The sequence below is a fragment of the Nocardioides ginkgobilobae genome, from assembly GCF_054781275.1.
In genome coordinates, this window is sequence record NZ_BAAGUS010000006.1 from 57,672 (window position 1) to 169,761 (window position 112,090).

The following is a 112,090-nucleotide window of genomic DNA, read 5'->3' on the forward strand; positions in this document are numbered from 1 at the left end:
GGGCGGCGTTGACGACGAAGTGCACCGCGTCGTCGAACCACGTCACCGCGTCGTAGAGGTCGAGCCGGTTGCCGAGGAAGTCGTTGAAGCAGGTCGCCGTGACGAGCACGTCGGCCAACCAGGGGAAGGGGCGCTCGGGCAGCCCGCGCCAGGCCCGGACGATCCAGACCACCGGCAGCACGGCGGCCAGCATCGGGTAGGTGATCGCCCGGAACATCGGGGCCTTGCCCTCGAGGTTGCCCCACGACGGGTCGATGGCCGTGCGCACGACCAGCCACAGCAGCACCGTCTTCAGGACGATGTCGAGCACCACCAGGCCGCGGGGGACCGGGAGGTCCTCGGGCGTGCCGCCGGAGGCGTCGGTCGGCGCCGCCGTGGCGCGGTGCTCGGGCCCCGACCGCTCGTGCGTGCCACCGCTCACGGCCGGCTCCCTCCCTGGACCTCTCCCGGGCCCACCCCGGACCTCCAGGGTGCCGCAGGTGGGCCGCGCGGGCGGAGGGAACGACGACATCGCGGTCCGGGACCTCGGTCCCTCGAGGGGAGCGACCTAGGGCCAGGTCTTCGCCACCAGCGTCAGCACGTCGTACGTCGCCACCGGGGCGCCGTCGGCGTTGGTGACGACCGCGTCCCAGCGGACCTCGCCGTAGTCGGCGCTGGTGCGCGGGGTGACCTGCTTGACCGTCAGCGTCACCGCGATCGTGTCGCCGGCCTTGACCGGCGTGAGGAAGCGCAGCTGGTCGACCCCGAAGTTGGCCAGCACCGGGCCGGGGTCGGGGTGCACGAAGAGCCCGGCGGCCAGGGAGACCACGAGGTAGCCGTGGGCGACGATCCCACCGAAGAGCGGGTTCTTCTCGGCCGCTGCCTGGTCGGTGTGGGCGTAGAAGGTGTCGCCGGTGAACTCCGCGAAGTGCTCGATGTCCTCGAGGGTGACCGTGCGTGACCCCGAGACGATCGTGTCGCCGATGCGCAGCTCGGCCAGGCTCTTGCGGAAGGGGTGCACGTCCCCGGTGCTGCGGGCCGAGCCCTTCGTCCAGCGACCGGTGATCGCGGTGAGCGCGTCGGGGGAGCCCTGCACGGCGGTGCGCTGCATGAGGTGCAGCACCGCGCGGGTGCCGCCGAGCTCCTCGCCGCCGCCGGCGCGACCCGGGCCGCCGTGCACGAGCACGGGCAGCGGGGAGCCGTGGCCGGTCGACTCGCCGGCGTCGTCGCGGTCGAGCACCAGCAGCCGGCCGTGCCACGGCGCCAGCCCGAGCACGAGGTGCCGGGCGACCGTCGGGTCGTGGGTCACGACCGAGCCGGCCAGGCTGCCGCGGCCGCGGGCCGCCAGGGCCACGGCGTGGTCGAGGTCGTCGTAGGCCATGACGGTCGAGACGGGGCCGAAGGCCTCGACCTCGTGCGGCTCGACGGCCTCGCCGTCGGCGCGCAGCAGCACCGGGGAGACGAACGCCCCGCGCTCGGCGTCGGCGCCGACCACCTCGATCCGCTCCGGGTCACCGAACACGACCTCGCCCGCACCGGCCAGGCGGCGTACGGCGTCGCGGACGGCGTCGCGCTGGGCCAGGCTGACCAGCGCGCCCATCCGCACGCCCTCGGCGCGCGGGTCGCCGACGGTGGTGGAGGCCAGCCGCGCCGAGACCGCCTCGATGACCGAGTCCAGGTGCTCGCGGGGCACGATCGCCCGGCGGATCGCCGTGCACTTCTGGCCCGCCTTGACCGTCATCTCGGTGACGAGGCCCTTGACGAAGAGCTCGTGCTCGGGGGTGCCCGGGCCGGCGTCCGGGCCGAGGATCGAGCAGTTGAGCGAGTCTGCCTCGACCTGCAGCCGCACGCCGTGGTGCAGCACGCGCGGGTGCTGGCGCAGCAGGTCGCCCGTGCGGGCGGAGCCGGTGAAGGCCACGACGTCGTGCACGTCGAGCTGGTCGAGCAACCCCTCGGGACCGCCGGCCAGCAGCTGCAGCGTGCCCTCCGGCAGGATGCCGGCCTCGATGATGCGCCGCACCGCCAGCTCGGCGACGTACGCCGTCTGCGGGGCCGGCTTGACGATCGTCGGCATCCCCGCGAGGAAGGTCGGCGCGAGCTTCTCGAGCATGCCCCACACGGGGAAGTTGAACGCGTTGACCTGGACGACGACACCCGGCCGTGAGGTCCACAGGTGCTGGCCCAGGAAGCTCCCGCCCTTGCCGAGCTGCTCGGGCGGACCGTCGAGGACGATCGTGTCGTTGGGCAGCTCGCGGGTGCCCTTGGAGGCGATCGAGAAGACCGTGCCGATGCCGCCGTCGACGTCGACCTGGGTGTCGCGCAGCGTGGCGCCCGTGGAGTACGACAGGTCGTAGAGCTCCTGCTTCACCTCGGGGGAGCCGAGGTGCTTGGCCAGGGCCTTCAGCAGGCCGGCGCGCTCGTGGAAGGTGAGCGCGCGCAGGGCCGGGCCACCCACCTCACGGCCGTGCCGGACCATCGCCGCCAGGTCCAGGCCGGTCGAGGACAGTCGCGCGACCTCCTCGCCGGTCACGGCGTCGAGCAGCGGAGCGCCCTCGTCGGTGGCGGCGTACCAGCTGCCGGCGGCGTAGCTCTCGAGGCGTCGGGCCACGTGGTCCTCCTGGGGATCGGGGTCGCGGTCGGTCCCGCGCCGAGGTCCGGCGGGGCTCTTGCGTCCCGTCGGCAGTCGTGTCACCGTATTACAGACCGATCGGTCAGGAAAGACCCTCAGGAGGTCCGGGTGACGCAGGTGGAGCAGGAGCAGGAGCTGCAGGCGCAGTTCGACGCCGTGGTGGCGCGGCACGACCGGATCGAGCCGCGCGACTGGATGCCGGAGGGCTACCGCAGGACGCTGGTGCGCCAGATCGCCCAGCACGCGCACTCCGAGATCATCGGGATGCAGCCGGAGGGCAACTGGATCACCCGCGCGCCCTCGCTGCGCCGCAAGGCGACGCTGCTGGCCAAGGTCCAGGACGAGGCCGGCCACGGGCTCTACCTCTACTCCGCGTGCGAGACCCTCGGCGTCTCCCGGGCCGAGCTGACCGAGCTGCTGATCGAGGGCAAGCAGAAGTACTCCTCGATCTTCAACTACCCCACGCTCTCCTACGCCGACGTCGGCACGATCGGCTGGCTGGTCGACGGCGCCGCGATCGCCAACCAGGTGCCGCTGTGCCGCACCTCCTACGGCCCCTACGGTCGCGCGATGATCCGCATCTGCAAGGAGGAGTCCTTCCACCAGCGTCAAGGCTTCGAGCTGCTCATGACGATGATGCGCGGCACCGACGCCCAACGCGCGATGGTGCAGGAGTCGGTCGACCGGTTCTGGTGGCCGGCGCTGATGATGTTCGGCCCACCCGACGACGCCTCGCCCAACACCGCGCAGTCGATGGCGTGGGGGATCAAGCGCGACACCAACGACGAGCTGCGGCAGAAGTTCGTCGACATGACGGTGCCGCAGGCCGAGCGGCTCGGCGTCACGCTGCCCGACCCCGCGATCGCGTGGAACGAGGAGCGGGGCCACTACGACTTCGGCGAGCCGGACTGGGAGGAGTTCGCCGCCGTCGTCCGCGGTGAGGGGCCGTGCAACGCCCAGCGCATCGCCCACCGCCGTCGCGCCCACGAGGAGGGTGCGTGGGTGCGCGAGGCAGCCAGCGCGTTCGCCGCCCAGCAGGCCGCCGCCCAGCAGGAGGTGTCCGCATGAGCACCGTGCGCGGTGAGTGGCCGCTGTGGGAGGTCTTCGTGCGCGGCAAGCGCGGCCTCAACCACGTCCACGTCGGGTCGCTGCACGCGGCCGACGCCGAGATGGCAGTGCGCAACGCCCGCGACGTCTACACGCGGCGCAACGAGGGCGTGAGCATCTGGGTGGTCAAGGCGTCCGACGTGACGGCCTCCAGCCCCGACGAGAAGGACCCGCTCTTCGCCCCCGCCGGCGACAAGGTCTACCGCCACCCCACCTTCTACGACGTCCCCGCCGACGTCCCCCACATGTGAGCGGAGGCTGGCCATGAACGACGACTCGGTCTACGACGGGCTGCTCGGCGGCGACGACTCCCAGTGGGCGTTCGGCACCGACTTCGAGGACCCCCTGGCGGGCGTCGACACGACGCTGTCCGAGGGCGTCGACGGCGCTGCCCTGGCGGCGTACTGCCTGATGCTCGGCGACGACGCGCTCGTCCTCTCCCACCGGCTCTCGGAGTGGTGCAGCAACGCGCCCGACCTGGAGGAGGACATCGCGCTCGCCAACGTCGCGCTCGACCTGCTCGGCCAGGCGCGGCTGCTGCTGGCCCGTGCGGCCGCGGCCGATCCCTCGGTCGTGCCGGCGCTGCCCGAGGGCTCGCCGGTGCCGCCGGAGGACGCGCTCGCGTTCTTCCGCGACCAGGACGCCTTCCGCAACGTCCGGCTCGTCGAGGGTGACCGCGGGGACTTCGCGGTGACCACGGTGCGGCTGCTCGTCGCCTCGACCTGGCGGCTCGCGCTCATGCAGCGGCTGGTCACCAGCCGCGACGCGGTGCTGTCGGCGATCGCGGCCAAGGCCGTCAGGGAGCTGGCCTACCACCGCGACCACGCCGCCCGGTGGGTCGTCACCCTGGGCCGCGGCACCGAGGAGTCACGCCGCCGCACCGAGGCCGCGCTCGCCGCCGTGTGGCCGCTGCGCTGGGAGCTGGACCGCACCCACGAGGTCGAGCGCACGCTGGCCGCCGACGGTGTCGCGGTCGACCCCGCCGACGTGGCCGCGGAGGTCGACGTGCTGCTCGACCAGGTGCTCGCCGCCGCGGGGCTCGAGGTCCCCGACGTCAGGCGCACCGGCGGCCTGGGCGGTCGCACCGGCCGCGACGGCGTGCACACCGAGGCGCTCGGCACGGTGCTGGCGGAGATGCAGTCGGTCGCCCGCGCGCACCCGGCCGGTCGCTGGTGAGCGCGGTGGCGACGGTGAGGGCGGGGTACGCCGACGCGCGGGCCGTGGCCGCGCAGGTCACCGACCCCGAGATGCCGATGCTGACGCTGGCCGACCTCGGCGTGCTCCGCGACGTCGAGGTCGACGACGACCGACCCGGCCACGTGGTCGTGACGATCACGCCGACGTACTCCGGCTGCCCGGCGATGGCCACGATGCGCGACGACCTCGTGCACGCGCTGAGCGACGCCGGCTGGTCGGACGTCGAGGTGCGGGTCCGGCTGCACCCGGCCTGGTCGACGGACTGGATCAGCGACGAGGGCCGCCAGGCGCTGCGCGACCACGGCATCTCCCCGCCAGGCCCCGCCCCGCACCGCGACGGTCCGGTGCCCCTCAGCCTGATGCCCACCCGCCGCGCGCTGACCTGCCCGCGCTGCGCCTCGCCCGCGGTCGAGGTGGTCTCGGAGTTCGGCCCGACGGCCTGCAAGGCGTCGTACCGCTGCACCGCCTGCCTCGAGCCGTTCGAGCACGTCAAGGAGATCTGATGACCACGACGCAGGACGCGCCCGCCCAGGAGGCACGGCGTACGACGGCGGCCCCGGGGTTCCACGCCCTGACGGTGTCGCGGGTCGACCGGCTCTGCGACGACGCCGCCGCGGTGACCTTCGCGGTGCCCGCGGAGCTGCGCGAGACCTACGCCTTCGCCCCCGGCCAGTCGATCGTGCTGCGGCGCGAGGTCGACGGGGTCGAGCACCGCCGGTCCTACTCCATCTGCGCACCCGCCGGCGCCGACCTGCGCGTCGGCGTCCGCGAGATCCCCGACGGGCTCTTCTCCTCGTGGCTGGTGCGCCAGGTCCGTCCCGGCGACGTCGTGGAGGTCGGCCCGCCGACCGGCTCGATGCAGGCCGACCCGACCACCTCGGGGCGGCACCTGTGCATCGCGGCCGGCTCGGGGATCACGCCGATGCTCTCGATCGCCGCCTCGGTGCTGGCCGACCCGGGCTCGCAGGTGACGCTGCTCTACGGCAACCGCACCTCCTCGTCGGTGATGTTCGCCGAGGAGCTCGCCGACCTGAAGAACCGCGCCCCCGCCCGCTTCGACCTGGTCCACGTGCTCTCCCGCGAGCCGCGCGACACCGAGCTGTTCTCCGGCCGGCTCGACGCCGAGCGGCTGCGCCGGCTGCTCGACCTGCTGGTGCCGCTCGAGGACGTCGACCACGTCTGGCTGTGCGGCCCGCTCGGACTGACCACCGACGCGCGCACGGTGCTGACCGAGCTCGGCGTGCCCAAGGAGAAGATCCACCTCGAGCTCTTCTACGTCGACGAGCCGCCTCCGGAGGTACGCCGCGAGGACGCCGTGCTCGAGGGCGAGGTCTCCCAGGTGACCGTGACCCTCGACGGCCGCACGACCGTCACGCCGATGCCGAAGGGGCTGAGCATCCTCGACGGCGCGACGAAGGTGCGCAACGACCTGCCGTTCGCCTGCAAGGGCGGGGTGTGCGGCACCTGCCGGGCGCACCTGGTCTCGGGCGAGGCCGACATGCGCCGCAACTACGCCCTCGACGACGACGAGGTCGAGCGCGGGTTCGTCCTCACCTGCCAGACCTGGCCGGTGGGCGACGAGGTCGTCGTGGACTTCGACGCGTGAGCGCCCCGGGGACGGCGGGGCCCGCGCTGCGGGTCGAGGAGCACGACGACCGCGTCGTGCTGGTCCTCGACCGGCCCGAGGTCCGCAACGCCATCGACCAGCAGATGGTCGACGAGCTCCACGCCGCGTGCGCCGCCCTCGAGGCCGAGCCGCGGATCGCCATCGTCGTGGGGGAGGGCGGCGTCTTCGCCGCCGGAGCCGACATCGCCCAGCTGCGCGAGCGCCGCCGCGACGACGCCCTGCGCGGCATCAACTCCGCGATCTTCGACCGGATCCGCCGGCTGCCCATGCCGGTGATCGCGCTCGTGGACGGGTGGGCGCTGGGCGGCGGTGCGGAGCTCGCCTACGCCTGCGACTTCCGCATCGGCACGCCGCGCACCCGGATCGGCAATCCCGAGACCGGCTTGGGGATCCTCGCTGCCGCCGGCGCGGCCTGGCGGCTCGCCGAGCTCGTGGGGGAGCCGCTGGCCAAGGAGATCCTGCTGACCGGTTGCGTCCTCGACGCCGAGGAGGCCCGGTCGGTGCGGCTGCTCAACGAGGTCGTCGAGCCCGACGACCTGCTCGCGGCCGGCCACCGGTGGGCCGACTCGATCGCCCGCCAGGCGCCGCTGGCCACGCGCCTGACCAAGGCGGTCTTCCACGCCCCCCGCGAGGCGCACCCCTTCGTCGACGACCTCGCGCAGGCGGTGCTCTTCGAGGCCGAGGAGAAGCACGCACGGATGACGGCCTTCCTCGACAGTCGGAAGGACAAGGACTCATGAGCACCCTCCCCGAGGCCCTGCCGACGCAGGTCGGCGTCCACGGAGGCGGCCGGATGGGCGCCGGCATCGCGCACGGCTTCCTGGTCGCGGGTTCTTCGGTCGTGGTCGTGGAGGCGTCCGCCGAGGCCGCCGCGCAGGCACGGCTGCGGGTCCTCGACAGCCTCGCTGCGGCGCACGAGCGCGGGAAGATCGCCGCCCCGCCGGAGGAGTACGCCGCCCGGCTGGTCACCAGCCACGACGCGGGTGCCCTGGCCGGCTGCGAGCTGGTCGTCGAGGCCGTCCCCGAGGACCCCGCCCTCAAGGCGCAGGTGCTCACCGCGGCCGAGACGGTCGCCCCCGACGCGGTGCTCGCCACGAACACCAGCTCGCTGTCCATCGACGGCATCGCCGCCCACCTGGCTCGTCCCGAGCGGTTCCTGGGGCTGCACTTCTTCAACCCGGTCCCGGCCAGCGCGCTGGTCGAGGTGGTGGTCGGGTCCCGCACCGACGACGGCCTGGTGGCCCGCGCGCAGGGGTGGGTCGAGGCGCTGGGCAAGACCGCCATCACCGTCACCGACGCACCCGGCTTCGCCTCGAGCCGGCTGGGGGTCGCCATCGCGCTCGAGGCGATGCGGATGCTCGAGGAGGGGGTTGCCTCCGCCGAGGACATCGACACCGCGATGACCCTGGGCTACCGCCACCCGGTGGGTCCGCTGCGCACCACCGACCTCGTCGGCCTCGACGTGCGGCTGGCCATCGCCGAGCACCTGGCCCGCGAGCTCGGCCCGCGCTTCGAGCCGCCCCAGGTGCTGCGCGACCTGGTCGCCGCGGGCCGGCTGGGCCGCAAGACCGGCCAGGGGTTCTACCGGTGGTGAGGCCCACTGTGGGTCGAGCAGCCCGAGCGCCAGCGAGGGCGTCGTCGAGACCGCCGCACCTGTCCGTGGTCGCCGACCACAGTCATCTCACGCGGTCTCGACGACGGCTCGCTGGCGCTCGCCTGCTCGACCATCCGATACGCCGCCCCATGCTCCAGGAGGACTGACCCATGCAGGACCTGAGCCCGCGCCCCGGCGACCTCGAGCCGATCGAGACCGCCTCGCTCGACGAGCTGCGCTCGCTCCAGACCGAGCGGCTGCGCTGGTCGGTGCGCCACGCGTACGACAACGTCCCGCACTACCGGGCCTCGCTCGACGCCGCGGGCGTGCACCCCGACGACGTGAAGGAGCTCGCCGACCTGGCGAAGCTGCCGTTCACGACCAAGGCCGACCTGCGGGAGAACTACCCGTTCGGGATGTTCGCGGTGCCGCGCGAGCAGGTCGCGCGCGTGCACGCCTCGTCCGGCACGACCGGGAAGCCGACCGTCGTCGGCTACACCCACGACGACCTCGAGGTGTGGGCGAGCGTGGTGGCCCGCAGCATCCGCGCGGCCGGCGGCCGGGTCGGCGACGTCCTGCACAACGCCTACGGCTACGGGCTGTTCACCGGCGGGCTCGGGGCGCACTACGGCGCGGAGAAGCTCGGCTGCACGGTGGTGCCGGTCTCCGGGGGCATGACCGAGCGGCAGGTCCAGCTGATCCAGGACTTCCGCCCCGACATCATCATGGTGACGCCGTCGTACATGCTCTCGGTGGTCGACGAGATGGAGCGGCAGGGGATCGACCCGCGCAGCACCTCGCTGAAGGTCGGCATCTTCGGCGCCGAGCCGTGGACCAACGACATGCGCCGCGAGATGGAGCAGCGCCTGGACATGCACGCGGTCGACATCTACGGGCTCTCGGAGGTCATCGGGCCCGGCGTGGCCAGCGAGTGCGTGGAGACCAAGGACGGCCTCCACGTGTGGGAGGACCACTTCTACCCCGAGGTGATCGACCCCGTGACGGGCGAGGTGCTGCCCGACGGCGAGGAGGGCGAGCTGGTGCTCACCTCCCTGACCAAGCAGGCGATGCCGGTGCTGCGCTACCGCACCCGCGACCTGACCCGGCTGCTGCCGGGCACCGCGCGCACGATGCGGCGGATGGAGAAGGTCACCGGGCGCACCGACGACATGATCATCCTGCGGGGGGTGAACCTCTTCCCGACCCAGATCGAGGAGCTGGTGCTGAAGCTGCCCGCGCTCTCGCCGCACTTCCAGTGCGTGCTGGAGCGCGAGGGCAACCTCGACAGCCTCACGGTGCTGGTCGAGCGGCGCGAGGGCGTCGACACGGAGGCCGGTCGTCAGGCCGGGGCCGAGCTGCGGCACCTGGTCAAGAGCTCGATCGGGGTCTCGGTCGGCGTCGACGTGGTCGAACCCGAGAGCGTCGAGCGCTCGGTCGGGAAGATGCGCCGGATCGTGGACCGCCGCCCGCCCCGCTGACGGATCCTGGTCGCTAGCGGGCGTCGAGGCCCTCGAAGGCCAGGGCGGTCAGGGCCTGCGCCAGCTGCTCGCCGCTGACCGGGCCGTCGGGGCGGTACCACTCCACCAGGCTGTTGACCATGCCGAAGAGCAGCCGGCTGACCACGTCGGGATCGAGGTCGCCGCGCAGCCCGCGCTCCTCGACGGCGTCGCGGACCAGCCCGGCGAGGGCGCGGTCGATGCGGCGCCGGCGCTCCAGGGCGGCGACCTCGGTGGCGGTGTTGCCGTGCACCCGCAGCAGCAGGGTCACGGCGGGTTGGTGGGCCACGAGCACCTCGACGCTGCGGCGCACGGCCTCGTGCAGGCGCTCGGTCGCGGGGCCGTCGGCCTGGGTCGCCGCGGCCACGGTCGCGTCGAGCTCGTCGAGCGCCTCGGCCAGGGCCGCCGAGAGCAGCTCCTCCTTGGAGTCGACGTGGTGGTAGACCGCCGACTTGGTGACCCCGAGGCTCTTGGCGATGTCGTCGATGGTGGTGGCGTCGTACCCCTTGCGGATGAAGAGCGCCACCGCCGCCGCCAGGACCGCCGCGCGGTCGTGGCCGGGGCGTCCCCTCCGCGCGCGCGGCTGCTCCTCGGTCACGGGATCCAGGCTCCCACAGGGGGGTGGTGGGTCTGCGGGGAGGAGTTCTACTACCACGACGACGGGGTGCGGACCCTCCAGCCGGGGCAGCTGCTGGTCTGTGACGCCGACCGCCCGTTCATGCGCGGCTTCTCCCAGGGTCTCGAGGAGCTGGTGCTGAAGGCGCCGCACGACGTGTTCGCCGAGGCGACCGGCATCGCCGCGCTGCCCCGACCGGTCGTGGTGCCGTTCGGCTCCGGCGAGAACCCGTACGCCGAGGCGCTGGCGCGCCTGGTCGGCTCGGCGGTCCGTGAGGACGACCCCGTCGTGGTCCGCGAGGGCGAGCTGCTCGAGCTGGTCGGGGCACTCGCCTCGCCCGGCCGGCCCGACGGCCCGACGGCGTACGCCGCCGCCGCCCGCGCCTACATCGAGCGCCACCTGCGCGACCGGTCGCTGTCGGCCTCCAAGGTCGCGGCCGCCATCGGCCTCAGCCCGCGGCACCTGTCGCGGGTCTTCGCCGAGCTCGGCACCACCTTTCCCCAGCACGTCCTGGCCCGACGGCTCGACCTCGCGCGCACGATGCTGGAGAAGCCGGCCGTCAGCTCGATGACCATCGCCGAGGTCGCGCACCACTGCGGCTTCGCCTCCGCCGCCCACTTCTCCAACGCCTTCACCGCCCGCTTCGGTGAGCGCGCCGCCGACGTGCGTCGCCGGGCGGTCCTGGCCCGCTCGCTCACCTGACTCCCCCGTTCGGCGACCCCCGGGCACGGAGGACCGTCGTCATCGCGCCCTTGTCACCGCGCTCCTGCTCATGCCTGCTCAGCGGGTGGTGCTCAGAGTGGGCTGGTGCTCAGAGTGGGGTCGTGCCGTCGGGGTGGACGAGGTAGCGGTGGCCGTGGGGGCTGGTCCAGAGCCAGTGGCCTGGTGAGAGTCCTCGGACGGCCCAGGGTCTGCCTGTCGGGGAGGGGTGGGTCTTGGCTCGGTGGTCGTGCCGGCAGAGCGGAGCGAGGTTGTCGGTCGATGTCTGGCCGGGTGGTCCGCCTTGGTCGGGTGGGACGTACTCGACGGTGTGGTCGAGGTCGGCGGACTCGGCGGGTCTGCGGCAGTGGGGGAACGAGCACGTGGTCCTGGTGAGCTTCACGCGGGCCGCGATGCGGTCGGGGACCTCGTAGGAGTCCACCGCCACGGTGTCGTGCAGGTCGATGACGGGTTTCACGATGACCTGGGTGCCGGGGACACCGCACCACTCGCGGACGGCGTCGGCGGTGAGGAGCTGGCGGTGGTTCTCGACTCGGGCGAGGTTGAGGCCGAGCTTGCCGGTGACGGGGTCGACCTGCGGTACGCCGGTGAGCGCTGCATCACTGAGATGGACGGTCAGGACCACAACCCGGCGGGGTGCGGTGCGCTTGTGGGTTGCGCGGTCTCGACGACGCTCGCTGGCGCTCGCTGCTCGACCATCCTCGGTCGCCTCGGCCTCGGTCGCCTCGGTCGCCTCGGGGTCGGTGTCGGGGAGGGTGTCTTGGCCGCGGGCGAGGTAGCCGAGGGCTTTGGCGCGGCGGATGGCGAGGGTGTCGGTGGAGCCGTCGAGCAGGAGCTGGTGGGCGATCTGTCGGATGGCTGCTTCGAGGTCTTCGGCGTCGGCGCGGTCGAGGAGTCCGTCGGCACTGACGGCGGAGGCGGTGCCGACGCAGGTGGCCGGGGTGCCCAGGTCGAGGTCGAAGTAGAGGTTGGAGCGGGTGTCGCACTCGCGCACCTCGACTGACTCGGGGTCGAACCGCGTGCTGGCTTCCAGCACGAGTCTGTTCACGGTGATGGGGCCGGCGGTGTGGACGACGTGGGCGACCTGGGCGTCCACGAACCCCACCGCTTCCTCCGACAGGGCCTTCGTGGCCTGGGCCAGCTGTCGGACCCGCCACGCGGTCACCTGGCCTGCGGCCAGCCGGGCCCATACCCGCGGGAGGCGGTGCTTGGCCTCGACCGCGTCGCCGACCAGCAGCCGCCCCGACTCCCCGGTCCGGCCCAGAGCGGTGGCGAGCTCGGTGACCGCGAAGTCCGAGACCTCCGGGGCACCGGCACCGGCCAGCTGGAGCATCGTGTCCGCACCGGGCATCCCGAACCGGGACATCCACGCCGACTCCGCGGCGTCGTAGGCGTCCTCGTCGGGGTGGGAGTAGGTGCCGTACAGGTCCGGCATCAACGCACCCGTCGTGTGGCGGTCTGCCCACTGCGCGACCCCGATCAGCAGCTCCCGCGCCGCGTCGTCCTCACGCGCCTTGGCGGCGCGGATCGCGTCGAGCAGGGAGCCGGTGGACATGGTGAAAGTGTAGTCGAACACACGTTCGATTGACAGTGTTTCCCCAGGTCAAAGCAGCAAGAAGGCGACTTTCTGGCGGGCCGATCGAAGCCCGACCGAAGCGAGCACCCCAGCGCAGGGCGAGGCAGCAGCCGACCGCAACCAAGAGGCCCAAGCGGCAGCCACGGTGACCACGCTTTCCCGTTGATCAGGACCTGCTGCGGCGCGAACGCGCCACGACCCACCCGCGGTGACCCAGGGAGCAACCACGGGATGACAGCAGGGCGACCGGCGTACCGGGGTCTCGTGGCGAGTCGCTGACACTCCTCGCACCTCGACCAGCGAGTGGGGGCGCTGTCGCTCGCTGGCTCGACCATCCAGCGCCAGATGCCTGGATCGGCCAGGGTTGCGTGTTCCGGCCCTCATGCGACGCGAGCCTGGGATGCGTGGGTGTGACCGCCGACACTCGCAGGTGTGCCGGCGAACGACCGGCCCAGGAAGGTGGACCCGTGCCCACGTTCGACGACGGCCAGGCCGAGACCGCGCTGCCCACGACCCCGACCGTGGAGACTGACGTGCTGGTCGTCGGCTCCGGACCTGCCGGATCCTCGGCGGCCCTCTTCCTGGCCAGCCTCGGGATCGACACGATCATGATCACGAAGTACCGCTGGACCGCGAACACGCCGCGGGCCCACATCACCAACCAGCGGGCGATGGAGATCTTCCGCGACATGGGCATCGAGGAGCAGGTGCTCGCCGACGCGGCACCCCACCACCTCATCGGCGACACGGTCTTCTGCACCTCGATCGCCGGGGAGGAGATCGGCCGCATCCTCACGTGGGGCACCAGCCCCGAGCGCGAGGCCGACTACCAGCGCGAGTCGCCCTGCCTGACCGTCGACATCCCGCAGAACTACCTGGAGCCGATCCTGGTGCGCAACGCCAGCGCCCGCGGGGCCCAGGCGCGCTTCTCGACCGAGTACCTCTCCCACACCCAGGACGCCGACGGCGTCGACGTGCAGGTGCGCGACCGGCTGACGGGTGCGGAGTACACGATCCGCGCGAAGTACCTCATCGGGGCCGACGGGGCGCGGTCCCAGGTGGCGGCCGACATCGGCCTGCCCTAAGAGGGTGCGATGGACATCGCGGGGTCGATGAACATCACCTTCAAGGCCGACATCGCGGCGTACTGCGACCACCGGCCCTCCGTCCTCTACTGGGTGATCCAGCCCGGCTCCAACGTCGGCGGCATCGGCGCGGGCCTGGTGCGGATGGTCCGGCCGTGGAACGAGTGGCTGATCGTGTGGGGCTACGACATCAACGAGGAGCCGCCGACCGTCGACGAGGCGGCGGCGAAGCAGATCGTGCGGAACCTGCTCGGCATGCCGGACCTCGACGTCGAGATCACGGGCACGTCGCTGTGGGGCAACAACGAGATGTACGCGACGCACCTGCAGTCCGGCCGCGTCTTCTGCGCCGGGGACGCCGTCCACCGGCACCCGCCGAGCAACGGCCTGGGCTCCAACACCTCGATCCAGGACTCCTACAACCTGGCGTGGAAGATCGCCGCGGTGCTGCGCGGGCAGGCCGGTCCCGAGCTGCTCGAGACCTACTCGGTCGAGCGGGCACCGGTCGCGGAGCGGATCGTCAAGCGCGCCAACCGGTCCAGCCGCGAGTTCGTCGACCTCTTCGTCGCCCTCGGCGTCACCGAGGCCGAGACCGAGGAGGAGATGCTCGCCGCCATCGAGGAGCGCAAGCTCAACACCCCGGAGGGCCTGGCCAAGCGCGAGGCGCTGGTGAAGGCGATGGAGCTCAAGCACTACGAGTTCAACGCGCACGGCGTCGAGCTCGGCCAGTTCTACGAGTCCAGCGCCGTCGTCGGCGACGGCAGCGCGCGGCCCGAGCCGACCCGCGACCCCGACCTCTACTACGAGGCCTCGACCGTCCCGGGCTCGCACCTGCCGCACGCGTGGGTGGGCGACAACGTCCGCAAGGTCGCGATGATGGACCTCGCGCCCTACCACCGCTTCACGGTCATCACCGGGATCGCCGGCGAGGCGTGGGAGGACGCCGCGCGGACGGTGTCCGAGGAGCTGGGGGTGCCCGTGGAGGCGGTCGTCATCGGTCCGGGCCGCGAGGTCACCGACCTCTACTACGACTGGTCCCGCCGGCGCGAGGTCGAGGAGAGCGGGGCCCTGCTGGTCCGACCCGACAAGCACGTCGCGTGGCGGGCGCGCACGCTCCCCGAGGACCCGGTCGGCGCCCTGCGTTCCGCCCTGACCGCCGTCCTCAGCCGCGGGTCCGGCGAACAGGACCAGGGCGTGGCATGACCCGCTCCTTCGTCCACGACACCCTCGGGCAGCGCATCCGTTTCGCCACCGGCGACGCGGCGGGCGCGCTGGCCGCGGAGGTCGAGGAGCTCGGTGCGCAGCGGGTGCTGGTGCTCGCCGCGCCGTCCGAGTCCGCCCTGGCCGGTCGGATCACCGACGGGCTGCCGGTCGCGCGCGTCCACGACGAGGTCGCGATGCACGTCCCGGTCGCGGTCGCCGAGCTCGCGCGAGCGGTCGCGACCGAGGTGGACGCCGACCTCGTGGTCAGCGTCGGCGGCGGTTCGACGACCGGCCTGGCCAAGGCGGTCGCGCTGACCAGCGGCCTGCCCGTGGTCGCCGTCCCCACGACGTACGCCGGCTCGGAGGCGACCGACGTGTGGGGGCTGACCCAGGACGGCCGCAAGACGACCGGCTCGGACCCGCGGGTCCTCCCGCGCTGCGTGGTGTACGACGCCAGCCTCACGACCTCGCTGCCGGTCGACCTCTCGGTGACCTCGGGTCTCAACGCCCTGGCCCACTGCGTCGACTCGCTGTGGGCGCCGCGGGCCGACCCGATCAACGCCGCCCTGGCGACCGAGGGGGCGCGGGTGCTGGCGCGAGCCCTCCCGGCCGTCGTGGCCGACGGGCAGGACCTCGAGGCGCGCGAGGAGCTGCTCTACGCGGCGTACCTCTCGGCGGTCGCCTTCGCCTCCGCCGGCTCCGGGCTGCACCACAAGATCTGCCACGTGCTCGGCGGGCTGCGCGACCTCCCGCACGCGCCCACCCACGCCGTGGTGCTGCCGCACGTGCTGGCCCTGAACGCGCCGGCTGCCCCCGACGCCGAGGCCCGGCTGGCCGAGGCCTTCGGCAGCGCGACCGCCCTGGGGGGCCTGGCCGCCCTGCGCGAGCGCGTCGACGCCCCGCGCTCCCTCGGCGCGCTGGGCCTGGAGGAGGAGCACCTGCCCGCCGCGGTCGAGGCCGTCCTCGAGGTCGCACCCCCGTCCAACCCCGTCCCCGTCACCCGCCCGGTCCTCGAGCAGCTGCTGCGCCGGGCGCTGGAAGGAAGCGAGCCGTCATGACGCAGGTCGAGCAGGTCACCGCGGACCAGGTCACCCCCGAGCAGGCCGAGCGCGAGGAGGCGCTGGTCCAGCGGGTCGTCGACTCCTTCGCCGGCGCCCCCGACCCCCGGCTGCGCCAGCTCACCCAGGCGGCCGTGCGCCACCTGCACGCGTTCCTCCGCGAGGTGCGGCTGACCGAGGCGGAGTGGAAGCAGGGCATCGACTTCCTCACCGCGGTCGGGCACACGACCGACGAGCGGCGCCAGGAGTTCATCCTGCTCTCCGACACCCTCGGCGCCTCGATGCAGACCATCACGGTCAACAACCCGGCCGACGGCGACGCCACCGAGGCGACGGTCTTCGGGCCGTTCTTCGTCGAGGACAGCCCGCGGATCGAGCCCGGCGGCGACATCGCGATGGGCGCCCCGGGACAGCCCTGCTGGGTCGAGGGCACCGTGCGCGACACCGCCGGTGCACCGGTCGCCGGCGCGCGGATCGAGGTGTGGGAGGCCGACGAGGACGGCTTCTACGACGTGCAGTACGCCGACGGGCGGACCACCGGGCGCGCCCACCTGTTCACCGACGACGAGGGGCGGTACTCCTTCTGGGGCATCACGCCGACGCCGTACCCGATCCCGCACGACGGGCCGGTCGGCGCCATGCTCGCCGCGACCGGGCGCTCGCCGATGCGCGCGTCCCACCTGCACTTCATGGTGACCGCCGAGGGGCTGCGGACGCTGGTGACGCACATCTTCGTGCGCGGCGACGAGCTGCTCGCCAGCGACAGCGTCTTCGGCGTGAAGGAGTCGCTGGTCAAGGACTTCGTCGAGCACGGCGCCGACGACCCCACCCCCGACGGTCGCGACCTCGGCGGCCGCGCCTGGTCCTCCACGCGCTTCGACGTGGTGCTGGGTCGCGGGTGATCGCACGCCGGCGGGGGTTCGGCGAGGGGTTCGGCCACACCACGGAGCGCAGGCACCACTGATCTGGACCCCTCTTTGCTTTCTCGACGATTCGGCCCCGCGACCGTCCGCGGGGACCGATCATCGGATCGGGTGGCACGGGGGGGCGGTCCTCCTGGGCCGACGTGCCGCCCGTGGGGAGGTGGCGCGCGCCATGAGGTCGCCGCTGGGAAGGGCGCGGGTGTGGGCCCTCACGCTCGCCGTCGCGCTGGTGGGCCTCGTCGCGACGGCGGCGGTGTCCCTCGACCTGCGCCACCGTGACGCCGCGGACGCCGAGCGCAGGTTCGAGGCTCGCACCGAGCTGGTCACCAGCGCGGTCGAGCAGGAGGCCGAGCGGTACGTCGTCGCGCTGGAGCTCGTCGCCGGTGCACTCGCAGCCGGCGGCCCGGTCACGGGTGCCCGCTTCGACGCGGCCACCGGACCGATGGTCGACGTGGACTTCCAGGGCGCCACCTCGATCGCCTTCCTCACCCCCTACGTGGCGCCCGACCAGGTCGAGCGGGCGCAGCGCGTGTGGCGAGCCCGCGGCTCCACCGGCCTGGTGCTCCGGCTCAACCCCGAGGTCGACCGGCACGTGTTCGCGGTCTTCAGCCGGCCGCTGGACGGCAGTCCCGAGGGTCGCACCGGCATCGACGTCACGGTGGCCGCCGACGCGTTCGCGGCGGTCCAGGACGCCGAGCTCGCCGGGGCCCCGCGGATCAGCCGGCCCTACGAGCTGATCATCGACCAGGACCTGCCGCCCGAGGAGCGCCAGGCCTCCTTCAGCCTGGTCGCGCCCGTGCTCGGGGGGCCGGACCAGGAACTGCGGGGCTGGGTCCTCATGGGGATCCGCGGCCAGGACCTGATGGGCGGCCTCCTCGCGCGCACCGGCCAGGGACGGGTGGCGGCGACGCTCTCGGCGCCCGCGGCCGAGGGCGCGCCGCCCGTGCGCGTCGCCAGGACGGAGGCGGAGGACGCCTTCGAGCCGGACGAGGACCTCATGGCCGCGAGCGAGGCCGTGCAGGTCGCCCAGACCGCCTGGACCGTGGACGTCGAGGCGGCCACCGACGGGCTCGTCGGCGGTGAGGTCGGCACGCCCGGCGTGGCCGCTGTGACCGGGGCGGGCCTCAGCGCCGCCCTCGCGGCCCTGGTGCACCTGCTGGCCGCCGGGCGCTCGACGGCGAGGGTCAAGATCGCGGAGGCGACCGCCGAGCTCGCCGCGTCGGAGGAGCGCTCTCGGCGCCAGGCGGTGATGCTGACCGCGGTGCTGGACAGCATCGGGGACGGCGTCGGGGTCGTGGACGCCGACGGTTCGGTGCTCGTGCACAACCCCGCGGGGCGAGCCCTCCTGGGTGTCGACCTGCATCCCGCGCACCCGCTGGCGGACCGGGCGATCGGCGACGTCGACGACCTCGGTCGTTGGGCGGAGCACTACGGGCTGTTCGGGTTGGAGGGGGAGCGAATGGAGGTCCAGGACCTGCCCCTGCAGCGGGCCCTGCAGGGTGAGGCGTGCGACGGGCAGCTGGTCGTGCGGAACGCGGCCCGCCCCGAGGGCGTGACCCTCTCCGTGAGCGCTCGGCCGCTGGACCCCGCGAGCGGCCTGGCCGGTGCGGTCGCCGTCTTCCGTGACATCACGGCCGAGCGGCAGCGCCGCGACGAGCTGGCGTCCTTCGCGGGCGTCGTCGCCCACGACCTGCGCTCGCCGCTGACCGCCGTCGACGGCTACCTCGCCCTCCTGCAGGCGACGCTGGCCTCGGAGGCCTGCGAGGACTGCCACGGACGCGCGGCGCAGGTCGAGGACTTCCTCGCCCGGGCGGCCGGGGCCGCTGGACGGATGCACCTGCTCATCCAGGGACTGCTGGACTACGTCACGGCACGCGACGCCGACCTCGACCGCTCCGCCGTCGACCTCGGGCAGCTGGTCGCCGAGGTGGTGGTCACCCACCAGGAGAACCCGCACCCGGCCGAGGTGTCGTTCACGGTCGACGTCCCGCCCGGCTCGACGGTCACGGCCGACCGGGAGCGTCTGCGACAGGTGCTGGACAACCTGGTCGGCAACGCGGTGAAGTACGCCGCCCCCGACCGCGACCCCCTCATCAGCGTCGTCGTGCGCAGCGACGGCCCCCACGTGCTCCTGGAGGTCGCCGACCGTGGACTCGGCATCCCTGCCGAGGAGATCGACCACGTCTTCGAGCCCTTCCGTCGCGCCCATGGGGGCGGCGTCAGCGGCAGCGGCCTCGGGCTGGCCATCTGCCACAGCGTCGTCACGCGGCACGGCGGCACCATCAACGCCCGTCGGCGACTGGGCGGCGGCACGGTCATCGCGCTCACTCTGCCCCGGGCCCGCGCGGCGGGATGACCAGGTGGGGAGCCGCGCGGTCGAGGTGCGGCTGGTCGGTCGGCCCTAGCTCCCGGGGGTGACGCCGTGCCGGCGGGCGAGGGCCTCCAGCCGGTCGCGGACGACCCCGTGGTCGACGTCGACGAGCTCGCCCCCGCCGACGGCCACGACCCGGCCGTCGGTGAGCACGAGCGCCTCGGTCTCCTCGGTCATCACCGCGCCCGGTGCCGACGGGTCGGTGCTGGTGAAGCGGTAGCGCAGCACCCCGACCGGAAAGCCGTCGACGCCCTGCGGGACGGTGCGGTCGGGCAGGAGCCGCCGCGGGGTCACCAGGACGTGGGGGACCGCCCCCGGAGAGCCGGCCGCCACCAGGCGCTCCACCGTCGCGCGGACGGCCCGCCGGTGGTGGGCGTCGGTCTGCAGCAGCCGCACGTCGACGCGCTGCCGCTCGCGGGTGTTCTCGCGGTCGACCTCGGCGGCGCAGTCGGCGCAGAGGCTACGGACCGCGGTGGTGCCGTAGGTGTGGGTCATGTGGCTGTGGCACTTGGGCTGGTCGCACCGACCGCAGCGCGCGACCGCGAGGAGTCCGCAGGCGCACCGGGTGGTCATGGGCGAACCGTACGGGGCGCCCGCGACGTCCACATGAAGATGGTGTGAAGTCCGCCGGGACCACCTGCTCGGAGGCGCCGGCTGCCCCCACCCTGGGTGCGCGGCCAGTCCCGGTGCCTCGTGCGCCGGGATCGGGTGAACCGTCACTCCGACCGCACGGGGTGCGGCGGGCTCCTCCGACCGCGCCTCGTCACCTCCCGAGCCCAGGGGCCGTGCCCCGGCGCCGGGCGGGTGCCCCCGCGGTCCACCGCGGCGGACACACCGCTGCGCCGGGCACGGCTCCTGGAGCACCGGTCAGGGCGAGACGTCGCCGTCCGGCGGGACCTCGACCTCGATCTCGGCGTACGGCCCCTCCTGCGGCTCGACGGGCACCAGCAGGTCCACCGTGCTGCCGTCGTCGAGCCCGAGCGTGAGCTCGACGAAGAACCCGACCGGAAGGTCGTCGGCCTGCACCGAGACGGCCGGCACCCGGGCGAGCTCGACCGGCTCGCCCGGCGGCAGGTCGATCTCCTCCTCCAGCACCGCCGCGGTCACGGGGCCGCGCTCGCTGTCGACCTCGGCCGAGACGAGGGCGGCCGGTTCGTCGGTGGTGTTGAGCAGCGTGCCCACGACGCGGCCGTTCCCCTCGCCGTCGGTGACGATCGCGAAGCCGAGGGCGTCGAGCCGCTCGGTGCGCTCGTTCGTCCCGATCGAGGCCTGGTAGGGCTCGTCGTCTTCGGAGGTGCAGGCACCGAGGGCGGCGACGAGGAGCAGGGACCCGAGAGCTGTGCGGAGGATGCGCATGTCCTCATGGCTACCAGCGGGGCCGGAGCGTGTGTGACACCCGTTCGTGTCCCGGGGGCGATCAGGTCGCTGCGGGCAGCGCGGGGTTCGGCGTGCCCAGCGAGCGGCTGCGCCCGCGGAACGCCGCGACGAGGGTCCCGTCCGCGCGACGGACCTCGACGTCGTACAGGCCCGAGCGGCCGCGGAGCGCGACCTCCCGGCCCACCGCCACGAGCTCCTCGCCGAGGCGCGCGCTCTCGAGGAAGGAGACCTCGAAGCCGGAGGCGACCGTCACGGTGCCCCGGGAGTTGCAGGCGACCGCGAAGCAGCTGTCGGCCAGGGTCGCGACCACCCCGCCGTGGCAGACGTCCCAGCCGTTGACCATGTCCGCGCGCACCACCATCGGCACCGTAGCCGTCCCGGGCCCGGCCGCGACCAGGCGCATGCCGAGCGCCCGGCTGGCCGCGTCGGCGTCCCACATGTGCGCGGCGCTGCGGCGCGCGACCTCGTCCTCGTCCGGTGCTGGGGTGGTCACCGGGCCACCCTTCCAGAAGTCGGCCGATCCCGTGATGGCGGTCACTCCCGCGGCTACCCTGCGGTGGTGAAGCCCGCGCGCCCCGCCGTACGTCGTCTCCTGCTCGTCGCTGCGTCGCTGGTGCTCGGTGCCGGGACCCTCGGCGCGGCCCAGCTCGGCACCGCCGCCGACGAGGCCGACCGCGCAGGCACCCCGCAGGCGCGGTGCACCTCGCCGCAGGACCGCCCCGAGACCGGCACGCAGGGGCGGGTGCCGCTGGCGGAGTACCTCAGCGGCCGGGCGCTCGAGGGCTACCAGTGCAACGCCGTGCAGGTCGCCCGGCAGGGCACCTCGGGCGGCTTCAAGGTCGAGCGCTACACCGACCGCACCGGTCGCACCTGCGCCTACTACGACTCGACGCTGCTCTTCCCGCGCGACGTGCTCTTCAACGCCGTGCAGGGCCTGGGCGTGATCGTGCTGGACATGAGCGACCCGCGGAACCCCGTGCAGACCGCCACCCTCACCTCGCCGGCCATGCTCAGCCCGCACGAGTCGTTGCTGGTCAACAAGCGCCGCGGCATCCTGGCCGCCGTCCTCGGCAACCCGGCGACCAACATCGGGATCGTCGACCTCTACGACGTGAGCGAGGACTGCCGCCGGCCCGAGCTGCTCTCCTCCTCGCGCGCCGCCTCCTTCGGTCACGAGAGCGGGTTCGCCCCTGACGGACGCACCTTCTGGGTCGCCGGCACCGCCGGTGGCAACCTCACGGCCATCGACATCACCGACCCGCGCGAGCCCGAGCAGGTCTTCGAGCAGACCGGCGTGCGCTACCACGGCCTGCGGCTCTCGCCCGACGGCCGCACGATGTACGTCGCCGTCACCGGCGCCGCCCCGGGCGCGATGGACAACGCCGGGCTGCGGATCCTCGACGTCTCCGAGGTCCAGGACCGCGAGACCGACCCCGAGGTGCGGGTCGTCTCCGACCTCACGTGGGACACGGTCTCCATCCCCCAGTCGGCCGAGCCGTTCACCCGCGGCGGTCGCCGCTACGTCCTGGAGACCGACGAGTACGCCGACTACCAGGGCGACCGCGAGATCGGCGCCGCGCGGATCATCGACGTCGACGACCCGCGCCGTCCGCGCGTCGTCTCCGACCTGCGGCTGGAGGTGCACGAGGCCGGCTTCGGCGGGGGTGGCGACCAGGCCCTCGACCCGGGCGCAGCGATCCCCGTGCAGGGCTACGCCGCGCACTACTGCTCGGTGCCCTACCCGAAGAACCCCAAGCTCGTCGCCTGCTCGATGATCGTCTCCGGCCTGCGCATCTTCGACATCTCCGACCTGGCGAACCCCCGCGAGGTCGCCTACTTCAACCGGCCGGTGCTGCCCGGCAGCAGCACGGTCCAACCGACCGCCGCGGGTGCCTTCGCCATGGCCCGCCCCGCGTGGGACGTCAAGCGCCGCCACGTCTGGTACTCCGACGGCAACTCCGGCTTCTATGTCGTCGGGCTGCGCGGTCCGGCTCGGGAGCTGCTGCGGCGCTGAGGTCCGTGCCGGGTCCTCGGCCGGTCGGTCCTCGGGACGGTCAGCCCTCGGGCGTCGTGGGGTCCCGCACCAGCGCCCCCGGCGAGGACAGCGGGATGGCGTGGAAGGTGCCGGGGCCGGTGCTGCCCTGCTCGGAGTTCATCTCGGTCGCGAGCGCGACGGCGTCGGCCTCGGGCAGGGGGCCGTAGGCACGGAGGTTGGGTCGCACCATCGAGTCGACGGCGACCACGACGAAGAGGTCGCGATGAGGCATGCCTCGACCTTACGGGAGTGGACCGCAGACCCACTCCTCGCAGGGTCGGCGCAGGGTCGGCGCAGGGTCAGGCGGTGGGCCAGGCGGCGTCCGGGGGCTCGCCGGCGACCCGGTTGAGCGCGGTCAGCCCCCGGGAGAGCGCGCGGCGCTCGGTCGGGCTGAGCTGGTCGACGAGGTGGGCCAGCTCAGCGCGCCGTGCCGCGGTGACGGCGTCGACGACCTCACGACCCTGGGGGAGCAGCGCGACCTCGACGGCGCGGGCGTCAGTGGTGGAGCGGCTGCGCTCGACCAGGCCGGCGCGCTCGAGCCGGTCGACGAGCCGCGTGGTGGCGGGCTGGCCCATCCCGAGCTCGCCGCCCAGGGCGCTCACCGTCTGCGGCCCCCGCGAGGCCAGCCGCACCAGCAGCCGGTGCTGGGGCAGGGTCACCTCGACCGGGGCGGCCGCGATCGAGCGCAGCGACACGCCGATGAGCGCCCGGCTCGTGGTGAGCAGCGCGGCCGCGGCGCGGTCGAGGTCGGTCTCGTCGGGCACGGCCTCATCATCGCGCTCGCGCCGCCCGTCGTACGCCGTTGCATGCCGTACGGCATGGAACGGGACCTCCGGTGGCCGGCCTCGGGCCGAAGGTCCCTGACGCCGCGCACCGACCGTCACCGAGTGTGGAGGCACGACATCCGCACCCTCCCTGCCCCTGCTGGGAGGCCGTGCGGATGTGCCATGGTGAGGGCCCAGGTGTGACCGGGCGCACAGAGGGGAGCAGTCGTGAGTCAGGACATCCGCACACGGGACGCCGCGGCGCCGGCGCAGGGCGACCTGCGCTCGCCGTGGTTGATGCTCGGGGTGGCGACCCTCGGGTTCGCCCTCAACTTCTGGGCCTGGGCCCTGCTGAGCCCGCTCGGGCCGCTCTTCCGCGACGACGGCCGCCTGGGAGCCCTGACCGAGGCCGACGTCTCGCTCATGGTGGCGGTCCCGGTCATCGTCGGCTCGCTGGGCCGGATCGTCGTCGGCGCGCTCACCGACAGGTACGGCGGGCGCGTGATGTTCCCGCTGGTCTCGGCCGCGACCGTGGTGCCGGTGCTGTTCCTGGCCTTCGCCGCCCTGGACTCCTACGTCCTGATCCTGGTCGGCGGCTTCTTCCTCGGCATCGGCGGCACCGCCTTCGCCGTCGGCGTCCCCTTCGTCAACGCGTGGTTCCCGCCCGAGCGCCGCGGCCTGGCCGTCGGCGTCTTCGGCGCCGGTATGGGTGGCACCGCGATCAGTGCCCTGACCACGGTCAAGCTGTTCACCGGCGTCGGCGAGACCGCCCCGTTCGTCATCACCGCGATCGCGCTGGCGCTCTACGCCGTCCTCGCGTGGGTCCTGCTGCGCGACGCCCCGGGCCGCACCGTGCCGACCACGTCGCTGGGCAGGCGGCTACAGGCCAACGCCCGCCTGCCGCTGACCTGGCAGGCCTGCCTGCTCTACTCCGTCGCGTTCGGCGGGTACGTCGCCTTCTCGGTCTACCTGCCGGCGTACCTCAAGACCGCCCACGACCTCACCGCCGCCGACGCGGCCAACCGGATGGCCGGCTTCGTGGTCGTCGCGGTGCTGATGCGTCCGGTCGGCGGCTGGCTCGCCGACCGGATGGGGGCGGTCCCGGTGCTGGCCGGCGGCTTCGCGGTGGTGGTGGTCGGAGCGGCGGTCTCGGCCGGCACCCCGCCGCTGGACGGCATCGGCACCGTGGCGTTCCTGGCGATGGCGGCCGCGCTCGGCTCGGGCAGCGGCGCGACCTTCGCCCTCATCGCCCAGGTCGCCGAGCCCTCGCGGGTCGGTGGTGTCACCGGGCTGGTGGGCGCGGCCGGCGGGCTCGGCGGGTTCGTGCCGCCGCTGCTCATGGGCTACGTCTACGGCCGCACCGAGTCCTACGCCATCGGCCTGTGGCTGCTGGTCGCCGCAGCGGCCGGTGCACTGCTGCTGACCCTCACCGTCGTGCGTCGCACCGTCGAGGCGCACACCACCCCGAGCCCCGTCGACCCGACCCACGCCTGACCGTCCCGGAGACAAGGAGCCGCCCGCGTGACCACGCGTCAGAACGACCCCCGCCCCCAGCTCGACGGACCGCTGACCGAGGCCCTGGTCGGCACCCGCCGGTTCTTCACCAGGGGGAAGGTGTCGCAGGACCGTCGCACGCTCACCCAGCAGGGCGGGCGCGAGGCCGACGACTTCTACCGGGACCGCTGGAGCCACGACAAGGTCGTGCGCAGCACCCACGGGGTCAACTGCACGGGGTCGTGCTCGTGGAAGGTCTACGTCAAGGACGGGATCATCACCTGGGAGACCCAGCAGACCGACTACCCCAGCGCGGGCCCGGACCGCCCGGAGTACGAGCCCCGCGGCTGCCCCCGTGGCGCGGCCTTCTCCTGGTACACCTACAGCCCCACCCGGGTGCGCTACCCCTACGTCCGCGGCGTGCTGCTGGAGATGTTCCGGGAGGCCAAACGGCTGCACGGCGACCCGGTCGTCGCGTGGGGCTCGATCGTGCAGGACCCCGAGAAGGCCAGGCGCTACAAGGCCGCCCGCGGCAAGGGCGGCCTCGTGCGGGCCACCTGGGAGGAGGCCGCCGAGATCGTCGCGGCCGCCCACGTCTACACCGTCAAGCGCTGGGGTCCCGACCGGATCGCCGGCTTCTCCCCGATCCCGGCGATGTCCCCGGTCTCCTATGCCTCCGGAGCGCGGTTCCTCGAGCTCGTCGGCGCGCCGATGCTGTCGTTCTACGACTGGTACGCCGATCTCCCCAACGCCTCCCCGCAGATGTTCGGCGACCAGACCGACGTGCCGGAGTCCGGCGACTGGTGGGACGCGGCGTACCTCTTCATGTGGGGCAGCAACGTGCCTGTCACCCGCACCCCCGACGCGCACTGGATGACCGAGGCGCGCTACCGCGGGCAGAAGGTGGTCGCGGTCGCCCCCGACTACGCCGAGTCGGTGAAGTTCGCCGACGAGTGGGTCAACCCCGCGCCGGGCACCGACGGCGCGCTGGCGATGGGCCTGGGCCACGTGGTGCTCACGGAGCACTTCGCCGGCGAGCTGCCGCCGTTCTTCGCCGACTACAACAAGCAGTACACCGACCTGCCCTACCTCGTCGTGCTCGAGCCCACCGGGGAGGTCGTCGACGGCGTGCCCGTCCACCGCTCGGGGAAGTACCTCGTCGCCGGCGACCTCGACCACCCCGAGGGCGGGGCGGAGAACCAGATGTGGAAGCCCGCGGTCATCGACGCCGCCACCGGCGAGGTCCGGATCCCGAAGGGGTCGATCGGGCACCGGTTCGGCGAGGAGGGCGAGGGCCAGTGGCACCTCGACCTCGGCGACGTCGACCCGGCGCTCACGATGTTCCCGACGCAGGAGGGCGGGGTCCGCGAGTCGGTGCTCGTCGAGCTCCCGCGCTTCGACGCCCCCGACGGCAAGGTCCACCACGAGTCGCGCGGTGTCCCGGTCGCCCGGGTCGGCGACCGGCTCGTGACCACGGTGCTCGACCTGCTGCTGGCCCAGTACGGCGTGCACCGCGACGGCCTACCTGGCAGCTGGCCGACGTCGTACGACGACCCGAGCGTGCCGGCGACCCCGGCCTGGCAGGAGCAGCACACGGGGGTGCCGGCCGCGCAGGTCGTGCGGCTGGCGAAGGAGTGGGCGCAGAACGCGCTCGACACCGAGGGCCGCGGGATGATCCTGCTGGGCGCCGGGGTGAACCACTGGTTCCACTCCGACCAGATCTACCGCGCGATCCTGCTGCTCACGACGATCACCGGCACCCAGGGCCGCAACGGCGGCGGGTGGGCGCACTACGTCGGGCAGGAGAAGATCCGCCCGATCATGGGCTTCCAGCACATGGCCTTCGCGCTGGACTGGCACCGTCCGCCGCGACACATGAACCAGACGGCGTACTGGTACGTCCACACCAGCCAGTACCGCTACGACACCTTCTCCGCCGACGACCTCGACGCCGGCACCGGCGCCTTCGCCGGCAGGACGGTGATGGACCTGCTGGCGCAGTCGGTGCGGCTGGGCTGGACCCCGAGCTACCCGACCTTCGACCGCAGCTCGCTGCAGCTGGCCGACGACGCGGCCGCGGCGGGCATGGAGGCCCCGGCGTACGTCGCGCAGGAGCTGAAGGAGGGGCGACTGCACTTCGCGGTCGAGGACCCCGAGTCCGGCGACAACCACCCGCGGGTGCTGTCGCTGTGGCGCTCCAACCTGCTGGGCAGCTCGGCCAAGGGCAACGAGTACTTCCTGCGCCACCTGCTCGGCACCGACTCCGCCGCGACCGCGCGGGAGGCCGGGCCCGAGCACCGCCCGAGCGACGTCCGATGGGCCGAGCAGGCGCCCGAGGGCAAGCTCGACCTGCTGATGACCATCGACTTCCGGATGACCAGCTCCACGATCCTCAGCGACGTCGTGCTGCCGGCGGCCACGTGGTACGAGAAGCACGACCTCTCCACCACCGACATGCACCCCTTCGTGCACTCCTTCAACCCCGCCATCGCCCCGCCCTGGCAGACCCGCTCGGACTGGGACGCGTGGAAGACGATCGCCCAGCGGTTCTCGGAGATGGCCGTCGACCACCTCGGCACCCGGCGCGACGTGGTCGCCAAGCCGCTGTGGCACGACACCCCGGAGGCCATGGCCTCGGTCCACGGCGTGGTGCAGGACTGGCGCACCGGCGAGGTCGACCCCGTGCCCGGGAGGACGATGCCGGTGATCGCGGTCGCCGAGCGCGACTACACCGCGATCTACGAGAAGATGACCTCGATCGGCCCGCTGATGGAGAAGGTCGGCATGCTCACCAAGGGCGTGCAGTACGACGTCAAGCGCGAGATCGAGATCCTTCGCCGGCGCAACGGGGTGGCCCGCGGTGGTGCGGGCGACGGGCAGCCCAAGGTCGAGACCGACGTCCAGATGGCCGACGCGATCCTGCACCTCGCGGGCGTCTCCAACGGCCACCTCGCGACCCAGGGCTTCCGGTTCCTGGAGAAGCGCACCGGGCAGCGGCTCGCCGACCTCGCGGCCGAGCACGAGGGCAAGCAGATCACCTTCGCCGACACCCAGGCCCAGCCCGTCCCGGTCATCACCTCACCGGAGTGGTCCGGCTCGGAGTCCGGCGGTCGTCGCTACTCGCCGTTCACGATCAACATCGAGCGCAAGAAGCCCTTCCACACCCTCACCGGGCGCCAGCAGTTCTACGTCGACCACGACTGGTTCCTCGGCACCGGCGAGGCGCTGCCGGTCTACCGACCGCCGCTGGACATGGGCCGGCTCTTCGGCGAGCCCGCCGTCGGCACCACCGGCGAGCTCGGTGTGGCGGTGCGCTACCTGACCCCGCACAACAAGTGGTCGATCCACTCCGAGTACCAGGACAACCTGTTCATGCTCTCGCTCTCGCGCGGCGGGCAGTCGGTGTGGATGTCGGACCGCGACGCGGCGAAGGTCGGTATCCGTGACAACGACTGGGTCGAGATGGTCAACCGCAACGGCGTGGTGGCCGCGCGCGCGATCGTCAGCCACCGGATGCCCGAGGGCACGGTCTTCATGCACCACGCGCAGGACCGGCTCATCGACGTACCCCTGACCGAGCGGGACCGGAAGCGTGGGGGCATCCACAACAGCCTCACGCGGATCCTGCTCAAGCCGCACCACATCGTCGGCGGCTACGCCCAGCTGTCGTACTTCTTCAACTACATCGGCCCGATCGGCAACAACCGCGACGAGGTCACGACCATCCGCAAGCGGACCGCGAAGGTGGAGTACTGAGTCACCCCACGAAGTTGCTCCGCTCGTTCCTCGCTCCACAACTCCGCGGGGACCCCGACGTCGATGGAGGACGTTTCACATGAAGGTAATGGCCCAGATGGCCATGGTGATGAACCTCGACAAGTGCATCGGGTGCCACACCTGCTCGGTGACGTGCAAGCAGGCGTGGACCAACCGCGCCGGCACGGAGTACGTCTGGTTCAACAACGTCGAGACCCGCCCCGGCCTCGGCTACCCCCGCACCTACGAGGACCAGGAGGAGTGGAAGGGCGGCTGGGAGCTGGACCGCAAGGGCCGGCTGGGGCTCAAGGGCGGCGGGCGCTGGAAGAAGCTCGCCACGATCTTCTCCAACCCCAAGCTGCCCTCGATCCAGGACTACTACGAGCCCTGGACCTACGACTACGAGACGCTCACCAGCTCCCCGGCCTCCGACACCTTCCCGGTGGCGCGGCCGAAGTCGCTGATCAGCGGCGAGGACATGGACGTCGAGTGGTCGGCCAACTGGGACGACGACCTCGGTGGCTCGAAGGAGCACGCAGCGCGCGACCTGATGCTCAAGGGCATCGAGGACAAGGTGAAGATGGAGTTCGAGGAGACCTTCATGTTCTACCTCCCACGCATCTGCGAGCACTGCCTCAACCCCTCGTGCGCGGCCTCCTGCCCCAGCGGCGCGATCTACAAGCGCGAGGAGGACGGCATCGTCCTGGTCGACCAGGACCGCTGCCGCGGTTGGCGCATGTGCGTCTCGGGCTGCCCCTACAAGAAGGTCTACTTCAACCACCGCACCGGCAAGGCCGAGAAGTGCACGTTCTGCTACCCGCGGATCGAGGTCGGCATCCCGACCGTGTGCTCGGAGACCTGCGTCGGGCGGCTGCGTTACATCGGCCTGGTGCTGTACGACGCCGACCGGGTGCTCGAGGCCGCGTCGGTCCAGGACGACCACGACCTGCTCGCCGCGCAGCGCTCCTGCTTCCTGGACCCCGACGACCCCGAGGTCCAGCGCGCCGCGGAGGCCGCGGGCATCCCGCGCGACTGGGTGGAGGCCGCCCAGCGGTCGCCGGTGTGGGCCCTGATCAACCGCTTCGAGGTGGCGCTGCCGCTCCACCCGGAGTACCGCACGATGCCGATGGTCTGGTACATCCCGCCGCTGTCGCCGGTCGTGGACGTCATCAAGGACACCGGCCACGACGCCGAGGACCACGGCAACCTCTTCGCCGCGATCGAGGCGCTGCGGATCCCCGTGGAGTACCTCGCCAACCTCTTCACCGCCGGCGACCCCGAGCCGGTGGAGCGGGTGCTGCGGCGGCTGGCCGCGATGCGGGCCTACATGCGTGACATCAACCTCGGCCGCGACCCCGACGACGCCATCCCCGGCAAGGTCGGGATGGACGGCGAGTCGATGTACGACATGTTCCGGCTGCTCGCCATCGCCAAGTACGACGAGCGCTACGTGATCCCGCCGGCGCACGCCGAGCAGGCGCACGCGCTGGAGGAGCTGGCGACCGAGTGCTCGCTGGACTTCGACGGCGGTCCCGGGATGTACGAGTCCGGCCCGTTCGGCGAGGGGTCGGGCCGGCCGGTCCCCGTCGCTGTGGAGAACTTCCAGATGCTGCGCGACCGCGCCACCTCCGACACCCTCGCCTCGCCCGCGGACAAGGCGACGCGGGTCAACCTGCTCAACTGGGACGGCAAGGGCGTGCCCGACGGGATGTTCCCGCCGCGGTCCGGTGCCGCGGCCGACGGGGAGGGGGTCCGGTGAGCCCGCTGCTGACCCGGCGCCGCGCACGCACGCCGGCGCTGACCAACGACCAGGTCCGTGCGACCTGGCAGGTCGCCTCGCTGCTGCTGGACTACCCGACCGACGAGCAGCCGATCGAGGTGGTCGCCACGGCGGTCGCGGCGCTCCCCGCGGTGGTCGCCGACCCCCTCGGCCGGTTCCTCGAGCACCGTCGGAGCACCCCGCTGGGCCGGCTCCAGGCCGACTACGTCGAGACCTTCGACACCCGACGCCGGTGCACGCTCTTCCTCACCTACTTCCTGCACGGCGACACCCGCAAGCGCGGGATGGCGCTGCTGCGCTTCAAGCAGGCCTACCTCGCCGCCGGGCTCGACCTCGACGACGCCGAGCTGCCCGACCACCTCGCGGTGGTGCTGGAGTTCGCCGCCACCTCCGACCTGGAGGCCGGCCGCCGGCTGCTGCTGGACCACCGGGCGTCGCTGGAGCTGCTGCGACTCTCGCTGGCCGACACCGGATCGCCCTGGGCCGACCTGGTCGTGGCCGTCTGCGCGGGCCTGCCGCCCGTCGAGGGCGAGGACCGCGAGCTGGTGCGGCGGCTCGCCGCGGCCGGGCCGCCCGATGAGGAGGTCGGGCTGACGCCGTACGGCGAGCCGGGCTTCGACGCCGCGCTCACCGACCCGACGTACCGCCTCCCGCCGCCCGGCGCGCCGGTCGACCTCGGCCTGCCGCTCATGCCGCCGGGGCTCTCGCGGTCAACCGCCACCCGGACCGGACGAGGAGCCTGAGATGGACCAGTTCCTGTGGGTGGTCGTGCCCTACCTCTCGCTCGCGGTCTTCGCCGTGGGCCACGTGTGGCGCTACCGCTACGACAAGTTCGGCTGGACGACGCGCTCCTCCCAGCTCTACGAGGACCGGCTGCTGCGCCTGGGCTCGCCGCTGTTCCACTTCGGCATGCTCGGGGTGGTCGGCGGGCACGTCATCGGCCTGCTCGTGCCGCGGTCCTGGACCGAGGCGGTCGGGATCTCTGACCACGCCTACCACTACGTGGCGGTCGGGGGCGGGCTCGTGGCCGGGGTCGCGGTGACGGTCGGGATGGTCATCCTGATCTACCGCCGGCGCACCGTCGGTCCGGTCTTCAGCGCCACCACGGCGATGGACAAGGTGATGTACGCCTTCCTGGCCGCGGCGGTGCTCCTCGGGATGTGGAACACCATCGCCGGGTCGATCTTCACCCTCGGCGGGGAGTACAACTACCGCGAGGGCGTCTCGGTCTGGTACCGCTCGTTCCTCGCCTTCTCGCCCGACGCCGAGCTGATGGCCGCCGCACCGCTGGGCTTCCAGCTGCACGCGCTGGTCGCCTTCTCGCTCTTCGCGCTGTGGCCCTTCACCCGTCTCGTCCACGTGTTCAGCGCCCCGCTGGGCTACGTCACGCGCCCCTACGTCGTCTACCGCAGCCGCGACGACCGCCAGCTGGGGAGCCACCGACCACGACGCGGCTGGGAGAAGGTGGGCTGAGATGGATGCCGTGGACCTCGAGGGCCTGGTCGAGGAGCACCTGGAGAAGGCGCGGACCGCGCACGCCGGCCGCAGCGCGACCACGCTGCACGGCGGGCGCACCCACCGGCTGCGCCAGACCCTCATCGCGCTGGCCGCCGGGCGGAGCCTCGGCGAGCACGAGTCGCCCGGCGAGGCGACCCTGCAGGTGCTGGGCGGGCGGGTGCAGCTGCACGCCGGCGGCCGCACCTGGATCGGGGAGCCGGGCGATCTGCTCGTCATCCCGCCCGAGCGCCACGACCTCGAGGCCGTGGAGGACAGTGCCGTCCTGCTGACCGTCGTCGTCGACCAGCACTGAGCCGACCCGGCGCCGGTGCGGCGGGGCTACAGGACCTGCTGGCCGTACATCTCCCCGAGCGGGTCGGCGATGAGCTCGATCCGGGCGCCGTCGGGGTCGCGGAAGTAGACCGAGACCCCGCTGTGGACGACGTGCTCGACACCGGCCTCGGTGAGCCGCTCCACCAGGGCGTGCCAACGCTCGGGCTCGACCGAGATCGCGCAGTGGTGCAGGCCGCCGAGCACCTCGGCGTACGGGCCGATGTCGAGGCCGGGGAAGTCGAAGAAGGCCAGCAGGTTGCCGTTGCCGATGTCGAAGAAGAAGTGCGAGGAGCCGGGGTAGTCGCGGTTCTCGATCAGCTCGGTCAGCGGGAAGCCCAGGACGTCCTGGTAGAAGCGGATCGTCTGCTCGACGTCGCTGGAGATGAGCGCGGTGTGGTGCAGCCCGCGGGCGGTGGAGGCGGGGCGCTCGCCGGGCGGGCGCAGGTGCTGCTCGCGCAGCTCGGCGCGGCGCGCCTCGAGGGCGGCGGTGTCACGGTCCTGGTCGGCCACGGGTCCTCCTGGTGTCGCTGGTCGTGCGGGCGGTCCGGGGAGGGGGACGCCCACCGCCAGTGAACAGCACCGCACCACCCCCGGTCGGCTGCCCGGTCGGCCGGTAGGGCCGCGTGGTGCCGCCGGGTGGTCGGTCGGGTGGGGCCGGTGCGGCAGGCTGGGGGCATGGAGCTCTCCGACGTCCTGCGCACGACCGCCGCGGTCCGCCAGTTCACCGACGAGGAGGTCGACGACGCGCAGCTGCACCGCGTGCTCGACCTCGCGCGGTTCGCCCCGAGCGGCGGCAACCGCCAGGGCGCGCACGTCACCGTCGTACGTGACCGGGCGACGCGGGAGCGGCTGGTCGAGCTCAACACGCCCGCCGCCAAGAGGTACGCCGCCCAGGTGGCCGCGGGCGAGAACCCCTGGAACACCGTCGTGCCGTCCGCGGTCACCGCCGAGCAGGTCGCCGCGACCCCGGTGCCGGAGCTGTTCGTGCGGCCGGTCCTCGAGGCGCCGGTGGTCCTCGTGGTGAGCGTCGACCTCGCCGTGGTGGCCGCGACCGACTCCGGGCTCGACCGCGTCGGGATCGTCGGAGGCGGGTCGGTCTTCCCGCTGGCCTGGAACATCCTGCTCGCCGCGCGCGAGGAGGGCCTCGGAGGCACGTTCACCACGATGGCCGTCGCGGAGGAGGCCGGGGTCAAGGAGCTGCTCGGGCTCCCCGACAGCCACGCCGTCGCCACCGTCATCCCGCTGGGGCACCCGGTCAAGCAGGTCACGAGGCTGCGCAGGGCCCCGGTGGAGGACTTCGTGACGCTGGAGCGCTACGACGGGGAGCCGCTGCGCGGCTGACCCCGGCTCAGGAGGCGTGGCTCAGAAGGCGTAGCGGACGCGCAGGTACGGCGTCTCCCGGGCGATGACCTCGAGCAGCCGGTCGCGCCAGGTGCTCTTCCACGACGCGCGGTAGCGCAGGTTCTGCTGGCCGCTGTGGCTGGTCTTGGCCTCCTGGAGGTCGGGGCGCCACAGCAGGTCCTCCCCGCGCGGGTGCCACCCGAGGTTCACCTCGTGCAGCCCCTCGTGGTGGGTCAGGAAGATGATCTCGCAGGCCAGCTGGGCCTTGGCGCGGTCGTCGAGGACGTCGTCGACCTCGCGGAGCAGGTCCCGCCAGCCCTCGAGCCACCCCTCCTGCACGACCACGGGACTGAGGTTGAGGTGCACCTCGTAGCCGGCCTCGACGAAATCGTTGACAGCCGCGATCCGCTCCGAGACCCGCGAGGTGCGCAGGTCCAGCACCTTGGCCTGCTCGTGCGGCATGAGCGAGAACCGCACCCGGGTGCCGCCACGGGGGTCCCAGGTGAGCAGGTCACGGTTGACCAGCTTGGTGGCGAAGCTCGCCTTCGCGCCGGGCAGGGTCGCGAACAGGTCGACGAGGTCGCGGACGTTGTCGGAGACGAGCGCGTCGGCCGAGCAGTCGCTGTTCTCGCCGAGGTCGTAGACCCAGTCGACCGGGTCGCACTGGTTGGGTGCCGGCTTGGGTCCCTGCCGACGCACGTGGCCGGCGAGGTAGCGGGTGATCCGCTCGATGTTGACGAAGACCGTCACAGGGTTGGCGTAGCCCTTGCGCCGCGGCACGTAGCAGTAGGAGCAGGCCATGGTGCAGCCGTTGGCCGTGGACGGTGCGATGAAGTCGGCCGACCGCCCGTTGGGTCGCACGGCGACCGACTTCTTCTCCCCGAGGACCAGCGTGGAGCGCTTGAGCCGCACCCAGTCCCGCACGTTCGCGGCGTCCCCGTGCAGGGCGGGGATGGCCTGGTGCGAGAGCACGGGGACCCGCTCCGCGTCGGGGAAGCGCGCCAGGACCTCGCGCCCGCGCCAGAACTCCTCGACGTGCGGCTCGTGGAAGATCCGGCGCACGTCGAGCAGGCGCGCGGCGGCACGGGAGGTGTCGCGGCGTACGTCGGCAGGCATCCGGACGACCCTAGGGCGGGGCGCCGACAGTCCCACCCGGACGGATGAGGGTCGCGCCGGGGGCCTCGGGCACCTGATCGTCACCACCCGACGAGAGGAACACCCCCGTGGACATCAAGAACAGCATCGAACGAGGGTTCGACACCTTCTTCGCCTTCCTGCCCAACGTGCTCGGCTTCCTCGTGCTCCTGGTCGTGGGCTACCTCGTGGCCAAGGTCGTGGGCGGCCTGGTCTCGAAGGCGCTCGGAAGGGCCCACCTCGACGAGCACATGCACAAGACCGACGCCCACGGCTTCGTCGAGCGGGTCATGCCCGGGGCCAGCGTCGAGCGCGGTGTGGGCCGGATCGTGTTCTGGCTCGTCTTCGCGTTCTTCCTCTTCGCCGCCATCGGTGCGCTGAAGATCCCCGCCGTCACCACCTTCATGAACCAGGTGCTGGCCTACCTGCCCAACGTCATCGTCGCGATGCTGATCTTCGTCGTCGCCGCCCTCGTCTCGGGCGCGGTCGCCGCGGGCGTCACCAAGGTCATGGGCGAGACCCCGACCGGCAAGGTCGTCGCCGCCGTCGTGCCCGCGGTCGTCATGGTCATCGCGATCTTCATGATCCTCGACCAGCTCCAGATCGCCGAGCAGATCGTCACCATCACCTTCGCCGCAATCATGGGCGCGCTCGCCCTCGGCCTCGCCCTCGCCTTCGGCCTCGGTGGCCGCGACGTGGCCGGCCGGATGCTCGAGGACGCCTACCGCAAGGGCCAGGAGGCCAAGGACCAGGCCAAGAGCGACATGCAGGTCCCGCGGGCCCGGGCCGAGGACGCGATGGCCGGGAACGCCTCGGGGTACTCCAACCCGCCGACCAGCAGCTTCTGAGCCAGCCGGTCCACCCGGACAGCAGGGACGGGGCCCCACCACCGTGCACGGCACGGGGGTGGGGCCCGTCTGCGTCCGTGGGACGTCGGACGAGCGGCTCAGCGGCTCGGCGGCTCGGACGCAGCGGGGGCGCCGGGATCTCCATCGCCGGCCGCTCGCAGCCTTCGTCGCGACGCCCCCGACCAGCAGGGCGTTGACCCGCACCAGCGGGGCGAGCTCGGAAATCGCCGAGGATCACCCGCGGTCCCTGCCGAGGTGGGGTGCGGCGCGCCCGGCGAGCAGCGGCAGGTCGAGGTAGGTGCGGATGCCGGGCTCGGCCGCGACGACGTACGGGATCGCGGACACGCAGTGGTTGGCCGTCACGACGATGCCGGGGTTGCGGACCAGGCCCTCCTCGATCGTCTCCGGCTGCAGGCCCTTGAAGGTCAGCAGGACGTCGGGGTCCCCGGTGACCTCGACCTCGAAGCGCTCGCCGGCAGGGCCGAAGTCCCAGGCGGGGTCGAGGTGCTCCTCGCCCATCAGCCAGTTGACGACCGCCGAGACGACCGGGGTCCCGTCGACGAGGGCGCGCCACTCGAAGCGGCGGGCGGCGACCTGGCCCGACTCGACGGTCCCGCTCGGGACGGGTGCCGGGATCGGCGCCGTGGCGACGGCGACCTCCTGGACGGTGTCGTAGGTCAGGTCCGCGCCGCCGAAGCCCATCTCGTCGACGATCATCCGCACCGAGGAGAGGAACCCGGCCCCCAGCAGGTCGGTGATGGGCCCGGCCATCGCGGCCTCCGGGCTGACCCCGAAGCCCATGATGTGCTGCACCACGTCGGGGGCGTTGTAGGTGCGGATGTCGCTGAACTCTTCCGAGCGCACGTGCGTGACCCCGGCGCTCAGCGCGGAGACCATCAAGGGGAAGCGTTCCGTGATGCCACCGGGGTGGATGCCGGTGCCGTGCAGGGTCGTGCCGCCCTCGGCGCACGCCGCGTCGATCGCCGCGGTGGTGCCGGCCCGGGGGTAGACCCAGCCCACGGGTGTCACGACGTCCTTGCCCGACCGCAGCAGGGCCACGACCTCGGACTCGTCGGGGAGCAGCGGGCTGTAGACCACGCAGTCGGCGTCGAGGGCGAGGATCTCGTCCTTGCTGGTCGTCGCCCGCACCCCGATGGGCTCACGGCCGACCAGCTCGCCGGCGTCCTTGCCGTGCTTGGCCTCGGAGTGCACCCACACCCCGACCAGCTCGAGGTCCGGGTGGGCGAGCACGGCCTCGATCGCCGCCCTGCCCACGCCACCGGTCGCCCACTGCACCACGCGGATCGTCATCGTTCTCCTTCGACGCTGGACTCCCGCCGCATGAGAACACGTTCTAGTGGCGTCTGTCATGGGCCTCGGTTGGGGTAGTCCGAACACGTTTTCACCCTCACCGCGAGCTGAGGGTGAAAAGTAGTGCGGACTACCCCCGCTCGGCGCGGCCCGTGATCCTGCCGAGCGGACCGGTGCGGCCCGGCGCCATCCGCGACCAGACGTCCAGGGCGCGGGCGTCGACGCCGGCGACCACCCGGGCCCGGTCCTTCTCGATCGCGGTGACGACCTGCTCGGCCAGCTTGGCCGGCGAGCGCATCATGACCGAGGCCATCCGGTGGCGGCCCATGTCCTGCAGCAGCGCGCGCTGCGAGCCCCGCGCGGACTCGGTGATGCCGGTGCGGTGGGCGCCGGGGAACACGGTGGTCAGCCCGATGGGGGAGCCGACCAGCTCGCCGCGCAGGGCCTCGGAGAAGGAGCGGACCGCGCCCTTGGTCATCGCGTAGACCGCGTTGTGGGGGAGCCCGAGCAGCCCGACCATGCTGGCCATGTTGACGATGTGCGCCTCGTCCTGCTGCCGCAGCACCGGCAGGAACGCGTGGCAGCCGTGGACCACGCCCCACACGTTGATGTCCATGATCCAGTGGATGTCCTCGAGGGTCTCCTTCTCGAAGGAGCCCGCCGAGGTCACGCCCGCGTTGTTGACCAGCACGTGGCAGGCGCCGTGCTCGCCCACCACCGCGTCGGCCAGGCCCGCGACCTGCTCGGCGGAGGAGACGTCCACGACGTGGGTGCTCGCGAGCACGCCACCGGTGCTGCGCACCAGGCGCGCGGTCTCCTCGGCCCCCTCACGGCGTACGTCGGCGCACGCGACCTGCACGCCCCGCCGGGACAGCGCGAGGGCGATCTCGCGACCGATCCCGCCGCCTGCTCCGGTCACCACGGCCACGCGCCCGTTCATCTCTCGCACCTGCGCATCCTGGCGTCTCCGGCTCCTCGAGGAGGGGCACGGTCACGAGTCGGACCCTCGCCGGGGCGGGGGCGGGAGGTCACCTGCAGCCGCGCCGGGGGCCCGCCGGGGTCGTGCGGTTTCCCGGGCACTGGTGCAGGGTAAAGGCGTGCGCAGGTACGACCCCGGGAGACGTGGATGACCTACGAGGTGCTCGTCGAGGAGCTGCGCGCCGCGTCCGGCGACTACCGTGCCGTGGCCGAGGAGCTGGGGTCGGGCTCGATCTGCCTGACCCACCGCACCCCCGAGCACCTCGGGCACGTCGAGCTCGCCGCGTGGCTGGGGGCGGTGGCCGAGCAGTGCACCGAGGCGAGCCGTGCGCTGCACGACGGCGCGGTCGACCTGGCCGAGGACCTGCAGACGGCGGCCGCTCACTACGAGAGCACCGACGACTCGGTGGCCCGGACGTTCCGGTTCCCCTCCCCGTTCCTCGACCCGCAGAGCCCCTTCCTCGCACCGGGGCCGGCGCCCTTCCCGGCCCCCGGCCAGGGTCCCGTCCTCGGCCCCCCCAGCCCGAGCGGTCCGGCCGGACCGAGCGCTCCCGCGGGCGGCACCCCGTGACGCTCCCCGACGGTGCGGCGCTGGGCAGCACCAGCGACCCCGCCGAGCTCGTCCAGGGCGACCCCGGCTCGGTCCGCACCAACGCCACGACGCTGGCCGACGAGGCCATCCGCGTCGAGCGCCTCGCCCGCGACGTCGACGACGTCGCCATCGCGGGCTGGAGCGGGGGCTGGGGCCAGCCGGCGTACGCCGCGGCCAGCGCCGCCGAGCAGGAGAAGTGGACCGCCTACGCCGGTGTCCTGCGCACCACCGCCGAGACGCTGACGACGTACGCCGAGGCGCTCACCACCGCGCAGAGCCGTGCCGCCGACGCGATCGCGACGTGGGAGCGGGGCGAGGAGGCCACGCGCGCGGCCGTCCAGCAGCACAACGAGGCGGTCGAGGCCTACAACAGCTACGTCAGCCGCCAGGTCTGCGTGCCGACGTACGGCGGTGGGCGGGTCGTCCCCTCGGTCGGGCCGTCCCGGCCGGGGCCGTTCGTCGACCCCGGGGAGTCGCTGCGCCGGGAGGCCGAGGAGATCCTGGCCGAGGCGCGCGAGGCGCTCGACGAGGCCGGCACCGCCGCCGTCCGGGCGCTCGGTGGCCTGCCCGGCGCGCGGACCGAGGGCTCCAGCGGCCCCGGCATGTCCGGCAGCGCCGAGGGTCCGAGCATCGACTGGGGCGACTGGCAGGACACCTTCGGGCGCAACCCCGCGCACGGTCCCGACGGCACCTACGACGGCGGCCTGCCGAGCAGTCCGTTCGCGATCAACTTCGGCCAGGTCGCGGGCGAGATGTACCTCTGGGGCGCCGACGGCTCGGTCGAGGACTACTGGGGCGACGTGCGGGTCCAGGCCGACGGGTCGCTCCGGGCGGTCGGCCTCGACGGGGCCGCCGGGGGCCGGATCGACGCCAACGGCCTGGTCGCGCACGGCCACGGGGCGTTCACGCTCTTCGGGGCCGAGGGCACGGCCGGCGGGGAGTACGGCCACCTCAGCGGGGAGGTCAGCGGCAGCGCCAGGGCCGAGGCCCGCGCCGAGGGCGACCTGACCCTCGGTCCCACGGGTGTGCACGCCGGTGGCGAGCTCTTCGCCGGGGGCCGTGTCGAGGTGGGCGCCCAGGGCGACGTGGGCGGGATCGGCGGCGAGGCCTCGGTCGAGGGCTGGGCCGGCGCCGGGATCGCCGGTGACCTCGACCTCGGCTACCGCGACGGCAAGATCGAGATCGGCGGCTCCGGCGGAGTGGCCTGGGGGCTGGGCGGCAAGATCAGCGGGTCGATCACCATCGACCCCGGTGAGGTCGTGGAGACCGGGGGCGACATCATCGACGCGATCGGAGACCTGCTGTGAGCAGCACCGCCCTGCCGCTGCCGGTGCGCTTCGCGCTGCCCGACGACGCGTGGGCACCGGTGGACCCGGAGTCCCTCGGTGTCCGCAACGCCGCCTTCCTGGCCGCCCGTGACGCGGCCGCGGGGGAGTACCACCCCACGATCACCGTCTCCGGCGGGTGGCGCAGCGACGCCGCCAGCCTGGAGCAGATCGCCGACGAGTCGATCGAGAAGCTGCGCGCGGAGGGCGCCGAGGAGGTCGAGCTGCTGCAGCGCCGGTCCCTGGGCACCGAGCACGCACCTGCGGTCACCCAGTCCGTCGGCGCCGTCGCCACGGTCGAGGGCCGGCGCCAGGACCTGCGCCAGGCCCAGGTCGTGCAGGGGCTGGTCGACGTCGAGGACCCCGCCCGCCGGGTCGTGATGATCTACACGCTCACCTGCACCTACCGGCAGTGGGAGCAGGTGGTGCCGGAGTTCCAGGCGTTCATGGCCACCGTCGAGGTGGTCCCGCAGCAGCCCGGTCCCCCGGCCGAGGGGCAGTCCGAGGGGTAGGCCGGGCCTCAGCCGAAGTAGCCGGTCAGGGCCAGCACCACGGTCAGCACGAGCCCGACGAGGGCCCCGACGCCGACCAGGCCCGCGGCCCACAGGCCGATCCGCTCCGCGCCGCCACGCCGCAGCTCCATGCCGAGCTGCTGGGCCACGCCGGTCACCAGGTCGCGGCCCTCCTCGGAGCCGAAGCGGAAGTCGGCCTGCACGCCGAAGCGGCCGTGCTCGTCGAAGGCCCAGACCTTCTGTGCCCCGAGCTCCTTGACCCGACCGAGCTGGCGCTCGGCGGTGGCCGCGACCCGGGGCGTCCCGGCCACCCACTCGACGCTGCGAGCGTCGTCGGTGATCGTGTAGGTGCCGGGGGAGGGGACGGCCACGTGGTGCACGTAGACCTTGCTCAGCCCGGCCTTGTTGAACAGGCCGAACCATTGCGCGTCCACGACGTCGAGGGAGACGTCGAAGCCCTCGGCGGTCGGCGTGACGACGTACGGCGTGCCCTCGGCAGCCTGCTGGACCCCTCGCATCAGCGCGGTGGCCTCCGGCGTCGGGGTGGTCACGAGATCTCCTCGTCGACCTGCACGTCGAACTCGACCTCGGCCCCGTCGACCTCGGTGACGGTCACGGTCACGCCGAGCTCGTCGGATCCGGCGGTGAGCACGCAGCGCAGCTCCTCGCCGACCCGGCCGACCAGGTCGGCGGGGCAGGAGACGTCGTCCGGGGCGACCCCGACCTGCTCGGCCAGGCGCGCCGAGACCTGCTCCTCCACGGAGCTGCCCAGCAGCGTGGGTGCCACCTCGTAGGCGATGTCGGAGCCGTCGACCTCGGTGACCACCACCTCGACGGGGACCTGGTCGCCGTCGAGGGTGACCTCGCACCGCACCGACTCCTCGACGGTGCCGGTGAGGTCCTCGGGGCAGCTGACCTCGGGCTCGGTGCCGACCTGGCCGGCCAGCGTCTGCGCGACGTCGCGCTCGAGGTCGGCACGCTCGACCACCGGGGTGCCGCCGCAGCCGGCGAGCAGCAGGGCGGCGAGGCCCGTGCCGGCCGGCAGCAGGAGAGGGGTACGGGAGCGGGGAGCGGGGCGGGAGCGGCGCACGCACCCATGATGTCGTCGGGACCGGGGCGCCAAACCCCCTGACGAGGGCCGTCCGGCTGCGGCAGGGACGAAGGTCCCGACCTCGTCCGATCCCGTGAGGGGGACGGGTCCGGACCTCTACCGTCGTCTGGTGATCGAACGCTTCCCGGATCGCCCCGAGCGGTTGTCGCGCGGGTTGGCGCTGGTCGTGGCCACGGTTGCCCTCACGGTCGTGGTGGGGTGGGTGCTGCAGGTCGAGGTCCTGGTGACGGTGCTGCCCGGGCTCACGAGCATGAAGCTCAACACGGCCCTGTGCCTGCTGGCGCTCTCGGTCTCGACGGGCCGGCTGGTGCCCGGGCACGGGTGGCTCCCGGTGCCGGTCCTCGTCGTGACCCTCGTGACCCTGTCCGAGCACGTGGGCGGCGCCTCGCTGGGCATCGACGAGCTGCTGGTCGACGACTTCACCCACACCGCGGGTGCCAACCCCCCGGGGCGGATGGCGATCACCACGGCGATCGCGTTGACGGCGCTCGCGGTCGCGCTGCTCGCCCAGGACCGGGGCCGGGTCCGCACCCCCCAGGTGCTTTCCGCGCTCACCTTCGTCGTCGGTTTCGTGGCCGTCCTGGGCTACGCCTACGGCGTCTCCTCGCTGTACGCCGTGGTCGCCTACTCCACGGTCGCGCTGCACACCGCCGTGGTGCTGGCGCTGCTCGCGGTCGCCGTGCTGGCGCGTCAGCCGGGCGGCTGCGTGCCCTGGCTCCTCGAGGGCCGCGACCCCGGTGCCGTGGTGGGCCGGATGCTGGTCCCGATCGCCCTGCTGGGCCTGCCCTTGCTGGGCTCGCTGCGCCTGGCCGGGGAGCGGGCCGGGTGGTACGACGGGGTGTTCGGCCTGGCCCTCATGGTGCTCGGCAGCGCCACGGTCATCGTGGCGCTCGCTCTCGTGGTCGGGCGCCGGCTCCAGGCGGTCGACATGGCCCGCGAGAGCGCCCAGCTCGAGCTCGAGAGGTTGGTGGAGTCCCTGCGCGAGGGTCGCGACGAGGCATGGGCGCGGGCCGAGCGGATCGCGGTCGAGCTGGCCGAGGAGCGCGCGCAGTTCACCCGCAGCATCGGGCAGCTCGACGACCAGTTCTGCACGCTCCGCGTCGACGCCGGAGGCCGCATCGCTGGCCACTTCGCGACACCGGACCCCGTCGGCCTGCTCAGCCCGGTCGTGGCCCGCCTCGTCGGCGTGCTGGACGGCCCCGACCTGGAGCCGGGCTCCGCGCGCACCCTGGACGTGGTCGCGGGCCAGGTGCGCGCGGGGCGCCCGGTGAACGTCGAGGTGCAGGTCCCGGGAGCCGACGGGCTGGTGCGATGGGTCTGGCTGCGGGGGACGCCGCGGCGCGAGGGCGAGGACCTCTACGTCGACCTCGTGGCCACCAACGTCGACGAGCGGCGCGCGCTGACTGACAAGCTCGAGGACGCCCTCGACGTGGCCCGTCGGCAGCGCGACGAGCTGGAGCAGGTCAACCGGCTCAAGGACGAGTTCGTGGCGATGGCCGGCCACGAGCTGCGCGGTCCGCTCGCGGTCATCAGCGGCAACCTCGAGCTCCTGGGCCTCACTGCGCCCTCGCCGGAGCAGGCCCGTTCCCTGGAGACCATCCGACGACGCGCAGAGGGCATGCAGGCCCTGGTCGACGACCTCTTCGACCTGGCCCGGTTGCGCTCGGGCGGGGTGTCGGTGGAGCCGGTCCAGGTCGTCGTCGACGCGGCCGTCCACGAGGTCGCCGCCGAGCTGGAGCCGGCCGCGCGCGCCGGCGAGGTGCGACTGGAGGTCGCGGACACCGGACCGACCGGCCTGACGGCGTACTGCGACCCGCGGCGGCTGCACCAGATGCTGGCGAACCTGGTCGGCAACGCCGTGAAGTACACCCCGCCCGGCGGGCGGGTGCAGGTCTGCGTCGCGCCCGTCGGCGACCGCGTGCGCGTCGAGGTGCTCGACACCGGGATCGGCGTGGCGGAGGCGGACCTGCCGCACCTGTTCGAGAAGTTCTACCGCGCCAGCAGCGCCCGCGCGGGGCAGCTGCCCGGCACCGGCCTGGGGCTGGCAGTCACCCACGCCCTCGCCGAGGCGCAGGGCGGCAGCGTGTGGGCCGAACGGCGCGAGGGTGGCGGCATGCGCTTCGTCCTGGAGCTGCCGCGGACAGATCCCGCCGCGCTGGCAGCGACGCCGGCGTTCGGGACCTCCGTCCCCCAGCCCTGAAGGACACGTGAAGATCCCGCCCGACTCCTGGGAGTGCCCCGGGGCCCGGCCGATCCTGAGGGAGAAGCCGAATCCCCCCGTCCCCAGGAGCCCTCATGATCATCGCGGACCTCCCGCTCGCTGATGCTGACCTGCACGGGTACGACGGGCTCGACGTCCCCCACCACCGGATCGCGGCCAGCGACCCGTTGGAACCCGGCCAGCTCCTCGTGGTGCGCACGCTCGATGGCGTGTGCCGGTGCGCGGAGGTGGTCGGTCTCCGGTTCACGCCCACCGACACGGTCTACGAGCTGCGCCTCGGTGTGCCGATGTCCGGAGAGGTGGTCCGCACCCTCACCCAGCGCCGGCCGGCACCCCGGCGCTGGGTGAGCGACGCCGACCTGGTCGGCATGCTCGTGGACTGCGGGCGGATGCAGCGCCGCACGGAGCATGTGTCGTGAGCGCGGACGGCACCCCGACCCTCCTCGTCGCCGAGGACGACCCGGACCTGCTGGAGCTGCTCGTCGCCGCCCTGCGGATGACCGGTCACGAGGTCGTCGCCGCCCGCGACGGGATGCAGGCGCTGGCGCTGCTGCGCTCGCGCCCGATCGATCTGGCGGTGCTCGACGTCCTGATGCCCCGGATGACCGGGCTCGAGGTGGTGCGCGAGGTGCGGTCCGATCGCAGCATCGACCAGCCGGTGCTGCTCATGCTCTCGGCGCTGTGCAGCCGCAGCGACGTGCGTGCCGGTCTGATCGCCGGCGCCGACGACTACCTCGCCAAGCCGTTCGACCTCGGCGAGCTCATCGACCGGGTCGACGTGCTCCTCACCGAGCGGGCGGTGTCGGTCCCGTCGATCTGACGCGCTCGCCCGGGCGGTCGTCCGGGCGAGCACTCCGGCGTCGCCACCAGGTCGCCAGGGCCAGCCCCGTCGCCACGTCCCAGAAGCCCCAGAGCGCGGCGACCAGGGCGACCCCGCCGTACTCCGGGAAGAAGCTGATCGCCAGCACCAGCGCCAGCGCGGTGTTGCGGACGCCCACCTCCAGGGTCACCGCGCGACGGGCGGCCGCCGGGATGCGGCAGGCGAGCGCGACCGCGAAGCCGACCGCCAGGGACATGGCGTTCTGGGCGACGACGGCCGGGCCCACCTCGAGGAGGTACGCCGCGGAGCCGGACAGGTTGGAGGCCAGCCCGCCCACGACGATGAGCAGGAGCATCACCAGCACGGTCGGCTCGACCAGGGGCCGCAGCCGACCGGCGACCCGGGGCAGTGCCCGCGCCACGAGGATGCCGGCCGCGAAGGGTGCCACGATCAGCAGCAGCACCTCGAGCAGGACCTCCAGCGGCGAGAGGTCCACGGAGTCCAGCACCTGGCTGGCCTGGGGCGAGCGGGAGGCCCAGAAGGCCAGCGCTACGGGGGTCACGACCGCCGCCAGGGCACTGGACAGCGTGGTCAGCGAGACCGAGAGGGCCACGTCTCCGCGGGCACGGTGGGTGAGCAGGTTCGACATGGAGCCGGCCGGTCCGGAGACCACCAGCAGCATGCCGAGGGCGATCGAGGGGGCGAGGTCGAAGGCTGCGACCAGCACCAGCGTGAGCGCCGGCACCAGCACGAACTGGGCGAGCGTCACCGCGGCGAAGACGACCGGACGGCGGGCGACGCCGCGCAGGTCCTCGGTGCGCACGTCGAGCGCGATCCCCAGCAGCAGCAGGGCGATCATCGCCTTGATCGCGAGGTCGAAGCCGCCGCTGATCTCCAGGCTGAAGGAGTCGATGCCCGTCGGTCCGGTCGTGCCGGAGGCCGGTGCGGAGGCGGCCGCCAAGTGGTGGGCGAGGGTCGCGCCGACGAGGGTCACCGGTGCATGAGAACACGTTCCAGCGCCCCACGGAGGGAATCCGGCGGCCCCGTCCGGGACGTCGTGCGGGACGCGTCGCCGGGACCGGCGTGCCTCAGGGTGACTCGGTCGTGTCGTTGCGCACGTGCTTCGGGCCGGTGGTCCGGTGGTCCGCGGTGTCGTCCCGGGCGTCGTCCGGTCCGTCCTGCTCGGCCTGGTCGTCGGCCCCACGCGACTCGCGCAGCGCCCGGCCGCGGGCGACGTCCTCGCGGTGCTTGGCCTCGGCCTTCTCGATGCCGCGGGTGTCGCGCGGCGGCAGCAGCAGCCGCTCCTCGGCCGGCAGGCCGGCCTGCAGCTCGCGACCGCGCTCGAGCTCGGAGTCGAGCTCGGCGCCGAAGAGCAGCGCCAGGTTGGTGAGCCACAACCACAGCAGGAAGACGATGACGCCCGCCAGCGAGCCGTAGGTGCGGTCGTAGCTGGAGAACTGCGACACGTAGAGGCCGAAGGCGGCCGAGGCCAGCACCCAGACCAGGATCGCGAGGGCGGCACCGATCGAGATCCAGCGGAACCGCGGCTGCTGCACGTTGGGGACGGCGTAGTAGAGGATCGCCACCATCGCCACGACGGCGGCCAGCATCACCGGCCACTTCGCCACGGCCCAGGCCAGCTGCGCGGTGCTGCCCAGGCCGACCTGGTCCCCGACGGCCTCCGCCGCAGGGCCGGTGAGCACCAGGCCCACGAGCACGAGGGCGGCCAGGACGACCTCCACCAGGGTCACCAGCAGCATCCAGGGGCGGAGCTTCCAGATCGGCCGACCCTCGCCGATCTCGTGCATCCGGTTCATGGCACGGCCGAAGGACCCGACGTAGCCCGAGGCCGACCACAGGGCGCCGAGCAGACCGACCACCAGGCCGAGTCCTGCCGTGTCGGTGGCCGAGAGCTCGAGCAGGGTCGGCTCAAGGGTGTCGGCGACCGAGCCGGCGCCGAGGTCGCGGAGCACCTCGAGGACCGTGCGGGCGGCCTCGTCGCCCTGCCCCACGAGCCCGACCAGGCTCATCAGCGCGATCATCGCCGGGAACAGCGCCAGCACGGCGTAGTAGGTCAGCGCCGCCGCGATGTCGGTGCACTGGTCCTTGCTGAACTCCCGGCCGGTCTTGCGCAAGACGTAGAGCCAGGACCGCCTCGTCAGGTCGTCGGGGGAGTCCGGCTTCGCCGGGTGGTCGGCATCGGGGCGCTGCTCCAGGGCCGTGCTCGTGCCGGACGCTCGCGTGCTCATGACTCGGGCGATGCCCGCTCGCGGTCGTGCCCACGCCACCCCTCCGGGCGGCCGGACGGACCGAACGGGTGACTGGTCCCCTTGAGCACGCACGTACTTTCGAGTTCAACCATCCCGACGACTCGGCGTCGCAGGACAGGCGCCGACCCGACCCCCTGGAGCGCGCATGTCCCACCTCCCCGCCCGCCGCACCCGCCCTGCTCGTCGCACACCCCTCACTGCGGCTCTGAGCGCCACGCTGACCGCGACCCTGGGCGCCGGGGTGCTCACCGCCGGCCTGCTCAGCCCCGCCTCGGCCGGGCCGAAGGGGAACTTCCCCGAGACCTTCGCCCTGCCCGACGGCTTCCAGCCCGAGGGCATCACCATCTCCGGTCGCTTCGCGTGGTTCGGCTCGCGCCTCGACGGCGACGTCTACCGCGCCGACCTGCGCACCGGTGAGGGGGAGCGGATCAGCGAGGGTCCGGGCACGGCCTCGGTCGGCCTGAAGGTCGACGACCAGCGCCGTCTCTTCATCGCCGGCGGCCCGGCCGGCACGGCCCGCGTCGTCGACGGCACCACCGGTGAGCTGCTGGCCGACTACACCCTCAACACCGGCGCGAGCTTCGTCAACGACGTGGTGCTGACCGAGGACGCCGCGTGGTTCACCGACTCCCAGGCGCCCGTCCTGCACGTGCTCCCGCTGGGCGAGGACGGTGCGCTGCCGACCCAGGCCGAGGTCCGCCAGGTCCCGCTGACGGGCGACTGGCAGCAGGTCGAGGGCTTCAACGCCAACGGCCTGACCCTCACCCCCGACGGCCGCGGCCTGCTGGTCGTCAACTCCACCAGCGGCCTGCTCTACCGCGTCGACCCGACCACCGGCGTCGCCACCGAGGTCGACCTGGGCGGTGCCTCGCTGACCAACGGCGACGGCATGCTGCTGCAGGGCCGCACGCTGTACGTCGTCCAGAACCGCGACAACGTCGTCACCGTGCTGCGGATGAAGCCCGACGGGCTGACCGGTGAGCGCATCGGCGCCATCACCGACAGCGACTTCGACGTGCCCACGACCGTCGCCCGCAAGGGCCAGCGGCTCTACCTGCCCAACGCCCGCTTTAGCACGCCGCCGACCCCCGAGACGACCTACGACGTCGTCAAGGTGTCGGCCAAGAGCGTGCGCTGAGGGCCTGCACCGAGACCGCGGGTCCGCGCGTCCGTGGGGGGACGCGCGGGCCCGTGCCGGCCCCGCTCCGGCCCTCGGAGCAGGGCGTCGACACCCATCCCCCGGCCGGGACGAGATCGCATGACCTCACCCCGGCGAGCTTGATCGCCCCGCAAGACTGGTGATCCTTCAACTACCCGTCATCGACTCGGGAGACGGATCCACATGGCCACGGACCAGACCGCCGACCAACGCTCGCCGCGCACCGTCCGACGAGCGCTCGTGGCCCTCGGCACCGTGCTGACCCTGGGTGCGGTGCTGCTCGTGGAGCAGCGCAGTAGTGGGCCGGCGGGTGCCGAGGACATGAAGGACACCCCCGGCGAGCGGGCCGGTGACGGCGACGGTGGCACCGTGCGGGCCGGGGGCGCGGACGAAGGGCCCAGGGGTGCGGTGACGATCGCCCTGGCCGGCGACGTCCACCTCGAGGGCGTCCTCGCCGAGCTCGACGACCAGTCCGGCTCGACGCTCGGCCCGATGTCGCGCGCGCTCTCGACCGCCGACGTCGCGGTGGTCAACCTCGAGAGCGCGATCAGCGACGGGTCGCTGCCGATGGCCGCCAAGGAGCTAGAGGACCCGGGCAACCGCTACTGGTTCTCGGCCTCGCCGTCGGTGCTGGGGCTGATGGAGCGGTCCGGCGTCGACGCGGTCAGCCTGGCCAACAACCACGGTGCCGACTACGGCCGCGCCGGGCTGCGCGCGGCGCTCGCTGCCGCGGAGGGCTCCCCGGTCGGGGTGGTGGGGGTCGGTCGGACGCCGGAGGAGGCGTACGCGCCGTACCGCACCAGCGTGCGCGGCACCGACATCGCCGTCCTCGCCGCCGATGCCTCGCCCCGCGAGAGCGCCGAGCGGACCTGGGCGATCGGTCCCGGGACCGGTGTCGGGATGGCTGCGGCCCGCCGGCCCGACGCCCCCGCGCTGCTCGCGGCCGTGCGCGACGCCGCCGCCCGCGACGACGTCGTGGTCGTCTACCTGCACTGGGGCGAGGAGCTGCAGGTCGCGCCCACGGACGACCAACGGGCCCTCGCCGAGAGCCTCGCCGAGGCCGGCGCCGACGTGGTCGTCGGTGCGCAATCCCACGTCCTGCAGGGTGCGGGGATGCTCGGCGACACCTACGTCGGCTACGGGCTGGGCAACTTCGCCTGGTACCACGGCCGCCAGTCCGAGACCGGCGTCCTGCGCCTGACCGTCCGCGACGGCGAGGTGGTGCGCGACCAGTGGGTCCCCGGGCGGATCCCGTTGGAGGGTGGCGTCCCGCAACCACTGGAGCGCTCCGAGCGACCCGCCGCCGTTGCCGCCTGGCGGGCGCTGGGCCCGGCGGCCGGCCTGGCCGCGCTCGACCGGCCGGAGCGCGCGCCGGACGGCCCGTCCGACGGGACCGCCGGCTCCTCCGGCGAGGCGGCCGCTCCCGACGTACCCGCCGAGTTCGTCGGCACCGTGCGCCCGCTCGGACCCGCCGTGCGCCAGCGGATGCTCGGCGTTAGCCACCGCCCCGCCGAGTGCCCGCTCGGCTGGGACGACCTGCGGCTGCTGCGCCTCTCCTACGTCGGGTACGACGGCGTCGACCGGGTCGGCCGGATGGTCGTGGCCCGCGAGGTCGCGCAGGACGTCGTCGGCATCTTCCGTGACCTGCACGAGGCACGGTTCCCGATCAGGCGGATGAAGCTGGTCGACGCCTACGGCGGCGACGACGACCGCTCGATGGCCGCCGACAACACCTCCGCCTACAACTGCCGGGCGGTCACCGGGGGGTCCACGTTCTCGGACCACGCCTACGGCAAGGCGATCGACATCAACCCTGTGCGCAACCCCTACGTCCTGCCGAGCGGCGTCCTCCCGCCCGCGGGCCGCGCGTACGCCGACGTCGACCGCTCATCGGGCGCCGACGCCGAGCCCGGCGTGATCGTGGCCGGCGACGTCGTCGTGCGGGCCTTCACCTCCCGCGGCTGGGAGTGGGGCGCGAGCTTCGCCGACTACCAACACTTCAGCACGAACTGACGCGGCGGCCAGGAGCTGCCGGCGTCGGCCGCGCGGGTCCGGCCCGAGGCTGGGGTCGAGGTGTGAGCTGTGGCCAGGGTCGAGGTGTGGGTCGAGGCCCCAGGACGCGTTGTGGCGCGTCACCAGGCCTCGACCCGCACCTCGACCCGCACCTCGACAGGTCCACCGGGACCCGGGCTTCAGCCCAGGTGCGTGATCGAGTCGTCCGGGGTGCGGTCGAGCGCCCGCGCGATGACCATCCGCTGGATCTGGTTGGTGCCCTCGAAGATCTGCATGACCTTGGCCTCGCGCATGTAGCGCTCGACCGGGAAGTCACGCGTGTAGCCGTAGCCGCCGAGCACCTGCACCGCGTCGGTGGTCACCTTCATCGCGTGGTCGGTGGCGACGAGCTTGGCGATCGAGGCCTCGCGGCCGTAGGGCAGGCCGGCGTCCTTGAGGCGGGCGGCGTGGAGCGTGGCGGCCCGGGCAGTCTGGACCGCGGCCTCCATGTCGGCGAGCAGGAACCCGAGGCCCTGGTGGTCGAGGATCCGCTGCCCGAAGGCCTCGCGCTCCCGGGCGTAGTCCAGGGCGTGGTCGAGAGCTCCCTGCGCAAGCCCCGTGGCGACGGCGGCGATGCCGAGGCGGCCGGCGTCGAGCCCTGCCAGGGCGATCTTGAGGCCCTCGCCGCGCTCCCCGATGAGGTGGTCGGCGGGCACGCGGGCGCCGTCGAGGCGCATGGTGGCGGTGGCCGAGCCGGTCAGCCCCATCTTCTTCTCGGGGGCGTCGGCGGACAGGCCGGGGGTGTCGGCGGGCACGAGGAAGCAGGAGATGTCGCCCTTGGCCTCGCCGGTGCGGGCCATGACCGTGTAGAAGTCGGCGTGCCCGCCGTGGGTGGTCCAGGCCTTCGCGCCCGTGAGCACCCACTCGTCACCGTCGAGCACCGCCCGCGTGCGCATCGCGGCAGGGTCGGAGCCGGCGTGCGGCTCGGAGAGGCAGTACGCCCCGAGCAGGTCGCCCGCGAGGAACTCCGGCAGCCAGCGGGCCTGCTGCTCCGGCGTACCACGGGTGACGAGGGCGAAGCAGGACAGGGCGTGCACCGACGTGCCGACGCCGACCGAGGCCCAGACGCTGCCGATCTCCTCCAGCACCTGGAGGTAGACCTCGTACGGGACGCCTCCGCCGCCGAGCTCCTCGGCGTAGGGCAGGCCGAGCAGCCCGGCCTTGCCGAGGGTGCGGAAGGCGTCGCGCGGGAAGACCTCGTCGCGCTCGGCGCCGGCCACGAGGGGGCCGAGCTCGACGGTCATGAGCTCGCGGGTGAGGCGGAGCAGGTCGGCGTGCTCCTCGGTGTCGAGGACGCGGCGGGCAGGCATGGGTGGCTCCACGGGTCGGTCGGCGGTGTGGGGTCGTGCGGGTGCAGGGTCGCTGCGGTCCCCACGATACGGCGGGTTCCGAGCCGCCCTGCCGGTGCGCGGACGTGACCGCTCGGCGGTGCGGGAGGGTCAGGCGTCGGCGTCCATCGCGGCCACGAACTCCTTCTTCACCGCGCGCCAGGCCTCGTCGGTCATGGTGCGGCGCCAGTACGGCGAGCAGGACATGTCCGCCCTGGTCAGACCGCGCTCGGTGAGCAGGTGGCGGCGGATCGCCCGGATCTCGTCGGCCTCCCCGTGCACGAAGGCGTGGACCCGACCGGCGGGGAAGTCGAGCGCCTCGACCGCGTCGGGGAGCGGCGTCGGCTGGTCAGGGGAGCGGTGCAGCCACAGCAGGTCGACCTCGGCCGCGGACTCGAGCGGCACCTCGTGCTCCGGCCCGTCGCAGACCAGCCGCACGACCGCGCGGGCGCCCGCGGGCAGTGCCTCCAGGGTGGCGGCGATCGCCGGCAGGGCGGACTCGTCACCGACGAGCAGGTGCCAGGCGGCATCCGGGTCGGGGCGGTAGCCGGCGCTCGGGCCGGTCATGACGAGCACGTCGCCGGGCCGCGCCGCCCGGGCCCACGGACCCGCCGCCCCCGCGTCCCCGTGCACCACGACGTCGAGGGTCAGCTCGCGCGCCGCCTCGTCCCACCGCCGCACGGTGTAGCGCCGCCGCGCGGGCCACTCCTCGCGTGGCCGGGTCGCCTTGACCTCGTCGGGGTCGAAGACCGGGCCGTACGTCGCGCCGGCCGGGGGGATCGCCACGTTGACGTAGGCGTCGGTGCCCTCGGCCGCCCGGAAGTCGTGCAGCCCGGGGCCGCCGAGCACCAGCCGCACCAGGGTCGGGGTGAGCTGCCGGGTGCGGAGCACCTCGCCGTGCATGGGACCTCCGAGGAGTGGGGTGCGGGCCGAGTCGTCTGTGCTGGGCTGAGGCGAGGCTAGCCCGCGCGCGACCCGCCCCGGTCGCCGGTCGCCCGCGCCGCCGGTCGAGGTGCGGGCACGCCTCCTGGTGTCCGAGGTGCGAGCGCAGCGCGCCTAGGGACCCGAGAGGGTGAGGTGGACGGAGCCGGACGGGGAACACCGTGCCGAGATCGGGCGCACCTGCGTCCGACAGGAGGAGGAGTCTCGTGAACACTCGCACCATCGCCATCGTGGCCCTGATCATCGCCGTCATCGTCCTGGTGCTGCTCCTGCGTTGACGCTCACCCGGCGCCCGTTCGAGCGTGACTCGGCGCCGTTTTGAGCGTGACTCGGCGCCGCCTCGACGACTCGCCGCCGCGGCTGCGGCTCAGACCCGCCCGCGGCGCGCGAGCGCCTCGGCGGCGGCCACGGCGTCGGCGGCCGACCCGGGGTCGGTCGCCGCGTCCACCGGCACGAGGCCGCCGAGCAGGGCGGCCGGCCGGGTCATCCAGCCCCACACCCGCCACGGGTCCACACCGGCTGCCAGCAGCGGCGACAGCAGGTCGGCCACCTCGGGCCGGGGCTCACCCGACGCGTCCAGCTGGAAGGCAGGCACCAGCAGCGCCAGCTCGGTCGGTACGCCGAGGAGCCGGTGCTCGGAGACGGCGCGGGTCACCGCGAAGCGGGTCGCGTCCACGCTCGCCCCACGCAGCTCGGCCAGCGTGTCGTAGGTGAACCACTCGGAGTCGAGCAGCTCCCGGCGTACCCGCGCCAGGTGCGCTGCCTGCACCAGCGGCACCGGCACCGCGTGCTGCGGCTCCTCGCCGTGCGAGCGCAGCAGCCGCTCGACCTGGATCAGCCGGTCCTCGTCGAGCTCCTCGCCCGTGCCGATGTCGACCCACCGTGCCGCGCCCGCGTCGTCGCGCTCGAGCCGGAGCATCCCCGACTCCTCGAGGTGCTCGACCAGCCCCAGCGAGGCCAGCCAGGTCGCGAGCCGCTCGGCCGTCGTGTCCTGGTCCACGCCCCCAGGGTGCCGCATGGGCGGGAGGAGCCGGTCGGGGCGGGCCAGGACGACCGTCCGTCGCGCAGGACCGACCGCTCGTCGCGCGCCACTCGTCGTGCGCACATGGTGAGCCCCGTCACAGGGAAGGCGGCGACGGCGACCCGGGCCGGGTCGCGCCCCCGTCGTACCCGTACCCCGTCCTGCTCGGAGGCCCCCCATGTCCTCGTTGTGGCTGCTGATCATCGGCCTCGCCATGCTGGCGACCGGTTACCTGCTCTACTCGAAGTTCCTCGCCGACCGCATCTACCAGCTCGATGCCGCGCACCCGACGCCGGCGCACGAGATGAACGACGGCGTCGACTTCGTGCCGACCAACAAGTTCGTCCTGTGGGGCCACCACTTCACCTCGGTCGCGGGCGCCGCACCGATCGTCGGCCCCGCGGTGGCGGTGATCTGGGGCTGGCTGCCAGCCTTCCTGTGGGTCACCCTCGGCACCGTCTTCTTCGCCGGGATGCACGACCTCGGCGCGCTGTGGGCCTCGGCGCGCAACCGCGGTCGGTCGATGGGCATGCTGTCGGGTCGCTACATCGGCGCCCGCGGTCGCAACCTCTTCCTGGTTGTCATCTTCCTGCTGCTGCTCATGGTCGTGGCCGCCTTCGCCGTGGTCATCAAGGACCTGCTCATCGCCACCCCGACCGCCGTGATCCCGACCTGGGGTGCCATTGCGGTCGCGGCCGTCGTCGGCCAGATGATCTACCGCTGGCGGATGAACCTGCTGCTCACCACCGTCATCGGTGTCACGGCGCTCTACTCGCTGATCCTGCTCGGCGACGCGTACCCGATCGAGCTGGGCGAGTCCACGCTCGGCATGTCGCCGGCGACCTTCTGGATCGTCACCTTGTTCGTGTACGCCGGCATCGCATCGCTGCTCCCGGTGTGGGTCCTGCTCCAGCCGCGCGACTACATCAACGGCGTCCAGCTCTTCATCGGCCTCGCCCTGCTGTACGGCGCCACGCTGGTCTCCGCGCCCGACCTGGTCGCTCCCGCGTTCAACGACAACGTCCCGGCCGGCACGCCGAGCCTGGTGCCGCTGCTCTTCGTCACCATCGCGTGCGGCGCGATCTCGGGGTTCCACGGCATGGTCTCCTCCGGCACCAGCTCCAAGCAGCTGGACAAGGAGACCGACGCCCGCTTCGTCGGCTACTTCGGCGCGATCGGCGAAGGACTCCTCGCGCTCGGCGCGATCATCGCCGCCACCGCGGGCTACCGCACGCTGGCCGACTGGGAGGCCGTCTACACCGAGTTCAACGCCGGCGGGGTCACCGCCTTCGTCGACGGCGGCGGCGCCATCCTCAACGCCGGCCTCGGCATCCCGGTCGGCCTGTCGGGCACCATCCTGGCCACCATGGCGGTGCTCTTCGCGGCGACCACGATGGACACTGGCGTGCGGCTGCAGCGCTTCGTCGTGCAGGAGATCGGCGAGGTGATGGGTGTGCGCATCGACAAGTACGCCGGCACCGCGATCGTCCTGGCGGTGGCCATGGGCCTGACCTTCTCTGCCGGTGCGGGCGGCGAGGGCGGCATGCGGATCTGGCCGCTCTTCGGCACCACCAACCAGCTGCTGGCCTCGCTGACGCTCTCGATCGTTGCGGTCATCCTCATCCGCAAGCGCCGCAACCCGCTGCCGGCGCTGGTGCCGCTGGTCTTCGTCTTCGTGATGAGCTTCTACGCAGCGATCGTCCAGCTCGGCACCCTGCGCGACAACGGGGACTGGCTGCTGCTCGGAATCGACGCGGTCATCATCGTCGCGGCGGTCTGGGTCGCGCTCGAGGCGGGGCTGGCGATGCGCCGGGCCCGCCAGGAGCCCGCCGAGACCGACGACGCCGACCGGCACGTCGCGCTCGAGGAGCCGGCCCAGCGGTGAGCCAGCGGTGAGCGGGGACCGATGGCGGCGGTTCCGGGCCGGCGTGGAGGAGTTCTACGCCGGCCCCTACCGCGCCACCCTGCGCCGCGCCCGTCGCGACGAGGACGACCTGTTCCGGTTGGTGGTGCTCGCCGAGGCGCTCGGGGTGCCCGACCCGGCGGCGTACTGGTCGGCGGAGCTGCTGCCGGCGACGTACGCCGAGTTCCACGACTGGCACCGACGCATGGGCATGGAGCGATCGCCGCTCGACCACGTGGGGTGCTGCTGAGGTGCTCCGGTGAGCGGGCTGCTCCTGGTCTCCGGCAAGGGCGGGGTCGGCAAGACATCGGTGTCCTGCGCGCTGGCGCTGCGGCACTCGTGGGCCGGGCGGCGGGTGCTGCTTGTCTCCACCGACCCGGCGCACAACCTGGGTCACGCGTGGGACCTCCCGCTCGGTGACGACCCGCGACGCGTCGTCGAGCACGGGCCGGGACACGTGGACGCGGTCGAGATCGACCCCGCGGCGGTGGTCGAGCGGCACCTCGCGGCCGTGGGGCGCACGATGCGGCGGCTGCTGCCCGAGCACCTCCACGGTCCGGCCGCCCGCCACCTCGACCAGGCCCGGCACGCCCCCGGGACCCACGAGTCGGCGGTGCTCGAGCGGCTCGCGGAGCTGGTCGTCGACGCGTGCGGGCCGTCCTCGGCGTACGACCTGGTCGTCGTCGACACCGCCCCGACCGGTCACACGCTGCGTCTGGTCGCGCTGCCCGAGCGGCTGACCACCTGGACCGAGGGGTTGTTGGCGGGGCGCGACCGGTCCGAGCGGCTCGGCGCCGCGGTGCGGGGACTGGGCGGGGGAGACGACACGGCCGACCGCGACGCCGAGCTGCGCCGGGTGCTCGTACGCCGCCGGCAGCGCTTCGCGACCTTCCGGGACCTCCTCGTCGACCCGGCGCGCGCCGGCTTCGTGCTGGTCACGGCCGCCGAGCGGCTCCCGGTCGCGGAGACCGCTGCCCTGCACGGGGAGCTGCACGCCCTGGGCATCGGCGTGGACGCCCTGGTCGTCAACCGCCGCTCGCCCGATGACGGCGGTCTGCTCGCGCAGCGCCGGCGGCTCGAGGAGCCGCACGTCGAGTCCCTGCGCCGCCTCGGCGTGCCCCTCACCGAGGTCCCGCTGCTGCCCGGCGAGCTGATCGGGGAGTCGGCGCTCGGGGTGCTGGCGGAGCGGCTGGAGGGGGTGGGGGCCGGGTAGTCCGAATCATTTCTGATGCCCAGCTCGTGCTCAGCATCAGAAATGATTCGGAGGATCCCGGCCCGCGCCAGGACGCAGGCGGTGCGCAGCCGAGCCGCCCGGGGGTGGAGGGCGTCTCGACCGCGCACCGCGATCGGGGGCGGGTCGCTCAGCTCAGCGGAACGCGCACCCGCTGGGGAGACCCGCCCTGCGGAAGACCATCGCCGCCGGGCAGAAGCCCGTGACGCTGGACTGCAGCAGGTTGAGGCCGACGAACGCGGTGAGCAGCAGCCACCACGGCGAGGCCAGGGCGGCCAGCAGGGCGCTGACCAGGGTCATGGTGCCCGCGAGGGCGAGGACGGCACGGTCGAGGTTCATCATCGTCGTCATCCGATCAGTCGTGGGCGAAGGAGATGGTGGGCAGGACCCGCTTGAGCCAGGCCGGGGACCACCAGGCGGCGTCGCCGGTGAGGCGCAGCAGCACGGGCAGCAGGACCAGCCGCACCAGGAAGGCGTCGAGCAGGACGGCGACGCCGAGCACGATGCCCATCTCCTTGGGCGGGATCGGGCCGGACAGGGCGAAGGTGAAGAACACCGCGACCATGACCGCGCCGGCGGCGAAGATGACCCGGCCGGAATGGGCCAGCGAGCCGACCATCGCCTCGCGAGCGTCACCCGAGCGCTCGTGGTGCTCCTTGGCCGAGGCCAGCAGGAACACGGTGTAGTCCATCGCGATCGCGAAGATCATCGCGAAGAAGAACACCGGCGCCCACGCGTCCAGGAAGCCCTGCGATTCGAAGCCCAGCAGGTCCGCGCCGTGGCCCTCCTGGAAGACCAGCCGTGCGACACCGAAGGCGGCGGCGGTCGAGAGCAGGCTCACCAGCGTGCCCAGCAGCGAGATGAGCGGGGCCTGCAGCGCGACCAGCAGCAGCAGGAAGCCCAGCGCCAGCACGACGCCGATGACGATCGGGGTGGACTCGTCGAGCTGCGCCTTGAGGTCGAGGTTCTCCACCGCGGCGCCGCCGAGCAGCGCCGAGGACGGAAGGTCCCCGCGCAGTCGGTCGACGGTCTGCGCCAGCTCGGGGTCGGAGGGGTCGACGGTCGGCACGGCCTGTACCAGCACCAGGCCGGAGTCGTCGGTGGCGGGCATGGCGGGCAGTACGCCGGCGATGCCGCTGTCCGCGGACAGCACCGCTGCGGTCTCCTCGGCCTGCGCCTCCTCGACGACCACCCCGATCGCACCCGGGGCGCCCTCGCCGAGCTCGGACTGCACGACGTCGTACCCGATCCGCGCGGAGGCGTCCTCGGGCAGCACCTTGATGGAGGGCATGGCGGTGTTGAGGCCGAGCACGGGTGCGGCGAGGGCCAGCAGGACCAGCAGCGAGGCGAGGCCCCAGGTCCACGGGCGGGCCCAGAGGCGCTCGCCCCAGGCGGCGAACCGCGGCGAGCGGTGCTCACCGGAGCGCGACCAGGGCAGGGCGCCCTTGTTGATGCGGTGGTCGAGCCAGCCGAGCACGAGCGGCAGGAGGGTGAGCGTCGCCCCCAGCACGAAGACGACGCTGATCATGATGCCGCCGGCCATGGACCGGAAGGAGGGCGAGGGCACGAGCATCACGGCGGACAGCGAGACCAGCACGGTGAGGCCCGAGAGCAGGACGGCCTTGCCGGCGGTGTCCATGGTCTGCGCGATGGCCGGCACGACGCCGTCGGGTCCGGGGTGCGCGGCACGGGCGGCGCGGTAGCGGACCACGATGAAGAGGGCGTAGTCGATGCCGAGCGCGAGGGCGAACATCATCGCGAAGTTCATCGCCCAGATGGAGACCGGCACGAGCTCGTTGATGAGCACCAGCGAGCCGGCCGAGGCGACGAGGCCCGCGAGGGTCAGCAGCAGCGGGAGGCCGGCGGCCACCAGGGCGCCGAAGGCGAGGACGAGGATCGCCAGGGTGACCGGCCACGACATGAGCTCGCTCTTGAGCATCGCCTCGAGGTTGGCCTCGTTGAAGTCGCTCCACAGCAGCGAGGAGCCGGTCGGCGTCACCTGCACCGTGTCGGTGGACAGGGCGGTGAGCTCGTCCTTGAGGTCGGTCGCGGCGCGCACCATGTCGTTGGTGTCGGCGCCGGCGCCGGCCAGGACCACGCCGGTGTCGCCGTCCTGGGAGAGGGTGGCGCCGGGCTGGGGCGGCACGACCCGGGCGATCCGGTCGTCGCCCTCGAGCACCTCGGTGACTGCGGCGACCACCTTTGCGCCCTCGCCCTCGGTGACCGGGCCCGACTCCGAGCGCACGACGACCTGGATGGCGGAGGAGGCGTTGCCACCGAAGTGCTCCACGGCCAGCTCTCGCGCCGCCACCGAGTCCGATCCGTCCGCCTGCCAGCCGGCTCCCGACAGGTCGTGCTCGACGCGGGGGGCGAAAACGCCCAGCCCGACGATGAGCAGGACCCACACGATCGAGACGGCGCGACGGTGGTCGAGCACCCAGGTGCCGAGCCGGCCGAGCGGGCCAGGTCCGTGGGGGATGCCGGACGGCTTCCCCGCGGACCTCGCGGACGGGTGGGGAGTGGTGCTGGTCATGGACTCTCCTCCTGGGAGCAGCGCTTGGCGAGAACCCCCTGGGGGGTTACGATGGGTCCCAGGAAAGCAACCCCCATGGGGGTTATGCAAGTCCGAGGAGGAAGCATGGCCGGCTACACGCTCACCGCACGCTCGACGCAGGGGTACGACGACACCGTCGCCCGGGTCCGCGAGCTGCTCGCCGACGCCGGGTTCGGCGTGCTCACCGAGATCGACCTGAGGGCCACGCTCAAGGCCAAGCTCGACGTCGACGTGACGCCCCAGGTGATCCTGGGCGCGTGCCGCCCGCAGCTGGCGCACCAGGCGCTGGCTGCCGACCCGTCCGTGGCGGCGCTGCTGCCGTGCAACGTGGTCGTGCGCGGTGACGGCGACGGCGCGGTCGTCGAGGCGTTCGACCCGCAGGTGATGATCTCGATGACCGACGCCTCCGACGCGGTCCGCCAGGTCGCCGAGGACGCCCGCGAGCGCCTGCTCGGCGTCCTCGCCCGGGTCGAGGACGGGTCCTGATGCAGCTCGAGGCGGAGGTCACCAAGCCGCTCGTGACGCGCATGAAGCGCGCCCACGGCCACCTCGCCACGGTGATCCGCATGCTGGAGGAGGGCTCGGACTGCGAGGACGTCCTGACCCAGCTGGCCGCGGTCAACAAGGCACTGTCACGCGCGGGCTTCGCGATGGTCGCGACAGGCATGGAGCAGTGCCTGCTCGAGGGCAGCGACCTCGACGGCAGCCAGCGGGCGCGGATGGAGAAGCTGTTCCTGGCGCTGGCCTGAGATGGGCCGCGGGGGCGCTCGGGTTCGTCGGGTAGCCGACAAACCCGGAAGCAGTGGTCGAAAGCTTCGTCGTGGAGCTCCCGGGTCCGTCGGGGCGCCGACAGACCCGGCCCGGCCGGCTCGCGCCAGGCCTCAGCCCCGGCCGGCCCCCACGGGCTCGCGCACCGCTGCGGGCGCGCCGGCTCCGGCGTACGGCGACGGCGCCATGGTCCGGGAGCAGGATGATCAGGGGGAGGAGCAGCGGCCCGCCGACAGGAAGCGACGGCGCTTGCCGTCGCCCGGCACAGTGGGAGGACCGCGGGCGTCGCCCGCTCGAGCCGAGGAGCGAGTCAGATGAAGGCTGTGTGGAACGGCGAGGTCATCGCCGAGAGCGACGACACCGTGGTGGTGGAGGGCAACCACTACTTCCCCCGCGCTGCGCTGCGCGACGACGTCCTGGAGGCCTCGGACCACCACACCACCTGCGGATGGAAGGGCCAGGCCTCGTACTACACGCTGAACGTGGGTGGCCAGCGCAACGCGGACGCGGTCTGGTTCTACCCCGACCCGCTGCCGGGCGCGCAGCAGGTGGCCGACCGGGTCGCGTTCTGGAAGGGCGTCCAGGTCACCGACTGATCGGGGCGACGTGACGGAGGGCGACGTTCCGCACGCCTGGAATGACGTACGGCGTAGGCAACGTCTCTCACCAGGGCCCGTGACGGAGGCCGGCGCCACGTAGGCTCCGCGCCATGGTGGCGAGCAGGTCGGCACGGGCGCGGAAGGCGGGCGTCGAGGCGGGTCCGCTCGCCGCGGTGAGGATCGACCTCGCCTCCGACGAGTCGTTCGCCTACCGGATCGACTGCACCGCCTGCCGCACCGCCGGCGGCCGCAGCCCGTGGTCGACGTACCGACGGGGCGAGGAGAACGGCTACCTCGCCGCGATGGACCGCTGGACCTTCCACCTCGTCGAGAAGCACCCCGGCGAGGAGGCCCCCTGCCTGGCCTACCTGGCCGAGGCGCAGCAGCGGCTGCAGGAACGACGCGAGTCCCGCGAGGCCTGATAGCGCCCGCAGCAGCTCCCGGGAGGTCGAGTCGGCGCATCGTTCCGGGGCTCTGGACCGGCTCGGCACCGCCGACGAGGACTCAGGCGGTGCTGCACTCCGCGCACAGCCCGAAGATCTCGACCGTGTGTGCGACGTCGGTGAAGCCGTGCTCCTCGGCGGCCGCGTGGGCCCAGCGCTCGACGGCCGGGCCGGTCAGCTCCACCGTGCGCCCGCACGAGCGGCAGACCAGGTGGTGGTGGTGCTGGGGGCTGCACTGGCGGTAGAGCACCTCGCCGGCCTCGTTGCGGACGCTGTCGATCTCGGCGTCCTCGCTCAGCGTCTGCAGCGTGCGGTAGACCGTCGACAACCCGACCGTCTCGCCGCGGGCCCGCAGCTGTGCGTGGATCTCCTGGGCGCTGGCCAACGAGTCGAGCTCGCCGACGAGCTCGCGCACGAGCGCGCGCTGCCGCGTGGAGCGGCGTACGACGGTGCCGTCAGCGGAGGTCATGAGGGGAGTCTAGGGAGGGTCACTCGTAGGTCTGGAGCGGCTCGTCGACGATCTCGACCGACTCTGCTGCGAGCACCACCTCGAAGGGCGGCTCGACTCCCGTGCCGGTGACGCGCGTGCCCGTGACCGCGATCCACTCGTCGCGCTCCGGTCGAGCGGCTGCGCGATGCAGTGCGCGTGCGGGGGCTGCGCTCACCGCGCGGCCCGCCACGGCTCGACGTACCCGCGCTCGACCGCGCGGACCAGTCGTCGGGGGACCAGGCAGGTCTCTCCCTGGACGACGACGGGCACGAGGTCGCTCGCGCTCGCCTTCCACTGCGAGCGTCGGTGGCGGGTGTTGCTGCGAGAGGTGCGGCGCTTGGGGACGGCCACGGTCTCTCCTCCTTCTCCTTCGGCGGTGCTGGATAGGGGTGCGGGGCGGGCGGGTCAGGCGACGTCGCGGATGTCACCGAGCCACGGCTCGAGGCCGTCCTCCGCGACGTCCCAGGTGCGCCGGTCGAGCAGCGCCTCGGTGGGGGTGAGGAGGATGTCCTCGAAGGCCGCGGCGAGCCGCGCGGGCACCTGCTCGGCCCCGTCGCGGAGCCCGGTGACGACGAGTCGGGTGACCGGGGTGCGGCGCCCCCACAGCGTGTAGGCGCCGATGCTGAGCTGGCCGCCGGCGCCCGACCACTCCAGCAGGCTGCCGGGGCGGGTAGGCAACCAGAAGGAGCCCCGGGAGCGGAACGGGCCGCTCCCGAGCCGCTCGATCTGGTCGAGGAGCCGATCGGGGTGGAAGGGCCGGGGGGAGCAGAGGTCGAGACGCCAGACGTGCTCGTCCTCCAGGGCCGGCACCACGGTCTCGAGCTCGGGCGAGCACCAGGCGTGCGTGCGCGCCTGGTCGTGCCGCCCCTGCAGGAGGGCCGCGACGTCGAGGGCGGTGGCGCCGGCGACGACCCGCGCGTCGGGCCGTGCCAGGGCGCGGACGAGGGAGTGCTCCTCCTCGGTGGCGCCTGCCTCGCCGTCGAGCACGACCAGGTCGGCGGCCTCGACCTGGGCGCAGGCGACCTCGCCGACACCCCGGTCGTCGCCGGGGTTGGTGTGCAGGTCCCGCTCGCGCAGCAGGTCGTCGCTGAGCAGGTCGCGCGCCACGTCCCGGGTGCCCACCGCGGCCAGGACCGCCGCGAGCCTCAGGTGCCGGGCCAGCCGGGAGTCGGTGCCGAGCACGTGGGCCAGCTGACCGGCCTCGGTGCCGATCGGCAGTCCGGAGACGATGCTGCTCCAGCGTCCGTCGCGAGCGAGTCGCTCGAGCGTCGGCAGGATGTCCTCGCGCAACGCGCAGCTCACGCAGGCGTGCTCCAGCTGCACCTGCTCGCGCTCCAGCACGCCGGTGGCGTCGCTGACGGTGCGGGTGAGCACCTGGGAGTGCGGGTCGATGACGTGGCGCACCGCGACGGCGGTGGGCAGGTCCCAGGACAGGCTGAGCATGGTCGCGTCCATGGCGACCGGGTCGACCCCGGTCACGACGAGCAGCGGCGTCCTCATGCGCGGTTCCCGTAGCGACGCTGGAACTTCTCGACCCGACCCTCGCTGTCGAGCGTGCGGGCGGTGCCCGTCCAGAAGGGGTGGCTGTCGCTGGAGACGTCGACGTCGACGACCGGGTAGGCGACCCCGTCCACGACGGTCTCCTCCCCGCCGCGGCGCGAGGTCAGGGTCGACCGGGTCAGGAACAGCCGCCCGGTGCTCCGGTCGCGGAAGGCCACGGGGCCGTACTCGGGGTGGATGTCCTTCTTCACTCGTCCTCCTGCGGCAAGGGGTCAATGCTAATGAGAATCGTTCTCATTCCCAACTATGGCACAGTGGTCCCGTGCGGGTCGACCCGGCCCGCACGCACCGACACGCAAGGAGCAACTGGATGAACCGCAAGGACCTGGTCGAGACCATCGCGCGCGAGGCCGACCTGAGCACGGCGCAGGCCGATGCAGCGCTGAAGGCGCTCGTCGACGGCGTCGTCGCCGCCGTCGCCGGTGGGGACAAGGTCGCCATCGCCGGCTTCGGGACCTTCGAGTCGCGCCAGCGCTCGGCCCGCACCGGCCGCAACCCCCAGACCGGCGAGACGATGGAGATCGCCGCCTCCGTGGCGCCGGCCTTCAAGCCCGCCGCCGGCTTCAAGCAGGCGGTCGCTGGCGCCTGAGGCGTCCCGGCCCTGTGCGGCGTCCCGCTCTTCCGGGACGCCGCACTACGCCCGCACCGCCGCCCCTACGATCGCCCCGCGCGCCACCCGGGCGCGCACGGACAGAGGTGGTCGTGGTGGCGGGACGGTTCGAGGGCAAGCGGGCACTGGTGACGGGTGCGTCCGGCGGGGTCGGGCGCTCGACCGTCGAGCTGCTCGAGGAGGAGGGCGCCCGCGTCGTCGGGCTCGACCTGACGGAGGCCGAGGGCGTCCTGGCCTGCGACGTGAGCGACGAGGCCTCGGTGCGCGCCGCCGTCGCCGAGGCCGTACGCCGCCTGGAGGGCCTCGACGTGGTCGTGAACGTGGCCGGGATCGACCGGTTCCGCCGCTTCGAGGACCTCGACGTGGCCACGTGGCAGCAGCACCTCGGCGTCAACCTCACCGGTCCGATGCTCGTCACCCACGCGGCACTGCCGGCCCTGCGCGAGTCGCGCGGCAACGTCGTGACCATCGCCTCGATCGCCGGGCTCCGCGCGCAGCCCTACCAAGCGGCGTACTGCGCCTCCAAGGCCGGCGTCGTCATGCTCATGAAGTCCCTGGCCCTCGAGCTGGCCGCCGACGGCATCCGGGTCAACACCATCTGCCCCGGCGGCGTGCAGACCGACCTGCCGACCAACGCCGCGGCCGAGCACCCCGACACCGACCTGGACTGGGGCCTGCTCATGGAGACCGCGGGCGCGCGCTACGGGTTCATGCCGCCGCGCGACATCGCCGACGCGGTCGCCTACCTCGCCTCCGACGCCGCCGCCTCGGTCACGGGCGCGGTCCTCTCGGTCGACCGCGGCACCGCCTGCTGACCCGAGCGGGGACACGGACCCGCCGGGGGTCTCCCGGGACGGGCGAGGGCCGTGCTCGTCGACGGCGGGGCAGCCGGGCTCAGCGGCGCGGGCCGACCCCGGTCAGGTCGACGGTGGTCGAGATCGCCGGGTGGTCGGAGTGCACCTCGACGACCCGGTGGTCCACCACCTCGCTGCCCGGCGGGTGGAAGAGGTACATCACCTCCGCCCGGGAGTAGCCGTGCCCGATCCGCCCCATCGCTGCGGCCGCGGTCCACTTGCCCTGGTGGGGGTGGGAGTTCATGTCGCCGCCGAGCAGCACCGGCCCGTGCTTGGACAGCCGCTGCACGACGTCGACGACGCGCGCCATGCCCTGCTTCCAGCGACGCTTGCGCGACGGCTTGTCCTTGCCCGGCTGCTCCGGGTAGACGACGGGGTTGGTGGGCATGTGCAGCGAGACCACGGACACCACGGCCCGGCTGGTCGTGCGCCCCAGGACCGCCCAGGTCACGTAGCGGTCCCAGACGAACGCCTCGCCCGCCCGGTAGCCGCGGTCGTCGTCGACGACCTTCACCCGTCCGGCGTCGAGGAGCTCCCACCGCTTCGGCCGCCACATCACGACGTTGTTCATCGACTGGCTGCCGCCGCGGGTCGTGTCGCGCACCGGGTCGCGGTACGCCCGGTAGGGGCCCGCGTGCTGCTCCAGCCAGGCCAGGTCCCGGGACCCGACCTCGTTGAGCAGCACGAAGTCCTGCCGGTCCGAGGTCAGGTCGGCGAGCGAGAGCCGGACCTTCCGCTTGCTCGTGCGGTTGGGGATGTTGGCCACCGAGACCCGCACCCGCCCGTCGTGCTTGCGCCCGACCCGGGCGTCCACCTGACCCATGCGACCCAGCTCCAGGCCGGACCCGGCGCGGCCCTGCTCGGCCGGCTCGCTCGCCGCGACCGGAGCGACGTCGACGGTGTTCGTCGGCGCCGGACCGGCCTGCGACAGCAGCAGGGCCGTCACCAGGGCGCCGGTCAGCAGACCGGTGGACGGTCGGGAGGGCCGGCGTCGGGACCGCGCGTTCTCGAGCACCCGACGACGGTACGCCGCGCGCCGCTGCCGTGGGAGTGGAGCGGTCGGGATGGCCCGGGTGGGGGCCGCTCCCCGTCCGGACGGACGACCCCGTTCGTCGAAGCGCAGACCGAAAGGCTCTGGGAGCTCCCTTGGCGCCGGTCCTCAGGCTTAGTGACCTGCATGGCGGGGTGCTTCGGTCTGCGTTTCGACGAGCCCCGGACGCGGAACAGCCCCCGCCGTGACCGGCGGGGGCTGTCCGTGGTGCTCGTGGGCAGGGGCGGGGTCGAACCGCCGACCTATCACTTTTCAGGCGATCGCTCGTACCAACTGAGCTACCTGCCCGAGCGCCCGCCACCTTACCGCAGCCCCGAGGGGCGCCACGAATCGGTTCCCCCTCGACACGTGGCCCACCCGGAGGGTGCCGGGTAGTCAGTCCGGGTCCATTCCGGCCCATCCCCGGCGTACGCCGTCGAGCCGGCCGCACACTGCGCGCATGTCCCTCAGCGGCCCCCGAGACCTCTCCGACCGCGAGCTGCGCGCGCTCGCCTTCGTCGACGAGCGCGAGCTCGTGCGCGACCTGGTGGCCCTGACCGAGGTGCCGAGCGTCTCGGGCAGCGACGCGGAGTGCGACGTGCAGCACCGGTTGGCCAAGCAGCTGCGCACGATGGACCTCGACGTCGACCTGTGGCAGGTCGACCTCGAGGCGACGACCTCGCACCCGGACTTCCCCGGCTGGGAGGCCCCACGCCGGGAGGCGTGGGGCCTGGTGGCGACCGCGCCCGGCTCCGAGGGGGAGGTCGGGCCCCCGGCGCTGGTCCTGCAGGGTCACGTCGACGTCGTCCCGCCCGGTGACCTCGCACAGTGGGAGGGCGACCCCTTCACCGCCCGCGTCAGCGGCGGCCGGGTCCACGGCCGCGGCACCTGCGACATGAAGGCCGGCGTCGTGGCCAACCTGGCTGCCGCCCGCGCGGTGCTGGCCGCCGGCCTCGACCTGCCGCGCACCTTCGGCCTTCACCTCGTGGTCGGCGAGGAGGACGGCGGCCTCGGGGCCTTCGCGACCCTCCAGCGCGGCCACCGGGCGGACGCCTGCCTCATCACCGAGCCCACCAGCGGCACGCTGACCACCGCCAACGCCGGCGCCCTGACCTTCGAGATCGCCGTGGCGGGCCAGGCCACCCACGGCAGCACGGCGTACGCCGGGGTCAGCGCCTTCGACCGCTACCTCCCGCTGCACGCGGCGCTCGCCGACCTCCAGGCCCGCCGCAACGAGCGGGTCGACCCGCTCATGGGGGAGTACCCCGTCGCCTACCCACTCTCCGTCGGCCGGGTCACCTGCGGCGACTGGGCCAGCAGCGTGCCGGACCGGCTGGTCGCCGAGGGCCGGCTCGGGGTCGCCCTCGACGAGGACCCGGCCGCCGCCCGCGCCGAGCTGGAGGAGGCCGTCGCCGAAGCAGCCGCCACCGACCCATGGCTGCGCGAGCACCCACCGGTCGTCACGTGGCCGGGCGGTCAGTTCGCCAGCGGGCGGTACGACGGGGCCCACGGCCGCGCCCTGGCCCACCTCGTCTCCGCGGCCCACGCGGACGTGGTCGCAGGTCCGCCGCCGCGGGAGCGCGGCGCGCCGTACGGCAGCGACCTGCGGCTCTACTCCGCCGCCGGCATCCCCACGCTCCACTACGGCCCCGGCGACGTCCGGCTCGCCCACGGGCCCAGGGAGTCCGTCGAGGTCGCCGAGCTGGTCCGGGTCACCGAGACCCTCGTGCTGAGCCTGGTGCGCGCCTGCTCCTGACCGCGGAGCGGTCAGCTCCGCACCGCCGACGGCTGGAGGGTCCAGAACTGACGCTTCGGCCGCTCAGGCGCGCGGGGGAGCGGTGCTGCCGCGGACGACGAGCGAGGTGGGGAGCACGGTCCGGACCGGGTCGGCGGGTGATCCTCCGGCAGCGTCGCGGCGCATGACGTCGAGCAGGGCCGCCACGGCCAGCCGTCCCTTCTCGGTCACCGGCTGGCTGACGGTGGTCAGCGCGGGCTGCACGGCGGTGGCGATCGAGGAGTCGTCGAAGCCCACCACCGACACGTCGTCGGGCACCTTGAGGCCGAGGGACTCCGCGGCCCGCATCGCCTGCGCGGCGTAGCCGTCGGAGAAGCACAGCAGCGCCGTCGGTCGCTCGGCGGCGGGTCGGTCGAGCAGCCGCCGGGCCGCGTCGTACGCCGCCTCGACCGGCCGGAACGCCGCCAGCTCCTCCAGCGGCTCGATGCCGGCCGCGCCGAGCGCCGAGCGCCAGCCCCGGTCGCGCTCGGCGGCGGGCGGGTTCCACGGGGCGTCGGGCGGGGTGGCCTCGGGCGCCTCCTCGGTCACCGGGTGCAGGTTGAGCAGCCCGACCCGGCGGTGGCCGAGGTCCACGACGTGCTGGGCGGCCGCGCGGGCGCCGGCCCGGTCGTCGACGTTGATCGCCGGAGCGCCGGGCAGCGCCTCCTGGTCGACGGTCACCAGCGGCAGGTCGCGGCGGCGCAGCCAGGCCAGGTCGGTGGAGTCGGGCTCGCAGACGTAGACCAGTGCCCCGTCCATCGGCACGTCGCGCGCGGGCACGGTCTCCCCACCGACGCCCGCGGTGATAAGGGTGAGGGCCAGCCCGTGGTCGGACAGCGCGTCGGCGACCGCCACCAGGAACTCGGTCGCCACCGGGTCGGCCGCCTGCTCGCTCATCCGGCCGGTCAGCAGCAGCCCCACGGTGCCGGTGCGGCCGCGGGCCAGCGCCCGCGCGGCCGGGTCGGGACCGACGTACCCCAGCTCCTCGGCGACCGCGAGGATCCGCGCGCGCAGGTCGGCGGAGAGCTTCTCGGGCCGCGAGAAGGCGTTGGACACCGTCATCCGGCTCACCCCGACCTCGTCGGCGATCGACTGGAGCGTGACCTTCGGCATCGCCGGGCTCCTCTGGTCGACGGTGGGTGGGCTGTCCCGATCATGCCCGAGGAGCTCACCGCGCGCGGGCCGACCCCGCCTGCCAGGTAGAGTTCGCCAGCACTGGCCCCCATCGTCTAGCGGCCCAGGACCCCGCCCTTTCACGGCGGTAGCACGGGTTCGAATCCCGTTGGGGGTGCTCTGCTCTCTTCTCGCTCTCGTCTCCGCGCAGGACCATGGTCCCTCCTCGAGAGCCCTGTGCGGGGACCATGGTCCCCCCACGACGGTGACCGGCGGCCCTGTCCGCCGAGGCGCGGGCGCTGGAGTCTGGTGGTGACCCAGCAACCACATCACCACAAGGAGGAGAGGACGATGAGCGTCATTCACCGCCACCACGACATCACCGCCGAGGGCGTGGCCACCTCGGAGACCGAGGAGGTCCGCAGCGTCGGGCTCGCCCGCGCCCTCGCGACGCTCCGCATCGCCTTCGGCCTGACCTTCCTGTGGGCCTTCCTCGACAAGACCTTCGCCCTGGGCTTCGGCACCGGCGCGCAGTTCGCCGAGGACGGCTCCCGCGCCGGCATCGACGTCATGGCCCAGGACGCCGCCTGGCTCAACGGCGGCAGCCCCACCGAGGGGTTCCTGACCTTCGGCGTCCCGGTCGACAACCCCTTCCACGGGTTCTTCACCTCCCTCGCCGGCCAGGCCTGGGTCGACTGGCTCTTCATGGCCGGCCTGCTGGGCATCGGCGTGACCCTCCTGCTGGGGGTCGGGATGCGGATCGGTACGGCGGCTGGCGCCCTCATGTACGCCTTCATGTACGCCGCGGTGCTGCCGCTGGAGAACAACCCGGTCGTCGACGACCACCTGGTCGGTGTGATCGTCATGGCCGTGCTCGGCCTCAGTGCGGCCGGCAGCACGTGGGGGCTGGGTCGCTGGTGGAAGCGCACCGGGATCGTGCAGAAGTTCCCGGTCCTGCGCTGACCACCACGCCCTCACCGGACCCGACGCCACCCAGGCGTCGGGTCCTCTGACGTCAGCGCTCGGCCTCGGCCCGGACGGAGGAGGGCCGCTGCCACCGCAGTCCGGTCGCCGCGGCGGCCCGTCGGTAGGCGTCCAGCGCCAGCGCGGACTGGTCGACCTGCTCGAGGTGGGCGCCCAGGTCGAACCACAGCTGCGCGGCCTGCCGGTCCGCCCCGACCGCGCTGAGCCGCATCACGGCCTGCTGGAACCCGGTCCGTGCGGCAGCCACGTGCCCGCGCGCCAGCGCGACCTCGCCGAGCTGCAGGTGCGCCTCGGCGGCGAGCAGGGGGGCCTCCTCCCCGACCTGCTGCAGCACGTCCCCCACGAGCTGCTCGGACTCCTCGGTGCGTCCGAGCAGCAGCTCCGCGCGCGCCTGCCCGAGCCGGTTGGCGGCCACGTCGAGCACGCCGGCGTCGGTCTCGAGCAGCGCGGCCTCCGCTGTCCTGAGCTGCGCCAGCGCCTCCTGCGGCGCAGGTGGCTCCAGCCGCAGCTGGAGCAGGCCGAGCTGGGTGCGGAGCCGGGCCAGGTTGCGTCCGCCGGGACCCTCCTCGAGCAGCCGCAGCGCCCGCTGCGCCAGCGGCAGCGCCTGCGCGGGCCGGCCCCGCAGGGACTCGATGATCGAGGCGTTCCAGTACGCCGAGGCGCGGGCCCGCGGGGAGTCCAGCCGCTCCGCGAGCTCCACGGCGCGTCGGCAGGTGCGCGCCGCGTGGACGACGTCGCCCCGCTCGGCGTGCGCAGCCGCCACGGTGACGGTGAGCGCCACGGCCTCGTCGCTGCCCCCGAGCTCCAGGTCGGCCAGGACGTCGGCGGCACGCTCGCCGACCTCCACGGCCCGGGCGAGGTCGCCGGACTCGCGGTAGCACCGGCTCAGCGCGGTCATCACCTCCAGCCACCGCAGGTCGCCGGCGCCGGAGGACACGAGGTCCTCGAGCAGCAGGATCGCGCCGTCCAGGTCGCCGGTCACCTCGCGCAGCCGAGCCCGCAGCCACGTCGCCTCCCGACGTACGTCGACGAGCGCGTCGTCCGGGAGGGCGGCGAGCTCCTCGTCGACCCCGACGAGCTGCTCGGCGGCCCGCACCGGCTCACCGGTCGTGAGGCTCAGCTCGACCCAGGAGAGCAAGGTGCGCAGCTCGAGCTCCTGCTCACGGGTGACGCCCGCCAGCAGCTGCTCGACGCTGGTGCCGAGCCGGCTGGCGAGCGCCGCCAGGAGAGCCGGGTCGGGGCGGCGCTGGCCGGCCTCGATCCGGGAGACGTACGCCGTGGACATCTCCGTCCCGGCCGCCTCGGCCTGGGTGAGACCGGCGCGCAGCCGGGCCGCGCGCACGCGCGGGCCGAGGACGGCGGGGTCCACGGTGCGGCTGGCGGCGAGCAGGTCGGGTTCCACCTCTCGATGATGGCGCACGCGCGGGAGCTGAGGCGGTCCCGGACCCTCGCGGGCCGCCCCCGGACGGGGTGGTGGCGCGCGAATTGGGAGCCGTGGTGGCCATGGGTTAGAGTTCCGACGCTTCCTCGGTGCGAGCCGCAGGAGCGCAGCACCGCTTCATCTTGCAGCATCACGAGGCCCCGTAGCGCAGTTGGTTAGCGCGCCGCCCTGTCACGGCGGAGGCCGCGGGTTCGAGTCCCGTCGGGGTCGCCACACAGGCGAGAGCCCCGGACCACCAGGTCCGGGGCTCTCGTGCTTCCCGGGCCCGCTCGCCGCCGGCCGGCCGCCCGCCGGGCTGGCACCATGGACCCGTGCCGATCGAGATGGACCGCGACCGCTTCGAGGCGCTCGTCGACGAGGCCCTCGACGCCATCCCCGACGAGCTCGCCTCGCTGGTGCACAACCTGGTGGTCCTGGTGGAGGACGAGCCGCCCGAGCACGAGCCCGCCGACCTGCTCGGTCTCTACGACGGGGTCGCACTCACCCACCGCGACTCGTTCTCCCCGATGATCCTGCCCGACCGGGTCTTCGTCTTCCGCAACCCGTTGCTGGACATGTGCAGCAGCGAGGAGGAGCTGGTGCGCGAGGTCGGGATCACCGTCGTGCACGAGATCGCGCACCACTTCGGCATCAGCGACGCCCGGCTGCACGACCTCGGTTACGCCTGACCCGGGCCGTGCCCGGCCGTCAGGCGAGACCCGCGCCCGCCACGAACCCCACCGCGCACGCGCCCAGCGCGAGCCCCAGCGTCGTGGCGACGTAGACCGACCCGGCCCGCCGTCCCAGGCCGTGGGTCTGGACGGCGAGGGTCGACCAGGTGGTGAGCGCGCCGGCGAACCCGGTGCCGAGCAGGGCGAGCAGGTGCCCGCCGAGCACGAGCCCCGACAGCACCCCCAGCAGGAGGGAGCCCGCGGTGTTGGCGACCAGCGTCCCGACCGGCCGACCGGGGGCGTCCAGGCGGCGCCACAGCCAGTACCGCAGCGGCGCCCCCGCCGCCGCGCCGAGCGCCACGAGCCCGGCCGTCGCGAGCGTGCTCACCGCGACCTCCTCGCACGCGGTCCCGACGTCAGGGCCGCGGCCAGGGAGACGGCCAACAGGCAGGCGGCGAGCGTGCCCACGACGTACGCCGCGGCCAGCCCCGGGTGGCCGTCGGCGACCAGGGTCCGCGCCTCCTCGGCGTACGCCGACAAGGTGGTGAACCCGCCGAGCAGGCCCGGCCCCAGCGCGACCAGCAGCAGGGCGCGGTCGCGCACCGCCGGCAGGGCCGGGAGCAGGGCGAGGGCGAAGCAGCCCGCGACGTTGATCGCCAGGGTCGCCCACGGGAAGACCTGGTCGTCGGGGGCGAGACCGGACAGCGACCAGCGGGCCAGGGCCCCGACGGCGCCGCCGACCGCGACGGCCAGCAGCTCTCGACGCACCCGTGGAGGCTAGCGTTCGATGGTCGGCGGAGGTCAGCCCAGGCGCTGCAGGGGCACGGCGGCGAGGTCGGCGCGCGGGGCGGGGACCGAAGGCTCGCCGCGGGACTGGCGGACCAGCTCCTGGAGGTACCACTCCTGGAAGGCGCGCTGCTCGGGGCTGCGGGCCAGCGACAGCAAGCGCTGCTGGCGGCAGAACTCGTCGGCCAGGTCGAGCAGGGAGATGAAGCGCTCGATCGTGCGGCTGGCAGCAGGGGAGACGACGACGTCGAGGTCGACCCGGTCCGCGCCGTCGGCCTGGGCCCGGAGGACCGGGGTGTCGTCGGTGCCCGCGCGCAGCTGGCGCTCAAGGTCGCCGAACAGGTCGGAGAGATCCTTGGCGAGGGGGTAGTCGGACTCGTGGGCCAGGGACAGCAGGCGCACCTCGCGGCGCAGCTCGCGGAAGTGCCGGCCGAACTCCAGGAACGCCTCGACCGAGACGTCACGGACCACGGCGGTCACCGCGTCCGCGGGGACCTCGTCGGGCTCGGCGGCCACGCCGGTGATCAGGCCCGGGGTCACCGTGTCCGAGAAGGTACGGGCGGGGGCGAACCACACGGTCTTGCCGTCGGCCTCGATCTCGGCGCCCCAGGCGTCCGAGCAGCGCCCGACGATCGCCAGGCCACGGCCGAAGGTGAGCAGGACGTCGTCGTCCTCCTCCTCGGCGCTCGGCAGCACCGGACGTTCGGACGAGCCGTCGCGCACCTCGACCCGCGGGTGCTCCCGGGTGCCGCGCACCCGGACCTGGATGGGGGCCTCGCCGTGCAGCAACGCGTTGGTCACCAACTCCGAGACCGCCAGCTCGGCGCACTCCACCAGCTCGGGCCGCTCGATGTCGCGGCACGTGTCGACCACCCACCGGCGCGCGTCCTGCACGCTGCGGGGACCTGCTCCGAGCGAGAGCGCTGGTCGGTTGAGCGGCACGTGCGTGACTTCCCGTGGTCGGCTGGTGGGGAGAACGGGGGTGCCGTCCTGGCTGGGCGGATTCCCCCGCAGGCCCGGCGACAAACCGGGTCGTTGAATATTTTCCTGCCCCACCCTGCCGGGTGAGCGTCGGTCTTGACCAGAGGCGTGCCGCCGATCGACCACCAGTGTCAAGCCCTGCACGGGGTATCGGCTCGCCAGGCGGTCGACCTGAGCCCTGGTCTCCGCGCTCGCTCGCGACGCCGCACCGCCCGGGCCCCCTGGCTGGGTCACCGGGTCCGAGTGTGAGGCAGGAGACGCCCGTACGGGTTGGTTGAGGGGGGTGGCGGGGAGCCACACTGGTGAGTGGTCCGCTGGCGCCAGAAACGGGGTACCCGGACCGGGCCGCGACACCCGTGGCCGGACACAGCCGAGAGACGTAGGCAGGGAGAGCCATGACCAAGGGGACCGAGACCGCCGTGCAGGGCGTGACCGAGGAGGGCGCGGGCAAGCACCGGGTCGTCGTCATCGGGTCCGGCTTCGGCGGTTTGTTCGGCGCCAAGGCGCTGCGTCGCTCGGCGGTCGACGTGACGATGATCGCCAAGACGACCCACCACCTCTTCCAGCCGCTGCTCTACCAGGTGGCGACCGGCATCCTGTCCGAGGGCGAGATCGCCCCGCCGACGCGCGAGATCCTCAGCCGGCAGAAGAACGCCCAGGTCCTGCTCGGCGAGGTCACCGAGATCGACCTCGAGCGGCGGCTCGTGGTCTCCCAGGTGCTCGGGCGCGAGACGGTGACGCCGTACGACTCCCTCCTGGTCGCCGCCGGTGCCACCCAGTCCTACTTCGGCAACGACCAGTTCGCCGAGTTCGCCCCCGGCATGAAGACGATCGACGACGCCCTGGAGCTGCGTGGCCGCATCTTCGGCGCCTTCGAGATGGCCGAGCTCGGCGCGCTGCGCGGCGAGGACGTCGACCACCTCCTGACCTTCGTCGTCGTCGGCGCCGGGCCGACCGGTGTCGAGATGGCCGGCCAGATCGCCGAGCTCGCCCACCGCACGCTGACCCGCGACTTCCGCGCGATCAGCAGCCGCCAGGCGCGGGTGATCCTGGCGGATGCCGCACCCCAGGTGCTGCCGCCCTTCGGCAAGAAGCTGGGCCAGACGACCAAGAAGGAGCTGGAGAAGCTCGGCGTCGAGGTCATGCTCGGCGCGATGGTCACCGACGTCGACGAGCGCGGCCTGGTCGTCAAGCACAAGGACGGCAGCGAGGAGCGGATCGACGCCGTCACCAAGATCTGGGCCGCCGGCGTCGCGGGCAGCCCGCTCGCGCGCACCCTGTCGGAGCAGACGGGCGCGCCGCTGGACCGCGCCGGGCGGATCGGGGTCAACCCCGACCTCACGCTGCCCGGCCACCCCGAGGTCTTCGTGGTCGGCGACATGATCGCCCTCGACAACCTGCCCGGCGTCGCGCAGGTCGCCATCCAGGGCGCGAAGTACGCCGCCAAGGAGATCGACGGCCGGCTCAAGGGCAAGCCCGCCCAGAAGCCGTTCAAGTACTTCGACAAGGGCTCGATGGCCACCATCAGCCGCTTCCGTGCCGTCGCCATGGTCGGCAGGATCCGGATCACCGGCTTCGTCGCCTGGCTGATGTGGCTGGCGGTCCACCTCGTCTACATCACCGGTTTCAAGAACCGCGTGACCGCGGTCCTGCACTGGCTGGTCTCGTTCCTGGGTCGCGGCCGCGCCGAGCGCACCGCCACCGAGCAGCAGATCTTCGGCCGCTCCGCCCTCGCCCGCCTCGAGCGCGGCGTGCAGGACCTCGTCTCCGACCCGGGGGAGTACGCCGACAAGCGGCTCGCCGACGAGCAGGCCCGCCGGGTCGCGCTGGAGGAGCAGGCCCTCGAGGAGGTCCGGCTCACCGACGCCGGCGAGCGCGGGGTCCGCGTCTGACCCGCTCCCGCTGGTGGAGGTGCGAGGCGCGCCAGCGCCGAGCCACGAGACTCCGGCCGTGACGAGCGGGTGTCGTGGCTCGCTGCGCTCGCGCCTCGACCGGCGGAGGGGGGCTGCACCTCGACCTGCGGGGGGCGACCCGGCTACTCGAAGTAGCGCGGCGGAGCCTTCTCCGGGTCCTGCCTGGCGATCGCCTCCCGCGCCCAGCGCGGCAGCACGAAGAGGCCCTCGGCCTCGACGGTGACGCCCTCGGGGCCGATGAGGTGCCCTCGGGCCCAGGTCTTGTAGGACTCCGCGCGCTCGATCCACGCTTCTCCGCGCAGCTCGCCCAGCGGGGTCCCGCGCTTGTAGGTGAGGGTCAGGGTGGCGGTCATGCCCGGCTTGCCGCCGGCTCCCGCGGACTCGCCGAGCAGCTGGTCGAGGACCAGGGCGGACACACCACCGTGGACCAGGCCCGGAGGCCCCTCGTAGACAGCGCCCAGGTGGAAGTCCGACCACACGCGACCGTCGCGGTCGGGGTGGTGCTCGATCCTCAGCGGCGGCGCGACCGCGTTGCGCAGCCCGACGACCGTGTTGCCCCAGGGGCGGCCGCGGCCCTCGGCGGAGAACCGGACGCCGTACGCGCCCTCGAGCTGCTTGGCGCGCAGCCGGGCCGTGAGCGCCTCGACCTCGGCCTGGACGGCGAGCACCTCCTCGTCCGCGACGAGGGTGCGCAGGCCGGCGTCGACCAGCTCGCGGATGGACTGGGTGAAGGGTCCGTAGAGGTCGCGCTGGCGCTCGACCTCCTCCTCGGGCAGGTCGTCACGCACGTAGCCGGGCATGGCCGGACTCTAGAACACGTTCTCGCTCTGGGCTGGTGGTCGGGCCGAGGGTGGGTGCTCAGAGGTCGGGGCGGTAGTACCGCAGCGCCTCCACCAGCCGGCGCAGGTCGACCATCGCGGGGGTGATCTCGAACGGGGCCAGCCCCCGGCGGTGCACGAGGAGCCTGGAGCCGCGGCGGCCGGGTGACCCGACGACCTCGAGCCGGGTGTGCGCGCCGGTCACCTCGAAGACGAAGCGTCCCGCCTGCGAGCGCACCTCGAGTACGCCCCCGTGCAGCCCGACCCGGGTGGGCACCGACCCCGCGCGGATCGCCCACACGACGCCCGTGGCCAGGGCCAGGATCGCGGCCAGGCCGATGTCGGTCTCGTACCGGCTGTCGTAGGCGCGCCAGGCGGCGATGCCGGTGGCCACCAGGCCCACCAGCAGCAGCACCGAGGTCACGCGCCGGGCCAGGGTGCGGGGCCGGAAGTCGATGCTCGGCGGCAGGACGTCGGGCTGCGGGGGAGCGGCGGCCTCGCGCTGCGCGCGGAGCTCGTCGTACGCCGAGCGGGCGGGCGCGGCCTCGGTCGCCGGACCCTCAGGCGCGGCAGTCTCCGGTGCGACGGGCTGCTCGGTCGGGGCCGGGGCGGCTGCGGCCGTTCCGCTCGCTACCCGCTCCTCCGGCGTGCCGCGCACCGAGCGGTCCAGGGTGGTGCGCGCCGCCTCGACGTACGACCCCAGCGAGGGTCGCGGCCGACGCAGTGCGCGCCGCGGCGACTCGGGGGTGGTCGGTGCGACCGGCGGTGCTGCTGCCGGTGGGGTCGCCGTGGGCGTGGCGGGTGTGGTGGTGCCGCGCGCCTCCGGGGGTGCCGGGGCGGGCGCGGCACCGGGGTTGGCGGCACCGGGGTTGGCGGCACCGGGGTTGGCGGCACCGGGGTTGAAGGCGGCGAACACCGCAGCCGCGGCGTCCTGCTCTCCGCGTGCGGCGGCGCTCGGCCGCGGGGGCGGCGCGGGCGGCGAGGGCGGCGCGGATGGGGAGGGCGGCGCGGGCGGCGAGGGCGGCGCGGACGGCGAGGGCGGCGCGGACGGCGAGGGCGGCGCGGGCGACGCTGCGGTCCGTGGGTCCGCGTCGGGACCGCTTGCGGCCGCGGGCTCGTCGCCGGCGTCCGACGGGCCGGCGACCGGCACCTCGGCGGGGTGCGGCGGGACTGACGGGGCGGGAGCGACGTACGGCGTCGGCCGCGCTGCGGGCCACGGGGGCTCGTCGTGCCCCTGGTGGGGCTCGGTCGAGGGCGCTCCACGCTCGGGTGCGGGAGGCGCGGGTCCGACGGTCGCGTGGGTCGTCACCTCGTGCGGGGTCGCTCCGCCGTCGATCGCTCCGTGCTCGACCGCTCCGGGGGCGTCGTCCGCCACCTCGTCGGCCACCCCGTTGCCGACCGCCACCTCGTCGGCAGGTCGGTCGTCGGCAGGCTCCTCGCCGGCCGGGTCCGGCTCGAGCCCGGCCCGCCGGAACCGGGCGAGCCGCGACCGCTTCTCCACCGGGGCCTCGGCCTGGCGGCGTACCGACGCGATGACCACCGGCTCGAACTCGTCCAGCCCCACCGGCTCCCGGTGGGCCGGCGGCTCCGGGCTGGCCGCGGGACTCGGTGCGGGGTCCGCGGGCACCTGGGGCTCGTCGTCCTTACTCGCCGCGCCGTCCTCGGGGGACTCGGCCGCGGCCGCGTCCGGCGCCGCGACGCCCAGCGCGTCGGCCGCTGTCTCCGCCTCCGGGTGCTCGGTGCCGTCCGCCGCCGCGGGCGGGTTCCCCTCCTCGGCGGCCGCCCCGGGGTCGGCCGGGTCCGCGCCGGCCAGTCCGGTCCGCGGCACGCCGTACGTGCGCGGCCGCGGCGCCTCGCCGGTGCTCTCCTGGCGGTGCGAGAGCCACCGGTCGAAGAGGTCGCTGCCGCCCTCGTCGCGCTCGCTCTCCTCGGCCATGGGCCCAGGTTAAGGGCGTGAGGGCCCTGTGTGCTGGGCTCCGGGCGACTCCGGGCGGGCTACTCCGGGCGGGCGGCCGGACCCGCGAGCCGACCCTGCGGCACCCGGGCTGGAGGTCCTCTCCGGCACCAGGTGCCGGAGAGGACCTCCACCTGTGACGACCGGGGTGCTGACCAGGCCTCCGAGGCGGGGCGAGGTGCGGGTCGCGGTGCGGGTCGAGGTGCGAGTCGCGGTGGGGAGCCGCGCCCGGGCGCGCCCTCAGGCCTCGACCCGCACCTCGACCCGGGCCAGCGCCGCCTGCAGCTCGGGCAGCACCTCCTCGAGCGTCGCGCCCGAGCGCAGCACGACGACCGTGCTGCCACCGGCGGGCGTGCCGGGCCGGCCGACGCCGGGTGGGGCCTGGTCGGGTGGGACCTGGTCGGCGCCTCCCGACCGGCCGGTCGCCGCGACCGAGGCCAGCACCAGCCCGAGCGCCCGGTCGAGCTCACGCCGCGCCCCGTCGTCGTCGACGGCCCCGCGCAGCCAGCGCCGCAGCACGTGGTTGTGCGCGGTGACGATCGAGCCCGCGACCACCTCGGCGCGCAGGTCGTCGCCGGGCTCCTCGCCGGTCCAGCCGCGCAGGGCGTCGCGGAAGCGTCGGCGGTAGCCCGCGGTCGAGCTGACCTCGCGGTCGCGCAGCGTCGGGACGGAGGCGGTCAGCCGGTAGCGGGCCCGGGCGAGGTCGCCCTCGGCGAGGTAGTGCTCCAGGACGATCCGCGCGGCCTCGGTCGCGCCGAGCGGTGCGGCGCCCGGGTCGTCGCCGAGGGTGTCGAGCCGGGCGGCGACCCGGGCCGCGAGCGCCTCGTGGTCGGGGAAGATCACGTCCTCCTTGGACCCGAAGACCCGGAAGAACGTCGTGCGCCCCACCCCGGCCTCGGCGGCGATCTGGTCCACCGTCGTGGCGGCGTACCCCTGCTGCTCGAAGAGCGCGTACGCCGCCTCGCGCAGCCGCGTCGCGGTGTCGGTCGCGGTGGTGCCGGTGCTGCCCGCTGCGGTGGTCGGCATGCGCCCTCCGGAGGTGGTGAGGCCGAGGTGGGGACCAGGGTTGGTGGGACCGAGTTCCGAGCGTACGGTACTGAGTACCGCTCTCGATCGACCCCCGCCGGAGGACCCCGTGCCCGACACCCACACCAGCCCGCTGTTCGCCCTGTCCGAGGAGCACCAGGCCATCCGGTCCGCCGTGCGGGAGCTGTGTGACGCCAAGGTCGCGCCGTACGCCGCCCTCGTCGATGAGGAGGCCCGGTACCCGCACGAGGCCGCCGCCGCGCTGCTCGCGGCGGACTTCCACGCCCCGCACGTGCCGGAGGAGTACGGCGGTGCCGGCGCCGACGCGCTCGCCACCGTGCTGGTCATCGAGGAGGTCGCCCGCGCCTGCGTGTCCTCCTCCCTCATCCCGGCGGTCAACAAGCTCGGCTCGCTCCCGGTCCAGCTGGCCGGCTCCGAGGAGCTCAAGAAGCACTACCTCGGTGCCCTGGCGCGCGGCGAGGGCGGCTTCTCCTACTGCCTCTCCGAGCCCGAGGCCGGCTCGGACGCTGCGGCGATGCGCACCCGCGCGGTCCGCGACGGCGAGGACTGGGTGCTGAACGGCACCAAGCGCTGGATCAGCAACGCGGGGGAGTCGGAGTTCTACACCGTCCTCGCCGTGACCGACCCCGACAAGCGCACCCGCGGCATCTCCGCCTTCGTGGTCGAGAAGTCCGACCCCGGCGTCTCCTTCGGCGCCCCGGAGAAGAAGCTCGGCATCAAGGGCAGCCCGACCCGCGAGGTCTACCTCGACGACGTCCGCATCCCCGCCGACCGGATGATCGGCGAGGAGGGCACGGGCTTCGAGCTGGCCATGCGCACCCTCGACCACACCCGCGTCACCATCGCCGCCCAGGCCGTCGGTGTCGCGCAGGGCGCGCTCGACTACGCGCTGGAGTACGCGAAGGAGCGCCAGCAGTTCGGGAAGTCGATCAGCGACTTCCAGGGCCTGCAGTTCCTGCTCGCCGACATGGGCATGAAGGTCGAGGCCGCCCGCCAGATGACGTACGTCGCTGCCGGCCGCTCCGAGCGCGGCGACGCCGACCTGACCTTCTTTGGGGCGGCCGCGAAGTGCTTCGCCTCCGACGTGGCCATGCAGGTGACCGTCGACGCCGTCCAGGTGCTCGGCGGGTACGGGTACACCAAGGACTACCCGGTCGAGCGGATGATGCGCGACGCCAAGATCACCCAGATCTACGAGGGCACCAACCAGGTCCAGCGGATCGTCATGGCCCGCCAGCTGCTGGCCGGCATCCAGTCCCAGGTCTGAGTCCGGCTTCGACGCCTGCGGGCGCAGAGCCCGCCTCCACCCAGCAGGTCCCGCGCGTGCGCGGGACCTGCTGCTGCGTCTGCTGCACCTCCGCTCACCCCGATCGGAATAACCCCCCAGGGGGTTGTGTTACGGTGGTCATCATGACCCCATGGGGGGATGCGTGAACACGACGGGAGGGAGAGGCGAGCATGCGAGAGGTGACCGTGGAGGACGCGGCCGGGCTGATTGATGGCGGCGCCGCCGCCATCGACGTGCGCGAGCCCGAGGAGTACGCCGCAGGGCACGTCCCCGGGGCCGTGAACATCCCCATGGGCCAGCTGCACCGTCGGCTCGGCGAGCTGGACCGCAGCCGCCGCCAGGTCGTCGTGTGCCGCTCGGGCAACCGCAGCGACGCCATGACCGACGTCCTGCTGGCGAACGGCTTCGAGGCCAGCAACATGCTCGGCGGCACCGTCGCCTGGGCCCGCGCCGGCCGCCCCATCGAGCATCCCGAGGTCGAGGAGCTGACCGTCCGGGTCATCGAGACCCCCTCGCTGGGCGACCGCAGCTACCTCGTCCACGACGGCCGGGTCGCCTTCGTCGTCGACCCGCAGCGCGACATCGACCGCGTCCTGGAGGTCCTCGAGGCCGACGGGGTCCGGCTGACCCACGTCTTCGAGACCCACATTCACAACGACTACGTCACCGGCGGCCTGGCCCTCGCCGAGGCCACCGGGGCGGCGTACCACGTCAACGCCGAGGACCCGGTCTCCTTCCACCGGGTCCCGGTCCGCGACGGCGACGTCGTGCCGGTCGGCGACCGCATGCGGGTGCGCGTCATCGCCACGCCCGGCCACACGTTCACCCACCTGTCCTACGCGCTCGAGGACCACGGAGCCCACCGTGCGGTCGGCGTGTTCACCGGCGGCTCGCTGCTGTACGGCGCCACCGGCCGCCCCGACCTGCTCGGCCCCGACCACACCGACGCGCTGGTCCGCCACCAGCACGCCTCCGCGCACCGGCTGGCCAGCGAGCTGCCCGACGAGGCCGAGGTCTTCCCGACCCACGGCTTCGGCTCGTTCTGCTCCGCGACCCAGTCCGACTCGACCTCCTCGACCATCGGCCAGGAGAAGCAGCAGAACCCGGTCCTCACCCAGGACGAGGAGACCTACGTCCGCGAGCTCCTCGCCGGGCTGGCCGCCTACCCGGCGTACTACGCCCACATGGCACCGGCCAACAGCGCCGGTCCGGGTGCCCCCGACCTGAGCCCGCCCGAGCACGCCGATGCCGCCGAGCTGCGCCGTCGGATCGAGGTCGGCGAGTGGGTCGTGGACCTGCGCAACCGCACTGCGTTCGCTGCCGGCCACGCGCCCGGCACCCTGAACTTCGGCCTCGACGGGGCCTTCTCCACCTACCTGGGCTGGATGATCGAGTGGGGCACCTCCGTGACCCTGCTGGGCGAGACCGCCGAGCAGGTCGCCGAGGCCCAGCGCGAGCTGGTCCGCATCGGCATCGAGCGCCCCGCGGCCCAGGCCACGGGCGGTCCCGAGGACTGGAGCGACCGCCCGCTGGGCCGGTTCGAGACCGCGACCTTCGCCGACCTGGCCGCCGTGCGCCACCACCGCGAGGTGGTCGTGCTCGACGTCCGTCGCGCCGACGAGCACGAGAAGACCTGGATCGAGGGTGCGGTCAACATCCCCATCCACGAGCTGCCCCGTCGCCTGGACGAGGTCCCGGCCGGCGAGGTGTGGGTGCACTGCGCCGGGGGCTACCGCGCCTCCATCGCCGCCTCGTTCATCGCCGCCGCCGGACGCGACCTGGTCGCCATCGACGACTCCTTCGACAACGCCGCCGACTCCGGCCTGCCCATGGTCGGGCCCGAGGCCTGATCCCGCCGTGCTGCTCGTCGCCATCGCCGCCGGCCTGCTGATCGGGCTGGCCCTGGGAGCCCTCGGGGGCGGAGGGTCGATCCTCGCCGTCCCCGTGCTGGTCTACCTGCTCGGCCAGTCGCCGACGCAGGCGACCACCGGCTCCCTCGTGGTGGTCGGCCTGACGTCCGTGGTCGGGGCGGTCGCCGCGCGCCGGGCCGGGCACGTCCGGCTCGGTCGCGGGGTGGTCTTCGGCCTGGTCGCCACCGGCGGCGCCGTCGTAGGCGCAGTGGCGGCGGCGGCGGTGCCGGCCGAGGTGCTGATGGCGCTCTTCGCACTGCTGATGCTGCTGGTCGGCGCGCTCATGGTGCGCCGGCTGCGCCGGCACCGCGAGAGCGGCCAGGGCTCGCGGCCGGGCCTGGACGACCCGATCGTCGGGTGGTCGCGCGAGGGCGGGCGCTTCGGCGCCTTCCGCTGCGACTGCCCGCGGGCGGCCAAGCTGCTGGTGACGGCCACCGTCGTGGGGCTGCTGACCGGCTTCCTCGGGGTGGGCGGCGGCTTCGTCGTCGTGCCCGCCCTGCTGCTGGCCTTCGACCTGCCCATGCCCGACGCCGTCGGCACCTCGCTCGTGGTCATCACGGTCACGAGCGCGGTCGCCCTGGCCGTCCGGGCGGGCTCCGGCACCGTCCCCGACTGGACGCCGGTGCTCGTCCTGACCGTGGTGGCTGCCGCGGGCGCCGTGCTGGGCGCCCGCGTCGGTCACCGCGCCGACGCCGTGCGCCTCCAGGCGGCCTTCGCCGTGCTGGTCCTCGTCGTGGCCATGTACACCGCCGTGCGAGCGGTCCCCGACCTGCTCGCCGCGGTCCCGACCTGGGTCGCCTGACCCGCCCTCGACCCCACCCACCCACGCCACCCACCCACCCGCACCACGACCCACAGGAGAGACCCATGTGCCGACCGACCACCTGCAAGAAGTGCAGCAAGACCACCTGGGCCGGCTGTGGCCAGCACGTCGCCTCCGTCAAGGCGATGGTCCCCGCCGACCAGTGGTGCCACGGCCACCAGGACGAGAAGGGTCAGGGCCAGGGCGGCGGGTTCCTCGGTCGCCTCTTCGGCCGCTGACCGGGCGGACGCGCCCCCGCCGTACCCTCTACTTCCACACGACCACCCGGGAGAGACCCATGTGCCAACCGACCACCTGCCGCGACTGCGGCAAGACCACCTGGGCGGGCTGCGGCGAGCACGTCGCCGAGGCCCGGGCGATGGTGCCCGCCGAGGAGTGGTGCGGCCACGAGGGCCAGCCGGGCCAGCCCTGAGCCACCACCCGGGCGGTTCGCCCGTCCGGGCGCTGGTCCACAGCTGCTCCGCTGCGAGCCTGGGACGATGCGCCGCCCCACCCCGGAGACCCGTGCCGACCTGGTCCAGGTCGCCAAGTCCGTCCTCGCCACCGGCCTCGCGTGGGTGGCGGCGGTGCGCGTCCTCGACCTCGAGGCCGCCTTCCTCGCCCCGTGGGTCGCGCTGCTGACCGTGCACGCCACCGTCTACCGGTCGGTGTGGAACGGTGCGCAGGCCGTGCTCGCGGCCGCGCTCGGCCTGCTGGTGTCGTACGCCGCCGTGGCGCTGCTCGGCTACCAGCTGGTCGCGGCGCCCGCCCTGCTGGTCGCCGTGCTGGTCGGCCTGCTGCTCTCCCGGGTCTTCCTCGCCCGGGACGAGGGCGTCAACGTCGCGACGACCGCGATCTTCGTCATCACCGCCGGCTACGCCGCCCAGGAGTCGCTGCTGGCGCAGCGGCTGCTCGACACCCTCGTCGGCGTCGCGATCGGTCTGCTGGTCAACGTCCTGGTCGCCCCGCCGCTGGACGAGCGGGTCGCCGAGCGCGCCCTCGCGGACGTCAGCGACCGGATGGGTCGGCTCCTGGTGGGCATGGCGGGGGACCTGCGCACCGACGTGGACCAGGAGGTCACCGACGGGTGGATCGAGGCCACCCGCGACCTGGACGAGCGGCTGGACCGGGCGCAGGCGCACCTGTCCTTCGCGCGCGAGAGCCGCTGGGCCAACCCGCTGCGCCACCGCTCGGCCCGCACCGGGGACCCGGAGGCTGCTGCCGAGGTCCTGGTGCGGCTCGAGGACGGCGTGGCCCAGACCCGCGCCATCGCCCGCGTCGTCCACGAGTCGGTCGGCCGGGGCGAGGAGTGGGACGAGCGGTTCCGCCTGCGGTGGACCGACCTGCTGCGCCAGGTGGGGTCGCGTGTCGCAGATCCCGGGCTGGACGTCGAGGACGCCCGTCCGGAGCTGGAGCGCCTGGTCGCCGACCTCTCCGACGAGGGGCTGCCGCGACGGCACTGGCCGCTGTACGGCGCGCTGCTCACCGCCCTCGGGAACGTCGCGTCCATCGTCGACGACGTCGCCTCCGGGCCCGTGGCGGCGCAGCGGGCCTGACCCCGGGCCGGCAGAGCGGCGGGCCGGACTCGCGGCGGGCCGTCGACGGGACCGTGCCCCCGCGCTGGGCTACGGTGCCGGGCGTGAGCGTCGAGCCGGCCGCGGGTACGGGCAGCTGGGCTCGGTGGCGTGAGTACGCCGCCGACCCGACCGCCGACCTGCCCCGCATCCTCGGTGCCGCGCTGACCGCCTTCGCCGAGCACGGCTACCACGGCACCTCGATCCGCGACATCGCCGCCGCCGCGGGCCTCTCGGTGCCGGGCGTCTACCACCACCACCGCTCCAAGCAGGAGATCCTGCGGGCGCTGATGGAGGTCGCCATGGACGAATTGCTCGGCCGCTGCGAGGCGGCGCTGGCCTCGGCCGGCACCGACCCTGCGGCCCGCTTCGACGCGCTGGTGGAGTCGTTCGTGCGGTTCCACATGTCGCGCCGCCCGCAGGCCTTCGTCGGCTCGAGCGAGATCCGCAGCCTCGAGCCGGCCAACCGGGCGGCGTACGTCGCGCGGCGCGACGCTGCGCAACGGCTGGTCGAGGACGCGGTGCGCGACGGCGTGGCCGCCGGGGTGCTGGCCGCCGAGCACCCCGACGAGGTGGCGCGGGCGATCTCCTCGCTCTGCGTCGGCGTGGCCTCCTGGTACCGCCCGGACGGACCGCTGACCCCCGACCAGGTCGTCGAGCGGCACCTGGTCCTGGCGCGCCGGATGGCTGGCGCGCCCGGGTGAGCCCTGGCATCCTGGCGGACACCGAGCGACCGCTCGGTCGGAGTCGCCCGGCTCCGGCGTACCCGTCCGAGGAGGAACCCCATGAGCCACGACCCGATGCGGTTCCCCGAGCACGTGCGCTCGGTCGTCGAGCGCACCCGGGCCCTCGTGCGCGACGTCGTGCTGCCGCTGGACGACGCCCACGACGGTGACGTGGAGGCGGCCGGCGGCGAGGAGCTGCGCACCCGGTTGCAGGCCGCGGCCAAGGACGCGGGGGTCTTCGCGCCGCACGCGCCGGTGGACTGCGGCGGTCTGGGTCTGGGGATGGTCGACCGGGCGCCGGTCTTCGAGGAGGCCGGCTACTCGCTCTTCGGCCCGATGGCGCTGAACATCAACGCGCCCGACGAGGGCAACATCCACCTGCTCGACCACGTGGCGTCGGCTGCGCAGCGCGAGCGCTACCTCGAGCCGCTGGCGCGTGGCGAGGTGCGCTCGGCCTTCGCGATGACCGAGCCGGCGCCGGGCGCCGGCTCGGACCCGACGATGCTGGCCTCCCGGGCGACGAAGGTCGACGGCGGCTGGGTGGTCAACGGGACCAAGCGGTTCATCACCGGCGCGGACGGCGCGGGCTTCTTCATCACGATGGCGCGCACGTCCGGGGAGCCGGGGGGTGCGGGTGGCGCCACGATGTTCCTCATGCCGGCCTCGACCGAGGGGCTGGTCGTCGAGCGGCACGTCGGCATGGTGGACACCTCCATGCTCGGTGGGCACTGCGAGGTCTCGTTCACCGACGCCTTCGTGCCCGACGAGGACGTGCTGGGCGGGGTCGACGAGGGCTTCGCCTACGCGCAGGTGCGGCTGGGTCCGGCACGCATGACGCACGTGATGCGCTGGACCGGCGCGGTGCGCCGCGCCCACGAGGTGGCGGTGGCCTACGTGGCCTCCCGCGAGGCCTTCGGGTCGCGGTTGGCCGACCAGGGCATGGTGCAGCAGCTGGTCGCCGACAACGAGATCGACCTGGCCGCGACCCGGGCACTGCTGATGGAGGCCTGCCGGGTGCTCGACGACGGCGGACGCGGCAACAAGGAGACCTCGATCGCGAAGACCTTCGCGGCCGAGGCGCTGCACCGGGTGGCCGACCGGTCCCAGCAGCTGTGCGGCGGGCTGGGGGTCTCCACCGAGCTGCCGGTGGCGAGGATCGCGCGCGAGGTGCGGCCGTTCCGGATCTACGACGGTCCCTCGGAGGTGCACCGCTGGTCGATCGCCAGGCGCGCGGTCCGCGCGATCACCGCGGAGCTGGGCGAGCCGGGCGCGGGGCGTCCGTGAGCCCGGACGCGGGCACCGACGGCGGCGCTCGCGCGGCCGCTGCCGGCGTACCCGCCCTCAGCGAGGCCGAGCTCGCCGCGGTCGCGGAGGTGATGGCCGGTGCCGGGGCCGACCTCGCAGGTCCGTTGTCGGCGCGGCTGATCGCGGGCGGGCGCTCCAACCTGACCTTCGCGCTGGACGACGGTGCGTCGAGGTGGGTGCTGCGCACGCCGCCGCGGGCCGGCCGCACGCCGTCGGCCCACGACGTGGCGCGGGAGCTCCGGGTGACCTCGGCGCTCGCGAACAGCGCTGTGCCGGTGCCGCCGGCCGTCGTGCTGTGCGAGGACGAGTCGCTGATCGGCGGACCGTTCGCGGTCGCCGGCTTCGTGCCCGGCCGCACGGTCCAGACCGCCGCGCAGCTCGCGGAGCTGGACGGGGCGACCGTCGACGGCGTCGTGGCGGCCCTGGCCGCCACCCTGGCCGCGCTGCACCACGTCGACCACGTGGCGGTGGGGCTGGAGCGCTTCGGCCGCCCGGACGCGTACGCCGCCCGCCAGCTCACCCGGTGGGCCGGCCAGTGGGAGATCGTCGGCGGCGAGGCCGAGCCCTCCGTGCGCGGCATGGCCGACTCCCTCGTCACCGCGCTCGGGGACCGGCTGCCCCGGCAGGCTGCGACCGGCATCGTCCACGGGGACTACCGGATCGACAACACGCTGCTCACCCTCGACGGCTCGCCCGCCGTCGCGCCGTCGGTGGCCGCGGTCGTGGACTGGGAGCTCTCGACCATCGGCGACCCGGTCGCCGACGTGGCGATGATGTGCGTCTACCGCAACGCCGCGCTCGACCTGGTGATCGGCGAGCCCACCGCGTGGACCAGCCCGCGGCTGCCCGACGCGGCCGGCCTCGCCGCGGCGTACGAAGGGGCCGGCGGCGTCCCGCTCGTCGACCTCGACGAACACCTGGCGCTGGGGCACCTCAAGCTCGCCGTCATCGCAGCCGGCATCGACCACCGCCACCGCGCCGGCGCCACCTCGGGCCCGGGCTTCGACACCGCCGGCCAGGCGGTCCCCGTGCTGCTCGAGGCGGGGCTGGCGGTGCTGGGCGCGGGGTAGTCCGAATCGTTTCTGATGCCCAGCGCGCGCTGAGCATCAGAAATGATTCGGACTACCGCGACCCGCGCCTCAGACGTACCGCTCGAGGATCGTCGACTCCGCCAGCCGCGACAGCCCCTCGCGGACCGAGCGGGCCCGGAGCTCGCCGACACCCTCGACGGCCTGGAGGTCGTCGACGCCGGCGGAGAGCAGCTTCTGCAGCGTGCCGAAGTGCTCGACGAGCCGGTCGACGACCGTGCCGGGCAGGCGGGGGACCTTGGCGAGCAGGCGGTAGCCGCGCGGGGCGACCGCGCCGTCGAGGTGGTCGCCGGTGCCGAGCCCGAGCACCCGGGCGACGGCCGCGGGGTCGACGAGGTCGGTGGGCGAGAGCGCGGCCATGGTGGCGAGCAGGTCGGCGGGGTCGTCGAGCGGGTGGGCGTCGGGGAGGTAGTCGCGCACGACCAGCTCGCGCTCGGAGTCCACCCCGGTGACGAGCTCCTCCAGCTGCAGGGAGAGCAGCCGGCCGTCGGTGCCGAGCTCCAGCACGTAGTCCTCGATCTCGCGGGCGATCCGGGTCACCATCTCCAGCCGCTGCGCCACGACGGCGACGTCGCGGACGGTGACGAGGTCCTCGATCTCCAGCGCCGACAGGGTCGAGGAGACCTCGTCGAGACGCAGCTTGTAGCGCTCGAGCGTCGCCAGCGCCTGGTTGGCGCGGGAGAGGATCTGGCCGGAGTCCTCCAGCACGTGGCGGGTGTCCCCGACGTACGCCGCGATGATCTGCATCGACTGGCTGACCGAGATCACGGGGAACCCGGTCTGCTTGGCCACGCGGTCGGCCGTGCGGTGCCGGGTGCCGGTCTCCTCCGAGGGGATCGTGTGGTCCGGCATCAGGTGGACCGCGGCCCGGATGATCCGGTTGAGGTGGGCGTCGACGATGATCGCGCCGTCCATCTTGGCCAGCTCGCGCAGGCCGGTGGCGGTGAACGGGACGTCGAGCTCGAAGCCGCCGGTGCTGATGCCGTCGACGACGCGGTCCCGGCCGATCACGATCAGGGCGCCGGTGCGGCCGCGGAGGATGCGCTCGAGCCCGTCACGCAGCGGCGTGCCGGGGGCGATCGACGCGAGGGTCTCGCGCAGTCGCAGCGTGTCGTCGGTGCGGTCGGTCGCCACGGGTCTCCTCGGGCCTCGGGCGCGTCCGTGCGCGCCACTCCTCGGCAGTGTAGGGCGGGGAACCCCCTGCGGTCGTGTGACATGCGCACCCCGCCGGGTGGGACAGGGGGAGGGGCCGCGGGCGCACAGCAGCGGGCAGGGATGCGGAACCCCAGCAGGGACTAGAAGTCGGGGACCGCGGGGGCGCGGCCGGCGTTGCGCCCGGTCAGCCGCAGCACGTCGAGAGCGGTGATGACGCTGGGCACCTCCAGGACCCGCATCCCGTCGATCGTGCGGGCCGGTGCCGGCCGACCGCGCTGGTCGGGACCGGCGGGGACGACCGCGACCTTGAACCCGAGCCGGGCCGCCTCGGCCAGGCGCTGGGGCAGGTCGCGCACCCGGCGCAGCTCGCCCGACAGGCCGATCTCCCCGATGGCGATCGTCCCCACCGGGGCCGCCTCGTCGAGGTAGGAGGAGACGAGCGCGACGGCCAGTGCCAGGTCGCTGGCGGGCTCCTGGAGCCGGGCACCGCCGACGGTGGAGGCGAAGACGTCGAGGCCGGCGAGCTTCATGCCGCAGTGCCGCTCCAGCACGGCCAGCACCAGTGCGGTGCGCTGGCCGTCGAGCCCGCTGACCGTGCGTCGGGGCTTGTCGAGGGTCGACTTGGTGACCAGCGCCTGGACCTCGGCCAGCAGCGGGCGCCGCCCCTCCATGGTCACGCCCACGCAGGTGCCGGCGACCTTGCCGTGGTGCTGCTCCACGAACAGCCCGGTGGGGTCCGCCACGGCCTCGATGCCGGAGGCGTCGAGCTGGAAGCAGCCGACCTCGTCGACCGGGCCGAAGCGGTTCTTCATCGCCCGGACCATCCGGAACCGGCTGTTGCGGTCGCCCTCGAAGTGCAGCACCACGTCGACCAGGTGCTCCAGCACCCGCGGCCCGGCGATCGAGCCGTCCTTGGTGACGTGGCCGACCAGGACGGTGGTGATGTTGCGGGTCTTGGCCACCCGGATCAGCGCCGCGGCGACCTCCTTGACCTGCGTGACGCCGCCGGGCACCCCGTCGACGCCGGAGGCGCCGATGGTCTGCACCGAGTCGACGACCAGCAGCGTCGGGCGCACCTCCTCGACGTGGGTCAGCAGCGCGCCGAGGTCGGTCTCGGCGGCGAGGAACAGCTCCCCCTCGACCGCGCTCGTGCGGTCGGCGCGCAGCCGCACCTGGGAGGCCGACTCCTCGCCGGTGACGTAGAGGGTGCGGTGTCGCTGCCGCGCGGTCTGCGCGGCCACCTCGAGCAGCAGCGTGCTCTTGCCGACCCCGGGCTCGCCGGCCAGCAGGATCGCGGCTCCGGGCACGAGCCCGCCGCCGAGCACGCGGTCGAGCTCGGCGACCCCGCTGCTGCGGAACGCCGACTCCTCGACCGACACCTGGCCGATCGGCACCGCCGGCGAGGTGACCGGCGCGGCCGCGGCCCGCAGCGTGGGCGCAGCGGTCTCGGCGACCGAGCCCCAGGCCTGGCACTCCCCGCAGCGACCGACCCACTTGCCGGTCTCCCAGCCGCACTCGGAGCAGCGGTAGCCCGGACGGGCGGGCTTGGCGGTGCGGGCGGCTGGCATGGGGGAGACGCTAGGCGAGGGCGCCGACAGTGGTCCGGGCGACGCGCGCCCCCGGCCTCCACGGTGCTGCTCGAGCACCGCACCCCACCCGACGCGGAGCGGTCCGCGCGGGGCGCGGATATGCTGCGGCGTACGTCGTTGGATCGATCCATCCCGGCGCGGCAGCCAGCCGACCAGTCAGGGCGAGGAGGTGCGGTGAACCGGATCCCCGGTCGGATGCCGACCACGCCGCCGACCCTGGCCGACGTCGCCGAGCGTGCAGGGGTCTCCCGGCAGACCGTCTCCAACGCCGTCAACAACCCCGACCTGCTGCGCGCCGACACCCTCATGCGCGTGCAGGAGGCGATCAGCGAGCTCGGCTACCTCCCCAACCGCGCGGCCCGCAACCTGCGCACCCGCTCCTCCCACCTCATCGGCCTGCGCATCCAGCCGGTCCAGGAGGGCACCGCCAACGCCACCATGGACCGCTTCGTCCACTCCCTGGTGGAGACCTCGCGCGAGGCCGGCTACCACGTGCTCCTCTTCTCCGGGGACGTCGGCGACCCGCTGGCCGGGTACGACGACCTCCTCCGCTCCACCGCCGTCGACGCCTTCGTGGTGACCGACACCTACCTCGGCAACCCGCAGGCGAGCTGGCTGGACTCGCGCCGTGCCCCGTTCGTCGCCTTCGGGCGGCCGTGGGACAACCCCGGCGCCACGCACGCCTGGGTCGACGTCGACGGGGCTGCCGGCTGCCAGCTCGCCACCGACCACCTGCTCGACAAGGGCCACGAGCGGATCGCCTGGATCGGCTGGCGCAAGGACTCCTTCATCGGCGAGGACCGCCGCTCGGGCTGGCACCGCGCCATGCACGCCCGCGGCCTGCCCACCACCGGCCTGGCCTCGCGCGTCGAGGACACCGTCGCCTCGGGCCGCTCGGCCGCCGGGGTGCTGCTCGACGAGGCGCGCCCGACCGCCTTCGTCTGCGCCTCCGACACCCTCGCGATGGGGGTGCTGCACACGCTGCACGAGCGCGGCCTGCGCGCCGGCGACGACGTCGCGGTCGTGGGCTTCGACGACTCGCAGGTCGCCCAGGTCGTGCGCCCCGGCCTCTCCTCGGTGCGCCAGCCCCTCGAGGAGGTCGCGGTCGAGGTCGTCTCCGCCCTGGAGGGCCTGCTCGGCCACCCGCGCGTCGCCCACCGCGGCGTCCTGCTCACCCCGACGCTCGAGGTGCGCGACTCCTCCGGCCCCGACCGCCGCTGACCGCCGAGCGTCAGGTACGCCGCCAGAGCACGTCGACGGCGTAGTCGACCTCCAGCGTCCCGGCCGGCAGGTCGGCGAGCACCTCGCCCGCCACCGGCGCGGGCAGCTCGATCGAGACGACCGCCTCGAGGTCCTCGCGCGAGCCGAACGACCACCGCGTCAGCACCGGCACGCGCTGGTAGCCGACCGACTCCCAGAACGCCTGCTTCGCCGCCGGCGTGGCCACCTCGGGGAACCCCCGGGCGAACCACGACCCGAAGGTCGAGCGGGACGCGTCGTTGTCGACCACGACGTGCACGCCGCCGGGGCGCAGCAGCCGGGCGACCTCGGCGAGGCCGGGCTCGCTGCCGGGGCCGAAGAAGTAGGCCCACCGCGAGTGCACGAGGTCGACGGAGGCGTCGGGCAGCGGCACGGACTGGGCCGTGCCCTCCAGGACCCGCACGTGCGGCAGCCGACGGGTGCGGCGTGCGGCGATGGCGCGCAGGTCGGCGTGCGGCTCGACCCCGACGACCGAGGCGGCCGTGGTCGCGAAGCGGGGCAGGTGGAAGCCGGTGCCGCAGCCCAGGTCCAGGACGTCGAGCCCGGCCCAGGAGCCACCGGCCAGCACCGAGGCGATCGCGGCCTCGACCAGCCCGTCGGGGTCGAAGGCGCGGTTCTCGACCTCGTAGGTCTCGGTGTGGTGCCAGATGTTGGGGGAGGGACGGGTGCCCTCGGGGGTCTCGGGGGACCCTGGAGACCCTGCAGAGGTGGTGCTCACGCGCCGGTCAGAGCCGGACGAGGCCCTGCGGCGTCTGGACCTGGACGGCGATGATGCCGGGGGTGCCGTGCGGGGCGACCCACTCGACCTTCACGTCCTCGAGCGGGGCCTCGACGGACTCGCCCAGCCACTCGCTGACCCGCTGCGGGTCGCCGGCGATCTCCAGGCAGGCCAGGCTGTAGGCGCCGTCGGCACCGTTGCTGGGGTGCAGCTCCTCGCCGACCTCCCACTGGATGAAGAACGGCAGCTGCGGGTCGGCCATCAGGCCGTTGATGCCGATCTGCTTCCAGCGCAGCTCGACCCCGTCGGGGCGGTGCCGGCTGCCCTGGGCGGCTGCGCGGCCGAGACGCTCCTCGGGCACGGCGATGTCGGCCACGGCCACGGCCCAGCCCAGCCAGCCGCCGCCGAGGGCGGAGCGGGCGCGGACGGCCTGGCCGAAGGGGGCCTTGTCGGAGGCGGGGTGGTCGAGGACCTCGACGATCTCGAGGTAGGTCCGGTCCGCCAGCGGCAGCACCATGTTGCGCGTGCCGAAGCGGGGGTGGACGCCGCCGTCGAGGAACTCGCAGCCGAGCAGGGCACCGATGCGGCGGGCGGTGCTCTCCAGTCCGTCGGGTCCTGCGGCGTACGAGAGGTGGTCCAGGCGCATGGCGTCCAGTGTGGGAGACGGCCCCTTGACTCCTGGCATCGGGGTCGAGGTCTCTCGACGTCGAGACACCCGTCCCGTGGAGGGTCTGTCCGGGCAGGGGGATGGGTCTCGTGGCTCGTCGCCGGCGCTCCTCGCGCCTCGACCGGCAGACCTCAGTGCGGGTCGGCGGGGTGCAGCGCGAGCGCCGATCGCGAGCGCACGTGGGCCTCGCAGTGCCGCACCAGCTCGGCGTACGCCGCCGGGCCGATGAGCTCGGTCAGCTCCGGCCCGTAGGTGAGGAACACCGGCTCGACGGCGACGTGCGCCTCGGTGTTGCCGGTGCAGTACCAGTCGAGGTCGTGCCCGCCCGGGCCCCAGCCGCGCCGGTCGTACTCCGCGATCGAGACCTCGGTGTAGGAGCTGCCGTCGGGGCGCTCGACGTCGCGGAAGGTGCGGCGCACCGGCAGCTGCCAGCAGACGTCGGGCTTGGTCTCCAGCGGGTTGCGGCCCTCGCGGACCGCCAGGGCGTGCAGGGCGCAGCCGCCGCCGCCGATCCCGTTGCCGGGGTGGAAGCCGGGCCGGTTGGCGAAGACGCACGCCTGCTGCCCGTCGACCTCGATGGTGCGGGTCTTGCGCGCGCCCTCGTCGTCCTTCTCGACCCAGTCCTTGCGCTTGAGCCTCCCGGCCGGCTTGTGCTGCCACAGCGAGTCGTCGAGCCGCTCCACGGCCGCGGCCACGCGCTCCTCGTCCTCGTCGTCGGCGAAGTGCGCGCCGAGGGTGCAGCAGCCGACGTCGGGGGCGTCGGCGTAGATCCCGGCGCAGCCGGTGCCGAAGATGCACGTCCACGACGACGTCAGCCACGTGAGGTCGCAGCGCAGGACCTCGTCGGTGTCGGCGGGGTTGGGGAACTCCACCCACGCGCGCGGGAAGTCCAGCATCACCTCGGGCACGGCGCACAGGCTAGGTCACCTCCCCACGCGGTCCGTCCGCCGACGCGCAGGACGCGACCGGTGGCGACGACGCGCGGCAGTACGGTGGCCCCATGCGCCTGGGGGTCCTCGACATCGGGTCCAACACCGGACACCTGCTGGTCGTCGACGCCCACGGGGGCGCGGCGCCGCTGCCGGCGTACTCCTACAAGGAGCCGCTGCGCCTGGCCGAGCACCTCGTGCCGGCCGGTCCCGACGAGGGCGCGGTCTCGGGCACCGGCATCGAGGCGCTCACGGACTTCACCGCGCAGGCCCTGCAGGTCGCCGAGGACAAGGGGTGCGAGGAGATCCTCGCGTTCGCCACCTCCGCGGTGCGCGACTCCGCCAACGCCGACGCGGTCCTCGACCACGTCCACGAGCAGACCGGGCAGCGGATCGAGGTGCTCTCGGGCGAGGACGAGGCGAGGCTGACCTTCCTCGCCGTACGCCGGTGGTTCGGCTGGTCCGCGGGCCGGCTGGCCGTCTTCGACATCGGCGGCGGTTCGCTGGAGATCGCCGGCGGGGCCGACGAGGCCCCCGACGTGGCCTGGTCGCTGCCGCTCGGCGCGGCCCGGCTGGCGCGGACCCACTTCGCCCGCGGACCCGTCGACGAGGACACCGTGCGGTCGCTGCGCAAGGAGATCCGCACCGAGATCGCCCGTGACGCCGGGCACCTGCTGCGCATCGGCCCGCCCGACCACGCCGCGGCGACCTCGAAGACCTTCCGCTCCCTGGCCCGGGTCTGTGGCGCCGCGCCCTCCTCCGAGGGGCCGCTGGTCCCGCGGGTGCTGCCGCTGGCCGACCTGCGGGAGTGGATCCCCAAGCTCGTCGACATGGAGGACGAGGCGCTCGCCGAGCTGCCCGGCGTCTCCGCGAGCCGCACCCACCAGCTGGTCCCCGGTGCGCTGGTCGCGGAGGCGTGCATGGACATCTTCGGCCTCGAGGCGCTCGAGATCTGCCCGTGGGCGCTGCGTGAGGGCGTCATCCTGGAGAGGCTCGACCAGCTCTCGGTCCTGGGCTGAGACCCCCCGGCACCCCCGGGGCCACCACGGACCGACGACCGGGCAACCACCGACGCGAGAGGATGGGCACGTGACGACGCGGATCGGGCTGTCGACGTCCTCGGTGTACCCCGAGTCGACCGCGCACGGTTTCGCCTACGCCGCGCGGCTGGGGTACGACGCCGTCGAGGTGATGGTCGGCATCGACGCCCTCTCCCAGCAGACCGCGGCGGTGCGCCAGCTCTCCGAGCACCACGGCCTGCCGATCTGCGCCGTGCATGCGCCGACCCTGCTGCTCACGCAGCGCGTCTGGGGCACCGAGTCGTGGGGCAAGCTCGAGCGCTCCGCGGAGATGGCGCACGAGGTCGGCGCCGGCACCGTCGTGGTGCACCCGCCGTTCCGCTGGCAGAAGGAGTACGCCAAGGGGTTCGTCGAGGGGATCGCCGCCCTCGAGGCCTCCACGGGGCTGGCCTTCGCGGTGGAGAACATGTACCCCTGGCGCGCCCAGGTCCGCGGCCGCACCCGCGGCACGGAGATGTACCTCCCCGGCTGGGACCCCTCGGCCGAGGAGTACGCGCACGCCACCATCGACCTCTCCCACGCCGCCATCGCCGAGGACGACGTGGTGGAGATGGCCGAGCGGCTCGGCGACCGGCTCCACCACGTCCACCTCACCGACGGCTCCGGCTCGGCCAAGGACGAGCACCTGGTGCCCGGTCGCGGCGGCATGGGCGCCGCCCGGTTCCTGCGCCACCTCGCGGCCACGGGCTTCGGCACGGCGTACGGCGGTGACATCGTGCTCGAGATCAACACCCGCCGCTGCGCGGACGCCGAGGAGCGCGAGGCCGACCTGCGCGAGTCGCTGGAGTTCGCCCGCGAGCACTTCACGGTGCCTGCGACCTGACAAGTAGCCCGACGTAGCCTGTCGGGCATGTCGTTGCTCCGCCAGCCGCTCCTGCTCCTCTCGCGCAGCGAGGCGGTGAAGAAGGTCGTCTCGACGATGCCGGTCTCGGCGGGGATCGTGCAGGGCTACGTGCCCGGGGAGACGACGGAGTCGGCGGTCGACGCGACCGCCCGGCTGCAGGACGACGGGCTCAAGGTGACCCTCGACTTCCTCGGCGAGGACACCACCGACGTCGCCCAGGCGCAGGCCACCGTGACGGCGTACGTCGAGATGCTCACCGCCCTCGCGGCCGACGGGCTCGCCCACGGCGCCGAGGTGTCGGTGAAGCTCTCGGCCGTCGGGCAGGCGCTGCCCGACGGCGGGCACGCGATCGCGCTCGAGAATGCCCGCACCATCTGCCGGGCCGCGCGCAACGCCGGCACCACCGTCACCCTCGACATGGAGGACCACACCACCACCGACTCGACGCTGGAGATCCTGCGCGAGCTGCGCCAGGACTTCCCCGAGACCGGCGCGGTGCTGCAGGCCTACCTCCACCGCACCGAGGCCGACTGCCGCCAGCTCGCCCACGAGGGCTCGCGAGTGCGGTTGTGCAAGGGCGCCTACGCCGAGCCCGAGGAGGTCGCCTTCCAGGACAAGCTCGACGTCGACAAGTCCTACGTCCGGTGCCTGAAGGTGCTCATGGCCGGCCAGGGCTACCCGATGATCGCCACCCACGACCCGCGGATGGTCGAGATCGCCTCGTCGCTGGCCAGCCGCCACGGCCGCGCCCCGGGCACCTACGAGTTCCAGATGCTCTACGGCATCCGGCCCGAGGAGCAGCGCCGTCTCGCCGCGGCCGGGGAGACGGTGCGGGTCTACGTCCCCTACGGCACGGAGTGGTACGGCTACCTGATGCGCCGCCTCGCCGAGCGTCCGCAGAACCTGTCATTCTTCGTGAAGTCGTTGATCTCGAAGAAGTAGGTCCTGCCCCGCACGGCGCAGGCCCAGGACGGGGACACAGCATGGCCAGCCAGACCGCGATCATCGGTGCCGGCGTGATGGGGGAGACCCTGCTGTCGGGCCTGGTGCGTTCCGGGCGCCGGGTCGACGACCTGCTGGTCGGTGAGAAGCGCGCCGAGCGGGTCACCGAGCTCGAGGAGCGGTACGGCGTCACGGTGGTCTCCAACGTCGAGGCCGCCGCGAAGGCCGACACCGTCGCCCTGGTGGTCAAGCCCCAGGACATGGCCGACGTGCTGGAGGAGATCGCCCCGGTGCTGCGCCCCGGCCAGCTGTTGGTGAGCCTGGCCGCCGGCACCACGACCGGGTTCATCGAGTCCCACGTGCCCGAGGGCGTCGCGGTCGTGCGGGTCATGCCCAACACCCCGGCGCTCGTCGACGAGGGCATGGCCGCGGTCTCGCCCGGGTCGCACTGCTCCGAGGCGCAGCTCGCCGAGGCCGAGTCCCTCATGGCCTCGGTCGGCCGCGTCGTACGCATCCCCGAGCGGCAGCAGGACGCCGTCACCGCCATCAGCGGCTCCGGCCCGGCGTACATCTTCTTCGTCGTGGAGTCGATGATCGAGGCCGGCGTGCACCTGGGGCTGCCCCGCTCGACCGCCTCCGAGCTGGTCATCCAGACCCTCGTCGGCAGCGCCAAGATGCTGCGCGAGACCGGCACCCACCCCACCGTCCTGCGCGAGCAGGTCACCAGCCCCGGCGGCACCACCGCCACCGCGCTGCGCGAGCTCGAGGTGCACCGGGTCCGGGCGGCGTTCCTCGCCGCCATGGAGGCCGCCCGCGACCGCTCGCGCCAGCTCGCCGAGGGCAGCTGACCCTCGCCCCCTTGTGGGGGCGCCGAGGGTGGTCGTCGGTGGGTGGGGTGCGCGGCGCCACGCTCGGACGGCGGGTGGGGCGCGCGGGGCCGCGGTCTGCCGGGGGCGCCCCCTTCGTCGCAACCACCCGTCTCGTTCGTCCCTCACGAGACGGGGGCCAGGCCCATCCACGCTCCTCCGGGGGCGCCCCCGTCCGACCGCGGCCCCGCGCGCCCGTAGGCCGTCCGACCGCGGCGCCGGTCTCGGCTGGATCGTCCTGGCAGGCTGGCGCCATGGGTCTGCCGTGGTCGTGGGGGACGAGCCCCGACGAGCTGTTCATGGGTCTGCCGTGCGACGCGATGGTCGAGGGCCCGACGATCCACCTCGACCGGGCGGTCGACTGCGCGGCCCCGGCGTCGTGGGGCTACCGCTGGCTCTCCCAGCTGGCCCTGGCGCCGTACTCCTACGACCTCGTCGACAACCTCGGCCGGCGCAGCCCGACCGAGCTGGACCCGGCCACCGAGGTGGTCGAGGTAGGCCAGCGGATGGCGACGGTCTACGTCGGCACCGAGGTCGAGCCCGGGCACGCCTGGACGGGCCGGTTGTCCGAGCGGGGCGAGCGGCTCTCCGGCCCCCTCGCGGTGACGTACGCCGCCCACCCGGTGGGCCCCGACCGGTGCCGCCTCCACTGCCGGATGGTCGTCCCCGGCCGCACGCGGGCGCAGCGGACCCGGGCGGCGGCCCTGGCCTGGGGCGACCTGGTGATGATCCGCAAGCAGCTGCACCAGCTGGCCCACCTCGCGGGCGTGACGCCGCCCGCGCCGGCGGAGCAGGGTGGACCCCGTGACCGAGACCCCCGACCTCCGCTTCTGGTTCGACCCCGTCTGCCCGTTCGCCTGGCTCACCTCGCGGTGGGTCCGCAGCGTGCAGCGGCAGCGCGACTACGCGGTGGAGTGGCGGCTGATCTCCCTGCGGCTGCTGAACGCCCACGTCGACTACGACAGCCACTTCCCGCCGGAGTACGAGGCCGGCCACACCGCCGGCCTGCACCTGCTGCGCGTGTGCGCCGCGGCGCGCGACGCCCACGGTCCGGAGGTCCTGGCCGACCTCTACCCGGCGATCAGCTCGCGGATCTTCGACGCGGACCCCGCCGAGGACCCGCTGCGACCGACCCGGGGTCGTGAGGTCCTCGCGGTCGCCCTGGAGCAGGCAGGTCTGCCGGCCGACCTCGCGGCGGCGTACGACGAGGAGGGCTGGGACGCCACGATCCAGGCCGACACCGACGAGGCGCTGGCGCTGACCGGCAAGGACGTCGGCACCCCGATCCTGCACGTCGCCCCGCCGGAGGGCGCGGCGTTCTTCGGCCCGGTCATCAGCCGCGTGCCCTCCGACGAGGACGCGCTGCGGCTGTGGGACCACGTGGTGGGTCTGGCGACCTTCCCCGGCTTCGCGGAGATGAAGCGCTCGCTGCGCGAGCTGCCCCAGCTGCGCGCGCTCGGCGTGGCCGAGGACGAGGTCGGCCGCACCGAGGACTGGCACGCCGGGTCGCGCCGGCTGAAGAAGTAGCGCTGGTTGGAGAAGTAGCGCTGGCTTGAGAAGTAGCGCAGGGCTGGTCCCGGGACAGGGTGCGCGGGGTGGACGCGCCCAGGTCCCCCGGACGGACGGGAGTACCGTCGCCGGGTGCCAGCCTGTCCCACCCCCACCCGGTCCACGGTCGTCTTCGACCCCCTCCTGACCGGCTACGACTTCGGGCCAGCGCACCCGATGTCGCCGCTGCGGGTGGACCTGACGATGCGGCTGGCCGAGGCCCTCGACGTGCTCGGACCCGGCGGGCTGGTGGCGACGCCGGCGCCGGTGGCCACCGACGACGAGCTGCTCACCGTGCACGACGCAGCCCTGATCGAGGCCGTCACCCGGGCCGGCACCACGGGTGCGGCCGACCTGACCTTCGGGCTCGGCACCGACGACAACCCCGTCTTCGAGGGGATGCACACCGCGACCGCGCACGTGGTCGGCGCGACGCTGGAGGCCTTCCGGGCCGTGTGGGGCGGGCGAGTCGAGCACGCCGCCAACATCACCGGCGGCCTGCACCACGCGATGGCCGACCGGGTCAGCGGCTTCTGCGTCTACAACGACGTGGCGGTCGGCATCCACTGGCTGCTCGAGCAGGGCGTCGAGCGCGTGGCATACGTCGACGTCGACGTGCACCACGGCGACGGCGTGGAGCGGCTGTTCTGGAACGACCCGCGGGTGCTGACCATCTCCCTGCACGAGACCGGCGAGTTGCTCTTCCCCGGCACTGGTGCCTCCACCGACACCGGCGGCCCCGACGCCCCCGGGTCGGCGGTCAACGTGCCGCTGCCCCCGGGCACGAGCGACGCCGGGTGGCTGCGGGCCTTCCACGCCGTGGTGCCGCCCCTGCTGCGCGAGTTCGCCCCCCAGGTGCTGGTCACCCAGCACGGCTGCGACTCCCACGCCGAGGACCCGCTGGCGCACCTGATGCTCAGCGTCGACGGCCAGCGGGCCACGATCGGGGCGCTCCACGAGCTCGCGCACGAGGTCTCCGAGGGGCGCTGGGTGGCCGTGGGCGGCGGTGGCTACGAGATCGTCGGGGTCGTGCCGCGCACCTGGACCCACCTGCTGGCCGAGGTGGCCGGACGACCGCTCGAGCCGACCACGGACGTCCCGGGCTCGTGGCTGGAGCACGTGCAGCACCGGCTGGGTCGGGTCGGACCCCGTCGGATGGGCGACGGTCGCGACCCGGCGTACCGCGACTGGAGCGAGGGCTACGACCCCTCCACGTGGCTGGACCGCTCGGTGCACGCCACCCGCACCGAGGTCTTCCCGCTGCACGGCCTCGACCCGCTGCCGTAGCCCGCCGGACCCCACGATACGCGGGGAGCGTGCGGCGGGACGCGTGACCTGCGGAGATGCGTCCAGGATGAGTAGGGAATGCGTGTGGGTTTCAAGGCGACACGCCGACGAATCTCGGATTGCTCGAGTAGACCTCTTCCCCACGAGTCACACCAGGCTCTATTCTCACGCAGGACGTGGTCGTAGTACCTCCGGTGGGGAAGCCGGGGGACGAGCCGCGACAGAAAGAACGGTGCACGATGAGCAACTCCACCGGTGACATCTCGGACGCCCAGTTCCTCACCGTGGCCGAGGTCGCGGCGATGATGCGGGTCTCCAAGATGACCGTCTACCGCCTCGTGCACTCCGGCGAGCTGCCCGCGGTGCGGGTCGGCCGCTCCTTCCGGGTGCGCGAGACCGACGCCAACGAGTACCTCCGCAAGAGCTTCTACGACGCCGGCTGAGCCACCGCCCGCGCCGCCGGGCGGCCCACCGCCCAGCCCGGGACGCCCCGTGGTGTGCGGGGCCGCGGGTCCCACGGGAGAGGCCGATTCTGCTGGTCACCTGACCGGCGGCTAGGCTGAGCCGGTCCTGCGCCGACGCGTCGGACGTCCAGGCTGGAAAGGAACACCTCGTGGGTTCGGTCATCAAGAAGCGCCGCAAGCGCATGGCCAAGAAGAAGCACCGCAAACTGCTCAAGAAGACGCGCGTCCAGCGTCGCAAGCTCGGCAAGTGAGCCGCGGCGCGCGCCAGCAGCAGCACGGGCTGGCGCCGCGCCCCTCACCTGCCCGCCCGGGCGACGCGGCCCGGGTCGGGGGATGAGTCCACCGTCGTGAACGCCCCTCAGGGGCGACGGGCAGCCGGAGGCGGAGTTGGGGAAGGTCGTACTCGTCACCGGGGTCTCGCGAGACCTCGGCCGGACGTTCGCGCGCTCCCTGGCCGGTGACCCCGGCGTCGACCGCGTCATCGGCGTGGACGTCGTCCCCCCGCGCGGCGACGTCGGCGACGTCTCGTTCATCCGCGCCGACATCCGCAACCCGGTGATCGCCAAGGTGATCGCCAAGGAGGACGTCGACACCGTCGTCCACATGAGCGTCATCGCGACCCCCGGCACCGCCGGCGGTCGGAACACGATGAAGGAGCTCAACGTCATCGGGACGATGCAGCTGCTGGCCGCCTGCCAGCGGGCCACGTCCCTGCAGCACCTCGTCGTGAAGTCGACGACCACCGTCTACGGCGCCAGCAACCGTGATCCCGCGATGTTCACCGAGGACATGCAGCCGCGCCGCGCGCCGCGCTCGGGCTACGCCAAGGACGTCGCCGAGGTCGAGAGCTACGTCCGCGGCTTCGCGCGACGTCGCCCGGACGTCCGGGTCACCACCCTGCGCTGCGCCAACGTGCTCGGTCCCGCCGTGGTCAGCCCGCTGACCTCCTACCTCCGGCTCCCGGTCGTCCCGACCGTCATCGGGTACGACGCCCGCCTGCAGGTCCTGCACGAGCAGGACCTCTACGGCGTGCTGCAGCACGCCGTGCGCGAGGAGGTCGCCGGCACCTTCAACGTCGCCGGCGACGGCATCCTCATGCTCTCCCAGGCGCTGCGTCGCCTGCAGCGGCCCACCGTCCCGATGCCCGCCCTCGCGGTCGGCCGGATCGGCAAGCTGCTGCGCCAGGCCCGGGTCGCCGACTTCTCGCCCGAGCAGCTCGCGTTCCTCACCTACGGCCGTGGCGTCGACACCACCCGCATGCGCACCCAGCTCGGCTTCGAGCCCACCATGACAACCGCGGAGGCCTTCGCCGACTTCGCCACGACCCTCACGCCCACCGGCGGCCGGGCCGAGCGGGTCCTGGCCGCGCTGTCGCAGGCGCTGCCCGACCCCGACGAGCCGGTGCTCGAGGCGGTCGCCGGCCCCGAGGGTGCCGAGCAGGCCACCGGTCCGCGTGCCGTCCCCGCCCACGGAGCCCCCGGAGGAGCAGAGCATGGGTGACGCCGAGATCATCCCGATCGGCACCCGCGGGCGCCCCGGTCGCGGCACGGGCAAGGCCCCGTCCTCGGCGGCCCGCAGCCTCGCCGGCGGTGGCGCCGGGAGCAAGGGCGCCTCCGGGCGGCCCGCCCAGCGGCGTACGTCGGAGGAGGTGGCGGAGCCGACCGCCCCCGAGGCGACCGAGGCCGACCAGGCCCCGGCCGCAGCCCCGCAGACCACGGTCCCCGAGCGACCCGCGGTCCGCACCCGGGACCGCCACGCCGGCGGGATCCCGGCCGCCGACCTGATGGCGGCGTTCCAGGTCGCGGCCCGCGAGGTCTTCGGCGAGGAGTGGGAGGTCCAGCTCGCCCGCTTCCTCGCCTTCCTGCGTCGCCGGGTCACCGGCAGCTACGTCGTCGACGAGTACGGCTTCGACCAGGAGATCACCCAGCGCTTCTTCATGGCCGCGCTGCGCCCGATCGCGCAGAAGTGGTTCCGCATCGAGGTCCGCGGCATCGAGAACATCCCCGCCGACGGCGGCGCGCTGGTGGTCTCCAACCACTCCGGCACCGTCCCGGTCGACGGCCTCATGACGATGGTCTCCATCCACGACCACGCCGGCCGCTTCCTGCGCCCGCTCGGCGCCGACCTCGTCTTCCGGCTGCCGATCGTCTCGACCATGGCCCGCAAGGGCGGCGCCACCCTGGCCTGCAACGAGGACGCCGAGCGGATGCTGCGCGGCGGCGAGCTCGTGGGCGTGTGGCCCGAGGGCTTCAAGGGCATCGGCAAGCCGTACGCCGAGCGCTACAAGCTCCAGCGCTTCGGCCGCGGCGGCTTCGTCTCGGCCGCGATCCGCACCGGGGTGCCGATCGTGCCGCTCTCGGTGGTCGGCGCCGAGGAGATCTACCCCCTCGTCGGCAACCTGCCCTCGCTGGCCCGGCTGCTCGGTGTGCCCTACATCCCGATCACGCCGACCTTCCCGCTGCTGGGCCCGCTCGGCCTGGTGCCGCTGCCCTCGAAGTGGCTGCTGGAGTTCGGCGAGCCGATCCGCACCGACGAGTACGACGAGGGCGCCGCCGACGACCCGATGCTCGTCTTCAACGTCACCGACCAGGTGCGCGAGACCATCCAGCAGACGCTCTACACCCTGCTGATGCAGCGGGAGTCGGTCTTCCGCTGACCTCGCCGGCCCCGCGGCCGTCAGGACCGCTGCCGGTGGGGTCGCGCGTGCGCCGACGCCCCACGGGGCCGTCGAGGGCGTGAGCCGCCGGGGCTACTTCTTCTTGTCGGCGTCGGGGGCGAGGAGGTCGTCGACCAGGTCGCCGACCGGGTCGAGCACCGGCTCGAGGAGGTCGGTCACCGGATCGCCGGAGCCCGGCCCCGAAGCAGGGGTGCTGCCGCCGAGGAGGCCACCGACGCCGCCGAGGGGCTCGTCGTCCTTGCCGCCTCCGGTGCCACCACCGGAGGTGTCGTCCTCGCCGCCGTCGGTCGAGGCGGGCGGGTCGAGCAGCGCCGGGCCGCTCGGGGGCGCCGTCGGGGACTGGCCCCCGTCGCCGGCGCCCGCGGACGGCTTGCCGGAGGGCTTGCCGCTGGGGCGGGCGGGCTCCCCGCCGTCAGCCGTCGTGGTGCCGCCGGTGGTGGGGGAGACCAGGGTGCCGACGGTCTCCTCGACCGCCTGCACCAGGAAGCTCGGGATGCGACCGATCTGCTCGCCGCCGCAGGAGGGGCAGAGCGAGAGCGCGGTCTGGGCGATCTGTGCCAGCAGCTCGCCGGCCTGGATCAGCGCCTCCTGGGCGACCGAGGGCAGGACCGCCGAGAGCTCCTCCAGCGCGGCGAGGCTCTGCGCGGTGAAGTCCTGGAGCTCCTCGATGGAGGACTCCGAGCCGGTCTCGGCGTAGTCGGCGAGCAGCAGGTCGGAGGCCTCGGTCGCCTGCGCGGCGAAGTCGGCGAGGGTCTGCTCGATCGCGACGATGTCCTGACCCTCCTCGGAGCGGGTCAGCTCGTCGACCTCGGCGAGCCGGCCGCGCGCGTTGGCCAGCAGCGAGGCGCCCCTGGCGGCGTCGTCGACGCGCACGCCGGTCTGGGCGTTCTCGAGCGCCCGCTTGAGCGGGTAGAGCACGTCACCGGGCAGTGCCGACTGGGCGGCCACGGCCATCGAGGTGGTGGCACCCACGAGGGCGACGCCGCCGACGGCGATGGCCAGCCGACGCTCGCGCGGGCTGCGGGTGGGGGTGATCGTGAGGCGCTGCGGAGCGGCCGGGGCGACCTGCACCAGCTCCTCGGCGGCCGCGGCCATCAGTCGCTCGCGGAGGTCGGCGACGAACTCGGGGCGGGCCGCAGGCGCGGGGGCCGTGCGCAGCGTGGCGACGACGTCGAGGAGCTCGGTGAAGCGCGCGTCCTCGACCCGGCGGCCCGAGGCGGCGGCCTCGACCAGGGAGTCTAACTCGTCGGCGCGTCGTCGCGCCGAGAACACGGGGCTCATCGCGGCAGTCCTGTCGTCGTGGTGTCGGTGGGGAGGGGGAGGTCGGCGCCCAGCGGCTCCGACATCCCTCCCAACGACCGGTCGACCACCAGGGTTACGGCGTGTGATCCACGAGTCATCGACGTGCGGTGCACGGTTCGGCCACAGCGCAGGGTGCTCATCGCAGGCCCTCCGGCATCAGCTTGGCCAGGTTGCGCACGCCGCGCAGCTGCAGCTGCTTGACCGCGCCGTCGCTGCGACCCAGGACGGCAGCGGTCTCGGCGATGCTCATGCCCTGCAGGAAGCGCATCACGAGGCAGTCGCGCTGCTCGTCGGGCAGCTCGGTGAGCGCCTTCAGCAGGATCTCGTTGGTGAGCCCGGCGAGCACCGTGGGCTCGGGGCCCTCGGTCGCGTCGTCGTGCTGGCCCATGTCCTCGGTGGTGAGCTCCAGGCGGGTGCGGCCCGCCTTGAAGTGGTCGGTGGCGAGGTTGCGGGCGATGGTCATCAGCCAGGCGCCGAAGTCCTTGCCCTGCCAGCGGAAGCTCTGCATCGAGCGCAGGGCGCGGAAGAAGGTCTCGGAGGTGAGGTCCTCGGCGAGCGCGGAGGAGCGGGTCCGGTAGAAGAGGAAGCGGTAGACCGAGGCCTGGTAGTGGTCGTAGAGCAGCCCGAAGGCGTCGCTGTCGCCCTGGCGGGCGAGCTCGACGAGGGCGATGAGGCGCTCGCGGTCGGCAGCGTCGTCCTCGGAGGAGGTGGCGAGGTCCGCGTCGCCGTACGCGCCACCAGGGCTGCCGGGGCTGCCGGCGAGCCGGGCGTCGTCGTCGGCCATCGCCTCGGTGAGCAGGCCGAGCAGCGAGCGGTGCGGGGCCGACGGCGTGGCGCCGGCCGCGACGAGGGCGGGTGAGAGACCCTGTCCGGGCCCCGGGAGCAGCCCGTCGAGGAGGGCGTGGGACACAGCGGTGCGCAGCGCGTCGAGCCCGCGCGCGACCCTCTCGGCGTTCACCGCCATGTGACCCTCCCGGTTCGCTCCCCCCAGTGGAGCCCCTCGAGGGTACGACGATCAGGCGGAGCGTGGAACACGTTCCGCGAAATCGGGTGCCCGCGCGGCTCGGCGTACGACTGTTCACGCAGGAGCGCGGTCCAGACCAGTCCTGGATCGTGACCGCTCCGTGATGTGGCGGTCGGACCTGTCAGTCCACTGCCAGGTCCTGGGCCGGTCCTCGGGACGGGTCCCCTCAGCGGCGCCGGCGCAGCGCGACGCCGGCCGCGACGGTGCCGCTCACGGCCCCGGCGGCCGCCCCGACGACGAGACCGGCACGGGCCGCCTTGCGTCCGGTGCGGTAGTCGCGGACCCGCCACCCCGCGGCCCGCGCGTGCGCCCGCAGCCTGCTGTCGGGGTTGATCGCGCAGGGGTCGCCGACGATCGAGAGCATCGGGACGTCGTTGTAGGAGTCGGAGTACGCCGAGCAGCGGGCCAGGTCCAGGCCCTCGCGGGCCGCGAGCGCCCTGACCGCCTCGGCCTTGGCCGGTCCGTGCAGCATGTCGCCGACCAGACGTCCGGTGTAGATGCCGTCCTGGTGCTCCGCGACGGTGCCCATCGCGCCCGTGAGCCCGAGGCGCTTGGCGATGATCTGGGCGATCTCGATCGGTGCGGCCGTCACCAGCCAGACCCGCTGCCCCTGGTCGAGGTGGAGCTGGGCCTGGGCGCGGGTGCCGGGCCAGATCCGGTGCGCCATCGCCTCGTCGAAGATCTCCTCGCTGAGCTCCTGGAGCTCGGTCACGGTGTGCCCGGCGATGAAGGCGAGAGCGGAGTTGCGCGCGTCGGCGACGTGCTCGGGGTCCTCCACGCCGACGATGCGGAAGTAGGCCTGCTTCCAGGCGGCACCCGCGATCTCGCGGGTCGTGAAGAACTTGCGGCGGTGCAGTCCCCGCGCCAGGTGGAAGATGCTCGCGCCCTGCATGATCGTGTTGTCCACGTCGAAGAACGCCGCCGCCTCGGGGTCCGGCGGGGTGTCCAGGGCGGCCTCGACCTCGGCGGCGGCGGCCGCGGCCTCGCCCGCGAGCACCGAGCGCTGCCGCAGGTCCGGGAGCGTGCGACGAGCAGGCGGCGGGGTCACGCCGCTCACCCTAGTCCCGGGACCCGGCGGATGTCGGGCCCACCGCGCCCCGCGCGACGTGGCGCTGTGCCAGGATCGAGCGCATGCCTGAGCAGCGACAGGAGGAGCCCGGGGCCACGCCCGGCGCGCCCACCGACCTCGTCGACCTGGTCGTCGCCGCGGCCGCCACGGTCCCGGGACGTGCCGCGCTGGTCGCGGACGGCACCACCCTGACCTGGGCCGAGCTCGACGAGGAGGTCGGGCGGGTCGCCCACGGGCTGTCCGCGGCCGGGGTCGTCGCCGGCCACCGGGTCGCGCTGGCCATGGCCAACCGTCCGGAGATGGTGGTCGGTTACCTCGCGGTGCTGCGGGTGCAGGCCGTCGCCGTGCCGCTCAACCCCCGTGCCACCGCCGACGAGCTCGCCCGCATGCTCGCCGACGCCGGCGCCCGGATGGTCCTCGCCGACACCGTGTCGGTCGCCGCGGTCCGCGCCGCGGTCGCCACGCTGGCCACCGCCCTCGAGGCCCGCGCCGGAGGCGACCGGGACGCCGACGCCGACGCCGACGCCGCCGCTGCCGCGGGCGGCGGCCTGCCCGCCGAGCTGCTCGCTCGCGCCGTCGTACCCCGGGTGGTGACGGTGGGCACCACCCTGCAGCCGGGCGAGCGGTCCTGGGACCAGCTGCGCGCCGACACCACCCGCGACCACCCCCAGCTGCCCGACCCCGAGAAGCTGGCCGTGCTGCTCTACACCAGCGGTGCGTCCGGGCGCCCGCGCGCGGCGATGCTCAGCCACCGTGCGCTGCTGGCCAACATCGAGCAGGCCGGTCGCGTCGAGCCCGCGATGATCCGCTCCGACGACGTCGTCCTGGGCGCCCTGCCGCTCTTCCACGTCTACGGCCTCAACGCCGTGCTGGGTGCGGTGCTGTGGCACCGGGCCACGCTGGTGCTGGTCGAGGCCTACGAGCCGGAGGCCGTGCTGGACCTGGTGGCCGAGCAGCAGGTCACCGTCCTGCCGCTCGCCCCGACCGTCATCGGCCACCTGCTCGGCTGTGACCGGCTCGCCGAGCGGCTGGCCTCGGTGCGCCTGGTGCTCTCCGGCTCCGCGCCACTGGACCCCGAGCAGGTCGAGGAGTTCGTGGCGGTGACCGGCATCGCCGTCCACCAGGGCTACGGCCTCACCGAGGCCGCGCCGATCGTGACCAGCACCCTGTGCGTGCCCCCCGGCGAGGACGGGCAGGTCGGTCGCCCCGAGCCGGGGTCGGTGGGCAACGCCCTGCCCGGCATCGAGGTGCGCCTGGTCGACGACCGCGGACTCGCGCCGGAGCAGGGCGACCCCGGCGAGGTCAGCATCCGCGGTGCCAACCTGTTCAGCGGCTACTGGCCCGACGGCGCCGAGGCCCCCGACGAGGACGGCTGGTGGACCACAGGCGACGTGGGGTTCCTGGCGCCCGACGGGCAGCTCTTCCTGGTCGACCGGGTGAAGGAGCTGGTCATCGTCAGCGGCTTCAACGTCTACCCCAGCGAGGTCGAGGACGTCGTCGGCGAGGTGCCGGGCGTCGCCGAGGTCGCGGTGATCGGCGTCCCGGACCCCGCCACCGGCGAGGCGGTCGTGGCGTACGTCGTCGCGCCCGGCCAGGAGCCCGAGGACGTCGTCGCGGCGGTGCGCGCGGCGTGCGGGACCCGGCTGGCCCGGTTCAAGCAGCCGAGCCGGGTCGAAGTCGTCGCGGAGCTGCCGCACACGGTGACCGGGAAGGTCCGCAAGGGCTCGCTGCGGGCGGCGGAGCGACGGCGGAACCTGGAGCTGCTGTGAGCGGCTCGGCGGCCCCGTCACCCCGCGTGCGGATCTACACGCGGCCCGGCTGCCACCTCTGCGACGACGCCCGCGCGGTCGTCGCGGCGGTGTGCGCGGAGCTCGGCGAGGAGTTCGACGAGGTCTCGATCGACGACGACCCCGCGCTGCAGGCCCGCTTCGGCGAGGAGATCCCGGTGACCTTCGTCGACGGTCGCCAGCACGACTTCTGGCGGGTCTCCGCCGACCGCCTGCGCGCCGCGCTGTCCGCGCCGCCGGGCTGAAGTCGTCGCCGTCGGCCGCTGCCGGCCCGCCCCCCGCGTGTGACCGGCCCCGTCGGCGTGCGTCGGCGGCGCACCCCGCGGGGGGATGAGCGCAGCCGTCGCGGCCCACCCCGGCCGGGTCCCGGACGTGGCCTGCGCCACGTGTGCTAGCAGGGGTCGCTGCCGGTTTGTTCTCGCGTTCACAAACTCCTACAGTGAAGGAGCCGTCGCGCCTTGCGGGGGGCCCGTTCCCCCCCGGTCGGACCTCGTCCGACCCACGCCCCGCGACCGCTGGCTGGAGAGCGAGCAGTGACCGAACGGACCCCCACCGAGGCGGCCAGGGACATCCCGGAGGCCACCGTCGCCCGGCTGCCCGTCTACCTCCGGGCCCTCACGTCCCTCGCCGAGGCCGGCACCGCGACCTGCTCCAGCGAGGAGCTGGCCGTCGCCGCGGGCGTCAACAGCGCCAAGCTCCGCAAGGACCTCAGCCACCTCGGCAGCTACGGCACCCGCGGGGTCGGGTACGACGTGGAGTACCTCCGCTACCAGATCGCCCGCGAGATCGGGGTGACCCAGGACTGGCCCGTGGTCATCGTCGGCATCGGCAACCTGGGGCACGCCCTGGCCAACTTCTCCGGCTTCCGCAGCCGCGGCTTCCGGGTCGTGGCGCTGCTGGACGCCGACCCGAGCCGGCACGCCGAGCAGGTCGCCGGTGTCGACGTGCGGCCCTTCTCCGACCTGACCGCGATCGTCGCCGAGCACGGCGTGGCGATCGGCGTGATCTCCACCCCGGCGCACGCCGCGCAGGACGTCGCCGACGCGATGGTCTCCGCCGGCATCCGCAGCATCCTCAACTTCGCGCCGGCGGTCCTGTCGGTGCCCCAGGGCGTCGACGTGCGCAAGGTCGACCTGTCGATCGAGCTGCAGATCCTCGCCTACCACGAGCAGCGCAAGGGTCCCGCGGGGCTCGAGGGCCGGCTGGAGGCACCCGCATGAGCGTCCTGATCGTGGGGGTCTCCCACAACTCCGCGCCCGTGTGGCTGCTGGAGCGCCTCGCCTCCCCGGGCGTCGACTCCGTGCACAAGCTGGTCACCGACGCGGCCGGGTGCGCCCACGTCGCCGAGGCGACGGTGATCTCCACCTGCAACCGCCTGGAGGTCTACGCCGACGTCGAGCGCTTCCACGGCTCGGTCGAGCAGCTCTCCACGCTGTTCGTCGAGCGCTCCGGCGAGTCCACCGAGACCCTGCTGCCCCACCTCTACGTCCACTACGACGACGGTGCGGTCGCCCACCTCTTCCAGGTCGCCGCCGGGCTGGACTCCATGGCGCTCGGTGAGGGCCAGATCCTCGGGCAGACCCGCGAGGCGCTGCGCGTGGGCCAGGAGCTCGGCACCGTCGGGCCCGCCCTCAACGTGCTCTTCCAGCAGGCGCTGCGGGTCGGCAAGCGCTCGCGCGCCGAGACCGGCATCGACCGCGCCGCGCCCTCGCTGGTGACCGCGGCCCTCGAGCGCGCCCGACCGACCATCGGCGACGTCGCCGGCCGCTCGGTCGCCGTGCTCGGTGCCGGTGCGATGGCCGGTCTCACGACCGCCACCGTGTCCCGCCTCGGCGCCGGCGACATCGTCGTCCTCAACCGCACCGCCGCCCGGGCCGAGCGGCTGGCCGCGGAGTACTCCGCCCGCCCCGCCCCGGTGGAGTCCCTGGGCTTCGAGCTCGCCGGGGTCGACCTGCTCATCACGTGCACCGGCGCGACCGGCACCCAGGTCAGCGCCGACCTCGTCCGCGAGGCGCGGCCCGACGGTCGCCCGCTGGCGATCATCGACCTCGCGCTGCCCCACGACGTCGACCCCGCCGCGGGTGAGCTGCCGGGCGTGCAGCTGGTCAACCTCGCGGACCTGGCCGCCAGCCAGCACGAGAGCGAGGCGGGTGCCGAGGTCGCGGCCGTCCGCAGCATCGTCACCGAGGAGGTCGCGGCCTTCCTGGCCGCCCGCCGCCAAGCCAGCGTCACCCCCACCGTGGTGGCCCTGCGCTCGATGGCCACCTCCGTGGTCGACGCCGAGATGAGCCGGCTCGACGGACGCCTCCCCGACCTCGACCCGGCCGTCCGGGCCGAGGTGCTCCACGCCGTACGCCGGGTGGCCGACAAGCTCCTGCACGAGCCGACCGTGCGGGTGCGGGAGCTGGCCAACGAGTCCGGTGCGGTCTCCTACGCCGCCGCCCTCGCCGAGCTCTTCGCGCTCGACCCCGACGCCGTCACGGCCGTGACCCGCCCGCCGGTCCCCGAGGAGCCCGCCCGATGACGTCCTCGACCCCGCAGCCGACCCCGGGCCCGACCCGGGGGGCCCCGCAGCACGTGCGCGTCGGCACCCGCCGCTCCCTGCTCGCCACGACCCAGTCCGGCCACGTCGCCGACATGGTCCGCGGCCTGGGCCTGACCACCGAGCTGGTCGAGATCACCACCGACGGCGACCGGTCGCAGGCATCCGGCGTGCCCCTGGCGGGCAGCTCCTCGACCGGGGTCTTCGTCAGCGCCCTGCGCGACGCGCTGCTGGCCGGCGAGGTCGACCTGGCCGTCCACTCGCTCAAGGACCTCCCCACCTACCCCTGCGACGGCGTGACCCTCGTCGTGGTGCCGCCCCGCGAGGACCCGCGCGACGTCGTCGTCGCCCGCGACGGGCTCACCCTGGGCGAGCTGCCGGTTGGCTCTCGGGTCGGCACCGGCTCCCCGCGGCGGGCCGCCCAGCTGCACGCCCTCGGCCTCGGTTTGGAGGTCGTGGGCATCCGTGGGAACGTCGACACGCGGATCCGCACGGTCCGCGACGGCCAGCTCGACGCGGTCGTCCTCGCCCGGGCCGGACTGGCCCGGATCGATCGGCTCACGGAGGCGACCGAGGTGCTCGATCCCCTGCAGATGCTGCCTGCCCCGGGCCAGGGGGCCCTGGCGGTGGAGTGCCGCAGCGACGACGTGGAGCTGCTCGCGGCCCTGGCCGTGCTCGACGACCCGCGCACCCGTGCCGCCGTCGACGCGGAGCGGGCGGTGCTGGCCACGCTCGAGGGCGGGTGCTCCGCACCGATCGGGGCGCTGGCCGAGGTCGTGGAGGGGGAGGACGAGGAAGAGCTGTGGGTGCGCGCGATCGCGCTGTCACCCGACGGGGCGCTCTCGGTGCGGATGTCCGCGACCGGGTCGCCCGCCGACGCCCACGGCGTCGGTGCCCGTCTGGGCGAGGAGATGCTCGCCGACGGGGCAGGACAGCTGGGCCAGCCAGGTCCGGCCATCGATTC

The 112,090-nt window shown here is 73.8% G+C and carries 112 protein-coding genes, 3 tRNA genes and 1 pseudogene (2 of these 116 only partly in view); 71 read left to right on the forward strand and 45 right to left on the reverse strand.

The annotated features are described in order from the left end of the window. Positions 1-421 carry the 5' portion of a hypothetical protein gene (locus tag ACYVID_RS07660; RefSeq protein ID WP_460736001.1) on the reverse strand. The gene continues 293 nt to the left of window position 1, outside the view, so only the first 421 of its 714 coding nucleotides appear in the window; the start codon lies at positions 419-421; its stop codon lies off the left edge, out of view. 126 nt (positions 422-547) lie between these two features. After that, positions 548-2,587: a phenylacetic acid degradation bifunctional protein PaaZ gene (gene paaZ, locus ACYVID_RS07665; RefSeq protein ID WP_460736003.1), complete on the reverse strand. Its 2,040-nt coding sequence runs from the start codon at positions 2,585-2,587 to the stop codon at positions 548-550. Positions 2,588-2,716: 129 nt separating this feature from the next. Here paaZ and paaA point away from each other — a divergent pair, with 129 nt between their 5' ends. The 8 genes from paaA to paaK all read left to right on the forward strand — a co-directional run bounded on the left by paaA (position 2,717) and on the right by paaK (position 9,611). After that, entirely contained in the window at positions 2,717-3,676 is a 960-nt protein-coding gene (paaA, locus tag ACYVID_RS07670) for a 1,2-phenylacetyl-CoA epoxidase subunit PaaA (RefSeq protein WP_460736005.1), read from the forward strand. After that, complete coding sequence (paaB, locus tag ACYVID_RS07675; RefSeq protein WP_460736007.1) at positions 3,673-3,966, forward strand: 1,2-phenylacetyl-CoA epoxidase subunit PaaB; 294 nt, start codon at positions 3,673-3,675, stop codon at positions 3,964-3,966. The genes paaA and paaB overlap by 4 nt, the downstream gene beginning before the upstream one ends. A gap of 13 nt (positions 3,967-3,979) precedes the next feature. Beyond that, entirely contained in the window at positions 3,980-4,891 is a 912-nt protein-coding gene (gene paaC, locus ACYVID_RS07680; protein WP_460736009.1) for a 1,2-phenylacetyl-CoA epoxidase subunit PaaC, read from the forward strand. A gap of 5 nt (positions 4,892-4,896) precedes the next feature. Further along, the gene (gene paaD, locus ACYVID_RS07685; RefSeq protein ID WP_460736011.1) at positions 4,897-5,415 is read left to right on the forward strand and encodes a 1,2-phenylacetyl-CoA epoxidase subunit PaaD; all 519 of its coding nucleotides are present in this window, start codon (positions 4,897-4,899) and stop codon (positions 5,413-5,415) included. After that, positions 5,415-6,518 carry a 1,2-phenylacetyl-CoA epoxidase subunit PaaE gene (gene paaE, locus ACYVID_RS07690; protein WP_460736013.1) on the forward strand — a complete coding sequence of 368 codons (1,104 nt, stop codon included), beginning with the start codon at positions 5,415-5,417 and terminating at the stop codon, positions 6,516-6,518. The genes paaD and paaE overlap by 1 nt, the downstream gene beginning before the upstream one ends. After that, a complete protein-coding gene (locus ACYVID_RS07695) occupies positions 6,515-7,279 on the forward strand; it encodes an enoyl-CoA hydratase/isomerase family protein (RefSeq protein WP_460736015.1) in 765 nt (254 codons plus the stop codon). Before paaE ends, ACYVID_RS07695 begins: the two co-directional genes overlap by 4 nt. Beyond that, on the forward strand, positions 7,276-8,133 hold the full coding sequence (locus ACYVID_RS07700; RefSeq protein ID WP_460736017.1) for a 3-hydroxyacyl-CoA dehydrogenase family protein: 858 nt from the start codon (positions 7,276-7,278) through the stop codon (positions 8,131-8,133). The genes ACYVID_RS07695 and ACYVID_RS07700 overlap by 4 nt, the downstream gene beginning before the upstream one ends. 170 nt (positions 8,134-8,303) lie before the next feature. Then, the gene (gene paaK / locus ACYVID_RS07705) at positions 8,304-9,611 is read left to right on the forward strand and encodes a phenylacetate--CoA ligase PaaK (protein ID WP_460736019.1); all 1,308 of its coding nucleotides are present in this window, start codon (positions 8,304-8,306) and stop codon (positions 9,609-9,611) included. 13 nt (positions 9,612-9,624) lie between these two features. On the opposite strand, the gene ACYVID_RS07710 is transcribed toward paaK, so the two are convergent. Beyond that, a complete protein-coding gene (locus ACYVID_RS07710) occupies positions 9,625-10,227 on the reverse strand; it encodes a TetR/AcrR family transcriptional regulator (protein WP_460736021.1) in 603 nt (200 codons plus the stop codon). 66 nt (positions 10,228-10,293) lie between these two features. Between ACYVID_RS07710 and ACYVID_RS07715 the strand changes: the two genes are divergently transcribed. Continuing rightward, on the forward strand, positions 10,294-10,947 hold the full coding sequence (locus ACYVID_RS07715) for an AraC family transcriptional regulator (protein ID WP_460736023.1): 654 nt from the start codon (positions 10,294-10,296) through the stop codon (positions 10,945-10,947). Positions 10,948-11,056: 109 nt separating this feature from the next. Here the strand turns inward: ACYVID_RS07715 and ACYVID_RS07720 are convergent, their stop codons facing one another. Next, entirely contained in the window at positions 11,057-12,520 is a 1,464-nt protein-coding gene (locus ACYVID_RS07720; RefSeq protein ID WP_460736025.1) for an HNH endonuclease signature motif containing protein, read from the reverse strand. A gap of 554 nt (positions 12,521-13,074) precedes the next feature. Here ACYVID_RS07720 and ACYVID_RS07725 point away from each other — a divergent pair. From ACYVID_RS07725 to ACYVID_RS07745, 5 genes and pseudogenes are all read left to right on the forward strand, one after another. Further along, positions 13,075-14,145 (forward strand): annotated as a pseudogene (locus ACYVID_RS07725) (FAD-dependent oxidoreductase); the annotation flags it as partial. Between the two features lie 159 nt (positions 14,146-14,304). Then, positions 14,305-14,829 carry an aromatic-ring hydroxylase C-terminal domain-containing protein gene (locus ACYVID_RS07730; protein WP_460736276.1) on the forward strand — a complete coding sequence of 175 codons (525 nt, stop codon included), beginning with the start codon at positions 14,305-14,307 and terminating at the stop codon, positions 14,827-14,829. Beyond that, positions 14,826-15,887 carry a maleylacetate reductase gene (locus ACYVID_RS07735; RefSeq protein WP_460736027.1) on the forward strand — a complete coding sequence of 354 codons (1,062 nt, stop codon included), beginning with the start codon at positions 14,826-14,828 and terminating at the stop codon, positions 15,885-15,887. Before ACYVID_RS07730 ends, ACYVID_RS07735 begins: the two co-directional genes overlap by 4 nt. After that, positions 15,884-16,789 carry a dioxygenase family protein gene (locus ACYVID_RS07740; RefSeq protein ID WP_460736029.1) on the forward strand — a complete coding sequence of 302 codons (906 nt, stop codon included), beginning with the start codon at positions 15,884-15,886 and terminating at the stop codon, positions 16,787-16,789. Before ACYVID_RS07735 ends, ACYVID_RS07740 begins: the two co-directional genes overlap by 4 nt. Before the next feature lie 193 nt (positions 16,790-16,982). Beyond that, on the forward strand, positions 16,983-19,166 hold the full coding sequence (locus ACYVID_RS07745; protein ID WP_460736031.1) for an ATP-binding protein: 2,184 nt from the start codon (positions 16,983-16,985) through the stop codon (positions 19,164-19,166). Positions 19,167-19,211: 45 nt separating this feature from the next. On the opposite strand, the gene ACYVID_RS07750 is transcribed toward ACYVID_RS07745, so the two are convergent. The 3 genes from ACYVID_RS07750 to paaI all read right to left on the reverse strand — a co-directional run bounded on the left by ACYVID_RS07750 (position 19,212) and on the right by paaI (position 21,051). Next, positions 19,212-19,754 (reverse strand): hypothetical protein, encoded by a 543-nt coding sequence (locus tag ACYVID_RS07750; RefSeq protein WP_460736033.1) that lies wholly within the window; start codon positions 19,752-19,754, stop codon positions 19,212-19,214. Positions 19,755-20,048: 294 nt separating this feature from the next. Beyond that, complete coding sequence (locus ACYVID_RS07755) at positions 20,049-20,537, reverse strand: copper chaperone PCu(A)C (RefSeq protein ID WP_460736035.1); 489 nt, start codon at positions 20,535-20,537, stop codon at positions 20,049-20,051. 61 nt (positions 20,538-20,598) lie between these two features. Further along, a complete protein-coding gene (gene paaI, locus ACYVID_RS07760; RefSeq protein WP_460736037.1) occupies positions 20,599-21,051 on the reverse strand; it encodes a hydroxyphenylacetyl-CoA thioesterase PaaI in 453 nt (150 codons plus the stop codon). A gap of 66 nt (positions 21,052-21,117) precedes the next feature. On the opposite strand from paaI, the gene ACYVID_RS07765 reads away from it, so the two are divergent. Next, a complete protein-coding gene (locus tag ACYVID_RS07765) occupies positions 21,118-22,572 on the forward strand; it encodes an LVIVD repeat-containing protein (protein WP_460736039.1) in 1,455 nt (484 codons plus the stop codon). Between the two features lie 40 nt (positions 22,573-22,612). On the opposite strand, the gene ACYVID_RS07770 is transcribed toward ACYVID_RS07765, so the two are convergent. Next, positions 22,613-22,825, reverse strand: coding sequence for a hypothetical protein (locus ACYVID_RS07770; RefSeq protein ID WP_460736041.1), 213 nt, complete (start codon positions 22,823-22,825; stop codon positions 22,613-22,615). A 67-nt stretch (positions 22,826-22,892) separates the two neighbouring features. After that, entirely contained in the window at positions 22,893-23,357 is a 465-nt protein-coding gene (locus tag ACYVID_RS07775; RefSeq protein WP_460736043.1) for a MarR family winged helix-turn-helix transcriptional regulator, read from the reverse strand. A gap of 228 nt (positions 23,358-23,585) precedes the next feature. Between ACYVID_RS07775 and ACYVID_RS07780 the strand changes: the two genes are divergently transcribed. From ACYVID_RS07780 to ACYVID_RS07805, 6 genes are all read left to right on the forward strand, one after another. After that, positions 23,586-24,851 (forward strand): MFS transporter, encoded by a 1,266-nt coding sequence (locus ACYVID_RS07780; RefSeq protein WP_460736045.1) that lies wholly within the window; start codon positions 23,586-23,588, stop codon positions 24,849-24,851. Between the two features lie 27 nt (positions 24,852-24,878). After that, positions 24,879-28,607 (forward strand): nitrate reductase subunit alpha, encoded by a 3,729-nt coding sequence (locus ACYVID_RS07785; protein ID WP_460736047.1) that lies wholly within the window; start codon positions 24,879-24,881, stop codon positions 28,605-28,607. 79 nt (positions 28,608-28,686) lie between these two features. After that, positions 28,687-30,366, forward strand: coding sequence for a nitrate reductase subunit beta (narH, locus tag ACYVID_RS07790; RefSeq protein WP_460736049.1), 1,680 nt, complete (start codon positions 28,687-28,689; stop codon positions 30,364-30,366). Continuing rightward, positions 30,363-31,130 (forward strand): nitrate reductase molybdenum cofactor assembly chaperone, encoded by a 768-nt coding sequence (gene narJ / locus ACYVID_RS07795; RefSeq protein WP_460736051.1) that lies wholly within the window; start codon positions 30,363-30,365, stop codon positions 31,128-31,130. Before narH ends, narJ begins: the two co-directional genes overlap by 4 nt. 1 nt (position 31,131) lies before the next feature. Further along, positions 31,132-31,860 carry a respiratory nitrate reductase subunit gamma gene (narI, locus tag ACYVID_RS07800; protein WP_460736053.1) on the forward strand — a complete coding sequence of 243 codons (729 nt, stop codon included), beginning with the start codon at positions 31,132-31,134 and terminating at the stop codon, positions 31,858-31,860. A 1-nt stretch (position 31,861) separates the two neighbouring features. Next, positions 31,862-32,197, forward strand: coding sequence for a cupin domain-containing protein (locus ACYVID_RS07805; RefSeq protein ID WP_460736055.1), 336 nt, complete (start codon positions 31,862-31,864; stop codon positions 32,195-32,197). A gap of 26 nt (positions 32,198-32,223) precedes the next feature. On the opposite strand, the gene ACYVID_RS07810 is transcribed toward ACYVID_RS07805, so the two are convergent. Beyond that, a complete protein-coding gene (locus tag ACYVID_RS07810; protein ID WP_460736057.1) occupies positions 32,224-32,727 on the reverse strand; it encodes a VOC family protein in 504 nt (167 codons plus the stop codon). Between the two features lie 165 nt (positions 32,728-32,892). On the opposite strand from ACYVID_RS07810, the gene ACYVID_RS07815 reads away from it, so the two are divergent. Further along, positions 32,893-33,558: a nitroreductase family protein gene (locus tag ACYVID_RS07815; RefSeq protein ID WP_460736059.1), complete on the forward strand. Its 666-nt coding sequence runs from the start codon at positions 32,893-32,895 to the stop codon at positions 33,556-33,558. Positions 33,559-33,579: 21 nt separating this feature from the next. Here ACYVID_RS07815 and ACYVID_RS07820 read toward each other — a convergent pair whose 3' ends face one another. Then, positions 33,580-34,674: a spore photoproduct lyase family protein gene (locus ACYVID_RS07820; protein ID WP_460736061.1), complete on the reverse strand. Its 1,095-nt coding sequence runs from the start codon at positions 34,672-34,674 to the stop codon at positions 33,580-33,582. A gap of 107 nt (positions 34,675-34,781) precedes the next feature. Between ACYVID_RS07820 and ACYVID_RS07825 the strand changes: the two genes are divergently transcribed. After that, on the forward strand, positions 34,782-35,540 hold the full coding sequence (locus ACYVID_RS07825) for a mechanosensitive ion channel family protein (protein ID WP_460736063.1): 759 nt from the start codon (positions 34,782-34,784) through the stop codon (positions 35,538-35,540). 234 nt (positions 35,541-35,774) lie between these two features. Here ACYVID_RS07825 and ACYVID_RS07830 read toward each other — a convergent pair whose 3' ends face one another. Beyond that, on the reverse strand, positions 35,775-36,851 hold the full coding sequence (locus ACYVID_RS07830) for an NAD(P)H-dependent amine dehydrogenase family protein (RefSeq protein ID WP_460736065.1): 1,077 nt from the start codon (positions 36,849-36,851) through the stop codon (positions 35,775-35,777). A 130-nt stretch (positions 36,852-36,981) separates the two neighbouring features. Next, positions 36,982-37,791, reverse strand: a complete 810-nt coding sequence (locus tag ACYVID_RS07835) for an SDR family NAD(P)-dependent oxidoreductase (protein WP_460736277.1) — start codon at positions 37,789-37,791, stop codon at positions 36,982-36,984. Between the two features lie 186 nt (positions 37,792-37,977). Between ACYVID_RS07835 and ACYVID_RS07840 the strand changes: the two genes are divergently transcribed. The 3 genes from ACYVID_RS07840 to ACYVID_RS07850 are packed head-to-tail and all read left to right on the forward strand — an operon-like array spanning position 37,978 to position 40,258. Then, a complete protein-coding gene (locus tag ACYVID_RS07840; protein ID WP_460736067.1) occupies positions 37,978-38,400 on the forward strand; it encodes a WXG100 family type VII secretion target in 423 nt (140 codons plus the stop codon). Further along, a complete protein-coding gene (locus ACYVID_RS07845) occupies positions 38,397-39,728 on the forward strand; it encodes a putative T7SS-secreted protein (protein WP_460736069.1) in 1,332 nt (443 codons plus the stop codon). Before ACYVID_RS07840 ends, ACYVID_RS07845 begins: the two co-directional genes overlap by 4 nt. Beyond that, the gene (locus ACYVID_RS07850; RefSeq protein ID WP_460736071.1) at positions 39,725-40,258 is read left to right on the forward strand and encodes a hypothetical protein; all 534 of its coding nucleotides are present in this window, start codon (positions 39,725-39,727) and stop codon (positions 40,256-40,258) included. The genes ACYVID_RS07845 and ACYVID_RS07850 overlap by 4 nt, the downstream gene beginning before the upstream one ends. 8 nt (positions 40,259-40,266) lie before the next feature. Here the strand turns inward: ACYVID_RS07850 and ACYVID_RS07855 are convergent, their stop codons facing one another. Continuing rightward, the gene (locus tag ACYVID_RS07855; protein ID WP_460736073.1) at positions 40,267-40,809 is read right to left on the reverse strand and encodes a hypothetical protein; all 543 of its coding nucleotides are present in this window, start codon (positions 40,807-40,809) and stop codon (positions 40,267-40,269) included. Then, the gene (locus tag ACYVID_RS07860; protein WP_460736075.1) at positions 40,806-41,348 is read right to left on the reverse strand and encodes a DUF4333 domain-containing protein; all 543 of its coding nucleotides are present in this window, start codon (positions 41,346-41,348) and stop codon (positions 40,806-40,808) included. Before ACYVID_RS07860 ends, ACYVID_RS07855 begins: the two co-directional genes overlap by 4 nt. A gap of 130 nt (positions 41,349-41,478) precedes the next feature. Here ACYVID_RS07860 and ACYVID_RS07865 point away from each other — a divergent pair, with 130 nt between their 5' ends. The 3 genes from ACYVID_RS07865 (at position 41,479) to ACYVID_RS07875 (ending at position 44,410) form a co-directional block, all read left to right on the forward strand. Continuing rightward, positions 41,479-43,569 carry a sensor histidine kinase gene (locus tag ACYVID_RS07865; protein WP_460736077.1) on the forward strand — a complete coding sequence of 697 codons (2,091 nt, stop codon included), beginning with the start codon at positions 41,479-41,481 and terminating at the stop codon, positions 43,567-43,569. 95 nt (positions 43,570-43,664) lie between these two features. Beyond that, positions 43,665-44,009 carry a hypothetical protein gene (locus ACYVID_RS07870; protein WP_460736079.1) on the forward strand — a complete coding sequence of 115 codons (345 nt, stop codon included), beginning with the start codon at positions 43,665-43,667 and terminating at the stop codon, positions 44,007-44,009. Continuing rightward, positions 44,006-44,410, forward strand: coding sequence for a response regulator transcription factor (locus ACYVID_RS07875; RefSeq protein WP_460736081.1), 405 nt, complete (start codon positions 44,006-44,008; stop codon positions 44,408-44,410). Before ACYVID_RS07870 ends, ACYVID_RS07875 begins: the two co-directional genes overlap by 4 nt. Here ACYVID_RS07875 and ACYVID_RS07880 read toward each other — a convergent pair. Both ACYVID_RS07880 and ACYVID_RS07885 read right to left on the reverse strand, forming a co-directional pair. Next, positions 44,376-45,404: a bile acid:sodium symporter family protein gene (locus tag ACYVID_RS07880; protein ID WP_460736083.1), complete on the reverse strand. Its 1,029-nt coding sequence runs from the start codon at positions 45,402-45,404 to the stop codon at positions 44,376-44,378. The genes ACYVID_RS07875 and ACYVID_RS07880 overlap by 35 nt on opposite strands. Before the next feature lie 94 nt (positions 45,405-45,498). Further along, positions 45,499-46,659 carry a YihY/virulence factor BrkB family protein gene (locus tag ACYVID_RS07885; protein ID WP_460736085.1) on the reverse strand — a complete coding sequence of 387 codons (1,161 nt, stop codon included), beginning with the start codon at positions 46,657-46,659 and terminating at the stop codon, positions 45,499-45,501. 166 nt (positions 46,660-46,825) lie between these two features. On the opposite strand from ACYVID_RS07885, the gene ACYVID_RS07890 reads away from it, so the two are divergent. Next, entirely contained in the window at positions 46,826-47,818 is a 993-nt protein-coding gene (locus ACYVID_RS07890) for an NHL repeat-containing protein (protein ID WP_460736087.1), read from the forward strand. Between the two features lie 204 nt (positions 47,819-48,022). Further along, the gene (locus ACYVID_RS07895; RefSeq protein WP_460736089.1) at positions 48,023-49,852 is read left to right on the forward strand and encodes a CapA family protein; all 1,830 of its coding nucleotides are present in this window, start codon (positions 48,023-48,025) and stop codon (positions 49,850-49,852) included. Between the two features lie 179 nt (positions 49,853-50,031). On the opposite strand, the gene ACYVID_RS07900 is transcribed toward ACYVID_RS07895, so the two are convergent. The 3 genes from ACYVID_RS07900 to ACYVID_RS07910 form a co-directional block, all read right to left on the reverse strand. Continuing rightward, on the reverse strand, positions 50,032-51,201 hold the full coding sequence (locus ACYVID_RS07900; protein WP_460736091.1) for an acyl-CoA dehydrogenase family protein: 1,170 nt from the start codon (positions 51,199-51,201) through the stop codon (positions 50,032-50,034). Positions 51,202-51,330: 129 nt separating this feature from the next. Then, positions 51,331-52,122, reverse strand: a complete 792-nt coding sequence (locus ACYVID_RS07905) for a siderophore-interacting protein (protein ID WP_460736093.1) — start codon at positions 52,120-52,122, stop codon at positions 51,331-51,333. A gap of 406 nt (positions 52,123-52,528) precedes the next feature. After that, entirely contained in the window at positions 52,529-53,161 is a 633-nt protein-coding gene (locus ACYVID_RS07910) for a hypothetical protein (protein WP_460736095.1), read from the reverse strand. Between the two features lie 199 nt (positions 53,162-53,360). Here ACYVID_RS07910 and ACYVID_RS07915 point away from each other — a divergent pair, with 199 nt between their 5' ends. Genes ACYVID_RS07915 through ACYVID_RS07925 form a run of 3 tightly spaced genes read left to right on the forward strand, consistent with a single transcriptional unit; the run spans position 53,361 to position 56,298 of the window. Then, positions 53,361-55,067, forward strand: coding sequence for a carbon starvation CstA family protein (locus ACYVID_RS07915; RefSeq protein WP_460736097.1), 1,707 nt, complete (start codon positions 53,361-53,363; stop codon positions 55,065-55,067). A gap of 7 nt (positions 55,068-55,074) precedes the next feature. After that, a complete protein-coding gene (locus ACYVID_RS07920) occupies positions 55,075-55,335 on the forward strand; it encodes a cory-CC-star protein (protein WP_460736099.1) in 261 nt (86 codons plus the stop codon). 9 nt (positions 55,336-55,344) lie between these two features. Next, entirely contained in the window at positions 55,345-56,298 is a 954-nt protein-coding gene (locus ACYVID_RS07925; protein ID WP_460736101.1) for an ArsA family ATPase, read from the forward strand. Between the two features lie 153 nt (positions 56,299-56,451). Here ACYVID_RS07925 and ACYVID_RS07930 read toward each other — a convergent pair whose 3' ends face one another. Beyond that, positions 56,452-56,667 (reverse strand): YgaP family membrane protein, encoded by a 216-nt coding sequence (locus tag ACYVID_RS07930; protein WP_460736103.1) that lies wholly within the window; start codon positions 56,665-56,667, stop codon positions 56,452-56,454. 4 nt (positions 56,668-56,671) lie between these two features. Next, positions 56,672-58,849, reverse strand: a complete 2,178-nt coding sequence (locus ACYVID_RS07935) for an MMPL family transporter (RefSeq protein WP_460736106.1) — start codon at positions 58,847-58,849, stop codon at positions 56,672-56,674. 105 nt (positions 58,850-58,954) lie between these two features. On the opposite strand from ACYVID_RS07935, the gene ACYVID_RS07940 reads away from it, so the two are divergent. From ACYVID_RS07940 to ACYVID_RS07955, 4 genes are all read left to right on the forward strand, one after another. Beyond that, entirely contained in the window at positions 58,955-59,356 is a 402-nt protein-coding gene (locus ACYVID_RS07940) for a DUF302 domain-containing protein (protein WP_460736108.1), read from the forward strand. Further along, positions 59,356-59,619, forward strand: a complete 264-nt coding sequence (locus ACYVID_RS07945; protein WP_460736110.1) for a metal-sensitive transcriptional regulator — start codon at positions 59,356-59,358, stop codon at positions 59,617-59,619. Before ACYVID_RS07940 ends, ACYVID_RS07945 begins: the two co-directional genes overlap by 1 nt. 333 nt (positions 59,620-59,952) lie before the next feature. Further along, positions 59,953-60,234, forward strand: a complete 282-nt coding sequence (locus ACYVID_RS07950) for a DUF427 domain-containing protein (RefSeq protein ID WP_460736112.1) — start codon at positions 59,953-59,955, stop codon at positions 60,232-60,234. A gap of 113 nt (positions 60,235-60,347) precedes the next feature. Next, positions 60,348-60,659 (forward strand): hypothetical protein, encoded by a 312-nt coding sequence (locus ACYVID_RS07955; protein ID WP_460736114.1) that lies wholly within the window; start codon positions 60,348-60,350, stop codon positions 60,657-60,659. Positions 60,660-60,741: 82 nt separating this feature from the next. On the opposite strand, the gene ACYVID_RS07960 is transcribed toward ACYVID_RS07955, so the two are convergent. From ACYVID_RS07960 to ACYVID_RS07980, 5 genes are read right to left on the reverse strand one after another with little or no spacing between them, the layout of a single operon-like run. Then, positions 60,742-61,149 carry a Fur family transcriptional regulator gene (locus ACYVID_RS07960; RefSeq protein WP_460736116.1) on the reverse strand — a complete coding sequence of 136 codons (408 nt, stop codon included), beginning with the start codon at positions 61,147-61,149 and terminating at the stop codon, positions 60,742-60,744. Between the two features lie 19 nt (positions 61,150-61,168). After that, on the reverse strand, positions 61,169-61,345 hold the full coding sequence (locus tag ACYVID_RS07965; protein ID WP_460736118.1) for a hypothetical protein: 177 nt from the start codon (positions 61,343-61,345) through the stop codon (positions 61,169-61,171). Next, positions 61,342-61,521 (reverse strand): 50S ribosomal protein L32, encoded by a 180-nt coding sequence (gene rpmF / locus ACYVID_RS07970; protein WP_460736120.1) that lies wholly within the window; start codon positions 61,519-61,521, stop codon positions 61,342-61,344. Before rpmF ends, ACYVID_RS07965 begins: the two co-directional genes overlap by 4 nt. A gap of 54 nt (positions 61,522-61,575) precedes the next feature. Beyond that, positions 61,576-62,670: a CobW family GTP-binding protein gene (locus ACYVID_RS07975; RefSeq protein ID WP_460736122.1), complete on the reverse strand. Its 1,095-nt coding sequence runs from the start codon at positions 62,668-62,670 to the stop codon at positions 61,576-61,578. Next, a complete protein-coding gene (locus ACYVID_RS07980) occupies positions 62,667-62,921 on the reverse strand; it encodes a type B 50S ribosomal protein L31 (protein ID WP_460736124.1) in 255 nt (84 codons plus the stop codon). Before ACYVID_RS07980 ends, ACYVID_RS07975 begins: the two co-directional genes overlap by 4 nt. A 119-nt stretch (positions 62,922-63,040) precedes the next feature. Between ACYVID_RS07980 and ACYVID_RS07985 the strand changes: the two genes are divergently transcribed. Together ACYVID_RS07985 and ACYVID_RS07990 are read left to right on the forward strand one after the other, a co-directional pair. Beyond that, positions 63,041-63,319, forward strand: a complete 279-nt coding sequence (locus tag ACYVID_RS07985; RefSeq protein ID WP_300644317.1) for an HU family DNA-binding protein — start codon at positions 63,041-63,043, stop codon at positions 63,317-63,319. Positions 63,320-63,435: 116 nt separating this feature from the next. Further along, positions 63,436-64,155 carry an SDR family NAD(P)-dependent oxidoreductase gene (locus tag ACYVID_RS07990; RefSeq protein ID WP_460736126.1) on the forward strand — a complete coding sequence of 240 codons (720 nt, stop codon included), beginning with the start codon at positions 63,436-63,438 and terminating at the stop codon, positions 64,153-64,155. Between the two features lie 79 nt (positions 64,156-64,234). On the opposite strand, the gene ACYVID_RS07995 is transcribed toward ACYVID_RS07990, so the two are convergent. Both ACYVID_RS07995 and ACYVID_RS08000 read right to left on the reverse strand, forming a co-directional pair. Next, a complete protein-coding gene (locus ACYVID_RS07995; protein ID WP_460736128.1) occupies positions 64,235-65,209 on the reverse strand; it encodes an endonuclease/exonuclease/phosphatase family protein in 975 nt (324 codons plus the stop codon). Between the two features lie 250 nt (positions 65,210-65,459). After that, positions 65,460-65,533 (reverse strand) — tRNA-Phe (locus tag ACYVID_RS08000). A gap of 151 nt (positions 65,534-65,684) precedes the next feature. Here ACYVID_RS08000 and ACYVID_RS08005 point away from each other — a divergent pair. Next, positions 65,685-66,980 carry an ArgE/DapE family deacylase gene (locus ACYVID_RS08005; protein ID WP_460736130.1) on the forward strand — a complete coding sequence of 432 codons (1,296 nt, stop codon included), beginning with the start codon at positions 65,685-65,687 and terminating at the stop codon, positions 66,978-66,980. A 63-nt stretch (positions 66,981-67,043) separates the two neighbouring features. Here ACYVID_RS08005 and ACYVID_RS08010 read toward each other — a convergent pair whose 3' ends face one another. After that, on the reverse strand, positions 67,044-68,111 hold the full coding sequence (locus ACYVID_RS08010; RefSeq protein WP_460736131.1) for a LacI family DNA-binding transcriptional regulator: 1,068 nt from the start codon (positions 68,109-68,111) through the stop codon (positions 67,044-67,046). 105 nt (positions 68,112-68,216) lie between these two features. Here ACYVID_RS08010 and ACYVID_RS08015 point away from each other — a divergent pair. Both ACYVID_RS08015 and ACYVID_RS08020 read left to right on the forward strand, forming a co-directional pair. Next, positions 68,217-68,289: transfer RNA gene (locus tag ACYVID_RS08015), tRNA-Glu, on the forward strand. A gap of 173 nt (positions 68,290-68,462) precedes the next feature. After that, entirely contained in the window at positions 68,463-69,074 is a 612-nt protein-coding gene (locus tag ACYVID_RS08020; RefSeq protein WP_460736132.1) for a hypothetical protein, read from the forward strand. A 52-nt stretch (positions 69,075-69,126) separates the two neighbouring features. Here the strand turns inward: ACYVID_RS08020 and ACYVID_RS08025 are convergent, their stop codons facing one another. Then, positions 69,127-70,497 carry a helix-turn-helix domain-containing protein gene (locus ACYVID_RS08025; RefSeq protein WP_460736134.1) on the reverse strand — a complete coding sequence of 457 codons (1,371 nt, stop codon included), beginning with the start codon at positions 70,495-70,497 and terminating at the stop codon, positions 69,127-69,129. A gap of 175 nt (positions 70,498-70,672) precedes the next feature. On the opposite strand from ACYVID_RS08025, the gene ACYVID_RS08030 reads away from it, so the two are divergent. Together ACYVID_RS08030 and ACYVID_RS08035 are read left to right on the forward strand one after the other, a co-directional pair. After that, positions 70,673-70,749: transfer RNA gene (locus ACYVID_RS08030), tRNA-Asp, on the forward strand. Positions 70,750-70,847: 98 nt separating this feature from the next. Next, entirely contained in the window at positions 70,848-71,204 is a 357-nt protein-coding gene (locus tag ACYVID_RS08035; protein WP_460736136.1) for a metallopeptidase family protein, read from the forward strand. A 19-nt stretch (positions 71,205-71,223) separates the two neighbouring features. Here the strand turns inward: ACYVID_RS08035 and ACYVID_RS08040 are convergent, their stop codons facing one another. Genes ACYVID_RS08040 through ACYVID_RS08050 form a run of 3 tightly spaced genes read right to left on the reverse strand, consistent with a single transcriptional unit; the run spans position 71,224 to position 72,866 of the window. After that, complete coding sequence (locus ACYVID_RS08040; protein ID WP_460736138.1) at positions 71,224-71,574, reverse strand: CrcB family protein; 351 nt, start codon at positions 71,572-71,574, stop codon at positions 71,224-71,226. Further along, positions 71,571-71,954 (reverse strand): fluoride efflux transporter FluC, encoded by a 384-nt coding sequence (locus tag ACYVID_RS08045; protein WP_460736140.1) that lies wholly within the window; start codon positions 71,952-71,954, stop codon positions 71,571-71,573. Before ACYVID_RS08045 ends, ACYVID_RS08040 begins: the two co-directional genes overlap by 4 nt. A 33-nt stretch (positions 71,955-71,987) precedes the next feature. Next, complete coding sequence (locus ACYVID_RS08050; RefSeq protein WP_460736142.1) at positions 71,988-72,866, reverse strand: ATP-binding protein; 879 nt, start codon at positions 72,864-72,866, stop codon at positions 71,988-71,990. Positions 72,867-73,348: 482 nt separating this feature from the next. Between ACYVID_RS08050 and ACYVID_RS08055 the strand changes: the two genes are divergently transcribed. Next, positions 73,349-74,845, forward strand: a complete 1,497-nt coding sequence (locus ACYVID_RS08055; RefSeq protein WP_460736144.1) for an NAD(P)/FAD-dependent oxidoreductase — start codon at positions 73,349-73,351, stop codon at positions 74,843-74,845. Positions 74,846-74,988: 143 nt separating this feature from the next. On the opposite strand, the gene ACYVID_RS08060 is transcribed toward ACYVID_RS08055, so the two are convergent. From ACYVID_RS08060 to ACYVID_RS08070, 3 genes are all read right to left on the reverse strand, one after another. After that, complete coding sequence (locus tag ACYVID_RS08060; protein ID WP_460736146.1) at positions 74,989-75,666, reverse strand: PaaI family thioesterase; 678 nt, start codon at positions 75,664-75,666, stop codon at positions 74,989-74,991. 58 nt (positions 75,667-75,724) lie between these two features. After that, complete coding sequence (locus ACYVID_RS08065; RefSeq protein WP_460736148.1) at positions 75,725-77,620, reverse strand: hypothetical protein; 1,896 nt, start codon at positions 77,618-77,620, stop codon at positions 75,725-75,727. A 258-nt stretch (positions 77,621-77,878) separates the two neighbouring features. Beyond that, positions 77,879-78,664: a TetR/AcrR family transcriptional regulator gene (locus ACYVID_RS08070; protein WP_460736150.1), complete on the reverse strand. Its 786-nt coding sequence runs from the start codon at positions 78,662-78,664 to the stop codon at positions 77,879-77,881. A gap of 109 nt (positions 78,665-78,773) precedes the next feature. Between ACYVID_RS08070 and ACYVID_RS08075 the strand changes: the two genes are divergently transcribed. From ACYVID_RS08075 to ACYVID_RS08115, 9 genes are all read left to right on the forward strand, one after another. Next, positions 78,774-79,952 carry an acyl-CoA dehydrogenase family protein gene (locus ACYVID_RS08075; RefSeq protein WP_460736152.1) on the forward strand — a complete coding sequence of 393 codons (1,179 nt, stop codon included), beginning with the start codon at positions 78,774-78,776 and terminating at the stop codon, positions 79,950-79,952. Positions 79,953-80,143: 191 nt separating this feature from the next. After that, the gene (locus ACYVID_RS08080) at positions 80,144-81,823 is read left to right on the forward strand and encodes a rhodanese-like domain-containing protein (protein ID WP_460736154.1); all 1,680 of its coding nucleotides are present in this window, start codon (positions 80,144-80,146) and stop codon (positions 81,821-81,823) included. 7 nt (positions 81,824-81,830) lie between these two features. After that, complete coding sequence (locus ACYVID_RS08085) at positions 81,831-82,685, forward strand: TSUP family transporter (RefSeq protein WP_460736156.1); 855 nt, start codon at positions 81,831-81,833, stop codon at positions 82,683-82,685. Between the two features lie 65 nt (positions 82,686-82,750). Beyond that, a complete protein-coding gene (locus ACYVID_RS08090) occupies positions 82,751-82,924 on the forward strand; it encodes a hypothetical protein (protein WP_460736158.1) in 174 nt (57 codons plus the stop codon). 59 nt (positions 82,925-82,983) lie between these two features. Continuing rightward, the gene (locus ACYVID_RS08095; protein ID WP_460736160.1) at positions 82,984-83,118 is read left to right on the forward strand and encodes a hypothetical protein; all 135 of its coding nucleotides are present in this window, start codon (positions 82,984-82,986) and stop codon (positions 83,116-83,118) included. 67 nt (positions 83,119-83,185) lie between these two features. Continuing rightward, complete coding sequence (locus tag ACYVID_RS08100; RefSeq protein WP_460736162.1) at positions 83,186-84,241, forward strand: FUSC family protein; 1,056 nt, start codon at positions 83,186-83,188, stop codon at positions 84,239-84,241. Positions 84,242-84,324: 83 nt separating this feature from the next. Beyond that, positions 84,325-84,963 (forward strand): TetR/AcrR family transcriptional regulator, encoded by a 639-nt coding sequence (locus ACYVID_RS08105; protein ID WP_460736164.1) that lies wholly within the window; start codon positions 84,325-84,327, stop codon positions 84,961-84,963. Positions 84,964-85,044: 81 nt separating this feature from the next. Next, a complete protein-coding gene (locus ACYVID_RS08110; RefSeq protein ID WP_460736166.1) occupies positions 85,045-86,268 on the forward strand; it encodes an acyl-CoA dehydrogenase family protein in 1,224 nt (407 codons plus the stop codon). Next, entirely contained in the window at positions 86,265-87,359 is a 1,095-nt protein-coding gene (locus tag ACYVID_RS08115; RefSeq protein WP_460736168.1) for a phosphotransferase family protein, read from the forward strand. The genes ACYVID_RS08110 and ACYVID_RS08115 overlap by 4 nt, the downstream gene beginning before the upstream one ends. A gap of 69 nt (positions 87,360-87,428) precedes the next feature. Here the strand turns inward: ACYVID_RS08115 and disA are convergent, their stop codons facing one another. Together disA and radA are read right to left on the reverse strand one after the other, a co-directional pair. Then, on the reverse strand, positions 87,429-88,511 hold the full coding sequence (disA, locus tag ACYVID_RS08120; RefSeq protein ID WP_460736170.1) for a DNA integrity scanning diadenylate cyclase DisA: 1,083 nt from the start codon (positions 88,509-88,511) through the stop codon (positions 87,429-87,431). A 161-nt stretch (positions 88,512-88,672) separates the two neighbouring features. Then, positions 88,673-90,100: a DNA repair protein RadA gene (radA, locus tag ACYVID_RS08125; RefSeq protein ID WP_460736172.1), complete on the reverse strand. Its 1,428-nt coding sequence runs from the start codon at positions 90,098-90,100 to the stop codon at positions 88,673-88,675. Between the two features lie 195 nt (positions 90,101-90,295). Here radA and ACYVID_RS08130 point away from each other — a divergent pair, with 195 nt between their 5' ends. After that, entirely contained in the window at positions 90,296-91,342 is a 1,047-nt protein-coding gene (locus ACYVID_RS08130) for a LacI family DNA-binding transcriptional regulator (RefSeq protein WP_460736174.1), read from the forward strand. 10 nt (positions 91,343-91,352) lie between these two features. Here ACYVID_RS08130 and ACYVID_RS08135 read toward each other — a convergent pair whose 3' ends face one another. From ACYVID_RS08135 to ACYVID_RS08145, 3 genes are all read right to left on the reverse strand, one after another. After that, positions 91,353-92,099: a class I SAM-dependent methyltransferase gene (locus ACYVID_RS08135; protein WP_460736176.1), complete on the reverse strand. Its 747-nt coding sequence runs from the start codon at positions 92,097-92,099 to the stop codon at positions 91,353-91,355. Between the two features lie 7 nt (positions 92,100-92,106). Next, positions 92,107-92,745 carry a VOC family protein gene (locus ACYVID_RS08140; RefSeq protein ID WP_460736178.1) on the reverse strand — a complete coding sequence of 213 codons (639 nt, stop codon included), beginning with the start codon at positions 92,743-92,745 and terminating at the stop codon, positions 92,107-92,109. A gap of 152 nt (positions 92,746-92,897) precedes the next feature. Next, complete coding sequence (locus tag ACYVID_RS08145; protein ID WP_460736180.1) at positions 92,898-93,674, reverse strand: hypothetical protein; 777 nt, start codon at positions 93,672-93,674, stop codon at positions 92,898-92,900. 92 nt (positions 93,675-93,766) lie between these two features. Here ACYVID_RS08145 and ACYVID_RS08150 point away from each other — a divergent pair, with 92 nt between their 5' ends. The 10 genes from ACYVID_RS08150 (at position 93,767) to ACYVID_RS08195 (ending at position 103,381) form a co-directional block, all read left to right on the forward strand. Further along, a complete protein-coding gene (locus tag ACYVID_RS08150) occupies positions 93,767-94,714 on the forward strand; it encodes a Ppx/GppA family phosphatase (protein ID WP_460736182.1) in 948 nt (315 codons plus the stop codon). 70 nt (positions 94,715-94,784) lie between these two features. Further along, positions 94,785-95,597 carry a sugar phosphate isomerase/epimerase family protein gene (locus ACYVID_RS08155; RefSeq protein WP_460736184.1) on the forward strand — a complete coding sequence of 271 codons (813 nt, stop codon included), beginning with the start codon at positions 94,785-94,787 and terminating at the stop codon, positions 95,595-95,597. 27 nt (positions 95,598-95,624) lie between these two features. Further along, complete coding sequence (locus tag ACYVID_RS08160) at positions 95,625-96,560, forward strand: proline dehydrogenase family protein (RefSeq protein WP_460736186.1); 936 nt, start codon at positions 95,625-95,627, stop codon at positions 96,558-96,560. Positions 96,561-96,601: 41 nt separating this feature from the next. Further along, complete coding sequence (gene proC / locus ACYVID_RS08165) at positions 96,602-97,408, forward strand: pyrroline-5-carboxylate reductase (RefSeq protein ID WP_460736188.1); 807 nt, start codon at positions 96,602-96,604, stop codon at positions 97,406-97,408. An 822-nt stretch (positions 97,409-98,230) separates the two neighbouring features. Beyond that, positions 98,231-98,953 carry a mycothiol-dependent nitroreductase Rv2466c family protein gene (locus ACYVID_RS08170; RefSeq protein ID WP_460736190.1) on the forward strand — a complete coding sequence of 241 codons (723 nt, stop codon included), beginning with the start codon at positions 98,231-98,233 and terminating at the stop codon, positions 98,951-98,953. A 114-nt stretch (positions 98,954-99,067) separates the two neighbouring features. Next, complete coding sequence (locus ACYVID_RS08175; RefSeq protein WP_460736192.1) at positions 99,068-100,261, forward strand: acetoin utilization protein AcuC; 1,194 nt, start codon at positions 99,068-99,070, stop codon at positions 100,259-100,261. Positions 100,262-100,500: 239 nt separating this feature from the next. Continuing rightward, positions 100,501-100,704, forward strand: a complete 204-nt coding sequence (locus tag ACYVID_RS08180) for a helix-turn-helix domain-containing protein (RefSeq protein ID WP_300643985.1) — start codon at positions 100,501-100,503, stop codon at positions 100,702-100,704. A gap of 170 nt (positions 100,705-100,874) precedes the next feature. Beyond that, positions 100,875-100,976 (forward strand): 30S ribosomal protein bS22, encoded by a 102-nt coding sequence (locus tag ACYVID_RS08185; RefSeq protein WP_008356322.1) that lies wholly within the window; start codon positions 100,875-100,877, stop codon positions 100,974-100,976. 136 nt (positions 100,977-101,112) lie between these two features. Next, positions 101,113-102,225 (forward strand): NAD-dependent epimerase/dehydratase family protein, encoded by a 1,113-nt coding sequence (locus tag ACYVID_RS08190; protein ID WP_460736195.1) that lies wholly within the window; start codon positions 101,113-101,115, stop codon positions 102,223-102,225. Continuing rightward, a complete protein-coding gene (locus tag ACYVID_RS08195) occupies positions 102,218-103,381 on the forward strand; it encodes a lysophospholipid acyltransferase family protein (RefSeq protein ID WP_460736197.1) in 1,164 nt (387 codons plus the stop codon). The genes ACYVID_RS08190 and ACYVID_RS08195 overlap by 8 nt, the downstream gene beginning before the upstream one ends. Positions 103,382-103,474: 93 nt before the next feature. Here ACYVID_RS08195 and ACYVID_RS08200 read toward each other — a convergent pair whose 3' ends face one another. The 3 genes from ACYVID_RS08200 to ACYVID_RS08210 form a co-directional block, all read right to left on the reverse strand. Continuing rightward, positions 103,475-104,683: a DUF5667 domain-containing protein gene (locus tag ACYVID_RS08200; protein WP_460736199.1), complete on the reverse strand. Its 1,209-nt coding sequence runs from the start codon at positions 104,681-104,683 to the stop codon at positions 103,475-103,477. 157 nt (positions 104,684-104,840) lie between these two features. Beyond that, on the reverse strand, positions 104,841-105,662 hold the full coding sequence (locus ACYVID_RS08205) for a sigma-70 family RNA polymerase sigma factor (protein WP_460736201.1): 822 nt from the start codon (positions 105,660-105,662) through the stop codon (positions 104,841-104,843). A gap of 232 nt (positions 105,663-105,894) precedes the next feature. Continuing rightward, the gene (locus tag ACYVID_RS08210; protein WP_460736203.1) at positions 105,895-106,776 is read right to left on the reverse strand and encodes an HAD family hydrolase; all 882 of its coding nucleotides are present in this window, start codon (positions 106,774-106,776) and stop codon (positions 105,895-105,897) included. 83 nt (positions 106,777-106,859) lie between these two features. Between ACYVID_RS08210 and ACYVID_RS08215 the strand changes: the two genes are divergently transcribed. The 5 genes from ACYVID_RS08215 to hemC form a co-directional block, all read left to right on the forward strand. Beyond that, positions 106,860-108,566, forward strand: a complete 1,707-nt coding sequence (locus ACYVID_RS08215) for a class I adenylate-forming enzyme family protein (RefSeq protein WP_460736205.1) — start codon at positions 106,860-106,862, stop codon at positions 108,564-108,566. A 26-nt stretch (positions 108,567-108,592) separates the two neighbouring features. After that, the gene (locus ACYVID_RS08220) at positions 108,593-108,829 is read left to right on the forward strand and encodes a glutaredoxin family protein (protein WP_460736207.1); all 237 of its coding nucleotides are present in this window, start codon (positions 108,593-108,595) and stop codon (positions 108,827-108,829) included. 288 nt (positions 108,830-109,117) lie between these two features. Continuing rightward, entirely contained in the window at positions 109,118-109,804 is a 687-nt protein-coding gene (locus ACYVID_RS08225) for a redox-sensing transcriptional repressor Rex (protein ID WP_460736209.1), read from the forward strand. After that, the gene (locus ACYVID_RS08230) at positions 109,801-111,108 is read left to right on the forward strand and encodes a glutamyl-tRNA reductase (protein WP_460736211.1); all 1,308 of its coding nucleotides are present in this window, start codon (positions 109,801-109,803) and stop codon (positions 111,106-111,108) included. Before ACYVID_RS08225 ends, ACYVID_RS08230 begins: the two co-directional genes overlap by 4 nt. Further along, a protein-coding gene (gene hemC, locus ACYVID_RS08235; protein WP_460736213.1) for a hydroxymethylbilane synthase crosses the window boundary here: on the forward strand, positions 111,105-112,090 show its 5' portion. Its footprint extends 22 nt past the window's final position; 986 of the gene's 1,008 nt are visible here — the first part of the coding sequence; the start codon lies at positions 111,105-111,107; the stop codon falls past the right edge of the window. The genes ACYVID_RS08230 and hemC overlap by 4 nt, the downstream gene beginning before the upstream one ends.

Excerpts from the sequence above, each read along its gene's own strand:
- ACYVID_RS07935 (WP_460736106.1), bottom strand. The coding sequence starts at position 58,849 with ATGACCAGCACCACTCCCCACCCGTCCGCGAGGTCCGCGGGGAAGCCG.
- ACYVID_RS08020 (WP_460736132.1), top strand. The coding sequence starts at position 68,463 with ATGAGCGTCATTCACCGCCACCACGACATCACCGCCGAGGGCGTGGCC.
- ACYVID_RS08160 (WP_460736186.1), top strand. The coding sequence starts at position 95,625 with ATGTCGTTGCTCCGCCAGCCGCTCCTGCTCCTCTCGCGCAGCGAGGCG.
- ACYVID_RS07915 (WP_460736097.1), top strand. The coding sequence starts at position 53,361 with ATGTCCTCGTTGTGGCTGCTGATCATCGGCCTCGCCATGCTGGCGACC.
- ACYVID_RS07890 (WP_460736087.1), top strand. The coding sequence starts at position 46,826 with ATGTCCCACCTCCCCGCCCGCCGCACCCGCCCTGCTCGTCGCACACCC.
- ACYVID_RS07905 (WP_460736093.1), bottom strand. The coding sequence starts at position 52,122 with ATGCACGGCGAGGTGCTCCGCACCCGGCAGCTCACCCCGACCCTGGTG.
- ACYVID_RS07960 (WP_460736116.1), bottom strand. The coding sequence starts at position 61,149 with ATGACCTCCGCTGACGGCACCGTCGTACGCCGCTCCACGCGGCAGCGC.
- ACYVID_RS08055 (WP_460736144.1), top strand. The coding sequence starts at position 73,349 with ATGACCAAGGGGACCGAGACCGCCGTGCAGGGCGTGACCGAGGAGGGC.
- ACYVID_RS07730 (WP_460736276.1), top strand. The coding sequence starts at position 14,305 with ATGGAGCTCAAGCACTACGAGTTCAACGCGCACGGCGTCGAGCTCGGC.
- ACYVID_RS07745 (WP_460736031.1), top strand. The coding sequence starts at position 16,983 with ATGAGGTCGCCGCTGGGAAGGGCGCGGGTGTGGGCCCTCACGCTCGCC.
- paaE (WP_460736013.1), top strand. The coding sequence starts at position 5,415 with ATGACCACGACGCAGGACGCGCCCGCCCAGGAGGCACGGCGTACGACG.
- ACYVID_RS08070 (WP_460736150.1), bottom strand. The coding sequence starts at position 78,664 with ATGCCGACCACCGCAGCGGGCAGCACCGGCACCACCGCGACCGACACC.
- ACYVID_RS07955 (WP_460736114.1), top strand. The coding sequence starts at position 60,348 with ATGGTGGCGAGCAGGTCGGCACGGGCGCGGAAGGCGGGCGTCGAGGCG.
- paaB (WP_460736007.1), top strand. The coding sequence starts at position 3,673 with ATGAGCACCGTGCGCGGTGAGTGGCCGCTGTGGGAGGTCTTCGTGCGC.
- ACYVID_RS08230 (WP_460736211.1), top strand. The coding sequence starts at position 109,801 with ATGAGCGTCCTGATCGTGGGGGTCTCCCACAACTCCGCGCCCGTGTGG.
- ACYVID_RS07815 (WP_460736059.1), top strand. The coding sequence starts at position 32,893 with ATGGAGCTCTCCGACGTCCTGCGCACGACCGCCGCGGTCCGCCAGTTC.
- ACYVID_RS07900 (WP_460736091.1), bottom strand. The coding sequence starts at position 51,201 with ATGCCTGCCCGCCGCGTCCTCGACACCGAGGAGCACGCCGACCTGCTC.
- paaC (WP_460736009.1), top strand. The coding sequence starts at position 3,980 with ATGAACGACGACTCGGTCTACGACGGGCTGCTCGGCGGCGACGACTCC.
- ACYVID_RS08010 (WP_460736131.1), bottom strand. The coding sequence starts at position 68,111 with ATGCCGAAGGTCACGCTCCAGTCGATCGCCGACGAGGTCGGGGTGAGC.
- ACYVID_RS07740 (WP_460736029.1), top strand. The coding sequence starts at position 15,884 with ATGACGCAGGTCGAGCAGGTCACCGCGGACCAGGTCACCCCCGAGCAG.
- ACYVID_RS07870 (WP_460736079.1), top strand. The coding sequence starts at position 43,665 with ATGATCATCGCGGACCTCCCGCTCGCTGATGCTGACCTGCACGGGTAC.
- ACYVID_RS07755 (WP_460736035.1), bottom strand. The coding sequence starts at position 20,537 with ATGCGCATCCTCCGCACAGCTCTCGGGTCCCTGCTCCTCGTCGCCGCC.
- ACYVID_RS07820 (WP_460736061.1), bottom strand. The coding sequence starts at position 34,674 with ATGCCTGCCGACGTACGCCGCGACACCTCCCGTGCCGCCGCGCGCCTG.
- ACYVID_RS07840 (WP_460736067.1), top strand. The coding sequence starts at position 37,978 with ATGACCTACGAGGTGCTCGTCGAGGAGCTGCGCGCCGCGTCCGGCGAC.
- ACYVID_RS08150 (WP_460736182.1), top strand. The coding sequence starts at position 93,767 with ATGCGCCTGGGGGTCCTCGACATCGGGTCCAACACCGGACACCTGCTG.
- ACYVID_RS07750 (WP_460736033.1), bottom strand. The coding sequence starts at position 19,754 with ATGACCACCCGGTGCGCCTGCGGACTCCTCGCGGTCGCGCGCTGCGGT.
- ACYVID_RS07975 (WP_460736122.1), bottom strand. The coding sequence starts at position 62,670 with ATGAGGACGCCGCTGCTCGTCGTGACCGGGGTCGACCCGGTCGCCATG.
- ACYVID_RS07830 (WP_460736065.1), bottom strand. The coding sequence starts at position 36,851 with ATGACGATCCGCGTGGTGCAGTGGGCGACCGGTGGCGTGGGCAGGGCG.
- ACYVID_RS08080 (WP_460736154.1), top strand. The coding sequence starts at position 80,144 with ATGCGAGAGGTGACCGTGGAGGACGCGGCCGGGCTGATTGATGGCGGC.
- ACYVID_RS08195 (WP_460736197.1), top strand. The coding sequence starts at position 102,218 with ATGGGTGACGCCGAGATCATCCCGATCGGCACCCGCGGGCGCCCCGGT.
- ACYVID_RS07950 (WP_460736112.1), top strand. The coding sequence starts at position 59,953 with ATGAAGGCTGTGTGGAACGGCGAGGTCATCGCCGAGAGCGACGACACC.
- ACYVID_RS07945 (WP_460736110.1), top strand. The coding sequence starts at position 59,356 with ATGCAGCTCGAGGCGGAGGTCACCAAGCCGCTCGTGACGCGCATGAAG.
- proC (WP_460736188.1), top strand. The coding sequence starts at position 96,602 with ATGGCCAGCCAGACCGCGATCATCGGTGCCGGCGTGATGGGGGAGACC.
- ACYVID_RS07700 (WP_460736017.1), top strand. The coding sequence starts at position 7,276 with ATGAGCACCCTCCCCGAGGCCCTGCCGACGCAGGTCGGCGTCCACGGA.
- ACYVID_RS08200 (WP_460736199.1), bottom strand. The coding sequence starts at position 104,683 with ATGAGCCCCGTGTTCTCGGCGCGACGACGCGCCGACGAGTTAGACTCC.
- ACYVID_RS08140 (WP_460736178.1), bottom strand. The coding sequence starts at position 92,745 with ATGCGCCTGGACCACCTCTCGTACGCCGCAGGACCCGACGGACTGGAG.
- ACYVID_RS08005 (WP_460736130.1), top strand. The coding sequence starts at position 65,685 with ATGTCCCTCAGCGGCCCCCGAGACCTCTCCGACCGCGAGCTGCGCGCG.
- radA (WP_460736172.1), bottom strand. The coding sequence starts at position 90,100 with ATGCCAGCCGCCCGCACCGCCAAGCCCGCCCGTCCGGGCTACCGCTGC.
- ACYVID_RS08110 (WP_460736166.1), top strand. The coding sequence starts at position 85,045 with ATGAGCCACGACCCGATGCGGTTCCCCGAGCACGTGCGCTCGGTCGTC.
- ACYVID_RS08180 (WP_300643985.1), top strand. The coding sequence starts at position 100,501 with ATGAGCAACTCCACCGGTGACATCTCGGACGCCCAGTTCCTCACCGTG.
- ACYVID_RS07985 (WP_300644317.1), top strand. The coding sequence starts at position 63,041 with ATGAACCGCAAGGACCTGGTCGAGACCATCGCGCGCGAGGCCGACCTG.
- narI (WP_460736053.1), top strand. The coding sequence starts at position 31,132 with ATGGACCAGTTCCTGTGGGTGGTCGTGCCCTACCTCTCGCTCGCGGTC.
- ACYVID_RS07835 (WP_460736277.1), bottom strand. The coding sequence starts at position 37,791 with ATGAACGGGCGCGTGGCCGTGGTGACCGGAGCAGGCGGCGGGATCGGT.
- ACYVID_RS07930 (WP_460736103.1), bottom strand. The coding sequence starts at position 56,667 with ATGACGACGATGATGAACCTCGACCGTGCCGTCCTCGCCCTCGCGGGC.
- narH (WP_460736049.1), top strand. The coding sequence starts at position 28,687 with ATGAAGGTAATGGCCCAGATGGCCATGGTGATGAACCTCGACAAGTGC.
- ACYVID_RS08100 (WP_460736162.1), top strand. The coding sequence starts at position 83,186 with ATGCGCCGCCCCACCCCGGAGACCCGTGCCGACCTGGTCCAGGTCGCC.
- ACYVID_RS07805 (WP_460736055.1), top strand. The coding sequence starts at position 31,862 with ATGGATGCCGTGGACCTCGAGGGCCTGGTCGAGGAGCACCTGGAGAAG.
- paaK (WP_460736019.1), top strand. The coding sequence starts at position 8,304 with ATGCAGGACCTGAGCCCGCGCCCCGGCGACCTCGAGCCGATCGAGACC.
- ACYVID_RS07940 (WP_460736108.1), top strand. The coding sequence starts at position 58,955 with ATGGCCGGCTACACGCTCACCGCACGCTCGACGCAGGGGTACGACGAC.
- ACYVID_RS08215 (WP_460736205.1), top strand. The coding sequence starts at position 106,860 with ATGCCTGAGCAGCGACAGGAGGAGCCCGGGGCCACGCCCGGCGCGCCC.
- ACYVID_RS07895 (WP_460736089.1), top strand. The coding sequence starts at position 48,023 with ATGGCCACGGACCAGACCGCCGACCAACGCTCGCCGCGCACCGTCCGA.
- ACYVID_RS08090 (WP_460736158.1), top strand. The coding sequence starts at position 82,751 with ATGTGCCGACCGACCACCTGCAAGAAGTGCAGCAAGACCACCTGGGCC.
- ACYVID_RS08060 (WP_460736146.1), bottom strand. The coding sequence starts at position 75,666 with ATGCCCGGCTACGTGCGTGACGACCTGCCCGAGGAGGAGGTCGAGCGC.
- ACYVID_RS08065 (WP_460736148.1), bottom strand. The coding sequence starts at position 77,620 with ATGGCCGAGGAGAGCGAGCGCGACGAGGGCGGCAGCGACCTCTTCGAC.
- ACYVID_RS08095 (WP_460736160.1), top strand. The coding sequence starts at position 82,984 with ATGTGCCAACCGACCACCTGCCGCGACTGCGGCAAGACCACCTGGGCG.
- ACYVID_RS07720 (WP_460736025.1), bottom strand. The coding sequence starts at position 12,520 with ATGTCCACCGGCTCCCTGCTCGACGCGATCCGCGCCGCCAAGGCGCGT.
- ACYVID_RS07885 (WP_460736085.1), bottom strand. The coding sequence starts at position 46,659 with ATGAGCACGCGAGCGTCCGGCACGAGCACGGCCCTGGAGCAGCGCCCC.
- ACYVID_RS07770 (WP_460736041.1), bottom strand. The coding sequence starts at position 22,825 with ATGCCTCATCGCGACCTCTTCGTCGTGGTCGCCGTCGACTCGATGGTG.
- ACYVID_RS07735 (WP_460736027.1), top strand. The coding sequence starts at position 14,826 with ATGACCCGCTCCTTCGTCCACGACACCCTCGGGCAGCGCATCCGTTTC.